Below are 82,020 nucleotides of genomic sequence, written 5' to 3'. Positions count from 1 at the left end.
TAGCTCAGTCGGTAGAGCGCCGGACTGTTAATCCGTAGGTCCCTGGTTCGAGCCCAGGTTGAGGAGCCAAACACTAAAAGCCTTGCAGAAATGTAAGGCTTTTTCTTTACGTAAAATAAACCTAATATTCGACAACCATATACTAGGCAATACTCACCTCTCACACTGTACACTAGGTAACATACGCAACAGCTATGACAACGCCTATACACGATGATAAACAGCCCTGCTTATTGCACATTCAATACGTTCAGTGCAATATATAACGTATATACATTCATAAGATATAAATCACCATGCTCTGGAAAAACTCAAATACACGCTACGGCAGCATTTCAATCGTCTTACACTGGTTAATGGCATTAGTATTTATTGGCGTATATGCCTGTATTGAGTTACGAGAGTTTTACCCAAAAGGCAGCGACCCACGCGAAGCGTTGAAAACTTGGCACTTTATGCTTGGATTATCAATACTGCTACTCGTGACAATACGCTTATACTTTAAAGTGACCTCGCCTACTCCCAGCATTAGCCCTGAACCAAAACAATGGCAAACAATCTCTGCAGAATTGGCACACCTAGCGCTCTATGCACTAATGATTGGCATGCCTCTGCTCGGCTGGTTCTTACTAAGCGCAGCTGGTAAACCCATTCCATTTTACGGTTTAGAGCTACCTGTACTTGTCGCAAAAAATAAGGACTTGGCTTCATCCCTAAAAGAACTGCATGAAACCATCGGTGTATTAGGCTATTATCTGATAGGACTACATGCAATTGCGGCGTTATTCCATCACTATGTACTCAAAGACAACACCCTAACTAGAATATTGCCTCGCAATTAAAGAATACATGTTGTTATAAAAATTAATCATTACAGACTAGATACCAATAAAAATGAATAAGCTTGAGGTTTAAATGGCACGTCCTGAAAAGATTCGCCTTGGTGAAGTATTAGTTCAGCAAAGTTTAATTACTGCTGAAGATTTAAATAAATCTCTTGAAGAACAAAAACGTACAGGCCGTAAACTTGGGCGTATTTTTGTAGATAGCGGCTACGTCACAGAAACCCAGATTTCTGAAGCGTTAGCACACCAGCTAAAAATCCCTTATATCAATATCCAGCAATTCAGCACAAAATCTGAAATCATTAACAAGCTCCCAGAAGCACAAGCCCGACGTTTTCGGAGTGCTGTATTAGAGGATAGAGGCGCTACTTATTTAGTCGGCATGGTTGACCCAACCGACCTGTTCGCCTACGATGAAATCGTACGCATACTACGTAAAGATATTGAGCTTGCCGTTGTGCAAGAAAATGCCCTACTACAGTTAATTGATCGTAGCTATCGTCGCACTGACGAAATTTCAAATCTAGCGATAGAGCTTGGACAAGACCTTGGTGAGACTGCTATTGATTTTGCGGCATTAGGCATCACAGGTAACAGTGAAGAAGCACCTGTTGTTAAATTACTGCAAACTATTTTTGAAGATGCCGTACAAGTACGCGCTTCCGATATTCACATTGAACCACAAGAAAATAAGCTGCACATTCGCTTTAGAATTGATGGCGTTATGCATTTGCAAACTGAGGCCGAATTAAAAATTGCTTCAGCATTAGTTTTACGCCTTAAATTAATGTCTAGTCTGGATATTTCAGAAAAACGCTTACCTCAAGATGGCCGCTTTGCATTAAAAGTAAAACAGCAACCTGTTGATGTACGTATATCTACTATGCCGACCCAATATGGCGAGTCGGTGGTGATGCGTTTGCTGATTCAAAATACCAGTAATTTCTCATTAGAGAAATTAGGCATGCCTCCAGACATGCTAGAGCGTTTTCGTAAATTAATCCATCGCCCTAGCGGCATGGTATTAGTGACAGGCCCTACTGGTAGCGGTAAAACAACCACCCTCTATGCAGCACTTAATGAGCTAAACTCACCCTCAAATAAAATCATCACCGTTGAAGATCCTGTTGAATACCGCCTGCCTGGTATCAACCAAGTGCAAGTGAATGAAAAAATCGACTTAGACTTCTCTCGCGTATTGCGTTCAACTTTAAGGCAAGACCCAGATATTATTTTGGTTGGTGAAATGCGAGATCAGGAAACGGCGCAAATTGGCCTAAGAGCAGCAATGACTGGCCACTTAGTGTTATCAACACTACACACCAACGACGCAACAAGTACTTTAGTGAGAATGATTGACATGGGTGCGCCACGTTACATGGTAGCCACCTCAGTACTAGCGGTGATTGCGCAACGTTTAGTAAGGCTCATCTGCGAAGGCTGCTCCAATCCTTACGAACCACAACTATTTGAACAAGCGTGGTTACGGCATGAGCTTGGAAATGACACAGAAAGCCATCAATATGCGCATGGCAAAGGCTGTAGTATATGTAACGGCACAGGCTACCAAGGCCGACTTGGTGTTTATGAACTACTAGAAATGAATAACGAGCTGATTGACGCTGCCAGCCATCATGACCCTAATCACTTTATTAAATTAGGTCGTCAGGCCATGGCAGGTAAAACTTTACGTAAAAGCGCGATTGATCTCGTGCTAACGAAACGCACAACGATTGCTGAGGCCATGCGCATTAGCAATCAATTTGAAGAGTAAGCAACATGCCATTGTTTGCTTACAAAGGTAGAGATACCCAAGGTGCGCTAGTACAAGGCACTCTGGAAAGCACAGATAGCAACAATGTCGCCTCTCAACTATCCAGCCTTAATATTATCCCCATAGAAATTAAACCTCAAACGGCCAAAGCGGCATCTAAAGAGGTTGGTTTTGATTTTTTTGAAGAGAAAATCAGCACGCTAGATGTCATGTTATTTAGCCGACAAATGTACACCTTGCTCAAAGCTGGCATTCCTATCATGAATGCCCTCAATGGCTTGCAAGCCTCGACACAAAATAAAACCTTCAAATCAGTCATTGGTAACATCCGCGAAAGCCTTGCTGGAGGGCGAGAACTTTCGGTATCGCTGGCACAACATCCCAAGGTGTTTTCTAGCTTCTATATCAGCATGGTGCGTGTAGGTGAAAGTACAGGCTTATTAGATAGCGTCTTTTTAAGGCTGTTTGAGCATCTTGAGTTTGAACGCTTTATGCGTGATCAAATCAAGGCAGCCCTGCGCTACCCAACTTTTGTTGTGATTGCGATGGCCGTCGCAATTGTAATCGTCAACTTATTTGTGATTCCTGCATTTGCAAAAGTATTTGAAAGTTTTGGGGCTGAACTTCCGTTAATGACTAGAGTCCTTCTAGGTTTTTCTGGCTTTATGCAAGCATCATGGCCTTATTTACTAGCGGCAGGGATAGGTGCAATATTTTTGTTCCGCTCCTATGTTGCAACAAGTATTGGCAAATATAACTGGGATAGTTTCAAATTAAAGACCCCTATCGCTGGTAAAATTATTCATAAAGGTACGATGGCACGCTTTGCTAGAAGCTTTGCGTTAGCAAGTAAAAGCGGCGTTCCGATTACCAATGGGTTAAAGCTTGTTGCCCAAACTGCCGATAATGATTATGTAGGTAAGCGCATTGACCAAATGCGCGAAGGTGTAGAACGCGGCGAAAGCATTTTACGTACAGCCACTAATAGCGGCGTATTTAACCCCATTGTTTTACAGATGATTGCAGTAGGTGAAGAGTCAGGCTCATTAGATGACCTCATGGAAGAAGTCGCAGACATGTACCAACGCGATGTTGAATACGAGATTAAAACCTTGGGTGCGCAAATTGAACCTATATTAATCGTATTTTTAGGTGTCATGGTATTGATTCTAGCCTTAGGTATATTCTTGCCAATATGGGATTTAGGCAGCATTGCATTGAATAAAGGTTAATGACAGTGCCCGCTTTTTTGAAAAAGCATCACGCTGGCTTACATCGGTATGACTTTGCCGTTACATTAATCATCATTAGTGTATTAGCGTCATTACTACTGTATAGCCTGAACCGTATACAGAGAAATATTGAGACGCTAACGCATGAGGCTGAACTTAATAATATCAGATTAGCGATTACTGAAAGTTGGGTACATAAACATGCTAGGCATGAGGCTGTAAATGTAAAGGATTTAGTCAACACTAACCCAATGCGTTTTATTAACGAAATTCCAAACAACTACATTGGTGAAAAATCAGCCAAACCGATGAATTTATATGGTGTATGGTATTTCGATACACCTAGAAAACAGTTAGTATACGTATATAGCGATGACACAGAAGCAAGATATGCGCTTACAAACACCGCCACCAGAAAAAGTACCTCACTGCTAAGCACTGGTGGTTTAGATTTAGCGCCAATAGTAAATCAATAACTTTTCTAAAAAAAGGAAATGCTAATGAACAATAAAGTTAAAGGTTTTACCCTCATTGAGTTAATTGTCGTGATTATTATTCTTGGCATTTTAGCAGCAGTAGCATTGCCCAGATTTACCAACCTACAGCGCGATGCTCGTATTGCAAAACTTAACGCTGCCAGAGGAAGCGTTGCTGCGGCCTCTGCTTTAGCCCATGCAACAGTATTGGCAAGAAATAATGTTGCTGATATCACAGCATGTTCAGATGGCAATACCGCCAACAACAGCAATGGCGCAACGGGTACGGTTTGTACTGAGAATGGCATTGTGAACCTTGTGAACGCTTACCCTGATGTAACTGCCATTGGTACAACAGGCATACTTTCTGCCGCTGGTTTAACCACCACATTTAACCCAACAATCGATGAACTGCGAGCAGATGGTTACAACTACACAAGCACGGCAAATGTAGCAACGTTTCAAATCCAAGGCGCACCTACTATTGCTGAATGCCAGTTTACTTATGCAGAAGCAGTTGCAAATGGCGCACCAATCATTACACCAATTGTGACAACAGGTTGCTAATTTGATAAGTATCAAGTTGAATTTGCAAAATAATGTTTAAATGCAAAAAATCAAGTATTTCAGTTTTATTCTAAAAGTTTTAATTATTAACGTTTAAGGAGTCATCTGTAATGAAACATCAACAGTCTGGTTTTACATTAGTGGAGTTAGTGGTAGTTATTGTGATTTTAGGCATTTTGGCAGCTACTGCTTTGCCTAGATTTATTAATTTAACTACTGAAGCTCGTGTTTCAGCAGTTAACGGTATCGCAGGTGGTTTAAGAGCGGCTGTTGGAATTTCACAAGCTCGCTACTTTGCTACTGGAAATACAAATGCCACTACTGTAGACTTAATTGGTGCACCAGGTGTAGTAGTAGGGGCTGCCACAGGCATTCCCGCAGGAACAGCAGCAGGAATTGGTGCTGCAATGTCAGGCTTAACAACTGCTGAAGGAATTACACCTCTCTACACAGATCCAGAGGCGGTGACCTTCACTCCTGTTAACGGTGGAAATGCAACTTGTTTAGTAACCTATAATGGCACCTTAGGTACAGTAACTGTAGATATCTCAGGTTGCTAATAAGTTAAACTCCCCGACCCTTAGTAACATCGGGGAGCACTATACGTTGAAAACAGAGCCAAAGAATGCACCGACATAATGGCTTTACCGTTGTAGAACTTGTCGCAGTGATTGTGATTGTAGGCATCATTGCCGCAGTTGCTGCACCGCGTTTTATTGGCCGAGATGCTTTTGATGCTAGGGGTGCTTATGGCACCCTTATTTCTGCTTTACGTTATGCCCAAAAAACTGCGATTGCGCAGCGTACCAATGTGTTTGTAAATATAAACCTAAGTGCGAGGACGATTTGTTTAGGCTACACAAATACTTGCATCCCTGCTGTCATTGACCCAGCCACGCTAGCGCCTTATGCTAAAACATTACCGAATGGTGTCTCTCTAGCGTCCACCTCACCTATTATTGCTTTTGATGGTTTGGGTAGACCAATCCCGAATGCTCAAGCTACTTTTCAGATTCAAAATGCTGTGGTGCCTACAGAATCTATACGTACCATCACGGTAGAAGCAGAAACTGGCTATGTTCGATAATTTTATCAATCAGCGTCCACGAAATAAGCGTAAGCTGCATTTACTTAGTTCTGCATACCAAACTAGTGTCACTCAAGCTGGTGTAACGTTAGTTGAGTTGGTTATTTTTATTGTCATTATGGGTGTTGCACTGGCTGGCGTGCTTAAAGTGCTAGAAATCACTAGCCGCAACAGTGCTGACCCTCTCGTTAGAAAACAAGCATTATCAATAGCAGAATCATTACTGCTAGAGATACAACAACAGTCCTTTACCTTTTGCGACCCTGAAGATGCCAATGCATCATCCGCAACAAGCAATGCTGGGTGTGCATCGCAAACACAAGACTCAGACCCTGCTGGATTAGGTGCAATTACAGGCCCTTTCCCTAGCACTGAAAGTCGCTATAGCAATATAGACCCTTTTGATAATGTTGCCGATTATGGTGGGTTTACCATGCCAAATGCACAGTGTGCTGGTATTTGCATCCCTGGCGACCCTACACCGATCACGGGATTAGATGCATATGCAGCTTCAGTGACGATTACCAGAGCTGGTAATGTATTAGGTTTAAATAATGATGCAGCCCTCAGAATTAATGTCAGTGTGACAGGCCCTGCTAATACAGTAGTCACACTATCAGGTTATCGTGTTCGTTATGCGCCTAATATTTAACCGACTCTTAATGCTTAATAGCTCACGTTCATTGCAATCACAGGTGCGTATATCTAAAAATCACGGGTTCACACTGGTTGAATTGGTGGTGGTGATTACGATTGTTGGCATCCTCGCGGGCGGTGTGGCGCTATTTATTGGCAGGCCCACGCAATCGTTTTTTGATACTGAGCGACGTGCAGACTTATCTGACCGCGCAGATACTGCCCTACGTAGAATTGCACGAGATATCAGAAACGCATTACCAAATAGCGTCAGAATCACCACAAGTGGCACTGACAGCTTACTTGAATTTACACCAGTTATTAATGCAGGGCGCTACAGAGCTGAAGTTGGTACCTCATTAGCAGATAACCCTTTAGATTTTTCTAATCCAGCTGATACAAGCTTTAATGTATTAGGTTCAGCCATGAGCGTGTCCAGTAACGATTCATTGGTTATCTACAACTTAGGCATTGCTGGGGCAGATGTTTATGAAAGCTCTAACAGGCGTGCATTGAACAGCGCAACTAATAGCAACACACTCAGCTTTACTGGAAGCAGCTTTCCACTAACCTCACCATCGAGCAGATTTTACGTCGTATCTACCCCTGTGACGTATGCGTGCGATATGACTAATCGGGTATTGTGGCGGTATCAAGGCTATGCGTTTCAGGCAACGCAACCAGCCAGTATTGTAGTACTTGATGGCTTACCCTCAATTCAACGACATCAGCTTGCTAATAACTTAGCTAGTTGCCAAATTACCTACACCTCTGGGATTTTGCAACGTTCGGGTATTGTTTCTATTAATATCAGTATGATAGAAGATAGCGCACAGATAACCCTGATGCACCAAATCAATGTGGCTAATTCACCATGAATAAACACACCTCTCGTGGATTTTTACTGCCAGCCGCTATTTTTCTACTAGTGATTCTAGCCGCACTAGGGGCTTATGCCTTAAATATCAGCAGCACCCAACAGGCAACTTCTAAGCAAGATGTTCAAGGTGCAAGAGCTTACCAAGCTGCGCGAGTGGGCTTGGAGTGGGCCATATTTCAAGTACTAGCACCAGGATCCGCCAATCTAGTGAACTGCCCTAGCCCCACCACATTAAATATTGAATCATTTACCGTTGACGTTAGCTGTAGTCAATCCGTAGATTATAACGAACAAGGAACAGATCGTACGATTCGTTTATTTGAAATCACATCCAGAGCAAGTTTTGGTGTTGCTGGTACAATTGACTACACTGAGCGGCAATTACAAGCTACCGTTAGTAAATGCCGAGCAACCGACGCTATACCAGCGTACGAATGTAATTAACGCATAATTCTATTAATGGCAAATTTTGACAACCGATGAGTTTCCGATTTCCTATTTATATATTCATTTGGACACTAGTGCTAATATGCAATTGTGCCCATGCCGCGACTTATGCCTATAGGAATGATACATTTAGTTATGACACACCATCTGCATCTGCAAGCAATGCCACATGGCACAATAACGGCAACAGTCCTGCTTGTACAACTTACCCTCAGGGCGATGATGACTGGGATGATATTAACTTTCCATCAGGCTTCAAGTTTACGTTTGGTGGCGTAGAATATACTAGTGTAAGAATTTACTCTAACGGCATCATAAAGTTCGGTAACGACACTTCTGGGTATCATCGCAATTACTCTAACTTACAACTTCCAATAACAAGTAGCGCACTAGCATTTAGTGGATGTAGTAGTGGCGTGCCTACAAACATCATGCTCCCATACTGGACTGATATTGTGGCTGGAACGGGAAATAACACAGCTGGTGCATCAGTAAGATATGAGTTGCTCATGGACAACATAACTGACCAAAACCGTTTTGTCATTTCTTGGGTAAATGTAAAACTCTACAACACAACTACTCGCTATAACTTTCAAGTGGTACTCTATGAAAGCACTAGTGGCGTTAACGGTAATTTTAAGTATAACTACACTACTGGCAGCAGCACTGGCTCTGCAGCAACCGTAGGCGTACAGCTAAACACTGCTGACTCAACACAATACTCGTTCAATCAGGCGTTTATAGACACTGTAAATGGTACTTCTATCTTATGGTACCCAGCCAATCAGTTAGACCCAAAAACTGCGGAGTATCGTTTTGATGAAAATATTTGGGATGACATAGCAGGTGAAGTTAAAGACACATCTGGCAATAATCAAAACGCTTCTATTGTTGGAAATGTCAGCAATATTGCCAATGGTAAACTTTGCCGTGGCGGAAGCTTCACAAACAACACTTCTAACATAACTATTGATGCAGTTGCTACGCCAATTACACCAGGTAACTCTGGCTCTGTGAACCTGTGGTATCGATCAAATAGCGCTTGGAATGCGGGCTCATCAAATGCGACATTTTTTGATGCAACAAGAATTGCCGCTCAACCATTCTTTTTTATGAAGTTAGCAAATGGCCGACTCAGATTTTCCATTACTGATAGCGCAGGAACCGTAAGAACAGCAGAAACATCCACCAGCCGTACTTTTGCCGCTAATACATGGCACCATGTAGGCGTGAGCTGGAATATCAAACCTGGTACCAACCAGACAGTTTTACAAATTTTTCTTGATGGTGCGTTAGAAACAACTAATACCACAACACCATTCCGCTCCACCACCAGCGGCAATATAGCAAATCTAAATTCAATTTATATTGGAGATAACCGCACTTCTGGCATTACCCCAAGCAATGGTACGCCTAATGGCGCTAATGGCTTAATTGACGAAGTGTATATTTACGCTAGAGACATTAATTCAACTCAAGCCGAAGCTGATATGAATATTGTGCGTCCTACTTGTACGACACTGGACCATTTTCATATTATTCATAGTGGTGAAGTAGTTGGCTGCAATGCTGCCAGCGTTATTGTGGAGGCGCATGATACAAACCATGCCCTATTCAGCTTAGCAGGTACTACCATGCAAATTTCTAGTACGACCAATCATGGCATATGGTCTGGCATATCGACAATTAATCCAGTTAACGACATGGGTAATGGCACAGCCAATTACACTTTCAGTAATGAATCACGTATTACGCTAGGATTAACTAATGGCTTCAATGAGTCTCTTAACATCAATCTACAATCTGGTTTCATTACTGAAAGAACTGGCGCAGGTGCCATTTGTGTTTCTGAAGACTACACGTTTGGTTCAACATGTGACAGTAACCTTACCTTCTTAGAAGCTGGCTTTGCGTTTGATGTGTTAGATCATGTTTCAGAAACGAGCCAAACTGTAGCTATTAATGCTGTTAGAAAATCGAATAATAGCCTTGTATGTACGCCAGCGTTTGCCAGCGTAAACAGAAATATCAACTTCACTTGCAACTACAGCAATCCAACTACAGGCTCTATGCCTATTAGAGTTAACAACCGCGCACTTAACGCTGGAAACAATGCGAATGCAGTATGTGACTCAACAGGTCAGTCAGTCAACTTAAGCTTTAATGCTAGTGGTGTAGCAACTGCTAGCATTCAATACGCAGATGTAGGTAATATGTCACTTACAGCAAGAATCACGACAGGCGGCTTAAATATGACAGGGTCAGACAATTTTATTTCTGCACCTGCAACATTTACATTCTCAGGCACCACCGCACCGCCAATTAAAGCGGATAGCAACTTTAGTACATCAGTCACAGCAAAAAATGCATCTAACGCAACCACGCCTAATTTTGGCAAAGAAAGCACGCCAGAGAGCACATCACTTACTTTTAGCAAATGTCAGCCTACTGGTATAAATGCTGTCAGTGGTAGTTTTACAGGCTCGCTAGGATCTTTCACAAACGGTGTGGCAACATCCAACAATCTCAAATGGTCTGAAGTAGGCAACGGAGACCTCACTGCAACGTTAGCCAGCGGTAGCTATTTAGGCTCTGGCATTACTGCAACAGGCAATACTGGCACAACTAACACTGTTTGTAACGGCGCTGGTAATGTGGGCCGCTTTGTCCCTGATCATTTTGATACGATTGTGACACAAGGATGCGATGCTGGAAGTTTTAGCTATTCTGCACAACCTTTTAATGTAGAAGTTAAAGCGATGAATGCGTCTGGCAACATGACACGGAATTATGATGGCTCAGTAAACACCACCCCTAACTTCTCCAAAACAACAACGCTGAGTGATGCAAATGCAATAACAACGGGCTCCCTACTCAATAATAGCGTAACAGCTACCGCTTTTTCACAAGGAATTGCGAACGCAACACCAAGCTATATATTTAATAGCGCACTGAGCTCACCAGCCACCATTAAATTACGCGCGACTGATGTGGATAATGTTAGCTCTGCTTTGAGTAGCATTGAAGGAAGCACGCTAGTACGCAGTGGACGTATGCGTATACAAAATGCTTATGGTTCTGAGTTACTAGACTTAGCGATGCCACTTGTTGCTGAGTATTGGAGTAATGGCTCATGGATGCTGAATAGCAATGACGTATGCACCAATGGTGTTAGCCTTGCACTCACTGATTCAAATCCTGCAGATGGCCTTATTCCCAGTGAAATATGTGTATTAGATACAGGAAACCCTGGCAATAGCGGCCTGGGTTGTAGCGCGGCTGGGAGCGTGTCAAAAAGATTTAGAGAGCCTCCAGGAAACGGAAATTTCAATTTAACCTTAAAGGCGCCAGGAACTAACAACTCTGGCTCAGTGGATGTAACAGCAAACGTACCTAATTGGCTAAAATACAATTGGACAGGATCAGGAAATACCAACCCGAGTGCTCGTGCTACTTTTGGTATCTACAAAACTCCTGTCATTTACTTGCGTGAAAACTACTAGATTCCACTCAATACATTTTTCATTAAAGACAACATGCCAGCCAATAAACATAACTACCCCACTAACTTAGTGGCAATATATACATATATTACAATAAGTTACAATGTACAACTTAATGTAGTATATACTGCTTAAAACGATAAGAGACTTTAGTTTCAATTAGACACACTCATGATTAAATTTTTTACCAAGAAAAAATTGCAAGGCTGGCTCTCTGTAGAGCCCTCAGAGCAGAGTACACAGCTAACACATGTATTAAAAAACAATGGGCATAAACCCATGGTGAAAATGACTTTTTCTCAGGTAAATAATAAAGACGCCTTTGATGTTCAATCCATCATCGCGGATATTGACCTTGATATAGATAGCTACCACTGCACCATGCTTATTAAACAAGGTGAATATCAGATATTCCAGATTGAAAAACCTAATGTCCCTGACAATGAACTAAAGCAAGCCATTAGTTGGAAGCTAAAAGACATGATTGACTATCCTGTTGAGCAAGCTACTATTGATATCATTAACATTCCAGCTGATGACAACAAGTCGAGTCGACAATCTTATGTTTATGCAGTTTCCGCAAAAAATGTGCTTATTGGTCACTACATGCAGAAGTTTACTGATGCTGCTAAATTAGGACTAGAGGTCATTGATATACCAGAAATGGCACAAAGAAATATAGCTGCCTATATAGAAGAAGAAAACCGTGGATTAGCATTACTATCTATTAACAAGAATGGTGGCTTGCTCACATTCACAGCAAACAAAGCGCTATATCATGCAAGGCAAATTGAGCTAAACACTGAAGCACTTTCCAGTGACAATAGTGAGCAAAAGTCTAATATTTTTGAAAGATTCGCGTTAGAAATTCAACGCTCGCTTGATAATTTTGAACGTCAGTTCCCTCAACTTGCCATCAATCGACTTGTGTTAGCACCGTTTGTTGGTCGCGAAGACTTTTATGATTACCTAACCTCTTATTTATATATCAAAGTTGAGCGTTTAGATTTAGCCGACATTTTTGATTTTGAAGGTAATGCAAAACTTAATACTTTAGAATCCCAAGCATTGTTCTTCCCTGCCCTAGGCGCTGCATTACGTGATGGAGACGAACTGTGAACCAACAGATTAATCTCGTCAACATTGCTTTAATCAAACAAAAGCCATTTTTAACACTCAACAGTGTGGCTGCCGTGCTGGCCACATTAGTGCTTATTTTGTTAGCTTATTACACTTACTCGCAAAAAGAGATTTCAACGCTTAGTTTGCAGCGCCAGCAAGTAGCAGATGATCTTATCAAAACACAAAATGAAGTCAAAGCATTAGCGTTATTGCACGCCCCCCAAGAAATAGATGCTTCGCTTGAAAAACTAGTGACAAAACTAGAGCAAAAAATCAAAGTGCAACAACAAATACTAGAGATACTCAGCCACAGTACCAACACACCAGATAACAGCTACGCGGCATTGATGCGCGCATTTGCTAGACAGAGTATTGAGGGCTTGTGGCTAACAGGGTTTAGTGTTGATAGCCAAACAGACACACTTAACATTCAAGGTAGAGCACTTCAAAGTGACTTGGTACCTCAATATATTAACCGCTTAAGCAATGAGCCAGCATTAAAAGGTAAATTGTTCTCGGGATTGAGCATTAGCTTGCCAAAAGCAGATAATTTAATCAACAACCCGTCTGCAGCAAACACCACATCTCAAGCTCAATCTGACAAGATAAGCACTGTGACAGGAAAGCCAAACGTACAAAACTCACTAACCACGATAAATCTGCCTAATTATATTGAGTTCTCTTTAGAGTCAACATTAGACAATTCTTCTATTGCAGTTGAACCAGCATCGAGAACTGGAGATAAATCTTGAAAGCTGCACTCCTAGAAAAATGGTCATTACTCTCTAGTAAATTTGGTGCGCTCAATAATCGTGAACGTCTAATGGTGTTTGGGGCATCAGCATTGGTCGTATATACCACCGTTAATATGTTATTAATTAGTCCATTAGCGATAAGCAAACAAAGATTATTATCTGAAATTTCTACAGATCAATCAGTCATATCAGATCTGCAACAACAAGTTGATTTATTAAATAGCAAACAGCCTATCGACCCAAACGCACATAACAAACAGCACATTTCAGCGCTGGAAAGTGAGCTAGCCGCTATTGATACGGCAAAAAATCAGCTAGAGATCACCTTAATTAGCCCTGACAAAATGCCAGAATTGCTAAGAGATTTGTTAGCTAAAAACGGCAAACTAAAATTAATCGCACTCAATACACTACCTACTCAATACTTATTAGCACAACCTACTACGACAAACCTGCCCACTACACAACTAGCGCTTAATCAAGAAGGGCAACAGGAAAATCCAGTATTTAAGCATGTTGTAGAAATTACCATTGAAGGTCGTTATTTAGACTTACTTGATTATGTATCTACGATAGAAAAAATGGATTGGCACGTTCTTTGGAACAATGCTGAGCTATCAACAAAAACATATCCTAATAATCAACTTAAACTGACGGTATACACCTTAAGTTTAGATAAAGCATGGTTAAGTATCTAATCATGAAGACTCTTTTAATCACTTTTAAGTATTTAACAAAAAAAACGTCCAGATTACTCACTGGCGCGACTTATTTATTGTTGATAAACATTGCTTCCGCCGACACACTTAAGGATCCAACACAGCCACCGGCAGCCTTTTATAATCAGTCATCTAGCGCTCAAGGTGGTGAGTTGTTCAGCGGCCCCGTGTTACAATCAATCATCCTTGGTTCGAACTACCATGCTGCAATCATTAATGGGCAAAAAATAATGCTAGGGCAAAAATATGATGGTGCTACATTAATCAAACTTAATGAGCGCGAAGCCGTGCTACGCAATCCCGACAGAAGTTTAAAAATATTAACGATGGATTATTCAATACAGAAAAAAATACGGCCCGCAAAAAATCAGGCTGATTTTACTAAGCAAAGAAGCCAATCCAAGTAAAAAATTTGCTCCAATTGATAGAATGAACTGAACGAGAATAACATGCCGATAATTGCAATACGACTATCTTCACTATTGATTGTAATGCTACTCACTAGCTGTGCGGGCTTTATGCAGGCTCATGACCAAAGCACGATTAACACGATTAAAGATGAGTTAAAAGCTGGCGCAGAAACTAAGCCAACAGCCCCTACCCCAACTGAAATCAATGATGCACTGTTGCCACCCTTAAAAATTGAGATTCCAAAAGCAACTGCAAAAAAGCTTGAGCAACGTTTTGATTTAGTCATTAACAATGCACCAGCCAACCAAGTGCTAATGGGCATTGTTGGTGGCACGCGCTATAGCATGCTTGTTCATCCAGATATCACTGGCGATATCTCCGTAAACTTAAAAGATGTAACAGTATTTGAAGCTTTAGATGCACTTAGAGAGTTATATGGTTACGAATACAAAGTTGATGGCTCTCGCATTTTTATAGAGCAACAATCAATGCAAACACGCGTGTTTCAAGTAAATTACATTGTTGGTCAACGTAGAGGCTCTTCCGATACACGCGTTACATCTGGCTCGATTAGCGGTGGTCAAAATAACAGGCAAGGCGCTAACAATATGGGCGGTGCCTCACAAGTAACGAACAATATTGGTAGCAATGCTAACAATATGAATCGTCCACTCACCAGTACAAGCATTACCACATCTTCTGACAATGATTTCTGGAAAGACTTAACAGACTCTCTAAACGGTATTGTCGGAAATGAAAATGGCCGTCGTGTTATTGTAAACCTACAATCTGGTGTGATTGTTGTACGCGCGATGCCAAGTGAGGTTCGTAACGTTGAGTCTTTCTTACGGCTTATGCAGGTATCAATTGAACGACAAGTGATACTTGAAGCAAAAATCATCAATGTACAACTTAATGATTTATCTCAAAGCGGGGTAAATTGGTCAGTATTTGGTAGTAGAGGTTCTAATACAGGCATCATAGGTAACATTAACGCAAATACACAACTGTCAAGTAGTGGCAATGGCAATTTGGTAAGCGGAGACTTATCCGCTACTGGTGGCAATGTGCTCAACAACGCAGCAACGACGGCATTAGGTGGTCCATTATTTGCCATTGCACTGCAAGGGGCTAACTTTTCAACTTTACTATCGTTTTTAGAAACACAAGGCGATGTTCAAGTGCTTTCTAGCCCGCGTATATCCTCTATCAACAACCAAAAAGCAGTACTAAAAGTGGGTACAGATGAATTTTTTGTAACAGGCATTTCATCAAATACTACGGCATCTGTAGGTGCAACGACTACCGTACCAGAAGTAATATTACAACCTTTCTTCTCTGGTATTACGCTAGATGTAACCCCGCAAATTGATAGAGATGACAACATCATCCTGCATATGCACCCCTCTATTAGCCAAGTATCTACAGTCAATAAACAGGTGACATTGGGTGGAACCGCTGGTCAAATTAACTTACCTTTGGCCTCTAGTAACATTAGCGAAACTGACAGTATTGTCCGCACACGTGATGGGCGTGTAATTGTGATTGGGGGCTTAATGACGGAAAGTGCAACCAGTTCAAAATCCAAAGTACCAGGTTTAGGTGATGTCAAAGGTATTGGTGCGGCGTTCCGTCAACAAGGTGCTTCTAAAACAAAATCTGAGTTGGTGATTCTACTTAAAGCATCTGTTGTACAAGGCCAAGAAAATTGGGCTAACGATATGTTATCTAGTAAGCAACGCATAGAAGAAATGCAAAGACCTACGCCAACAGAGGATAAATAGCCCATGTATCCGCAACATTTCGGGCTTAATGAGTTTCCCTTTAGCATTACGCCAGATACAAGCTATTACTTTGCCTCTGCAAGCTACCAAGATGCATTAAACACCGTCATATTTGCAGTGACTACGGGCGAAGGTTTTATTAAAATCACAGGTGAAGTCGGCACAGGTAAAACATTGCTATGCCGCAAGCTTATGTCTAGCTTAGACCAAAGCTATAAAATAGCCTATGTACCCAACCCATACCTTGAGCCGCAATCACTTTTAATGGTATTGGCTGAAGAGCTAAATATTAGCTTACCAACTGATACGCAAATAACGCAGCATGTAATACTCAATGCACTGACACACGCCCTATTAAACTTTGCGCGAGACAATATTAAAGTAGTGGTATGTCTTGATGAAGTACAGGCCATGCCAATAGAAACACTAGAGGCACTGCGACTGCTAAGCAACCTTGAAACAGAAAAGAGAAAACTGCTACAAGTGGTTATTTTTGGGCAGCCAGAACTGGAAGAAAAATTAAACCACCCTTCTATCAGGCAACTTAAACAAAGAATCACATTTGATTATCAGCTTGATTTACTAAGCCGTGATGAAATGGCCTACTACCTTAACCACCGTCTCACCATTGCAGGTTATAAAGGTAGCCGTATGTTTAGCCGCACGGCTTTATACTTGATGTATTATCATTCAAAAGGCGTACCAAGACTCATTAACATACTGGCTCACAAATCCTTATTAGCCACTTATGGTAAAGGCAAGCACCAAGTAGGCATGCACGAAATGTTGGCAGCAGTTTCCGACACGAGTTCGATTGAGTCAACTTGGCGAAAAGTAGCACTAAGAAGCTTGTCTTTGACAATGCTATTTGGGGTATTTGGCTTTATCTTATTGATGTTTATTAACAACCCAAAGCTATATTAAATCTCGATTACAAAAAGACTAACAATGAGTTTAATCAATCAAATGCTAAAAGACCTTGAACAACGTGGTGCAAAATCCACAGATGTTCAGCCATCAATTACGCCACAATTTGGTGTATCAACACAGAAAAGCAACAACAGAGCGATTAACACGATTGGCCTAATATTTATTGTGATTGCAATTGCTTATGCTGTGTTTTTTGCACTTGAACAGCCAAACCGTATGAAAGATTTACTAGGGTTTAATAAAGCGAGTGTAAGTAGCACTGAAAACCCAACAACCAAGATAAACCCTGCAAACTTTGGACAAACGATTCAAGACAAAGGGTTAGCGAATGAAACCTTACCAGAGGCACCAATAACATCGCCTAACGACACAAATGAGGCTAGCATTAACTCTCAAGCACAACAGAACACGCAACCAAGCAATTTATTTGAGACTACACTTAGGTACGACCTAGACCAGAAGAGCTTAGCTCAACCAGCTAAAACCACTGTCGTTAACACCCCAAAGATGACAGCGCCTACAGTGATTGAGTATGAAAAAAAAACGACAGATCCAATTGAAATAAAAGAAAATCAGAAAAGTGAAGCCATAACAACCTCTGTAGGCAAAGGCTTTAGCCCACAATCCATCGCTAGCAAACAACAGACTAATATCAATAAAAAAATAAGCCCTGAGCAAAATGCCAATAGTTACTATCAACAAGCGCTTATCTATTTACAACAAGGTAGAGTGGCAGAATCACAAGCTAATTTAGCAAAAGCACTGGAACTCAATCCAACCCATCATGAGGCTAGGCTAACCCTTGCAAGTTTATTGCTAGATAATAAACGCTTGAGCGATGCAAAAGACGTACTAAATGCAGGCTTACAAATTAGTCCTGAACAGAATGAGTTTCGTATAGCACTAGCGCGCTTGCAAATTAGTGCTGGAGATCAAGCAACTGCATTAAGCACTTTAGAACATGGGCTGCAATATGCGCCTAACCATGCAGCCTATCAAGCTTTTTTAGCCACATTATTACAGCGTAGTGGCAGGCATGAAGAGGCCATTACCCATTACATGAAAGCAGTATCGCTTGAAACAAATGCTGGAAGTGTGAAAACAACCACGCTGGTGGGCTTAGGTATTGCTTTACAAGCAGCAGATAGGCTTGAACACGCGCAGCAAGCGTTTATTAAAGCCCAACAAACAGACTCGCTCAGCCCAGAGCTTTCAAGCTTTGTTGATCAGCAATTAAAGAAATTAAATCAAAGTCTTGCAAAGTAAAAATTCCAACTTAACTTAAGTAGTATGTTAGCTAAAGTGATGTGTTCATTAGCATCTAGAAAAATCTGGAAAAATGCAGTCTGGCCAATAAATCCTATTCAACATAATAAATACCCCGATAACTGCGCTACTATTTTATAGGGCGCCATAACTTAAGTAATAACGCATTAGAAATCACACTGACGCTACTTAATGCCATTGCAGCTCCCGCCAACACAGGGCTTAACATCCCCATAGCCGCCAGCGGAATACCCACGACGTTATAAATAAATGCCCAAAATAAATTTTGTCTAATTTTTTGGTAAGTACGTTTAGATATATCGATTGCATGAGCAACTAAAGCAGGGTCGCCTCGCATTAATGTAATGCCCGATGTATACATGGCAACATCGGTACCGCTAGACATTGCAATCCCCACATCAGCAACAGCCAGCGCTGGAGCATCATTCAAGCCATCACCCACCATAGCAACCAGCCCATCTTGTTTTAACTGTGTCACGATAGATGCTTTTTCATCTGGTAATACTTGCGCATAAAACTGTGAAATCCCTAATTGGCTAGCAACGCGGGAGGCGCTACCTTGATTATCACCTGATATCAATACAGTTATTATGCCTAACTGTTCTAAATCCGCAATCGCTTTATTAGCAGTGGCCTTAATTGCATCACCAAATGCAAATAAGCCTAATAGCTTGGGTGCAAAGTTTTCAAGCGCTCTAGTTTGTGCTAACCATGAAATACTGTACCCTTTTTGCTCTAGCGCTAACGCATCTTCTTTGAAAGATGAAAGATTCACCTTTAAATCATTCATCAGGCGCGTGCTTCCAAAATAAAACTTCTGCCCCCCTACTTCGCCCACCACACCTCGACCAGCCAGTGCCTGTAAATCTTGCACTATTTGTAATTGCAAACCTTTAGCGTTAGCAGCATTAGTCACGGCTTTTGCCAATGGATGTTCGCTCCCTGCCTGTAAAGTTGCGGCTAACATGAGTAGTTGCTCTGTGTCCTGAGCACTGACTTCTTTGGTAGTTGACTGCATGTTAATTAACTTAGGATGCCCTTCAGTTAAAGTTCCTGTTTTATCAAACGCAACGGTCTTAATGGCATGCGCAAGTTCTAGTGCCTCGGCATCTTTAATTAAAATGCCATGTTGGGCAGCAACGCCTGTGCCAACCATAATGGCAGTTGGCGTTGCTAAACCCAGCGCACATGGGCAAGCAATTACTAAAACCGTGACCGCATTAATAATAGCAGCCTCCCAGTTTCCGTTGAATAAACCCCAAACAATCAAAGTAAGTGCTGCAATCACAAGCACCACTGGCACAAAAACTGTGCTGACTTTATCCACCAATCGTTGAATTGGCGCTTTTTTCGCTTGTGCGGACTCGACCAAGCGCACAATACGCGCCAGTACAGTTTCAGCACCTACGGCATTGGTAGTAATAGTTAAAAGACCCTCGCCATTCATGGCGCCACCAGTCACTTTATCCCCTACTTTTTTTGACACTGGTAGGCTCTCACCAGTAATTAAGGACTCATCCACTTGGCTATCTCCACTCTGCACTGTTCCATCAACTGCAATACGCTCACCAGGCTTCACTAAAACTAAATCACCCACTTTTACCAACGCAATAGAGACTTGTTCAGGCTGTCCATTTTTTACAACAGTAGCAAACTCAGACCTTAATGTATTGAGTGCGCGTATTGCTTCTGTCGTTTGTGACTTTGCACGTCCTTCTAACCACTTTCCAAACAACACTAAGGTAATCACTATCGTGGAGGATTCAAAATACAAATGATGCGCACCTGCACCATGAGATGGGCTAAACAATAAATACACGCTCAAGCCGTAAGCCGCAGAGGTGCCAATCGCAACCAGCAAATCCATATTGCCAGCACCAGCTTTAAGCGCATGCCAGCCTGCTTTATAAAAACGCCAGCCTAACCAAAACTGCACAGGTGTCGCTAAGGCCCATTGCAACCACCCAGAAAGCTGACCCTGCCAACCCAACCACTGTACAATCATTGCAATTACTAGTGGCAAGGACAATATTGCAGCAAGCGCACTTGGCCACCATTGATTCTGCCTGTAAGACTCAGTAAGGTGTTCAGTGCTATCATGTTCTGCACTTAACGACTGAGCTTGATAGCCAGCAGCAACTACCGCATCAACGAGCTGCTGTGTCGTCACCTTACCTATACCAGAAACCTGTGCGGTTTCTAAAGCAAGATTAATCTCAGCAGTCACTACACCAGACACATTCAGTAGCGCCTTTTCAACGCGACCAGCACAAGATGCGCAGGTCATGCCCTTAATCGCTAAAGTCCATTCATTACTTACTTGATTAGTCATGATTTTTTAATATCGATAAAGATGATTGTGATGGTAATCCATTATAATCCTCGTCATTGTAATTAAACCTATCTAGTTTTATTTAGATAACTTTTGTTTAGAAACGAGCAATCATGGCTGGTGCAAGTCTTTTAACGCTTATTGATGATATAGCAACTATTTTAGATGATGTATCTGTCATGACTAAAGTCGCGGCTAAAAAAACAGCAGGCGTATTGGGGGATGATCTTGCGCTCAATGCTCAGCAAGTATCTGGTGTAAATGCAGATAGAGAGCTACCTGTTGTTTGGGCAGTCGCAAAAGGTTCTGCAATTAACAAAATTATTCTAGTGCCATTGGCATTAGTGATTAGTGGCTTAGCTAGCTGGTTAGTCACGCCACTGCTTATGTTAGGTGGGCTGTTTTTATGTTTTGAGGGCGTTGAAAAACTGTTTCATAAGTTCGTGCATGCTGATGAGCTAGTACATCACGACCCTAAAAATTTGATTGGTCAGGATGAAAGCAAAACGTTAGAAGTTTTAGAAAAAGAAAAAATCAAAGGGGCTATTCGCACAGACTTTGTGCTCTCTGCCGAAATTATCGTCATCACATTAGGCACAGTCGCCACGGCAGCATTCATACAACAAATTTTAGTGCTGACAGGCATTGCCGCAGTGATGACGGTGGGCGTTTATGGCCTTGTTGCAGGGATTGTGAAACTTGACGATGGCGGCTTATATTTGGTCAGTTGCAAAGGCAAAAGCTTACTAGCCACCTTAAAACGTAAGCTTGGTTTTGGTATTCTATGGTTTGCGCCGCATATGATGAAAACTTTATCAGTAGTCGGTACCGCTGCGATGTTCTTAGTAGGCGGTGCAATTTTGGTACATGGTATTGCGATGGTGCAACATGCAATTCAACACATAAGCAATGGAATAAGTAACGGATTTTTGCAAGCTATTATGCCAACGCTATTAGATGGCCTATTTGGCGTTGTTGCTGGGATTGCTACCCTGATGGTGATGCTTGGCATTAAAAAACTATTCAAGATCATTAAAGCGAAGTGAAGTTAGATATGACAGATTTAGTTGGTTATTTTTCAGCATTTTTAACAACATTTGCATTTGTGCCACAAGCGCTTCACTCTTGGAAAACGAGAGATTTATCAGGCGTTTCTTTGCCCATGTACAGCCTGTTTAGTTTAGGTGTGTTTGGTTGGTTAATCTATGGCATCATGATAGTGAGCTGGCCTATTATTGTAGCCAACAGCATCACTTTCATGCTCGCATGCGTAGTGCTTTATCTAAAAATTACGCATAAAAAATAGTGTATTTGAACCACTAATTTTTCAGAAAGCCAAAGTCAGATAAGGCACTTTTTAGGTCAGCTGCAACAATACGGTAACCATTTGCGTTCGGATGTATTGGGTCTGCCTTTAAGCTATTTTTTGCTAATACAGCAGAAAACACACCTTCAATCAGGGGAGTTTCTGTTTCATCCGCTAGCTTTTCATACAAGGGATGATCCTGCAAATTACCAAACGCGGCACCAATCGGGCTAAACTTTGGAATTGCGATTAATACAGTCTGAATATTACGTACCTTACTTTGCGCTAATATCGCATTCAAATTTCGCACGGTCTCTGTTTCAGGTACATGTTTCAGAAAGTCATTACCGCCTAACTCTACAATCAATAAATCAATTTTCTGAATACCGTCGTCATGCGATGCTAACAAGGCATCTAGCCGACTTAAGCCATCAGCTGATGTATTGCCAGGAACACCAGCATTTATAATATTCCAGCCAGTATCTGCAGTCAAAAGACTCACGTAATCTTCGCCATCCCCAGCACCTGTACCGTAGGTCAGACTATCCCCTAACACTACAACGCTTGCATTAGCAGGGAGTGTAGTAAATTGATGCCCTGAATCACATGCGGAAAATAATACTACGATGATACTAAGCAAAAATCCTCTGACCATTCAATATCCTATTTGATTGGGAGCGTGTAAACAAGAATTTGATCGCCAGATGGAAAGCCAAAAATAGCATTGCCGCCAGCAGCCACTGCCACATATTGTACGCCATCAATTTCATAACTAATAGGCGGTGCATTAACACCAGCCGTCACCTTTGTCTGCCAGATTAATTGACCAGTTTTGCTGTTGTAGGCATTGAAATGACCACTACCCTCACCCATAAACACCAATTCGCCGCGGGTAGCTAAAACCCCGCCCATCAGCGGCTGTTCTGTTTTTACCTGCCAACGCATTTTACCAGTCGTTAAGTTAATGGCAGACAACACTCCCCAACGCGCATCTTTAGTTGGCTCTGATGACACATACTGAACAGCAGGTAAATTACCTTTTGCTGGCTCATCCACCAATGTATATTTAATCGGCGCATGAATCCCTGCAACAAAACTTGTTTGGCTGATCTCATCTAATGCACTTGGGCTCCAATTAGAACCGCCTAAAATACCTGGGTACAATACGGTGCCTTCTTTTGTGGCTTTAGCAAATAAATTATGCTGCGGTACAAAAGCTTCTGATTTTTTTAGAAGCGCACCTGTTTCTCGATCATTGATATAGTACCAGCCTGTTTTACCAGCTTGTCCTACTGCGGGTATTGTTTTACCGTCTTTCACATAATCAAATAATACTGGCGGACTTGCCACATCGTAGCCCCAAACATCATGGGGCACTTGTTGGTAATGCCATTTAATTTTGCCAGTTTCAGTATTTAAAGCAACCAAAGACACTGTGTATAAATTATCACCTGGACGTGAAACGTCGTTCATTTGTGGTGAGGGGTTGCCCGTGCCAAAAAATAAAGTATTGGTTTTGGTATCAATGGCTGGGGTAGTCCAAGCAGAACCACCGCCATACTTCCAAGCATCCTGACGTGTTTTTAAACTCTCTTTTTCTGCCGCAATATCACGATTTAGTACCAAACCGTCTGAGGTTGTTTCAGTAAACATGCCCTCCCACCCTTGCGATGGTATCGTGTCAAACTGCCATACTTTTGCACCATTTTTAACATCATATGCAGCTAAAAAACCTGGGCGGCCATATTGACCACTTACACCGACCACTGCTCCAAGGGGTGCATCTATCCTTGGTTGATCAATATGCAAGCCATAACCAACCCCAGTCACACCAACAATCACTTTACCCCGATAAACAACTGGAGCCATCGCTATGCCAATGCCTGTACCACCATAAATTTCTTTTTTACTTTTAGCATCCGCCTTACTTAACAAACCTGTACTTTCAGTTAAAGCGGTATCTTCAGCGACATTAATATCCCATAGTTTTGCGCCAGATTTAGCATCTAAAGCAATTAACCTAGCATCTACAGTACCAATAAACACTATACCGTCACTGACTGCCACACCACGATTAGCTGGACCGCAACACATTTTCCAATCAGCTTTACGTGCATGTTGATAACGCCAAATCTCTTTGCCTGTTTTTGCATCAAGCGCTGCGACATGGTTAAAAGGCAAGGAGACATACATCACACCACTTTTGACAATTGGCGTGGCCTGAAAGCTGGCAGAAACACCTGTTTTAAATTCCCATGCTAGTGATAAATTCTTAACATTACTCGTATTGATTTGTGTGAGTGGCGATAAACGCTGATTTGTATAATCTCCACCATAAACAGGCCAATCGTGATGACCAGTAGAAGTTGAGTGTTTGCTTAACCCTGAACAGGCAGCGGTTGTAGCGATAGCGCCAACCAGCATCACATACCCGCTAATAGATTTTAACTGCTGAAAGTTCAAGTACTTATACATCACTAGCATCCTTATATTTGTCATCACTGCATAACATTTATTTAAAAGTATACAGATGTGTATACCTTTTGCCAATTAACGACTAAAATTAATCTAAGCCACAAAACAATTAGTTAATATAACGCTATACTAATGGCGTATAGCTTAGGCTTACAGTACATCTCATTGACTTAGACCATGCAATTAACACATTAATCAAGGAGTTTGCATGAATGATCGTATTCAAGAGCTGCTGAACCAAATTACCGAACTAGAAGATGATTTACGCACTGCCCTGAATGAGCAACAGTCCACGATATTTTTTCAGATTAAAGGCAAGCGTGTTGAGTTTGAAAAGTCCATGAAAGAGACACACAAGCGACTTAAAAGAAACTTCTTTACATGGCTGGTCACTAATCGACCACAAAATCTGATTACGGGACCTATCATATACGCGATGATTATCCCGCTGGTGATTACTGATATTTTCATCACGTTTTACCAACTGACCTGCTTTCCTATATACGGTATTAAAAAAGTGCGCAGAGCAGATTACATCATCTATGACCGTCAACAACTGCAATACCTCAATTTTATAGAAAAATTTCACTGCACCTACTGCGCATACGGCACTGGTATGATTGCTTACATCAGCGAGATTGTAGCGCGTACAGAACAATATTTCTGTCCGATCAAACACGCAAGAAAAGTATTAGGTTCCCACTCACGCTATTCGCGTTTTATAGAATATGGTGATGCCGAGAATTATCAGGAAAGATTAGAACAATACCGTCGTGCACTTAACGAAGAAAAGCAAAATAGTAGTTGTGAAATAAGCAACGCTAATCAGGCAAGAAACGATCAATAAATAGGCTAAGAATTACTGGGTATTTCGGTAATTACTACCAAAAAATTCCATCATTAAGAAGTCTTCAAGGCCAGCGTTATCTTCTAGTCTTGCAGATTGCGTTACTGAGCGACCAAGACGATGTGATTCCCAAGTAAAATCGCCCTGATAATGTTCACGGATAAGTGCAATCATGCGTTTTATTATTGACAACCGAATATCTTGACCAGTGCTAGCTTCAACTTCAAAGTATTGAAGCCTAGCGTTACTGTAGTCATTCGTCCACCCCTTAAATACAAAAGTGGCGTGGCGAGAACTTTTGCTCGTAATCTCAAAAATACCATTAGTCCCGCTTTTAAAGTTATTTTTAATGCGCTCATCTCTGAGTTGCTCTTCACTTGGCCCACGTTGACTGGCGATAGCCTCAGCATTTTGTCTCGCCGCGTCATATTCTGCACCTTTTCTACTAGCTTGCACTGCTTTCATGTAGGACGCCATATCAGGAAATTTTGCTGGGTCTAATACGGGCTCTTGAGTTGGCGGCTTAGGCACAGGGGTAGGTTCTGGCACCATGAACTCTGGCTTACTGAGTGGTTTTGCTACCTTTGCTATCACCTTAGGCTGCTTAATCGGTTTCACAATGGGCTTTTCTTTCTCCAGTTCAGGCATCGGCTGTGGCAATGGTTCAACCATTGGCTTAGCTTTTGGTTGCGCCAAGCTCACTTCAATGGTGGTCGGTGGGCTTGCTGGCGGCTCATCAAATTTAACATTTGGTGCAAAAAAGAAAAAAATCGCATGAATCAATAGCGAAAGGACAATCGCAATGATGGTGTTGCGGCTAATATTAACGCTGATAGATTTATCATTAACGCTACGCAGACGATATGCCTGCGCTAAAAACTCATCAAAGTTTTGCTCATTACTCTGGTTAATATTCACTTGATTAGACTGCATAACGTTTACAGGCGAAGGTCTGCCCATGTTTTCTCAAGGCGCTTTAAGGACACAGGAAACGGTGTTTTAAGTTCCTGCGCAAATAAGGATACGCGCAATTCTTCAATCAGCCATCTAAAATCCTGTAAGCTTTGTGGAATATCCAAATGGGCCGCGTTCAGCGCATTGACTTTGTCTTGCCACTTTTGCCAGAACAAGCCAACACTAGCCGCGTTTTTACCATCACGGTCAGGGTTTGCTGGATGCTTCTCTATCCGAAGTCTTAGCGCTTTTAAATAACGTGGGACATGCTGCAACTGCTCCCAAGGCGTTTGGCTAAAACATCCTTTGTAGACTAACAATCCAATTTGCTGTTCTAAATCTCGCTTTAGGCGATTAACGGTTGCAGCCATTTGACCCTGCTTTTGTACAAGCAACTGATACTCTGTAGCAATGGCCTGCGCTTGTCGTGCGACGGCCTGTGTCACTGCTGGCAAGCGTGTTCTGGCACGTTGTTTCAACACCATAAAATCGGCATTAGTGCGTGGCAAATCATCTTCACCAATAAATGCACGGTCTGCAATTGCCAAAATCATATCTTCTCGCAGGTCATCAGCTGACATTACATTACGTAGGGTGAGCGCATATTGATTAAAGTTTGGTAGGCTTTTCTCCAACTGCTTCATTTGCTCTTTTAGCTCAAAACGCATCAAGCGGCATACGCCCTTACGATGGCTCAACTCAGCCTCACGTTCAGTATCAAATAGCTTAACGGCAATACTGTAATTAGCATCTTCAAGCGCTGGATATCCAGTGACTTTTAAGCCGTCTCGCTCAAAACTAAGCGTCTGTGGTAGGTCGCCAAAATCCCATTGTTTTAGCCCTGTTTTTTCAATGTCTGGTGACGTATTTCTAAAGGTAAGTTGTGCCGCAGACCCTAGCTGCTTTTTAAGCGCATTCCAATCGCGCCCCATTGCAAGCTCCCTTCCATCATCATCTAACACGCTAAAATTCATTAAATGGTGCGGCGGTATGTCACTAAGCGTCCAATCCTCTTTGCCAACTTTTAGCGTTGTTTTGCGTTGGATATAGGCCGCTAAGGTTTCAAGGATAGGCTGTGAAAACTGATCATTCACATCATCTAAAAAACCCGTGACAAATTCTGGTACCGGAACGCATACACGACGGAATGTTTTAGGTAAGGCTTTAATCAAATAAGTAATTTTCTCACGCAGCATCCCAGGCACTAGCCACTCGGTTTGAATTGGGTTCAGTTGGTTGAGCAATGCAAGTGGCACGGTAGCGGTCACACCATCTAATACATGACCTGGCTCAAAGCGATATTTCAAGGTAGTTTCAACACCATCTAACATGATTTTTTCAGGAAACTGCACAGCCGTAATTGCATCTGCCCCATGCCGCATTAAATCATCGCGCGTGAGATACAGCAGTCTTGGAGATATTTTTTCAGCATCTGCACGCCATTTTTCAAAACTTGCAGCATTAAAAATATCCGCTGGTACTTTGGCATCATAGAATGCAAAAAGTTTATGCTCGTCCACCAACACGTCTTGTCGGCGCGCTTTATGCTCCAGCTCTTCAACTTCTGCTATCAAGCGTTCATTAGCCGTAAAAAAGGCAGCTTTGGTATCAAACTCGCCATTTGCAAGCGCCTCGCGTATAAATATCTCACGGGACTCAGCAGGGTTAATGGGGCCGTAATGTACGCGGCGTTTTGGAATAATCGTCAGCCCATATAAGCTCACACGCTCCCAAGCGTTGACCATGCCCATTTTCCTGTCCCAACGCGGGTCTGAATAATGGCTTTCTGTTAGGCCTCTGGCTAGCGGTTCAATCCAGTCTGGTTCAAGTTTAGCGACACATCGCGCATATAACTTGGTGGTATCCACTAGTTCTGCCGCCATCACCCATTTTGGACGTGTCTTTTTAAGCGTGGAGCCAGGCGCTACGTGGAAGCGAATACCACGCGCGCCCGCGTATGAATCGCTATCACCATCTTTAAACCCAATATTACCTAGTAAGCCAGCCAACAGGGCTTTGTGAATCTGCTCAAAGTTAGCCTCTTTTTCATTCAGCTTAAATTCCATCTCTAAGACAATATCTAACAGTTGTCCATGTAACTCTCGCCATTCTTTCAAACGTAAGAAAGATAAAAAATTAGTGTGGCATTGATTGAGCAAGTCTTTATTAGATTTCTTGGTTTTAAGCGCACTATCAAAGAAATCCCATAACTTCAGGTAGCTCATAAAGTCTGAGCCCTCACCTGCAAACTTAGCATGTGCATTATCAGCTGCTTCGCGCTTATCCATTGGGCGTTCGCGCGGGTCTTGTATGCTGAGCACACTAGCAATAATCAAGATTTCTTTTAAGCAATGCTCACGCTTAGCAGCAAGAATCATCCGTCCTACTCGCGGATCTAGCGGTAGCTTAGCTAGTTGCAAGCCAGTTTCAGTAATCTGGCGACGTGCATCTACCGCGCCAAGCTCTTGCAACAACAAGTACCCATCGGCAATTAAGCGTGATGATGGAGCTTCAATAAACGGAAACTCTGTGACATCCCCCAAGCGTAATGCCGCCATGCGTAAAATCACAGCGGCTAGTGAACTGCGTAAGATTTCGGGCTCGGTAAACGCTGGGCGTCCGTTAAAATCCTGCTCGGAATACAACCTAACACAAATACCGTTTGAAACACGACCACAACGCCCAGCACGTTGCTTGGCGGCAGCCTGACTAATCTTTTCAATCTGTAACTGCTCAACTTTTGCACGGGTACTGTATCGATTCACGCGCGCCAAGCCAGCATCAATGACATACTTAATACCAGGCACTGTCAGTGATGTTTCTGCTACGTTGGTCGCTAGCACAATACGCCGACTACTATGGCTTTTGAAAATCTTTTGCTGATCTTCAATACTCAGGCGTGCAAATAAAGGTAATACCTCGATATGCTTTAGCTTCGCAGAACGCCCTTGGTATTTGCGCAAATGGTCAGCAACATCACGAATTTCTCGCTCACCTGGTAAAAACACTAAAATATCGCCATCACCTTGACGTAGCAAATCATCGGCAGCATCTAAAATGGCCTCTTCAATCGCCTCTTCCTCGTCATCTTCTTCTAGCCAACGCGCTTCTGTTTTGGCTTTGCGTGCAATGCCAAAGATGGTGTCATCATCTAAATCAAACTGAGCATTTTCTGCTTCGGCAATTTCCTTAGCACGGAAACCTGCGGCACCTAGTGGGCGATAACGAATCTCTACGGGGAAAGTACGACCAGACACCTCAATCACAGGGGCGCCATTAAAATGCTGTGAGAATCGATCCGCGTCAATGGTTGCAGACGTAACAATGATTTTTAAATCAGGACGTTTTGGCAACAACTGTTTAAGATAGCCAAGTAGAAAATCAATATTCAGGCTACGTTCATGCGCCTCATCAATAATAATCGTGTCATAAGCATTGAGAAACTTATCACCTTGCGTTTCTGCGAGCAAAATACCATCGGTCATCAACTTAACATAGCTGGACTCGGACAATTTATCGTTGAACCGCACCTTATAACCAACAGCCTCACCTAACGGCGTTTTCAGCTCTTGTGCAATACGGCTGGCAACGGACCTTGCCGCAATACGCCTTGGTTGCGTATGCCCAATCAACCCTGAGACACCACGGCCAAGCGCTAAACAAATTTTAGGTAACTGCGTGGTTTTACCAGAACCAGTTTCACCACATACAATGACTACTTGGTGCTTGCTAATAGCTTGAGAGATTTCATCACGTTTACCGCTGACTGGCAGTTCTGGTGGGTATTCTGGCTTGGGTAGATGTGTGAGCCGTTGTTGATACTTTTGCTGTGAAGCATGCATCTTTTGCACTACTTCATTCACCATGCGTTGCGCTCTTGCTAAGGACTTCTCATCCGCCGCTTTTTGCAATACTTTGATCTCCTGCACTTTACGCCGTAAAGCATGCCGATCTACCAGCATGCAGCTTTGTAGCGCTTGATCAAAGTTAGCAGGAATTAAATTATCAGGTTTACTCACATTCATAGTCGCAAATTTTATCATGCCGCGCCCATCTGCTTGAGTGAATCATGCAAAAGCATCAATAATCTATTATTTAAGGAAACGCGGAATAAGTCGCTGAGCGAGATAAAGTGCAAGGCGCACGGAACGCAGAAGCCGAGATAGTATGCGGTATACAGCAAGGTTTCGAGTACCGCGCAACGCAGCAATTTGCTCGCGCAGGCACTTATTCCGCATTTCCTTAAAATGATTGATGCGCTTGGCCATTTGAAATAACCATATGCAGCGTGCTACTATCAATTACCATTATCCATACGTCTCTCATAAAAAATGATCGCCTACCTAGAAGCCAAACGCGCTGGTTTATTTAAAAAACCACATTGGGCTAATAATCTACTGGCGGGTATTATTGTAGGGATTGTGGCACTTCCTCTAGCCATGGCATTTGCCATTGCCTCTGGCGCAAAACCTGAACAAGGTATCTATACTGCGATAGTCGCTGGCGGCATTAGCTCACTACTAGGCGGCAGCCGTTTACAAATCTCAGGGCCTACTGGGGCGTTTATTGTCATTCTTGCTGGTATCACCGCAGAATTTGGCATTGCTGGTTTGCAAATGGCCACGCTCATGGCTGGATTTATATTGCTAATCATGGGATTGGTGCGGTTTGGCGCGGTAATTAAATATATTCCAGACCCTGTGATTGTCGGCTTTACTAGCGGTATCGCTATTATTATCTGGGTAGGTCAATGGAAAGACTTTTTTGGCTTAAACCCAACGTTAGGCGCAGCGCATTTTCATGAGAAAGTTTGGGATTTAATAGTAGCATTTCCTAGCCTGAATCTTCAAACGACATTACTGGCGCTATTAACCCTGCTATTAGTGATTTACTCGCCGAGAGTATTTAAGCGTATTCCCTCCCCTTTAATAGCCATGGTTGTGGTAACAGCGATTCAGGCAAGTTTTAGCTTTAAAGGGGTAGCCACCATTGGCTCGGCATTTGGCGGCATACCGCAAAGCTTACCTGAGTTTGAATTTTTACCAATTCGCTTTTCACAAGTATTACAACTCATTGGCCCAGCTTTTACCATTGCCTTACTTGGCGCAATTGAATCACTACTTTCTGCTGTTGTCGCGGATAGCATGACCAATACTAAACATGATTCAAACCAAGAGCTTATTGGGCAAGGGGTTGCCAATATTTTCTCACCTTTGTTTGGCGGTTTTGCTTCGACTGGTGCGATTGCTAGAACGGCAACCAACATCCGAAACGGGGCGACAGGCCCATTAGCGGGCATTGTTCACACCATCACCTTAATCGTCATTGTGCTGGTGTTTGCACCTTTGGCAGCACACATTCCATTGTGTACGTTATCTGCAATATTATTTATTGTCGCTTATAACATGAGTGAAATGCACCGTTTCTCACACATGGTACGCACCGCACCTAAAGCAGATGTGGTAGTGCTTATCATTACTTTTCTACTGACTATATTGACTGACTTAGTTCTTGCAGTAAATATTGGGGTAATGTTGGCCGCACTTTTGTTTATGAAACGCATGAGCGAAGCGGTCAGCATCAAACAGCAGAGTATTGAAGAACTGATTCAGGAAACTGGCAATAAAAGCCTAATATTGCCAAATAACGTGGCTATCTTCACCATGGAAGGCCCTTTTTTCTTTGGTGTAACAGAGCGTTTAATGACTGCGCTAGAAACCGCACATACACATGCAGATATCTTGGTATTGCGTATGGATAATGTGCCGATTATTGATGCGACTGGCCTGCAAACCTTTTGGGACCTCATGAAGAAATGCGAACTTAACCATACTCGCCTGATACTTTGTCAGGTAAGACCTAATATCTTAGAAAAAATGCAACGCGCCGGTATTACGCAAAAACTGGGGGAAGAGAATATCATTAGTCATATTCAAATGCTTAACGTACCTGTGTGATGAATCCACACAGGTAGAAACAAACTATCAACCGAATAAATACGTAATTTGCCTATATTCAATTGTCATTTGCTTTCCCTAGATATCTTCCAATACAAGGGGTGATGATGAGGCACCTTAATTAGCACCATCTGTGTGCGCCTAAATTTTTCATATGCTTCATTCAATGAAACATCTGAAGTTTCAGCCTCTTTTTGAGAAATGGGCTCAGCAAACTTGACCCACTCAGGATTTTCCATATAGCCTTGGTCATTCATACACTGTTGAAAAACATGCATTTTTCGCCCCTCAATCTCAAGCTTTTGAAATTCTAAAAACGCATTCAAATGGGCTACAGATTTGGCTGCTATCCCCTGACAGTTGTTAATTGACAGTACTAATTTGCTAGAAATCTCGCTGGGATGGTTTCTTGAAGATAATTTATTTCCATCAACGAAGCAATAAAATAATACTAAGAGTAACGGGACTGCTAGCAAGACGTATTTAAAATATTTTTTCATTACTTTTGATGACATATATTAATGATTAGCAGAAGGTTGATTGGCACTTAGTATGTCGTTTAATCCTTCTAACGCCTCATGGCTAATACCTTTTACTTGAGATTTAATCTTACTAAGCGCTAATGTATCGCCCTGCGATTGAGCAATCAGGGCTAACGCACTCAGGCTTGCTGGGTGTAACTGGTGAAATGAAAGCGCCTTTTTGTAGTTTTGTATGGCATTTGCCATATCTCCTAAATGTTGGAATGAAGTACCTAAGTAGTACCATGCTTCTGCATTTTGTGGCTCATCACCAACCCAATCCATGGCTACTTTTTGTACATCAAGCCATCGGTTGTTTTGAAAAGGCATCACAATACGCATAAAAAATGGGCGCTTATCTTCGGGGGCATCCCAAAATGGTAAGTCGTGTAATGCATTTATGTCTGTGGATTCATGCGTCAATAACGCTTTAATCCACTTCACTGGCATATTGTAGTAATAAGCCTTACGCCCAGGGCTTTTAAACGTACTAATACCTATCAGTTTACCTGCATAGTCAAAAATGGGGCTTCCACTAGCTCCTATAGAAAACGCTGCTTCCGTTCTGACTACCTCTGCATCATCCATCGGATATAAAGCTTTAATGTTACTCAATGCAACATAAGGTGCTGGAGAATCTGTTGGCATTGAAATAGAAATCACAGGCTGTTCGTATTGCAGACTATCGTTGTCAGACATTGCAACAGGATTAAGATCTGCCCACTCAAACTTTAAAATACATAAATCGTGCTTCCAATCTGCCTGCAACGATAAAGGGGCATATTCCACGCCCCATTTACTAATGCTGATACCATTTGCATTTGTCAGCACATGGCAATTGGTCACCACATGATCTTTACTGATTGCCACACCGGTGCCAAAACCGTGACCACCAGACTTGGTGGTAGTCACTACTTTGACTAATGACTGTTTAAGTTGGTATAAAAACTCATCTGTGGGCGCTGGTATATGCTCGGCGTAAGACGTGCTCGCCATCAAAAGAAATAACACACCAAATTTATTCATGATAGCTGATTCACTTATCTTAAAAAAAGCATATAAATCATTAGGCCAAAATACAATAATGCAAAGATTGCAACAATCCAAAAGACTTTCAGCATATTGTGATTAATTTGGGATAACTTCTCACTCAAAGTTGCAAGCTGCTTCTCAACAGTTTGGTTATCACTCATATCATTACCTCTACTTTAAATAATTACATACAATGACAATTAATAAATCTAATATGTTCCTGTTTGTATGCTTTTTTTTACAGCCGTCAGAAGTAACATCGCTTTTAGTATTTATGGATTAAACTTTACTTAAATATGAAGCCTATGCTACAACCAAATGGGTATCTGAAAACGGTGCAGAAATTAATGTAGATGGAAAATGTTTGGCTGTGGCTGGCAACAGTGTGGGTGGAAACATGGCAGCAGTAGTTGCCTTGATGGCTAAAAATAAAGGTACACCTAGCATTCGTAACCAACTATTATTTTGGCCAGTGACGAATGCAAACTTTGAAAATGCCTCTTACGATGAGTTCGACGCCGGTCACTTTTTAACCACAGGCATGATGAAATGGTTTTGGAATAACAACACAACAGATGTATTACAACGCCAGAATATTTACGCCTCTCCACTATTGGCAACGCCTTAACGTTTTAAGCCAACTAACTGCTGCACGATCTGCCATGACGCAAGCAGCGGAGGAGTTGAAAAAAAGATTAAAATAACTCAGCTAATCTACACGTAACACTAAGCTTGTTTCATAAAATAAATACCACGACCAAATTAGTCGTGGTATTTATTTTTAGCAATTAAGCTAGCCATTATTTATTAAATTGTTTGCTAATCCGTCGCAACCACTAACGAAACTAATTTAACCACGATAGGCCTTACAAAAAGTACGCAAACAAATGCGGAAGGCATTGCAAGCGTGTATGCATGAATTACTCGCTGTAAATAGCCATCATTAACACCACTACTTACTGCCACGATGATTGCAGACATTAAAACCGCCATGATACCCGCCATAAAAAATGCAAATACGACATGGGAGTGACGTTTAGGTACTTTTATATTCATTACATACTTTCAAAACTAAAAATCATCCAGCTACTTTAAACACGAATAAATAAACAGTAAATGAAACACACTAGCCCCTTGAGCCTAAGCTGCCCAGTCTAATTGGCTTAACGGTTATCAGGTTATGATTTCTCAAGTTTTACGTGCCCATGGTGATAGGAAAATTCCGTACCTAACAGCATCGTTTGCTAATAGTTAACACAACACTCGAGCATCATTATGTGGACATTAGCTTAATTTGTCGCCAATAAAAAAGCTTCAGCCAATTATATTTTCAGCTATTAAGCATGAAAAAAAGCTTGATTTTTACCTGTCGCTTTTGCTTTATACATGGCTTCATCTGCGGCTGTAATTAGCGCCTTAATATTCTTTACTTGGTCAGGGTAAGTAGCGATACCAATACTAACGCCCATCAATACATCGTCTTTACCGATCGTCATCACTGGCGTTTTAAGTGCTTGAATAATTCGATTTGCCAGTATTAACAGTTCATTTGCGTTATTAAAGTTTTGCACCACAAGTGCAAACTCATCACCACCTACTCTTGCAAGAAAATCAAAATCTCGAAGTACGCCATTGATCATAGCAACTGCGCTAACCAAAGCATCATCACCAACATGATGTCCATATTGGTCGTTAATTAACTTAAACCCATCCAAGTCCATATACAACAGACCAACTTTTTGCGAGTGTCGATTAGCTTGTGAAATTGACTTTTTAAGATACTGCTCAAAATTTCGTCTGTTGGGTAAATGTGTCAGTGCATCATGCATCGCAAGGTAGCCAAACTCCTCAGCTAACTCTTGGCTAGATGACGCATGCTCAAATAGCCAGATGGTTCTCCTATAGTTAATTAATAGTATGGTGATAATCAATAAGACAACAATTAGCGAACCCAACTTTAAGCTATTAATAGTAAGGCTTAGCTCTACATCAACTAGCGCTGCTTCGGACTGCATCACCTTATCCAACTGATCTATTTCTACTCGAATCTTTTCTATTAAAGCTTTGCTGGCATCATTAGAAAGCCTTAAGTGTGGAGAATATGAGCCAGCAGCGAGTTGGACTTGAAGGGTTGATTCTATGATGCTAAATTTCTCTTTGATTAGCGTATCTAAGGTTGCAAGCGAAGATTTAAAACCAGGGAAATCTTTTTCGAGGCTTTTTATTTGAGAGAATAATAAAGAAGTTTCTTTTGCTGAGCGATTATATGGCTCAAGAAATTGAACGCTACCTGTCAGTAGGTAACCTCTGAGTCCTGTTTCAGCTTCTACAATTGTATTCATCAGCTTGACAATTTCATAACGTGTATCGGCAATTTCAACTTTGCGATTAATTAGAGCCATCAAACTTTGTGCGCTAAAAAACACCCATGACATTGCAATCAACAATATGATTGACGCAACTATCGGCGGCAGTAAAATCTGCTTTCTGTAATTTAGATTAGTGGTAATAATAAGCCTCAGTATTTAAGAACAGAAGTCTTCTTTCTTAAAGCACCAAAATTTACAGGCATGGCAGCCTTAATTACAATCAAAATTCAAAAGCATTGTCTTACTCAACCTATATTAAAGTATACACAAAAGCACCAAATAAAGTGCCAAATGTATATTTGGATTATATTGCACAATTTAAGTGCCAATTAATTATTTATGATTTAGCGCTAACCAATTTGAGCTAATCCATCACCAATGGTTCGCTAATCTCTTACAATGAGCTTATAGTTAATTGTAAGAGATATTTGGTGAATAAAAATTACACTGAAAATAAGCCTCAGATATTTCAGTTTTTATATTTCGCTTAAATAAAATTGAGTGTAAATTAGTAAGCGTACACAATATTATTTACTTAAAAAGTAGAAAATTGAAGCACAAAAAATCCTAGAGAATGGGCTATCTTGACAAAACTTGATGTTAAGAATCAATCAACCACAGCTGCAGGTAAAGACCCTACGCGTCAAGCTGGCGAAGCAAGATATCGAGCTCTCTTTGAGTATGCGCCCGACGGCATTCTGATTGCAGACGCTCAAAGCAACTATTTAGATGCTAATCCAAGCGTTTGCAATATGCTCGGATATACCCGTGATGAACTCGTAGGTATGCACGCATCCGATATTATTGTGCAAAGTGAAGTGCAACATATTCAACCTGCACTAGATGCCATTAAAACAAAATCTGACTACGCGCGCGAGTGGCTATTAAAGCGTAAAGACGGCTCTATTTTCAGCGCAGAAATTATTGCGACGACTATGCCAGATGGCAACCTCCTTGGTGTAATTCGCGATATCACGGTCCTTAAAGAACAGCAACGTGAAATATCGCAGCTTTCCCGTCTCTACGCCGCGTTAACTAAAGTTAATCAAGCCATTATTTGGCTCCCTACACGAGAAGAGCTATTTATAAAAGTATGTCGGATACTTGTAGATGAAGGCGGATTTCATATGGCTTGGATTGGCTGGAACGACAATAAAACCAATCAACTTAATCCAGTAGCATCTTGGGGCGACAAAAATAATATATTAAAGAGTGTTAATGTTTACTCAGACAATAGGAATGAAAATATAGGGCTAAACAACCTAATGTTTCACTCAGGTGAACCTTACATTTGCAATGACCTGCAGAAAGAGCCTGCTCATACTTGGCGAGATAATTTGGTGAGCCTGGGTTTTAGAGCATCGGCGGTTTTTCCAATTCAAGTGAAAGATAAAATCTGCGGTACGCTTAGCGTTTATACAGACCAAGCCATGTTTTTTCATGATAAAGAAATCGCGTTACTGTCAGAAACTGCTGGCAATATTTCTTTTTCTTTGGAGAATCTGGAGCGCGAAGAAAAGCGTAAAGAAGCTGAAAGCATCGCTGAAAATGAATCCTTATTTTCAGACATGATGATAGAAAGCATGCCTGGTATTCTTTACTTTTATAATCATGAAGGGCGATTTCTGCGTTGGAACAATAACTTTCAAACGGTTTCTGGTTATTCAAACAAAGAAATTGCAAAAATGCACCCATTGGACTTTTTTGCCAATGAAGAAAAGCCAGCGCTCGCTGAGAAAATATCAGAAGTTTTTACACATGGACAGGCATTCATTGAAGCTGATTTACTATCTAAAGATGGAAGAAAAACCCCTTACTTATTCACAGGTAGAAACGTCAATTTCAAAGGTACACACTGCTTAGTTGGTATGGGCATTGACATCAGTGAACGAAAAAATGCCGAGTCTAAACTAGATGAAAGTGAGCAAAAATATCGTGAGCTTGTTGAGTCTGCTAACAGTATTATCTTGCGCTGGAACTCACAAGGCTACATTACTTTTCTAAACTCATTTGGGCAGCATTTTTTCGGGTATTCTTTTGAGGAAATTATTGGCAAACATGTCATTGGCACCATTGTACCAACCACAGATAGTGCAGGCCGAGACCTACAGAACCTCATGCAACAGATATGTTTAGATACAAAAGTATTTGAACAGAACGTTAATGAAAATATACGCAGAAATGGTGAAAGCGTATGGATATCATGGACAAACAAAGTAGTACTCGACGCTCAAGGTCAGGTATTAGAGATACTTAGTATTGGTAATGATATCACTGAGAGATTACAAGCTGAAAAAGAAATTAGAGAGCTAAATGCCAGCTTAGAAAAACGCGTAGAAGAGCGAACCCAAGAGCTGCAAAAAGCGCTAGTGAGAGCTGAGGCTGCGGATAAAATTAAATCGGCATTTTTAGCAACCATGTCACATGAACTTAGAACGCCATTGAACTCAATTATCGGATTTACTGGCATTATTTTACAAGGCATGGCTGGGCCATTGAATAGCGAACAATCAAAGCAACTTGGCATGGTGAAAGGCAGCGCAAAGCATTTACTAGAGTTAATTAATGATGTGCTCGATATTTCCAAAATAGAGGCTGGTCAATTAGAAGTGAGCTCTGAGTCATTTGACCTTGTTGCATTAATTGACAGAGTTGTGAGCGCTTTAAGACCAGTGATAGAGAAAAAAGGACTGCTATTTCACACATCAATTGGTAAGGATTTAAGTGTAATCAATACTGACCGCAGACGCTTAGAACAGATATTAATCAACCTAATTAACAACGCGATAAAATTCACCGAAAAAGGAAGTGTAAGTATCACCGCAGAACTGCTTAAAGATTTTAAACCATCGTTTAACACCCCTGCTGCACCATTTTTAAAAGTCAGCATCGCTGACACAGGTATAGGTATAAAACCTGAAGACTTAGACCTATTGTTCCAGCCGTTCCGTCAAATAGATAGTGGTCTTTCGCGTGCGCATGATGGTACAGGACTGGGTTTAGCTATCTGCAGACGCTTACTGGAGCTAATGGGTGGACAAATTTTTGCAGTAAGTGAGTGGTCAAAAGGAAGTGAGTTCATTCTTTTATTACCGTTGCAAGGTACTATCAAATAAGGTGTAATGAAATCATGAAAAAAACAATCCTACTCATTGAAGATAATGAACAAAATAGTTATTTAACAACGTTTCTTTTAGAAACGCATGGTTTTAATGTAGTCACAGCACCAGATGGCGCAATAGGAATTGATACAGCAAAAAAAATATTACCAGACTTAATTCTGCTGGATATTCAACTACCGATGATGGATGGTTACGATGTCGCTAAAGCCTTGCGGGAAATAGATGTACTGAAACCTATACCTATTATTGCTGTCACTTCATACGCTATGGTTGGAGACCGTGAAAAATGCATAGCGGCTGGCTGTACTGGTTATATTGAAAAGCCGATTAATCCAGAAACTTTTGTGACAGAAATATCAACTTACCTACGGTCTTAATGAGCGAGTCAGGGAGATTTATGACGCATGTTTTAATTGTTGATGACAAGGAAGAGAACCTTTACTACCTGCAAGCGCTTTTAACAGGTAACGGTTACCTTGTAGAGTCTGCGCGCCATGGTGCGGAGGCTTTAACCAAAGCACGTCAGCATCCGCCTCAACTTATCGTCTCTGATTTACTCATGCCAGTCATGGATGGCTATACGCTTCTGCGGCATTGGAAGAGCGACGCAAGACTTAAATCAATTCCGTTCATTGTTTACACAGCAACTTACACAGAACCTGAGGATGAAAAGCTGGCGCTAGATCTTGGTGCCGATGCCTTTATTTTAAAACCCTCTGAACCAGAAGATTTTATTGCACGCTTTAAAGAAGTGCTTTCTAAAGGTGTAGCAACTGTCCCAGAACCGTCGATTGCGAATGATAATGATGATAACGACACGCTCAAAGACTACAGTGTAATACTGATACGTAAACTAGAAGAAAAAACGCTTCAATTAGAAGAAGCAAATCAAGTTTTACAACAAGACATTGCCAGAAGAAAAGAAGCGGAAGATAAAATCCAACATCTGGCTTACTATGACTTACTCACAAACTTACCCAACAGACTACTTTTAATTGACCGCTTGCAACATACGCTAGCTGCGAGCGCTAGACATCAAAATCATGGTGCGCTGCTATTTATCGACTTAGATCACTTTAAAACCCTAAACGACACTAAGGGCCACAGCATTGGAGATCTATTGCTAATCGAAGTCGCAAAGCGACTAAAAACTTGCATGCGTGAAAGTGACACCTTAGCAAGGTTAGGTGGAGACGAGTTTGTTGTCATATTACAAGAGCTGAGTGAGGACCCATCGCAAGCAGCAATTCAAGCGGAGGCTGTGTCAGACAAAATTATTTCAGTCATTAACCTTCCCTATTATCTAGACAGTAATTTACACCATAATTCCGCTAGTATTGGTATTTGTCTATTTCGCAACCAAGCAATCACTGTAGATGAGTTACTAAAACGAGCAGATATCGCGATGTACCAAGCGAAAAATGCAGGGCGCAACACACTACGTTTTTACGACCCTACCATGCAAGCAGCTTTAGAAGCACGAACCGCATTAGAAAATGACTTACGACTAGCAATCAAAGACAATCAATTCAGGCTCTACTATCAGATGCAGGTGGATCACCATGGCAAGGTTCACGGTGCGGAGGCACTAATCCGTTGGCAACATCCTCAAAAAGGATTAGTGCCGCCATTACAATTTATTCCGCTCACTGAAGAAACTGGTCAAATCATTCCCATAGGCCAATGGGTAATGGAAGCGGCATGCAGACAAATTAAAGCATGGGAAAACGACCCGATTACGTGTGACTTACAAATAGCTGTCAATGTTAGTGCGTGTCAGTTTCATGATCCTAATTTTGTATATCAAGTTAGCGAGATGTTAGGTCGGTATGCCATTAAAACTAGCCAACTTAAATTGGAGCTTACTGAAAGTCTTGTATTAGATAACGTTGAAGAAGCAATTATTAAAATGCATGCACTTAGAGATATCGGGGTACGCTTCTCTATGGATGACTTTGGTACAGGGTTCTCATCACTTTCCTACTTAACAAAGCTACCGCTGGATCAGTTAAAAATAGACCAGTCTTTTATACGCAATATGAGTATGAACGACAGAGACGCGGTGGTGGTACAAACCATTATTGGTATGGCAAACAACTTGGGGATAGAAGTAATTGCAGAGGGCGTTGAATTAGAGAGTCAACGTGCCTTTTTAGAAAAACATCAATGCAATCTTTGTCAGGGCTATTTATTCAGCCAACCTTTACCAGTGAAAGAGTTTGAAACAAAATTAAAGAGCATGTACGAATCCGCTTAATAAAAACAATGCGGCTTTCAAATGCTGGTGCTCATATATAGGAATGAACAAACATAAACCGCGCTCAACTTTATTAACTAGAACATTAAATTGAACGCAGTTTATTGAAGCGTGGCACTTAAAATTGCGCTGCCCAACTTTCAATGACCAGTTAAGTGGTCAGCTTGTCCGTCGATACTAAAACATTAGCTGACGTAGCACCCACGACAATCGCTAGCACGTGATACATCGACGGTACATATGGAATAGCACTTAGCTTAGAAATAAATTCAAAAGCAAACGCCACCATAGGCAAAAAGAATAACCAACTCTTACCTATCATTGCGCCTCTTACGTAACATATCCAACATAAAATAATCATACAAGCTAAGTGTATAAAAAATGGATAGTTAAACGCATTAGCACTTGCTGCACCTTCAAACCCATAAAACGCAGACGAACTGGTGCGTAAATATGGTAAAAAATAGGTCGGCAACATAAAAACAATATAAGTCATCACAAATATTGCCGCATTATTTAATGCTTTTTTCATGATTAATTCTCCTAAGTACTCACTTTAGCTACACTCATTACTCTCAGGCGTCGAGAAGGATCATTCGGAAATGACCAATCAATCGTTTGCCCCTCCTCCAACCCTAATAGTGCTGAACCTACTGGCGACAGTACTGAGATTTTTCCACGATCTAAATCAACGTCTTCAGGAAATACCAACTCAACCTCTCGACTAACACCATTACTTTCATCCAAATAAACCACGCGGGTGTTCATTCTTACAACAGTTGATGGCACTTGCTCCTCTGGCATTACAACAGCCCTACTCAACTCATAGCCCAACAAACCTTGATTATCTAATCTAGATAATCGAACAAAATCCTTATCTGAAATAATTAAATTCTCTAGTTCCATCGTGATATCCATTACATACAAAATTAATACGCCACGTCTATTGGCAAGGCTCAATATTAATCTTTACTAATCAATTAAATTAGTCCATTCAATTGAACATAATTGTTTCTTACAGGGCTACAATTAGACAATGTATGATTTAAACTTAATGATTATTTTTGCACACGTCGTTAATGAACAAAGCTTCTCAGCTGCGGCTAGAAAACTTGGCGTTTCAAGATCGTCTGTGAGCAAAGCTGTTGCAAAGCTAGAGCATGCACTTGGTGCCAGCCTGCTTAATCGCAGCACCAGACATTTAAGCCTAACTGAAGTAGGCACTGCTTTTTTTGATTACTGTACACGTATTAGTTATGAGGCTGATCAAGCGCATAAAATGATTGATAGCCTGAACGCACAACCGCGCGGCGTACTTAAAGTGGCTGCATCAGTTGCGTTCGGAACGCTACATATCGCACCAGCAATTGGCGATTTTCTTCGTCATTATCCAGAGCTAGATATTGATATGACCATTACAGATCGGGTGGTGGATTTAACTGAAGAAGGTTATGACGTAGTTATCAGTGTCACTAAGGACTTGCCGCAGGCCTTAGTTGCTAGAAAACTAGCCCCTATCCGTCGCAAACTATGTGCTACACCAGATTATTTTGAAGAGTTTGGCACCCCCATTCTTCCGCAAGATCTTGTTAACCACAACTGCCTAGACTATATCCACTCTGGCGACAAAGGCTTATGGCGGTTTAATGGTCCAGGTGGAGAAGTTTCTGTGCCTGTCTCGGGTAGGTTACGCATCAACGACGATGAAGCTTTATCCCAAGTGGTCTTAGGTGGTTTTGGATTAGCACTACTACCCACGTTTATTATTGGTAAAGACATTCAAGCCAAGCGACTAAAGTCGGTGTTGTCAGAATACATCCCTGTGCATCAACATGTATATGCCCTATATCTTCCTAAGCGCAATTTACCATTGAAAATTCGCGTCTTGATTGACTTCCTTATCGATCGTTTTGGCACTGAACCCTACTGGGATTTAGAGTAACTACCTACATCAATTTCCAAAAAAAATTGACGCCCTACTATTACTGATGCATAAAAAGTACAAATAACATGTCAAATCCACCGTTTTACGCTAATTTTTTAGTTTTATTTACAAAGCAATAAACCGACGAATATAAATTAATGCTAGGATGTAACCCCTCTCCATCCCTTGCAGAATAAGGACTGGAGATGATTTCTTAACCATATTAGGATATTTATATGAACAAATCTGAATTAGTAGCAAAAGTAGCTGCTGAAGCTGGTGTAACTCAAGCTGATGCAAACCGTGTTTTAGACGCGATCATCAGCACTGTTGGTGAGACATTAAAAGCTGGCGACAATGTTGCCCTTGTAGGTTTTGGTACATTCCAAGTGACTAAAAAAGCTGCTCGTACAGGTCGTAACCCATCAACAGGCGCAACTATCGAAATCGCTGCACGCAACGCTCCTGTATTTAAAGCAGGCAAAACACTTAAAGACAAAGTTAACTAATAGTTAACTTCAGCAACTAGCCTTACCAGCGGTGCAAAACAAATTGTTGTAGCGCACCCTAGCAAGGCTTAAACCGCTGAAAAGTCTCGAAAAAAAACGACCGCAAATTCGGTCGTTTTTTTACATCCCTAACAGAGCATATCAAATGCACATTGTGTAATTAGCAGATACTGAATAGACATATCCTGGCAAGCAACCAAATCATGACCAATCAAATTCAAAAGATATTAAAGCAATGATGACCATCACGAATTAAGGTTTATATTCTCTTAAAACAATCAAACCTGGAATCGATAATACATAATCATAATGGCTTTGCATCAGTGGCATGCCAACTAAGGCACTTTTATAAACATATCCTTTTGCTACTAAGGCCTCCACTTCATTGGATGCTCCTGCAACATTCAGATATTTGCCATTGCGAATCATTTCTAAGCAACTAACTTCAGATTCAGTAACGTCTGGTTTATCACTCATCATTACATCCAATCAATTGTTAAACTTATTTTCATCTTAAATATGCACTCTTGATCCTAGTTCAATAACACTGTTGCTAGGGATATTAAAGAAATTGACTGCGCTTCCAGAGTTGCGAGACATGAATACAAAAAGATCATCACGCCATTTCGCCATCGCTCCACCGTGCCCAGAAATAATAGTTTCTCGACTAAGAAAATAAGACGTCGTGAATGCATCAATCGATACATTAGGAATATGAATATCCAATAAAGCTTTCGGTACATCAGGTGTATCCATAAACCCAAAATATAGTTTAATTTGCCAAAAACCAGCCTCTAATGTTTTAATTTCTAACCTTTGTTCCATTGATACATTAGGCTCATCTGTAAACTCTACCGTAATAATTAAGTTTGTTTGATGTAGTACCTGATTATGCTTTAGGTTATGCATCAGCGCTTGTGGCACACTATCTACATTAGCAGAGAGATATACTGCCGTTCTTTCAACACGGGCTATATCGCTGCCAGCAATACTTTTAATAAAATCATCTAGTTTAGGATCATTATTATGAATATTGCTTAAAAGGATTGCTCTTCCTTGTTTCCAAGTCCACATAATGACCACCATGATGACTGCAAGGGCAATTGGAAACCAACCGCCTTTAAAGAACTTCACTGAGCACGAAGCAAGTAACATCACATCAAGTGCAATAAATAGACTTGTGGCACCAGCTGCAAGCCATAGAGGATATTTCCAAATATTTCGCACGACAAAATATGTCAATATTGATGTAATTAACATCGTCCCTGTCACAGCAATGCCATACGCTGCAGCAATTGCAGATGAGTTCTGGAAGAATATCACCGTAAGAATGACAGCAACCAATAATCCCCAGTTAATCGCTGGCACATATATCTGACCGGACTCCGTTGCAGAAGTATGAAGAATTCTCATCCTAGGAAGAAACCCAAGCTGTATGGCTTGCCTTGTAATAGAGTATGCACCCGAAATAACAGCTTGTGATGCAATGATAGTAGCAAGCGTGGAAAGAATCACTGCTGGAATAAGCAGCTCACTAGGGAATGATAAATAGAACGGATTACTCACCGCAGATGGTGTTGTAAGCAATAGTGCCCCTTGACCTAGGTAGTTAAGTGCCAAACCTGGGAACACAAGCCCCACCCAAGCGATACGAATTGCAGGCCTCCCGAAATGCCCCATGTCGGCATACAGAGCCTCTGCACCAGTCACAGCAAGCACAACAGTACCAATTGCCAAGAAAATACCTGCACCACGTGAAGTTAAAAATTCGTAAGCATGAATTGGATTAATCGCATGAAGTATCTGTGGATTATCAATAATGTTTGAAACACCGATACTTCCAAGAACAACAAACCATAAAATAACAATTGGCCCAAAAAATTTACCCACCATTTCCGTTCCATGTTTCTGAAATAAAAACAAAGCAATCAGAATCGTAATTGAAACTGGCAAAACATAATGAGATAACCCAGGTGCAACAATTTCCAACCCCTCTACTGCTGATAGCACTGAAATTGCTGGTGTCAATATACTGTCGCCATAAAACAACGCAGCCCCCAGAACGCCTAGTCCCAACATAAAAGCCTTGCTGCTTACCTTGTTTTTTGCTGAAGACGTAGCTAATGCCAGCAGCGCCATGACGCCACCCTCACCCCTATTATCTGCGCGAAGTACCAATATGATGTATTTCAAGGTAACAATGAACATTAATGCCCAAATAACGGCAGAAATTGCACCAACTATGTTTGATTGTGTCAGCGCTATACCTGTAGACTCTCCGAATATTTCTTTAATGGTGTAAAGTGGGCTGGTGCCAATATCCCCGTAAACTACACCAATAGCGCCTAGTGTGAGTGCGCTAATACTTTTAGATTGCGTTGTCATCGTGATGCCATGATCATTAAAAATGCCATTACATCATTGAGAACATATCAATCGCATAAACAAACAATGAATATTTAAGAGGCTGCTAATCTATAACCGACACCTACTTCTGTAAGAATGTATCTAGGTGAAGCTGGATTTTCTTCCAAACGAGCGCGAAGCCTCCCCATATGTATCCGTAGGTAGTGCACTTCATCTACATACTCAAGCCCCCAAACTTCTGCTAATAACTGACGGTGTGTAAATGCTTTACCAGGTCTTTTAGCGAGTAACAATAAAAGCTTAAATTCGATGGGGGTGAGATGTAATTGTTGTGAGTTCAGGTAAACACTTGCGTTTGATAGATCAATTTCCAAACCGTCTACTTTGAAAATATCATCTCGTAAATACATCATTGAAACTCGCTTTAGAGACGTCCTAATCCGAGCGATAAGTTCATTAACGCCAAAAGGTTTTGCAAGATAATCATCAGCACCCGCGTTAAAGCAATCCACCTTCTCCTCTTCAGATTGGCGTGCGGATAAAACAATGATTGGTATATCAGAACTTAACCGTACATGTTGAATAAAGCTTAAGCCATCACCATCAGGAAGGTTTAGATCCAATAAAATAAGTTTAGGCTTTTGACGTTGAAATGAATGAATTGCATCACTAAGAAGAGAGGTAAGACTTGTTTTAAAGCCATGAGCATCCAAGCTAAATTGCAAAAACTCACTGATTTGCAAGTCATCTTCTATAATTAATATTAATTCTTTATCAAGCATGCGTTGTATCAATCACTGGTATGGCAAAACTCAATGTAACACGCGCGCCACAAGTGGCGCGGTTACTAATGATTAAATCTGCATGATGCGCATTGGCAATCGCTTGAACGATAGGCAAGCCTAATCCAAACCCTTTACTACGCGTTGACGAGAACTTCTTTATTTTAGTGATATTAAAATCATCACTAAACCCCTCACCATGATCCAAAATGCTGATATTAATACGATTGTCTATTTTACAAACCTCAATTTGGATAGCATCTTGAATATTTGAAGATAGATTTGATAATTTCGCATTATCGATAAGATTAATTAATGCCTGAATCAACAGATTAGCATTTGCATATATCAATAACTCTTGCTCATTGATAGTCACATTAAAGTTTAAATCATCACCACGATCTTTATATAACTTCAACACTATCCCAATAATTTCCTCTGGGGATTCTAGCGCCATTGGAATGGTGTTTGAAGTACTTGATTCAAGGCGTATTAATGAAAGTATATTTTCAGTAGTCGTTGCCAAATGCTGTGCCTGAGACGCAATCAGGGCTGTCAAGTGCGCGTTCTGACTTTCACTTAACTTGACGTTCTTTTGGCCTAAAGCTGTTGCTGCTCCTAAAATAGAAGTGAGTGGCGTCCTCATATCATGTGCTATTGACGCAAGCAATGCATTTTGAATAGCTTCCTCGTATGCAATAAGCTCTGCTTTTTTTGCCCGCTCTAAGCTCTTGAGTCGCTGATAAGCCATCGCAACCTGATCAACCGAATATTTAATGGTATTGAATGTATTTAAACTAGACTCTGCGCTAACATTGCTCACAATTAAAACAGGGTCTTTACTTGGCAATCTGTTAAATGGAATTACCCACCATTTAGAGGCCTCCCAATTACCAGTATAAGGACCAATTGGCTTACCATTGTCAGCCACCCACCTCATTGCATTAGGCTCAGGCAAATCAATCTCACCCGAATCTAAATGGATGACAAATTTACTTTCATCATCAAGACTTCCAATCAAAATTTTTGTTCCAAACTCAATACTTAAAAGATGGCAACTGTCTTGAAAAAGCGTATTCATATCATCTGCAATCGCCAAATGCTCTGCTAAACGCCTTGCAAAGTCTGCACGCTTATATGCAGTCATAGACTCGCCAGTTTGGAATTTAAGTTTTTTCACTAAAGAGGTAATCACAAGTGACACCAATAAAAAGCTAACCAAGCTGGCAATAGACTCAATGTGAGCAACTTGAAAAGTAAAACGCGGGGATGTGAAAAAATAATTAATCAGGAAAAAAGCTGCCAACCCTGTAAGGCATGCAGTAAGAAATGATTGAGAGTAAGCCACGGCAACCACAATTAGCAAATACAGCATTGCTATGCCAGTTAAACTCAATATACCCGAGAATTTTTGACCTAGCGCAGTGGTTAGCACCAACATAAATGCCACTAAAGTGGCTTGAATGATTTGTTTATTCAAACCTTCATCCCTAACTTCATTATATATGCCTGATATATGGCAGAAACATCTCCTTGGATTAGATACTAAAATCGAACAAATGTCATGTAATAGTCTCTGATTAAAAGTGATTAAACACATAAGATATTTTCTAATACTAGCTTGTTACCTTTACCTTAGGCGTAAATTTTTGACACCTCTACATCTAGCTAGGCTGGATTAATCCAGCCTAGCTAGACATCTGAAGCTTTAATTTCAAACACACTATAATCAACCGTATTTGAAATTACTTTTCTTCTGCAATTTTTTGGAGTAAATCGTCAATTTCTTTTTTACGCCCTTCATCAGACACTTCACGCCCCTCTCTAGGATGAGCCTGCAATGCTTTTTTCAATACAGCTTCAGCTTTTGAAGCATCACCAGTTTTATAAAGATAATCACCATAAAAGTAATTAGCATCAATGCCCTCAGGGTTTAGCTCCAGCCCTTTAGTAAGGTACTCTTTCGCTTTTTGATTATCTCCAAACGAAATTGGCCAAGACGGTACTTGGTAATACAAGGAGCCCAAACTGGTATAACTAGAACCGTTTAAAGCGGTCGGGTTAATGTTAATTGCCGCATCAAAACTCTTTTTTGCATTCTTCACTAAAGATAAAGCTGCTAATTGGCCGCTAATGCCGTTTCTTACACCAGCAAATGTTGCTTCAATAATCCCTTGCCAAACCAAAGGCTCAGCTTTATCGGGATATTGCGCAGTTACTTCTTTAGATTGTGCTAACAACGCCTCAAAACCTTTTTCCTGCTGGGAGCTTGGAGTTTGATATTTAAGTTTTTCCCAAGACTTTTGTAATTGAACAACATCTTCATTCATACCTGCAAATGTAACGTTAGAAAATAACAAACCTATCAACATCAAGCCAAATAGTTTTTTAGTCACAATACTCATCATTAATCCTTTAGTAATATACCAAGATAATAAATCAAATAACGTGCCAACTATTAGCGATACTTACGACAATAATTTAAGTATTAATTTACCAATAAAATCAATGCATTAAAAAAATAAACTATTCTAATATATAGATAAGCGCTAGTTTTGTTAATGAGTTATACGTATTTTGCAGAGTAAAGTGCGCAAATTTTGAGATAGAGCAGCGGACTCTTAATCCGTTTGTCTCATGCTAGAGGGTAGTTAAATCAAAATGCCTGCACATAAGCACAAGCCTTTGATTTAATTGGTAGGAGATGCGAGGATCGAACTCGCGACAAACGGATTAAGAGTCCGCTGCTCTACCAGCTGAGCTAATCTCCCAGAGCGTTTATTATAGCGGTTATTGGGGGTTTTGTGTTTTCCCAAAGCGCTTTAGCAATTATTGAATGGTGCAGTCTTCCACCCCTGTGTTGCCACCTTTAAACTCAGGCTCAAAATAGAACTTATGAAAGCTCCACTGGCCTTTTGCATTTTTCTTCATTTCGGCAATGCCTGTGCCGTAGTCTTTAGTGGTTTGGTCTTGTAATGCAAAGTGCATAGCAACATGATGACCATTTGCCGCAGCATGGCCTAAGTAGATGCCGTATTCAGGGACTTTTAGCTTAAAGTCATAACTGGCATAGCTTGCTTTGCTGTGTTCTGGTTTTAAGCGCATCGTGACTGTGCCTGTATATTTGCCCTCATGTGCATCATCGCCTACGCAGTTGTACACGCCACTAAAGTCTGGTGTGTTTAATGTTTCAGCTTGGCTACTAAAGCTAATAAAACTCAATAATATATAGGTGAAAAACTTCATATTTACGCCCGATGATTATGTAGAAGATGGCTGTGCTAAAAATCTGGATTGCATGGTTTCTAAGTTCAATTCATGCAATATATTCGTAATGCGCTCTGCTGCATTTTTACGAGGCTGACCAGTGTATTTGGCAATGATTAACTCATTTTTCATGGAGTGCTCCCACCCTACCAGCTCTGTCACTGTGACGCTGTAGCCTGCGGCTTCTAACTGCAAACAACGTAACACGTTGGTAATTTGGCTACCAAACTCGCGCGTATGTATGGGGTGGCGCCAGATTTCACTTAACGCTGTTTTACCAAAGCTTTCATTTTTATGTTGCCGTAATACTTCGGCTACTTCTGCCTGACAACATGGCACTAACACCATATATTTTGCCTGTTTTTTGAGTGCAAATTGAATCGCATCATCGGTTGCGGTGTTGCATGCATGTAAAGCGGTCACAATACCCACTTTTTCTGGAATCACGTTTGAGCTGATAGAGTCTTCTACCGTTAAATGTTCAAAGCGCATCCGTGCAAAATTAAGCTGTTGCGCGAGCTCTTTGGATTTAGCCACTAATTCTGCTCGCGTTTCAATGCCGATCACTTCGCCAGCCGCTAATTGCTTAAGTAGTAAGTCATACAGAATAAAACCAAGGTAAGACTTGCCCGCACCATGATCCACCAAAACAGGGTTAGGGTTATGCGCTAAAACATCGTTGAACAAAGGCTCAATAAAATTGACCAAGTGATAAACTTGCTTAAGTTTACGGCGACTATCTTGGTTAAGCTTGCCGTCGCGCGTGAGGATATGCAGCGCTTTAAGTAGCTCAATAGATTGGTTAGGTTTTATTTCTGGAATATTTTGCATACCGTTATTTTACAGGAATATGTGCCTTGAAAAGCGTTGGAAATGTTGTGAAAAAATCAAATAATGCAAAATTTGGTGTGCTCAATCACACCATACAAGCTTAAATAATCCACGGAAAATCTCAGATAAAAACTTGAATTGAAGCCGTCAATGCTAAAATAACGAAATTAGTTAATAGCACAATTTTTTTATCATCTAGGGATGATTTAACCAAAAGCTAGAGACACTACACTTTTGTTGCTAAATGATAGGCAGCAAAGTCAGCATTATTAAGGATATGAAATAGATGGCAATTCAATGGTACCCAGGTCACATGACCCAAGCGCGTAAAAAAGCCGAAGAGACCATGGAGTTTACCGACATGGTGATTGAGGTGTTAGATGCACGGGTACCCGCCGCTAGCCATAACCCGATGATTGATGAAATGCGTTTGTTTCGTCAACGCCCACAACTTAAGATTTTAAATAAGGCCGATTTAGCAGACCCTGCCGCGACACAAGCATGGTTAAATTATTTTAACGCGCAGCCTAATACTAAAGCGGTGGCACTTTCTTGTAAAAAAGCAGGCGATGCAAAAAAGATTCCGGCTATCTGCAAAAAAATCACACCTCACCGCGGTACCCATTTAAAACCATTGCGTATGTTGATTATGGGTATTCCTAACGTGGGGAAATCTACGCTAATGAATGCCCTGCTCAATCGCCGTGTGGCAAAAGTAGGTGATGAGCCTGCCGTGACTAAAAGCCAGCAACGTTTTGACTTAGACGACACCATGAGCATTACCGATACGCCAGGCATGATGTGGCCTAGAATCGCTTATGAGTCTGATGGCTACATGCTGGCCGCCAGCCATGCGATTGGTAGAAATGCGGTGATTGATGAAGATGTTGCTACATTTTTAGCCGACAACCTATTAAAGAGCTACCCTGCGCTAGTGAATGCACGTTATAAACTAGACGCAATGAAACTAGATGTAACACAAATGGATGGTGTTGATCTACTTGAGGCGATTGCAAAACGCAGGTCTTACAAACGCCATGATGGCCTGTGGGATATGGAAAAAACCGCAGTTGCCTTTTTAACTGATTATCGCAGTGGTGCCATTGGTCGCGTGAGTTTAGAAACGCCATCATCAAGAGCTGCAATGGTGTTAAGTACACAAACCAACCCAACCAATATCTCAGAACAAGCCTCAGATCAAGCCTCGGAAAAAGACGAAGCATCTGACTCAAATCAATAGTAATTTGTCATGTTAAATTCAATGAATACGCCTCAGCGTGAGGCGGTAAAATATTTGGACGGCCCGCTACTTGTTTTAGCAGGTGCTGGTAGCGGAAAAACCCGTGTGATTACCCAAAAAATCAGCTATCTGATTAACGAAGCGGGCTATGCGCCAAAAGAAATTGCCGCGATTACGTTTACCAACAAAGCCGCATTAGAAATGCAAGAGCGCGTTGGCAAGCTGATGCAAGGCACCAACATCAAAGGCCTTACCATTGCCACATTTCACTCGCTAGGGTTGCAGATGTTGCGCGCAGAGGCTGTATTGCTTGGCTATAAGCCACAGTTCTCAATTTTAGATTCGTCAGATAGCTTTAAAATTTTAGCGGATGTACTCGCCACCACTGATAAGCAGTTATTACGTAAAACGCAATGGCAGATTTCTAGCTGGAAAAACGCTTTTATTAACCCAGACCAAGCGAAAGCACAGGCTGACGAAGAGCTCACCCATGCCGCGGCCAAGGTTTACCAGATTTATCAGCAAACCTTAAAAGCGTATCAAGCCGTAGACTTCGATGATTTAATTAAGCTGCCTGTAGAGCTATTTGAACAACACGAAGAAGCGCTGAACAAATGGCAACGTAAGTTGCAATATCTATTGATTGATGAATACCAAGATACCAACGCCTGCCAATACAAACTGGTGAAAATGCTCACAGGCTTACGTGGACAATTTACCGCTGTGGGCGATGATGACCAAGCGATTTACGGCTGGCGCGGCGCGGATGTTGAAAATCTACGCCAACTCACCACAGACTTTAGTAAGCTTAAAGTGATTAAACTTGAGCAAAATTACCGCTCTACCGTACGTATCTTACGCGCTGCTAACCAAGTGATTGCAAATAACCCTAAGCTATTTGAAAAAAAACTCTGGAGCGAGCTTGGCACAGGTGAAATGATTCAAGTGACCGCAGCCATGAGCGAAGAGCATGAAGCTGAAAGCGTGGTCATGAAGCTGCAAGCCCATAAGTTTGAAAACCGCACTTACTATAAAGATTATGCGATTCTTTATCGCGGTAACCATCAAGCACGTATCTTTGAGCAGCATTTGCGTAATCAGAAAATCCCCTACACCGTATCAGGCGGGCAATCTTTCTTTGATAAAGCAGAAATTAAAGACCTCATCAGCTATTTAAGACTCATTGCCAACGAAGATGATGACCCTGCGTTTATCCGTGCAGCAACCACGCCTAAAAAGGGCATTGGCAATACCACGCTTGAACGCCTAGGTGAATATGCCAGCGCACATAAAATCTCATTATTTGCTGCCGCTTTTGAAGGCGGCTTTCAAAATGAGATTGGCAATAAACAGCTAGAAGATTTACTCAACTTTTGCCAGTACATCAACAAACTGCAAGACCGTGCCGTACGTGACCCTGCCAATGAAGTGCTAAATGATTTATTAGCGACCATACAATACGAAGCATTTTTATACGACTCTGAAGAACCACGCGCTGCTGAAGTTAAATGGTCTAACGTGCTCGACTTTACTGGCTGGCTCTCTAAAAAAGGTGAGCCAAGCACCGAGTATGGTAATGAAAAAGAAGGTAAAAACCTACTAGAACTCACGCAAATGGTGTCACTCATGAGCATGTTAGAAGGCCGTGAAAACGGTGAGCCTGATGCAGTGAAACTCTCCACGTTACACGCCTCTAAAGGCTTGGAATTTGGCCACGTATTTCTCATTGGTGTAGAGGAAGGGATTCTCCCTCACCGCGAATCGATTGATAACGACAAAATTGAAGAAGAGCGCCGCTTAATGTATGTTGGCATTACGCGTGCGCAAAAGTCACTGAATATTTCATGGTGTAAAAAACGCAAGCGCGCAGGTGAAATGGAAATGTGCGAACCTAGCCGCTTTATTGCTGAGATTCCTAAAGACGATGTACGTCACTTTGGTAACCCATTTAATAAAGACCCAGAAGCCAGTAAAGATTTTGGTAAATCAAAAATGGCAAACATTAGAGCCATGCTCAATAAACAATAGCATTTTGTATCTCATATACAAGCAGTTAAAATACATTAGTAATAATTTGAAAGTCACACATGCCATACATCACCCTCGATAACGCCAGCCTCGCCTTTGGTCACCACGCCCTGCTCGACCACGCTGCCTTTCAGCTAGACGCAGGAGAACGCGTAGGTTTAATTGGCCGCAACGGTGCAGGTAAATCAAGTTTATTAAAAGCCATTGCTGGCACCATTAAACTAGACGATGGCACAGTATGGCGCGCGCCTAATGCTCGAGTAGTGTATGTGCAACAAGAACCAGAACTGGTAGCCACCCACACCGTGTTTGAGGCAGTGGCAGAAGGATTAGGCAACTTACAACAAATCCTCGTTGATTATCATCAGGTGACCCATGATATGGGCATGCCAGATGCAGACATTGAAGCGCTCATGACCCATATGCAGGAACTACAGCATGATTTAGATGCACAAAATGGCTGGGCGGCACAATCGCGTGTTGAGGCTGTATTGAGCCGCTTAAACTTAGATGCAGATGCACTTATCAGCACACTTTCAGGTGGCTGGCGTAAACGTGTGGCTTTGGGTCGTGCGCTAGTAGCCGAACCAGAAGTCTTGCTGCTTGACGAGCCTACCAACCATTTAGATTTAAGCGCCATTGAATGGTTAGAGGATTTATTGCTAGGCTTTAATGGCAGCGTGCTATTTATTACCCATGACAGACGCTTTCTAGACAAACTAGCGACTCGCATCACTGAGCTAGACCGCGGCAAGCTCACAGACTTTATCGGTAACTTTACCGCTTACCAAATTAAAAAAGAAGAGCTTCTAGCCGTTGAAGAAACACACGCGGCTAAGTTTGACAAAATACTCGCACAAGAAGAGGTGTGGATTCGCCAAGGCATTAAAGCACGGCGCACACGTAATGAAGGCCGAGTACGTAGGCTTGAATCTCTTAGATTAGAGCGTGCCGCACGCCGCGAACGTCAAGGTAATGTAAAACTAAATGTGGATGTAGGCGAACGCAGTGGCAAACTGATTGCTGAGCTAGAAAACGTTAGCAAAGCCTATGGCGATAAAGTGTTGATTAAAGACTTCAGCACACGTATTTTACGTGGCGATAAAATTGGCTTGCTAGGCCCGAACGGTATTGGCAAAACCACCCTACTTAAACTAATACTGGCAGACATTGAGCCTGATAGTGGCAGTATTGAGCGTGGCAGCAAACAAAGTGTCGCGTATTTTGACCAAATGCGCGAACAGCTCAATGAAGAAGCCACATTAGCTGACACCATCAGCCCAGGCTCTGATTTTGTGCAAATTGGTGAAGAGCGTAAACACGTTATTAGTTATTTGGAAGACTTCTTATTTCCGCCACAACGCTCACGTTCACCTGTCAAATCACTTTCAGGTGGCGAACGTAACCGATTGTTATTAGCACGTTTGTTTGCGCGCCCTGCCAATATACTCGTACTAGATGAGCCAACTAACGACCTAGATATCGACACGCTAGAGCTACTGGAAAATCTATTACAAGACTTCAATGGCACACTATTTTTGGTCAGCCATGACCGTGCGTTCTTAGAAAACACCGTAACTCAAGTGATTGCCTTTGAAGGTAATGGCGTATTAACAGAGTTTGGTGGTGGTTATGATGATTGGCAGCGTTTTACTGCCAAACGTGAAGCCGATAAAGCTGCACTAGCTAAAGCACAATCGAGCAAACCAGTTGCAAAAGAAGTTGCGCCTAAAAACACTACTAATAAACTAAGCTTCAAAGAACAAAAAGAACTAGATGAAATGCCAGCATTGATTGAAAAACTGGAAGCAGAACAAACCAGCATCAATTTAACACTGGCTGATGCTAACATCTACGTGCAAGACCCTGACAAGGTTAAAACACTGCAAACACGTTTAACTGAAATTGATGCAGAGATTGAAGCTAAGATGTTACGCTGGGAAACGCTTGATAAACGCCTAGCTTAATGGCTAATTAAACTAGAAAGACCGTTAAATCTAAATAAAAAAACCAGCTAAAACTTAGCTGGTTTTTTTATTACGTGAAACAAAATTATTTGTTCATTACGTACATTGTCACTTCAAAGCCAAAACGCATTTCTGTCACTGCTGGTGTTGTCCACATAATAATTCTCCAAAGTATAACTTTTCTAGAACTGACGGCTGTCTTGTTCGTATGAGTTAATTATGCACCAACGCAGACTTTCAGCCCTATTGTTGTTCATGAACACTGGCTAAGTAAAATCATGAAGTGACTTGGATTAAGCGAGTTATGCTGCTAGTCGCACACAGTTTCTACCATCATCTTTAGCTGTATATAAAGCTCTATCAACTTTCTGGAGCATCGTATCTAAAGTTTCTGGAATATGTGGGCGATGCACACCGATACTTACGGTTAAGTGAAATACATCTCCGCCTGACTGCATCGTAATTGAGGCAACCTCTAAACGGATACGCTCAGCAATCGTCATAAGATCATCTTGCGAACAATCAGGCATAAGCATCAAAAACTCTTCCCCACCCCATCTCGCCACATAATCGTAGCCACGTTTTGAAGACTGCAATACCTTAGCCACTTCACAAAGTGCTAAATCGCCTGCCGCATGACCAAAAGTATCATTCACGCTTTTAAATAAGTCTAAATCAAGCAATAACAAGCCCATTGAACCGCCTTGACGCACCTGTCGAGAGAACTCCGTTTCAAATCGATCCATCATGCCACGACGGTTCAATAATCCTGTGAGTGGATCCATCTCTGATAAGTGATGTAACTCCTCCGTACGCTCGCGAACTTTCTGCTCTAGCTCATGATTAGTATCAATCACAAAGCGTGCCATATGCTCAAATGAGCGTGATAAATGCGCTATTTCGCCAGCACCAGTTAAAGGCGGATCAATTTCAAAGTCACCATTACCAATTTTGTTAGTTGAAGCGCGCAATGCTGATATAGGATTAAATATCCAACTATGCAACGCCCAACCTAATATTATTAACGCCAACAATAGTGCAAGACCAAACCACACGTGACCTTTTATAAGGTCATCATGCAAGTTCAAGCTCTGATCGCTCATCAAAGTTAGGTCATACCAGCCGATTTCGGGCAAAAACGCTACCCCCATCAAATATTGACTGCCTTTATAATCGACCTTAAGCGTTGTAACCTTAGATGGATTGTTTTCTAAAGCAAGCATCACTTGTCTTAATTGTTCAATATCGTCAGGATTCTTTAACAACTTATCTATCTTAATGCGCTGGCCGATATCTTTGGCAATAGTCATGTAATCAATTAGCTCAGGGTCGCTATTTAATTGAATCGCCATGCTTTTATCAATAAACAGATTTTCCACACCATGCTGAGCAATACTAACGGTTTCTTTGATCAAATCAGACAGGTCAATCCCAGTCCCAATAACGCCAAGGGTCTGATTGCCTTTTGTGATTAATACGTTAATCCATGCTTTAGTGACGTTAAGGTGAATATCCGGGTCCAAATTGACCTGATATTTACTACCACTGACCAAGGTGGCATAGAACCATCTATCTTTTGCCGCGGTTGGCGATAGAACATAACGCAATTGTTTAGATGCATATTGATTTTTAGCATCATTAAAATAATAATGACCACTTTTTGCAAAGGCTGCAAAATAGCTATGATCTCGAAAGTTGAAGCGATACTTCTCCATTGCGGCAATCCCGCGCTTCTGTATTTCTGGATTACTCTCATGTAGTGCCATTTCAATAATGGCAGGCTCTGCCGCCATCTGTCTGGCGAGGGCAATCTCACGAATAAGTGGCGCTAAAGTGCGGTACTTGTCAAACATCACCTGACGCTGGGCAAATTGCTCGCCCCATTGCTGGTTTAGTTTATTCATCAAACTGCCAGACAAAGTCCAAGTAATAAAAATAAAGCCAATGAAAATTAAGGTCATCAGCAATAAAAATCTTGTTCTAAGTGTCATATCACAACCATTCCAAATTGCTTCATCTATTACATAAAATCAATCTAAAGCTCAACACTTAACCCATGACTTGTGGTTAGCTTCACTAACAAACACCCTAAAGACTTTACTAAACTTCGCCCTAGCCATTAAATAGCCATCATCGTTACCGTAAGCTTAAAGTGCCGATTTATGCTTCCAAAGATCTAAATACATGTCTGATTGATTAAGTAAATCTTGATTCATTTCTTCATCATTAGGCAATAATGATAGATCAATTTCTTTAGAAAAAGCGGTATAGCCTAACCCTAGTTTTCCGCCTTGCACTTTAAAACCGATAAAATCCAGAATGGTAGGAAACATATCAAAAGGCAAAATATGGTTACGATTCCTCTCAAAATGGCTATTTGAGACAAATTGATTAAAAATAAGACGCTCTTTTACACGGTCTAACTTTTTACTCACCGGGTTTTCCATCGCTAAATGATCACCAAGAATGACCACTTGAGTGTCTTTTAGATAACCACTTTTCTTGATGAATTTAACAAAATTTGCAACCTGATTAGATGTGCACTCTACGATGCTTTCAAAAGTCTTAACGCCTAATGACTTACAATATTTAGAAAAGTGTCCGTCTGGGCCGTGCGTGTCTATTGTGGTCATCGTTAAGTTAAATGGTTGTTTTTTATGATGTAGCTCTATTAACTTGGCTTTGGCTGCCGCGAACAGTTGGTCATCGTACAAACCCCAGTAATTTAACTCAGCATCAGTCAAGTTACCTTTCAACTCATCGCGACCATAAATTTCGTCATAATGATGGTCTTTAAAGAACATACCTTTACCTGCAAAGCCAAGTGCATCACCGCCCATATACACATTGTGATAACCAGCTTCGTGCAAAATATCACCTAGGCAAACTGCATTAGGCAGAAAAGACTTCATTTTCTCCCCTTGATCATTACCGTCATACAAACTGACGCTTTTTAGTGGCACTGCGCATTGCGTTGCTGTAATGCCAGCAATTGTCCACCATGTGCCTGGTGCTTTTTTATAATGCGTAAAACTTAATCCTTTTAAATGATCTAGACTACTTAATAAATTTTTACCAAATAGTTTAGGTTCTTTATAAGCGTTTTCTAAACTCTCTACATAGATCAACACTAAATTTTTAGGTTGTACAGCCTCTATTTTTACAGTTGTTGGGTTAAGGTAGTGCGCTGCGAAATAATCTTTACCAAATAGATTATGCACAAAAATGGTGACTGAGAACTGAATCCCAAAATATATCGCAGCGGCAGTCAGTGCATACAAAGGTGCTCTATGGCCAATAAACCAATAAAATACTTTTATAAAATGAATATTGGCTAGTCGGGCTGGTTTAGTTAACCAGTGCGTAGACCCATGCGTTAAAAACAGGGCGATTGAGTACTCAATCAATACCAACAGTAGCGCCCCTAATATAGGTAAAGCAATACACCAAGCGATAAAGCTTTTAATGACAGCGGCATCCGTATCAATCAGGCCTCCCATACCAAATTGCGCATGGTAGAGCAATTGCTCCAGCGAGGGTTCACCAAAGTTATCGGCAATCCAATATGCAATCGCTGCCAGAAAAAATGCACATAGGTAGATTAAAAAACGAACTACTCCACGTATGAAATGACGATGATGCGAATTTGACCAATACGGATTATGTGTATCGGCAGATATTAAGTCACCCTTACCCATTTTCTTTTTTACTGATCATTTGGCAAGCAACAGCACTTATATAAGGTAAGGATTGCAAACTCAACATCGCCACCCATATTTGCGCATCAAGATTACTGATACCACGGGTAGCTAGCATGGCAATGCTACACAACGTTAATGCGCACAGTAAAAACAGCTCTTCTTGAATCGGGCCAATCCAATCATACCAATTGGTTTTATTAAGCCCTTTGCCTTTTGCTGTGACTTTAAACACACCATCTTTTTTGATTAGCCCACTGAGGATACCTTTTGCAATCGCATGCGAAAGACCGAGACTTGCAACCGATGCGCCAAAAATATCAATCCATTTACAATTCATCGTTTTCAAATACAGCATCGGACCCATAATTGCTTTAATTACCAAGAAGCAAATAATCGTCGTAATCATAATAGAGACTGGCAAGCTTGCATCTTTTGGGAACAAGAGCATTGCAACTGACCACCCAATTGAACCTATCGTAAAACCTAGTTGCAATGCCTCACCCAGCCAGCCAAACCAGCCAGTTAAAAAATGGTATCGCTGTCCGAACGTTAATGTTGAATTACCCAGTAGCTTAGGTATGTGGCGCTTAAGAATCTGCATTGCACCAAACGCCCAACGGAAACGTTGCGACTTAAGTGCTTTAAAATCAGCGGGGGTTAAACCTCGTCCAAAAGTATCATCGATATACCGTAGCTCATAGCCATCTTCTAGCAAACGTAACCCTAGCTCGGTATCCTCACAAATACACCACTCAGACCACTTTCCGCTCTCCATGAGCGCCTGATATCGAACCAATGTCATGGTGCCATGTTGAATCAATGCATTACGCTCATGGCGATGGTGCATGCCGATACGGAAGAACCCTTCAAACTCCCAGTTGCCCATACTACGGAAGAAACTATGCTCCCAATCTCTATGTGCCTGAGGTGCTTGTACTACCGCCACGTTCTGCTCTAAGAAATGCGGCACTAAATCAGAAAGCCAATCTGGTGTGACTTCATAATCGGCATCGACCACGCCCACCACCTGTGCATTAGGGTTTGTTTGGTCTAATGCAAAATTTAAAGCACCAGCTTTGAAGCCAGGCCATTGTGGTAAATGAAAGAATTTAAAATTCTCTGGCATTTTTGCCATATAAGCTTCTAACGGCTTCCATTTAGCTTCATCTTTGGTGTTGTTATCAACAACAATCACCTCAAAATTGGTGTAGTTAAGCTTAGCCAAGCTTTCAATGGTAGTAATCACCATTTCGGGCGGCTCGTTATAACAGGCTAAATGCACAGAAACAAACAACTCTTGTTCAGCTGGCAGAGGCTTAGCTCGCTTAAATGCGCGATTCCAGCCTTTCTTAAACATCACTTCACTAAACTCAACTGCGTAAATCATTAATACTGCAGAGGTTAACCCCATCCCCATCAGCAATAATACTAATACGATAAAATCTTTCATCGTATAGTAATAATCCCCAGGCAAATTCCATGCAACGACCAAGGTCGTGATACAAGCCTGAAGCAATACTGCCATTGAACTCCGAGCACCTAAGCCCCAATGCCTAAATCGATAAGCAATAAAGAATATTGGCAAAAGCCCTAACAAGCTAGCCCATAGCGCCTTCGCTTTCCAGCGTTCATCTTTAGGTACCGCGCCTTGCAGTGAGTACTTTTCATTACGCTCAGCATTAAACATTCCCCAATAAGCCCCTGCCCAACCTTCAAGTTCCTTTTTCCAAGGTTGGTCAAATGCTTCCATCAGATAATAGTCATAATTCTTATGCGCAGTTTTAGCTAAGAACTCTCTCACAAAAAGTGCTTGATTCACAGCTGAAGCAACCGCAGCCCCTAAAGTTGGTCCATTACTAGGCCAACCAATTTCAGTAATGACGATTTTTTTTCTAGGATAAGCATTCATTAATTCTTGATATCGCTGAAGTGAGTAATCTACTGCAGCTTCTACAGGAACACCTTCATGATAAGGAAGTAAATGCACCGCAATAAAGTCAACATGCTTCACAAGCTCTGGATTTTTTAACCACACATGCCAAGGCTCTGCCGTTGATAGGGGCAGTTTTGTTGTTTTACGAACATCCTCTATATAAGCAATCAACGCTTCGGCGGTCAGGTCACTTCTTAGTAAGACTTCGTTACCCACAATTGCACGCTCAATGCTTGGGTAATATTTAATTTTTGCTTTTAGCGCATCCACTTCACGATGATTAGCAACAGCATCGCTGCCAATCCATGCGCCCGCAGTCACATAAAACCCTAAATTTGATGCAAGTGCCGTCACTTCACTGTTTTCAAGTGCACCATAAATACGAATACGCTTAGTTAACGGCTTAAGCAATTGCAAATCTTTTTCCAACTCAGCGGTACTTGGATAGTCTTTTTTAAGCGGGCTTTGATCTTTTTGAAAACCGCTAAAAGCAAAACCGTTCACAATATCTGGTGCATTGATTAATGGCAGAGCGCGATTAGAAATATGCCAGATGCCGAAGTGAATTAAAGCCACTAACACTGCAAAAACAAATGGGTTCAAATAGCGTTTAATTTGATTAATCATAAAGTTAATGTGAAAGTTTTTATCTTAAAGTGATGAATGAGTTGAAGTTTGATGCTTAGGCCATAAAGCGACCACAAATAAGCCACAAAGCACCAACCAATAATAAGCGGTGATATTGTGAGCTTCTAAATAAATACTGCACAAAGTTGTAACCACTAGTGCTACGCACAACACATGGGCTAGCACGCGTTGTGGCTTAATGTCTAGCCCTAGAAAAATAGAAGCAAATGATAACTGAAGTACAGGCAATGCAAACAAACTAATAGGGAAATCTCGGTACCTACCATCAACGATTAACAAAACCGTCGCACTAATTGCTGCACATACCAATATCAAAGCACAGGTTTTTAATATGAGCAAATAGCGCTTATTAGTTTGGCATACCCATAACACCAAACCAATCACCATTACCCAGCCAGCTAAGGCTAAACCACCTAAAGTTGTCCATTCTAAGATGTTTCGACAAGCACTGAGTAAATACTGGGTTTGCAGCCAAACGGATATCCCAAACACTGTACCTGCAGCAGACAAACCTAGCGTTACATACCCTAGACCTAGTTGAAAGTAAAATACCAACCCTAAAAACAAAGCAAAGCCTAGCAAGCCTGCTAGCACGATCATGCCAACATCATTTCGTGGCTGAATATCACCAGCAAATGCAAACTTAGGTGTTAACGCTGTGTCATAGATACCCCAATATCCACCTACAGTGCCTTCAAGGTCACGCTTCCATGGTTGGTCAATCGCCTCAATCAAGTTGTACTGCCAACCGTTATCATGTGCAAGTTGTAAAAAACCACGTAGATAAGTTGCTTGGTTAATCAAACTTGGCTCAGAGACCTGCCGCTGCCTACCAATAGATGGCCAGCCTGTTTCACCAATTAAAATTGGTTTTTGAAACGTCTCTTTAAGCAGGCTCATCACATTCAACACATGCTGATTTGCCTGACTAATTGGCTGTGGGTCATCTTCCCAATATGGAAGAACATGCACAGTGACAAAATCTACATTAGACTCAAGTTTAGGATGCTTACGCCAAAACTCCCAAACATCGGCATAAGTCACAGGCACTTCTGTCAACTGTTGCGCTTTTAACAAATATCCCTGCATCGCAGCCTCTGATTGCTCACCACGTAATAAAACCTCATTACCCACGATTAACGCTTTGACAGTCTTCGGATATTTGTTTGCAATACTAATCGCTAAATCAAGCTCTTTATCATTATTTACCCCTACCCAACCGATCCAAGCCCCTAAGTAAACCTGCATCCCTAACTTAGAGGCCGCCTCTGGCACATAGCCAAGCCCCTGAGAAACAGAATAAACACGCACACAATTAAATTGTTTTGAAAGCACAGCAAGATCATGGTCAATCTGTGCTGGCTCTATAAAGCTGTTCTGGTTAAGCGGTGTTTGCCCAGGATGATAGTAAGGAGAGTAAGAAACGCATTGTAATTTGCCATCAGCCGATAGTTGTGGCTGTATTACGCTAACTGGTTTAGTTTCCTGCCAAAGCCAGATGATTAAACCTATTAATAAAACAATATTGAATAGACTAAAACGCCAGTTTAGTTTTGTAGACAATGCCTTAACTTGGGAAATTTGCATAAATTCAGACATAGATTCAGATGTAATAGGTTTAATAATCGACGATAAGTTGATTCAGGCGCTCATCATAATGCAAGCATCGAAACAAAACAAAATATTAAGGTATAAAAATATAAAAACTTAGCTTCATACATTAGGAGCCTCAAGTTACAATACTCTTTTTTGAAACACCTTAATATATCCATCATGAAACGTACGATTATCGCTTCTTTACTACTTACGGTTAGTTCTGTTCAAATTGCAGAGGCAAAATCAAACTTTGTTGGTGCAAATTACAGTGGCACCTACATATGCAAAGGCAACAACAACAAAGTAGGCAACTACCAAGTACAAGCAATACTCACGCTAAATCGCGCTGCTAGCAGAGGCAGCATCGGCATTTATGATTTTCATGTAGAAACCGAAAACTCTTTTGCCTATAAAGGCAAAGCTGTCGCCAATTTAAACAAAGTAGCTTTTACATTAAGCATGACAGAGCTTAGTTCATCAGAATTTAGTACAGGCGTTGCAACTATACTAAAAAATAAAGCTGGGAAATTCGCCTACACCAACCACTATTATGAAATTGATTCAAACGTTGGTACTTATGGTAAAGAATACTGCGTTATACAAACTAGCACGAAATCAAACAAATCCGACAAACCAGCAGCCACGATGTAATATCGTTAACTTTTCTAACGAAAATAGACATCAACCTGCAACTGAATTTACCATTCATTTGCCCTAACAAATACAACTAAGCTTAGGGCTCGCGTACGATTTTAATTTCACTAAAAATAGCATTAAAAGACTCGCTATTCAGTACGCTAAACTCATTAAGTCTGGCTGAGTAAATAGGATCTTTTGTTTGTTTGGCTAACACTTCTTTACCTGATAATTTCTCATCTAGCACTTGGTCATTGATGACTTTATTTGATAGCACTTCGACGGCAGGATGACACATCAGTACCGATGTGCCAACGCTCTGTTTGGCCTGAGCTACCCATTCGATTAAACGTATTTGATAATCTTGCATATTTCCACTAAAGTTATAAACACCCAAAAGTGAAGTACTGCATATAAAACCCATACGCTTAGCGTCTCGTGCTAGTGCATTTGCACCAAGCATTTTAATAATAAAGCCTTTAATACCACTTGCAGCATTTGGCCTAGCAACTCTTATCCATGGCAAATGCTTATCGTAACGCCGCTTTAATACAGATAATAATATCTGACGAATCTGTGGAAGTTGATGCACATGCTGATGTCCATCCACATAATCAGGCTTAGTGCCAAGCTCAACTTCAAATTGGTTCAGTTGATGCTCAATACTTTGTTGAATGGCTAACTTTGGCAAACAACGTAACAAGCTGAGCAACGTCAATACAAAATGTGGATAGCGATACCCGAACTGAGTAAAGTCAAGATGTAGTCCAATATGCGCTTTTTGCCGAATCTCGGCAGTTAATAATTTTGCAGATGACGCCCAATACGGGCTATTCACCATGCAAGACGTCGCGCTAAGCCTATTGTTTTCTATTAGTCGAACAATAGCTGCATCAATCTCAGGGCTTTGGGCAAAATCATCCGCACAAATGATAAGTTTCATTACCTCATCCCCTTAAATGCCCAGTATCGACTCAAGAAATAAGTTGAGACCGCAACAATCACCATCACGACACCAAGCACCAACCAAAATGGAATACTTGTAAAATAAATGGCATTACTCACCAACAATTGATTGGCTAAAAAACCAGCTAAAGCCACAATAAAGAAGCGTGGAAATGCATGCTTATTAGACGAATCCTGTCCAGAAAAGCTTAATTTACGATGCCCAAAATAGCTCACTGGAAAAGCAAAAACAAAGCCTGCAGTATTTGCGTAAATTGGATTTAGCACATGCGTTAACTCTAAGCTGACCGCAACCACATAATGCACACCAGCGGCTAGTGCGCCTATTACAACAAACCAAGAAACTGAATGTCGATGCTTGGGTGTCATTGCTGATGCAGCATAACTTGTGGCTTGAGTACTTTTTGCTTAACTACTTCAGTGGGCTTAAGTACCTCCGCCACAATATAAGGTGGGCGCCCTTTCACCTCGTCATAAATTCGAGACAGATACTCACCTAAGATACCAATAAACAGTAATTGCACGCCAGCAAAAAACATCATGCTAGCGATAATAGTTGGCCAGCCTGGGACTGATTCATTAAAAAACATATGATCAATCACCACATACATACCATAGCTAAAAGACAGCAACGCCAGCAAAGCACCTACTGCACTAGCTAGGCGCAAGGGCATGACTGAGAAACTAGTCACACCCGTCCAAGCCAGCTGAATTAACTTTAACTTTGAGAACGCACTCTCACCATGAGAGCGTGGTAATGGCGTGAATGGTATACCAATCGAATGATAGCCAACCCATGCATAAATACCCTTCATGAAACGGTTACGCTCTGGCAGTGAAAGCAATGCATTCACCACTTGTCTATCCATCAAACGGAAATCCCCAGCATCTCGTGGAATATGAATCTGTCCACCCAAGCTAATCGCTCGATAAAAAATACGTGAACCCCAGCGCTTGAATCTTGACTCTACGGCACGGTCTTGTCGATATGCATAGACCATATCATAACCTTGACGCCATTTCTCCAACATTTGTGCCAATAAGTCAGATGAGTGCTGACCATCGGCATCCATACAAATCACCACATTACCAGTTGCATACTCCAACCCAGCGGTAATTGCATACTCCTTACCAAAGTTACGTGAAAAACGCACCAATGTCGTTTGCAAGCTTTCAGGCAGATTGCGCACGACATTAGCAGTTTGATCATGACTACCATCATCAATCACAACGATTTCCCAGGTTGAACTTAACTGCTTGAGTCGCTCGGCTATAGTATGAATGGTGCTAATAATCGCAGCTTCTTCATTAAAGGCGGGTACTATCACACTAATCTGTGCTTCAGTATCTAACCTTGGAAAAATGTTTTTATTCATATATTAATCTCGTGGTGCTTGATGCGGTCTACGCGCTTCACCAATTAACGCTCTACGATCTTTAACCACAGCAAGCGGAGTACCTAGACGCTCAACAACTCCAACCATCTTACCCTGTAACACTTGATCGCAATTCATATTGGTACTAGAAATAAAGAAATCTGCGGCCACCCAGTCTTCTGTCACTTTAAATCTTTCGTCTAAATATGCTTGTCCTTGAAAAGCCTCGGCGCAAACTGCGACTAAATATGGATTAACTTTATTCTTCGATATTGGCTGAGCATTAACATGTCGCTTCAAAATCTTCGTCGCATCAATCAAACTGCTGGACCAATAATCACCTTCCCAATCGTGTTGTGCATCCTTAAAATCTACCCCTGCAAAATGATTGTAGTACAAGTATTGATAAGGGTGCAGAGCGACTAGTGCATAAATGGTATTAATGCTCAATAAAACACATATGGTTGCAAAAAATACACGCCATTTCAGATAGCCAGCTAGAACATCAGTCATTTTAGATAAACCAACACCAGCTACAATTGCTAAAGTAGGAATCACAAAAGTAAAATGCCTTACCCCATTATAAAGTGCAGGACGATCTAAAATCACAAAAATCAAAGGCGTAAATAAAGCGATAGCAATTGTAATTTCAGGTAATTGATTGACCAACTTCAACTGTTTAAATCTCATCGCTAAAATTAAGACAATGCTCAGCAAGCCGAGCAGAAAAACCTCAGGCAATCTAATTCCCATATATTGAAACAAGTAAGTACGTGGTACGTCACCAATACTAACAAACTCGCCATTCACTATAGTGTTCATATTAAAGGCGAAGTGAGAGAAAGACTTTACAGCAATTAAAATGTGATCAGCCCCCATCACAGACCATGGCCAGAAAATAGCCATTAAGCAAAAAGCCACAGCCCCTGCAGGTATTAAGCTTAAAAAACACTGCCAATAAAAATTCAATTGCTGTTTCAAATCTTTAGTATTTAATAAGCCTGCTACAAAAACCATTAAAAGCAAATAAATAACGGCAAATGCACCGCCAATCCTCAAGCCCAACGCCATCCCCACAGCAACACCAAGCTTCAAGCTCAAGACGTAAGGAATACGAGGTAATTGTTTAGACATCAGCAACGTGTAATACAGCGCCCACACCATACAAGATGCAAAAGACACATCCTTGGTATGCGTAAACATCGCACCAGTCCAAGCGCCTGTAATGGTCAGTAAAAATGCAGCTAGAAAAGCAGCACGTAACCCAGCAAGTTCATTGGTGATTTTATAAACAGCCACGATTCCAGCCAAACCAAACAAGGCTGAAAGCAAATGGCGAATATCCCATACCCAAAGTGGTAGAATTTTTTCTAGAATGGCGGCTATTAAATCAAATAGTCCGCCGTACAAATATAGATTTTTGTAAGTAAAAGCGGCCTGATCTGCAAAACCCGTGCTATAAAAATTGAGCAATAATTGCCCATAGACATGTTGCACTTGCTCGTCATTGCTAATCCCGTACTGCTTAAACGTGACCAGAATAAAAACAGCCAATAATGAAAATAGGGCTAAAGCTAATCTTTGGAGTAATATTGGTGTCATTGTTATTGGTTTGTGAGTAATCAGCTGCCAAGCTCTTTACATAAAATGCGTTAATAAAATACGTTCAAACCAATCTATTGCACTATTTAAGCGAAAATTGTTAAGCAAAGATTGCAAGTTAAAGCGCTGAATAGCAAGTGACCACAACACCAATAAGCCAGATTTGATCATGGTGCCCCCGACACGAATCGAACGTGTGACCCTCCCCTTAGGAGGGGGATGCTCTATCCACTGAGCTACGGGGGCAAATATTTAGTGCAGCATTATAAAGCCTAGATGTGCTAAATAAAACATTACGTGATTAAATGTAATAATGTCATACGTTTGTTATGACTGAAAAAACAAATAATGTCTACATTCTGGTAGATTTATACATTATCGAACAAAATCAAACGAGAGTTATTGTATGTTAATTAAAGTTTTATTCTATGTAGCGATCATAATCGTTGCATTTTTAGGCTACCGCCATTTTTCATCTATGCACCCGAGTCTGAATATTGGTGAAAATGCCCCTGATTTCAAATTAAAAGACACTAAAAGTCGCGAACATACTCTATCTGATTATAAAGGGAAATATGTAGTACTCTATTTTTACCCTAAAAATGATACGCCAGGCTGCACCAAAGAGGCTTGTCACTTTAGAGATGATTTATCTAAATTAGAACAATTGAATGCTAAGGTGATTGGAGTTAGCGTTGATTCAGAAGCCTCTCATCAGAAGTTTTCCGAGAAATATCATCTACCATTCACTTTACTCGCTGATACTGATGGTAATGTAGCAAATGCTTACCACGCGCTTACCAATCTAATCTTCACTAAAATAGCAAAACGCTACACATTTTTGATTGATCCAGATTCCAAAATAATCAAAATCTATAACAACGTGGATGTTTCAAATCACTCTCAACAAATCATTGATGACTTAAAAAGCATAGAAGTGTCAGCAAATTAATTAACATTTGTAATTGCAGTCGCAGGTAATTTGAGGTTAGCTTTAGAGGTGTTAATAGAGAGAATAAAACTCCCTAACATGCCAAGATATTAGTATAAACTGAACTGCTCTCAATCTGATCTAACAACTCACTTGTAAAAGAGAGTTTACAGAGCTTGATATGGGCGTCTAATCCGTAATCAAACTAAAGTAGAAGGTAACGATTAACAAGCATCCATTAATAGTGGCAAGACGTTTTTAACGGATGCTTATTTTTAGTGTTAGTTACTAGAACCCTAAACTATCTAATAAATCATCAACTTGCTCTTGGCTAGCAACAACATCCACAGCATCAGGGTCAATTTGTGGTCCATTCAATAGCGATAAACTATTACCAGCTTCTGCTTTGTTTGCTTCCGAGTCTTTCTTAGGAATTGCTGGTGAAAAGTCAATTAACAACTGTACCAACTGCTTTTCCAAATCTTGGGCTAAGCCAGTGATTTTTTTAATTACCTGTCCAGTCAAATCCTGAAAGTCCTGCGCCATCATGATATCCATCAATAAGGCTTTGGTTTCAGCTGTATTTTTTCCTGCCATTGTTAAATAAGTTAGCGTCTCATTTGCAGCCAAATTATATTCGCTCTTTAACGATGGTTCACTCATTACGGTTTTCCAGCGCTCTTGCAGTATGGTTGCACCAGACGCAAGCTCTTCTTGTAACGGAATTGCTACGTCAGTTGCATTTAAAACACGCTCCGCAGCCTGCTCCGTCATACGTGCTACATAAGCCAAACGATCACGTGCATCTGGAATATCTTGCGCAACTTGCTCTAATATCTTGTCTAAGCCTAACCCACTTAAACTATCATGCAAGGTTCTCGTTACGTGGCCTACACGGTTAAGAATTTCATCACTTGATGACATCCCAACTGAAGAATCAACGTTGACAGCTTGTTGGTGTGTGCCTTCGCTGGTCATAATTAAGCTCCCGCTTTCTCAAGCTTCTCAAATATTTTTGACAGCTTTTCATCAAGCGTCGCAGCTGTAAAAGGCTTTACTACGTAACCATTGGCGCCAGCCTGCGCTGCCGCAATAATATTTTCCTTTTTCGCTTCAGCGGTTACCATCAGTACAGGGAGTTTAGATAATTCAGCATCTGCACGAATATTTTGCAGCAAGGTTAAGCCATCCATATTAGGCATATTCCAATCTGATACAACAAACTCAAAACCACCGCCTTTCAGTTTGCTCAATGCTGCAACACCATCCTCAGCTTCATCCACATTGGTATAGCCTAGCTCTTTAAGCAAGTTGCGAACAATTCTACGCATCGTAGAAAAATCATCCACAACAAGAAATTTAGTATTTGTATTTGCCATGCTCCACTCCATTAACATTAACTACTCATTGTGTTCCAAGTTTAAAGTATTCCAAATTTAAACCTACATATTAACAAAATGAATAAATTCTATAATTTTTTATATATTGTACTGTCTTATTTTGAAACCTGCTCTATTAACTAGAAGACTCAGGCTCAGGTCTACAAAAACATAGTTAGACGTCAGTAATCTGCAAAGCTTTAAACACGTAGTGCTCTGGTGTTATTTGCTACTAGATGATTAAGTACTAATTTTGGCAAGTCATTTAGATGTGCCACCTCATCAACCCCACCATGGACTACTGCCTCTTTGGGCATGCCATACACAACACAACTTTCCTCATTCTGAGCAAAGTTATATGAACCTGCTTTCTTCATTTGAGCCATGCCTACTGCACCATCTTTACCCATTCCCGTCAAAATTACACCAATAGCATTTTTACCTGCATGTAATGCGGCTGAATCAAACAACACATCTACTGAAGGCTTGTGACGATTGACAGGAGGTGCATCACTCAACTCTGTTACATAATTTGCACCACTTCTTGCTAACAACAAATGCTTATCACCTGGCGCAATATAAGCATGCCCAGGTAAAATACGTTCACCGCCTTCAGCTTCTTTAACGGATATTTGACATAAAGAGTTTAGTCTATTTGCAAAAGATTTTGTAAAGCCTGCCGGCATATGCTGAGTTATCAATATACCAGGACAATCTGAGGGCATTTGTAGCAAAAATGACTTAATTGCTTCAGTGCCACCTGTAGAGGCACCAACAATCAATAATTTTTCACTACTAATCAATGGATTACGTAATTGAGCTGGGCGATTTTCAGAGTTTGCCGCAACTGCATGGCGACTAGGTGACGAAACTTTAGCTTGAGACGCAGCCCGAATTTTATCCGTAATTTGCTCAGTGTACTCAAGCATCCCCTCTGTGATTGACATTTTCGGTTTAGTCACAAAATCTGTTGCGCCTAACTCTAATGCGCGCATAGTGATTTCTGATCCTTTTTCTGTCAGTGTTGACACCATAACTACAGGCATTGGGCGTAAACGCATCAGTTTTTCTAAGAAGTCTAATCCATCCATCTTAGGCATTTCAACATCAAGCGTTAGCACATCTGGATTTAATTGCTTAATCATCTCACGTGCAATCAATGGATCTGGTGCAGCGCCTACAACCATCATGTCTTTTTGGTCGTTAATAATCTCAGTAAGTAAACTACGAATCAGTGCTGAATCGTCAATAACAAGTACTTTAATTTTCATTTGCTTACTCTCGCGTCTTGTTGCTTATTCAATTTAATAGTTAAAACAAATCAATTGCACCACCGACATCCGTCGTTTTAAGCTTGCTCGCGTAAATTTCTTCACGTTTAAACAATGTGTCATTATGCATTTGTTTGAGTTTTTTCACTAAAACACGGCCTGTTTTAGGAAAGTAATACACTTTTCTTGGATATATATCTAACAAATCCTCACCTATAATGCGAATTCCCTCTGCACTCAAGTATTTTCTTACAAAAATAGCGTTACGATCACCAACGTTGGTCGTAGTAAAGCTTTTTAAAACGTTACCTCCACCAAATATTTTCGCTTCTAAATTTTCACGTCGCGCTCCATTGCGCAACAGTTGATTAATTAAAACCTCCATGGCATAGGTACCGTATCGCATAGACTCCGAAATCGGACTATCTTTATCTGCAGCAGCACTATCAGGCAACATAAAGTGGTTCATACCACCTATGCCTGTTTTACTATCTCGTATACATGCCGACACACACGACCCCAGTACTGTCACAATGACCATATCTTTATCAGTAAAATAATACTCACCAGGCGCTATCTTAGCTGCCTCACAATCAAAGGTTCTATCAAAATATAAAGTCGTTGAAACTTCCTCTTCCAACATACTCATGATGATCTCTCTTTAACCGCATTATTTGTGCGTTTTATATGATTATTATCACCTAGGGTATAAACCGTCTTACCTCGTAAATTAAAAGCATCTGACACATAAAGGAAGTTTTCTGAGTGACCGGCAAATAGCAATGCATGAGACTTCATTAACGGCACAAATCGGCTCAATATCTTTGACTGTGTAGGTTTATCAAAATAAATCATTACATTTCTACAAAATATTGCATCAAATGGCTCTTGCAATGCCCAGTTCTCTTCTAACAGATTAAGCTGTCTAAAAGTAATCATCTCTTTCAGCTCTTTTCTAACCGCAACAGAACCCTCATTAGGCCCTGAGCCTTTTAAAAAAAAGCGCTTGCGTCTTGCATCCGAAAGTTTACTGACTCGTTCATAAGGATAAACTCCACGTGACGCAGTTATCAATACATTGGTATCAATATCAGTAGCGATAATTTCGACTGGAGGATTTAAACTCCCAAAAGCTTCACACGCTGTCATTGCAATTGTGTATGGCTCTTCTCCAGTAGATGCTGCGGAACACCATATACGGATAGGTTTTTTTAATGAATGCAGATGATCTGCAAGGATAGGAAAGTGATGCTCTTCACGAAAAAAAGACGTTAAATTTGTTGTAAGCGCATTAGTAAACGCCTCCCATTCGGCAGGATCGTTTTTGTTTTCTAGGTTATCTAGATACTGTTTAAAAGATGTAGCACCTAAAACACGAAGTCTTCTGCCAATACGGCTATATACCATATCAGACTTAGCTTCTGATAGTGAGATACCAGCATGACGGTAGATTAAGTGACGTACTCTAGCAAAATCTTGAGCAGTAAAATTAAACTCTCGCCCCTCATCATGCTGCTCTTTTTTAAACATTAAATATTCACCACGTAATTATTGTAAGTCACTTACTGTACCAGTTTGGTACTAAGCACTTTAGCAATATGCTTTGGGCACTCTTCATTTTATTATTTTTAATTATGTTGCTATTAACTACTTACTTAAACTTTTTATTACTTATGGGCAATATCAACATACTGAATATATCTATAAGAAACTTAACCACTTTAAATTAGTGATTAATTTCACGATAAATCTATTATTCTATCTAATTACTTGTGCAATATGACAAGGTAGCAATGCAAGATGCAAATATCGACAAACTAATTAAAACTGGCTTTACCCGACACTTTCATCTTAAAACATTGCTCCATATCACATCTATTACTACTACGCCTTATCTGTTGATCTTCTGTTGCCTTCTTTTGCAGCAAAAGGATGTGCAGATTCTTTATAAACTTTCAACAAATCAGCAGCTTTTGGCTCACGTGCAATCGCGCTTTTAATCGCTTGTTTAGTAGCACGGTAGTTCCAATCTTGGATACGGTCATCCATATCTGCAGTTTGGTCAATAAACACGCCTACAGAAATAAATACATCATCAGCTTCTTCAACCGGAATTGTGCCATCAGCTACACAATCCATTACAGCCATCGCAACACCGCGTTGTGCTGGGCCAAACATTTGTAGTGATTGTTTAGTGTTTTTCAAAGTCACTTTGTTAAACATTACTGTGTTTGGTTTTACCATCATATTAGGAGCAACAATAGCTAACAAGCCATTTACACCCTCTTTTTGATCCGTTAGTGTACGACAAAATGCATCTTCTGCAGCGCTACCACGTGGGCCCATGATAAGGTCAATGTGAGCTACATTTTTAAGATCTAAACCACTACCATCTGGACGATCTTCAATTACTAATGCCTCACCAATTAATACACGATCAATAACAGCCATTTCAGTCTCCTAGAACTTCTAAATAAATTTCAAAATTAACTTCTTTGTTACACTTAGCAGTCGAGTGTAGCGTTACTGCCAATTATTACTTACATATGGTGGATAACGCTACACTCACCACCTTACCTAATCTTTCAAAGTTAGCTGTTTGCCAACGATTACCCTCTATTGTAAACCATTAGGCACACCGATGAATAAAATCACTTTTTAAAACTCTTCCCAATCGCTATCATCCGCGCTAGTTTTCACACTCACTTTAGCAGGGGTTGGTCTAGCGATATTCGTAACCCTACTCGCAACTATTTTTGGCGCATTACGCGATGCTTTACTTTCATTATGCGTCCCTAACTGGAACACACTAATAGCATTCATTAGCTCATCTGCTTGCTCCATCATCGATTCCGCCGCTGCCGCCGCTTCTTCTACTAAGGCTGTATTTTGCTGTGTGACATCATCCATCTTCATAATGGCTTCGTTCACTTGCTCAATACCAGCACTTTGCTCTTGTGAAGCTGCTGAGATTTCTCCAATAATGTCTGATACGCGTTTGACTGAGCTGACGATCTCTTGCATCGTTTCACCAGCCATTTCGACTTGTTTGGTGCCTTCTGCTGTTTTGTTGACTGAGTTTGTGATCAGTTCTTTAATTTCTTTGGCAGCTGAGGCTGAGCGTTGTGCTAGGTTACGCACTTCTCCTGCCACCACTGCAAAGCCGCGACCTTGCTCACCTGCTCTTGCCGCTTCAACTGCTGCGTTCAACGCTAAGATATTGGTTTGGAAAGCAATGCCGTCAATCACGCTAATGATGTCTTCAATTTTCTTGGCGCTTTCGTTAATTTGAGCCATGGTGCTGACGACTGCTGACACGGCTACACCGCCTTTGACAGCAACGCCTGAAGCGGCTGTTGCTAGTTGGTTGGCTTGTTTAGCATTGTCGGCATTTTGCTTCACGGTAGAGGATAACTCTTCCATGCTGGCGGCTGTTTTTTCGAGTGAGGCTGCCTGCTCTTCGGTACGTCGTGACAAATCAGCATTACCTTGTGCAATCTCTCGTGCTGCCGTGTTTATCGTTTCTACTGATTGCTGAACTGTCACAATCGGTGCAACAATCATTTCTAGTGTTTCATTCATGCCATTCACAATCTTACGATAGTCACCTTGGTGCCTACCAGCATCTGCACGTACAGTAACTCGGCCATCATGGGCTGCGTCCGCTAGCAATTGGGCATCTTCGTTCAGGGTTTTTAAATTAGTACGTACTTGTTCAATCGCTTCGTTCACAAATACTTTTTTGCCTGGGAATTGCTCCAGTGGTGCATCAAAGTCACCTTCACCAAAGGCTTTAACACAAGCAAGGGCTTTTTCTGTTAATTCAAGCTGTCCTGCAACAATCGCATTGACCGCCATCGCTAGCTCAGAAAATCCACCTTTGAACAAGTGCGCATGCAGATTCATATCAATATTGCCTTGTGCATGTTCATTCGTCACCCATTTTACTGAATCTACTATCCCTTTTAGCTTACCCTCTAAACGCTCAATGCTTTTGTTGATTTCTTCTTTCTTACCTGGATACTGTTTCACTTGCGCATTAAAGTCACCATCACCCAAAGCACGCATTATCTGAATCATCTCAGACTTCTCTTGCAAATGTGAACCTACCATCGCATTTACACCTTGAGACATTTGCAGGTAAGCACCTTTAAATTTGGAGGTATCTATCACTACATCAGTTTCACCTAAATCATGCTGCACAGACATATGCTGCATTTCAGCGATGAAGGTCTTGATATTACTTCTTACCTGCTCAATTGTAGTATTAATTGAAGATTTTTTACCAGGAAATGGTTTTAATGGCGCATCAAAATTTCCTTGACCGAACTCTTTAATCACTGCCATTGATTGATTGCTAATCTCTACATTAGAAGAAACTAATGCATTAATACGCTCTGCCATTTGCTTATAAGCACCTTGAAATTTGCTTACATGTAACAACGCGTCTGTATCACCCTTATCTTGTGCAATTGCCATATCTACAATTTCTACAGACAACGTTTTCAGCGTATCAGACATTGACTGCATTTGCAGGAGCATTGTGCCAATTTCATCTTTTGAACTTGCATCAATTTGTACATCCATGTTGCCATTTTTGATATTCTCAGCCACATCGGTAGCAACAGCGATTCGACGAGTAATATTTCTTGTAATAAGTGTCGCAAAAGTAATACCAATTAGTAACGCAACCGCAAATAATAAGAACATTGTTTGTTGAAAGTTTTTAGCAGAACTTCTTACTTCAACGGTAACTTCTTTATTTTTTGACTCTTCTAAATCAATTAATTGATTAATTCTAGCTAACCACTCAACGAACAATGGTCTAGCCTCGCTCATTAAGATTAATTTAGCGCCTTCTTCATCACCCACTTGCTTGCGAGAAATAACTTCTTTAATGAGCGGGAGTGTTTTAGCTTCAGTTTCTTTAATACTAGCAAGTATCGCACGCTCATCATCAGAAACCTCCGTACCACTAGCAAACATTTCATCTAATGGCTTAGCTGAATCAACATAGTTTTGAGATAAGCGATCAATATCAGATAGCACCGTGCTTAAAACAGCCTCATCTTGCACTAATGTCACATCACGTAATGAAATTGCACGATCATGAACACTGCCTCGAAAGTTAATTGCATAACGCTGCTTAACGCTGTTCACATCACTGATTTCTGTCAAATTACTATTAATAGAATTAACTTTATTAACACCAATCATGATCAATAAGGCCATTAATACTAATATAGCGATAAAGCCAAACCAGAGTTTAGTTGCAACATGCATATTCTTAAACATAAAACTTCCTCTATAAAACTTGCAAAATATTTTTACCAGTGAATCTTTTAAACACAACTACATTTTTAAAACCTTCCCAATCGCCATCATCCACGCTAGTTTTTACACTCACTTTAACAGGGATAGTGAAGCGATATTAATACATTACTAGAGTACCTAAGACACATTACGTGATGTAAGCGTACCTAACTGGAATACACTAACTGCGTTCATTAACTCGTCGGCCTGATCCATTAGAGACTCTGCAGCTGCAGCCGCTTCTTCTACTAGTGCTGTATTTTGCTGTGTCACATCGTCCATCTTCATGATGGCTTCATTTACCTGCTCTATACCAACACTTTGTTCTTGTGATGCAGCAGATATTTCAGCAATTATATCTGTTACTCGCTTAACTGATGTAACAATTTCATGCATTGTATTACCAGCTTTTTCTACCTGCACTGTCCCGACATTTGTATTAGTAACTGACTCAGTGATAAGCATCTTAATCTCTTTGGCAGCAGAGGCTGAGCGTTGTGCCAAGTTACGCACTTCACCTGCTACAACGGCAAATCCGCGGCCTTGCTCTCCTGCTCTTGCTGCCTCAACCGCTGCATTTAACGCTAAAATATTAGTTTGAAAAGCAATGCCATCAATCACACTAATAATGTCTTCAATTTTCTTAGCACTTTCGTTAATATTAGCCATAGTCGTGACTACTTCAGAAACAACCACCCCACCTCTAACCGCTACATCAGAGGCTGCTGTAGCAAGCTGATTGGCTTGTTTGGCATTGTCGGCATTTTGCTTCACTGTTGAAGAAAGCTCTTCCATGCTTGCCGCTGTTTTTTCTAGTGAGGCGGCTTGATCTTCTGTTCGACGTGATAGATCAGAATTACCTTGTGCAATTTCTTTTGCAGCTGTATTAATGGTCTCAATCGACATTTTAACAGTGGCTATTGGGCCAACAATCATCTCAAGTGTATTATTTACACCCTCAACAATTTTTCGAAAATCTCCAGAATGTTGGTCCGCATCAGCTCTCACTGACACATTACCTTCCCCAGCCGCATCAGAAAGCATTTTGGTATCTGCAACTAAAGCGCTGATAGCAGAAAAGCAAGTATTCAAGTTATCTTTAATTTTATTAAAATCACCGTTATAGTGATTTGTAATTGGCTGAGGAATGTCACCACGGGCAATATCCTCTACGCTATTAGCGGCCATATTTAAAGGCTCAATAATTGCATCAAGCGTAGCGTTAAGCCCTTCGATTACTTTACGATACTCCCCTAGATGTTTAGATGCATCTGCACGTGCATTTAAGTCCCCAGCTCCAGCAGCCTTTGCTAGTAAATTTCCATCTGCAACTAATGCCTTAATCGCTAATCCACAAGCATTAAGATTGCTTTTAATGATATTAAAATCACCACTGTAGTCATTTGTAATCTCTGCAGGAATCACTCCTTTTGAAAGATTATCTACATAACTTGCTGCCATATTCAGAGGCCCAATGACTGCCTCTAAGAGTTTATTCATACCAATACTGATATCCTTAAGAAAGCCATCGGGGTACTGTGTTGCGTTGATTCTATTTGTAAGATCACCTGCAACCGTCTGCTCGATTAAACGCGCAATACTTTGTTCAGCGATCAACTCTTCTGTTCGATCATCCCATTGAATCATGCGTCCAAGATAATGACCGTCTGCATTATGTACAGGGTTAAAAGTAAGTCTTAAATGTCGTCCAGCCATTGTAGTCTCAAGTACCTTACTTCCTTTAAGCTCCTCAACATAAGATGCACGATCCACTTCATTCTCAATATATTTGCCTAAAGTGCCTCCAATCATTTTCTCTACTGAAAAATTAGGATGTAATTTCACAATATTTGCACTCATTTTTTCCCAAAGTGCAAATCCAGCTTTGTTCATGTAAATTAGCTTATTGATTTCATTTCCGACAGTAACTGGAATAGATGCATTGTCCAATGCAGATTTGATGCGATCTACTCCTGCTAAGGTATCTGTATAGTCAAAGTCTATACGTGTTTTTAATGCTCTGTACGCATCCATTACATCCGTCATTTCATCTCGATGGCCTGTCCTCAATACTGAATCATGATCTTCACCTTGCGCACTTGCCATTAAGTAATCAACTGCCATACGAATACGTGGCATGATGGCACAGTAGAGTTGCCGACCTAGGAAACCTGTTATTAATAGACCAAACAAGATAAAAAAAATATTCAAATTACGTTTAAAATCATAATTCTCCTGCGCCAAACTAAACTCTTTAGCAGCAATATCCAGTTGCAATGAGGTCAGTTCGCTAATTTTTTCAGATAGTGGTTCAATAGATGGATACAACTCATTGATAGTAAAAGCAGCAATCAATGCCTCATCTTGGGTGCTTATAATTTCTTTTAACTTAGCTGTGGCTTGATTGGCTTGCACAATGAGTGGTTTAGCTTCTGAGATAAGCCTTACCTCCTCATCAACTAAATAAGTTTGTGTATATGCCTGCCAATTTTTATCAACTGCGTTAATTGCATCATCTACATTTTGCTGCGCTTGCTTCCAACTAATATTGCCATTCCTTAGCTTATGAGAGGTATCAACAATATTAACTGCATACATATCGGCAACAACTTTTAGTTGCTGAAGGGGCACTACTCGGTCGTTGTAAACTGTTGACAACCGATCATTACTGTATTGAATACCATACAAACCATTAATGCCCAAACCCAAGCAAGTAAAGGCTACAGCAAGAAAAATAGAAATAATTCTCGATTTTAGCGAGAAATTACGTCTAAAGTTATTAACTTTGGTCATCAGGCCTTCTAACCAACTATGATGCTCTTTTAGGTAACTGTGATAGTTAAGCGCCCCCTTAATTTGTTCAGGAGAAGCTTTTTTACGCACTGAAATAAAACCAGACAAGACACCACTTTCTTTTACAGGAGAAACAACAGCCTCCACCCAGTAGTAATCGCCATTTTTACAACGATTTTTAACGATTCCTATCCATGGCTTACCAGATTTAACTGTACTCCATAAGTCTTGAAATGCCTCTGGTGGCATATCTGGATGACGAACAATATTATGACTTTGTCCAATTAATTCATCCTCAGCAAAACCACTAATTTCAACAAAATCCCTGTTAACAAACGTGATTCTTCCTTTCAAATCTGTTTTAGAAACGATTTGATGGGTGCTATTAAGCGCTAATTCATGCTGTGTCACTGGCATGTTGATTTTCATGGCTTTACTCTTTCTCGCACTTTAGGCAAATTAAATAATGCTAAAAGTGTTATTAACTTACTAAATACGCATCTAATTTCAATTTGTACGAGTGCTTTAAAACTCCGCCCAATCGTCATCAGGTTTACTGCTTATTGCCTTAGATGGCGCTGTCAAGCGTGCTTGCACAGCAGTCTCAATCGCGTCAATCGCATTGATTGTTCGTTTTGAAGTCTTTGAGAACTCACCACCAAGTAGTTGCTTAGCTTCTGTTTGCCTTTGGTCATGCACGCAACGTACTATATGCCCGACGCTCTCGTGAAACTCAGCATGTGCAGTTTTAAGTTCTTTATATTCAGGTGTGTGCGCATGCTTTTGTGCTCTACCATATATCCAACTACCTAATGGACATTGATCATCACGGCAAACTTTTTCTACCTCCAAATGCTCTTTTGAACGGCCTGCAATATAATCAACCAAACGAGTTTTCCATTTTATATGTGCATGCTTTGCCTCATCGAATGAAAAATCATGGGTTAGCTTAGGAGCTGATGTCGTGCCTACAATACGCGAAGGCTGTGCAATTGTTCTTAAGTTTGGTCTGGTTTGTACACTTGACCCACTACTACTCAACTTAAAAGCACTGACGGTATCCATCAACCCTACTGCTTGATCAACTAGTGATTCGGCAGCCGCTGCGGCTTCTTCAACTAGGGCGGCATTTTGTTGCGTCACTTCGTCCATGCTGGTGATTGCATTATTCACTTGGTCGATACCAGCACTTTGTTCAACTGAGGCTGCTGCAATTTCACCCATGATGTCGGTGACGCGTTGAACCGAAGTCACGATTTCTTGCATGGTGGCGCCAGCGTTTTCTACTTGTTTGGTGCCTTCTGCGGTTTTGTTGACTGAGTCAGTAATCAGT

The 82,020-nt window shown here is 41.0% G+C and carries 69 protein-coding genes and 2 tRNA genes; 33 read left to right on the top strand and 38 right to left on the bottom strand.

Annotated features, from left to right (window positions below; all coding sequences use genetic code 11):
- The first annotated feature begins 296 nt into the window (after positions 1-296).
- The 18 genes from Q7U33_RS03355 to Q7U33_RS03270 all read left to right on the top strand — a co-directional run bounded on the left by Q7U33_RS03355 (position 297) and on the right by Q7U33_RS03270 (position 18,434).
- Positions 297-842: a cytochrome b gene (locus Q7U33_RS03355; RefSeq protein WP_304858168.1), complete on the top strand. Its 546-nt coding sequence runs from the start codon at positions 297-299 to the stop codon at positions 840-842.
- A gap of 73 nt (positions 843-915) precedes the next feature.
- Positions 916-2,619, top strand: a complete 1,704-nt coding sequence (locus Q7U33_RS03350; protein ID WP_304858167.1) for a GspE/PulE family protein — start codon at positions 916-918, stop codon at positions 2,617-2,619.
- Between the two features lie 5 nt (positions 2,620-2,624).
- Entirely contained in the window at positions 2,625-3,851 is a 1,227-nt protein-coding gene (locus tag Q7U33_RS03345) for a type II secretion system F family protein (protein ID WP_304858166.1), read from the top strand.
- A 17-nt stretch (positions 3,852-3,868) separates the two neighbouring features.
- Positions 3,869-4,327 carry a hypothetical protein gene (locus Q7U33_RS03340; protein ID WP_304858165.1) on the top strand — a complete coding sequence of 153 codons (459 nt, stop codon included), beginning with the start codon at positions 3,869-3,871 and terminating at the stop codon, positions 4,325-4,327.
- A gap of 24 nt (positions 4,328-4,351) precedes the next feature.
- Positions 4,352-4,894 carry a prepilin-type N-terminal cleavage/methylation domain-containing protein gene (locus Q7U33_RS03335; protein ID WP_304858164.1) on the top strand — a complete coding sequence of 181 codons (543 nt, stop codon included), beginning with the start codon at positions 4,352-4,354 and terminating at the stop codon, positions 4,892-4,894.
- 110 nt (positions 4,895-5,004) lie between these two features.
- A complete protein-coding gene (locus tag Q7U33_RS03330; protein WP_304858163.1) occupies positions 5,005-5,454 on the top strand; it encodes a prepilin-type N-terminal cleavage/methylation domain-containing protein in 450 nt (149 codons plus the stop codon).
- A 65-nt stretch (positions 5,455-5,519) separates the two neighbouring features.
- The gene (locus tag Q7U33_RS03325; protein WP_304858162.1) at positions 5,520-5,981 is read left to right on the top strand and encodes a GspH/FimT family pseudopilin; all 462 of its coding nucleotides are present in this window, start codon (positions 5,520-5,522) and stop codon (positions 5,979-5,981) included.
- A complete protein-coding gene (locus Q7U33_RS03320; protein WP_304858161.1) occupies positions 5,971-6,633 on the top strand; it encodes a type II secretion system protein in 663 nt (220 codons plus the stop codon). Before Q7U33_RS03325 ends, Q7U33_RS03320 begins: the two co-directional genes overlap by 11 nt.
- Positions 6,634-6,643: 10 nt before the next feature.
- Positions 6,644-7,495: a type II secretion system protein gene (locus Q7U33_RS03315; protein WP_304858160.1), complete on the top strand. Its 852-nt coding sequence runs from the start codon at positions 6,644-6,646 to the stop codon at positions 7,493-7,495.
- Positions 7,492-7,941, top strand: a complete 450-nt coding sequence (locus Q7U33_RS03310) for a hypothetical protein (protein ID WP_304858159.1) — start codon at positions 7,492-7,494, stop codon at positions 7,939-7,941. Before Q7U33_RS03315 ends, Q7U33_RS03310 begins: the two co-directional genes overlap by 4 nt.
- A 77-nt stretch (positions 7,942-8,018) precedes the next feature.
- A complete protein-coding gene (locus Q7U33_RS03305) occupies positions 8,019-11,447 on the top strand; it encodes a DUF6701 domain-containing protein (protein WP_304858158.1) in 3,429 nt (1,142 codons plus the stop codon).
- Positions 11,448-11,618: 171 nt separating this feature from the next.
- Complete coding sequence (locus tag Q7U33_RS03300; RefSeq protein ID WP_304858157.1) at positions 11,619-12,566, top strand: agglutinin biogenesis protein MshI; 948 nt, start codon at positions 11,619-11,621, stop codon at positions 12,564-12,566.
- Entirely contained in the window at positions 12,563-13,321 is a 759-nt protein-coding gene (locus Q7U33_RS03295) for a PilN domain-containing protein (RefSeq protein ID WP_304858156.1), read from the top strand. Before Q7U33_RS03300 ends, Q7U33_RS03295 begins: the two co-directional genes overlap by 4 nt.
- Positions 13,318-14,022 carry an MSHA biogenesis protein MshJ gene (locus Q7U33_RS03290; RefSeq protein ID WP_304858155.1) on the top strand — a complete coding sequence of 235 codons (705 nt, stop codon included), beginning with the start codon at positions 13,318-13,320 and terminating at the stop codon, positions 14,020-14,022. The genes Q7U33_RS03295 and Q7U33_RS03290 overlap by 4 nt, the downstream gene beginning before the upstream one ends.
- A gap of 2 nt (positions 14,023-14,024) precedes the next feature.
- The gene (locus tag Q7U33_RS03285) at positions 14,025-14,450 is read left to right on the top strand and encodes a hypothetical protein (protein ID WP_304858154.1); all 426 of its coding nucleotides are present in this window, start codon (positions 14,025-14,027) and stop codon (positions 14,448-14,450) included.
- Between the two features lie 42 nt (positions 14,451-14,492).
- A complete protein-coding gene (gene mshL / locus Q7U33_RS03280) occupies positions 14,493-16,238 on the top strand; it encodes a pilus (MSHA type) biogenesis protein MshL (protein ID WP_304858153.1) in 1,746 nt (581 codons plus the stop codon).
- A gap of 3 nt (positions 16,239-16,241) precedes the next feature.
- Positions 16,242-17,162 (top strand): ExeA family protein, encoded by a 921-nt coding sequence (locus Q7U33_RS03275; protein ID WP_304858152.1) that lies wholly within the window; start codon positions 16,242-16,244, stop codon positions 17,160-17,162.
- A 24-nt stretch (positions 17,163-17,186) separates the two neighbouring features.
- Entirely contained in the window at positions 17,187-18,434 is a 1,248-nt protein-coding gene (locus Q7U33_RS03270; protein WP_304858151.1) for a lipopolysaccharide assembly protein LapB, read from the top strand.
- Positions 18,435-18,564: 130 nt separating this feature from the next.
- Here Q7U33_RS03270 and Q7U33_RS03265 read toward each other — a convergent pair whose 3' ends face one another.
- A complete protein-coding gene (locus tag Q7U33_RS03265; protein WP_304858150.1) occupies positions 18,565-20,787 on the bottom strand; it encodes a cation-translocating P-type ATPase in 2,223 nt (740 codons plus the stop codon).
- 113 nt (positions 20,788-20,900) lie between these two features.
- On the opposite strand from Q7U33_RS03265, the gene Q7U33_RS03260 reads away from it, so the two are divergent.
- Together Q7U33_RS03260 and Q7U33_RS03255 are read left to right on the top strand one after the other, a co-directional pair.
- Complete coding sequence (locus Q7U33_RS03260; protein ID WP_304858149.1) at positions 20,901-21,833, top strand: DUF808 domain-containing protein; 933 nt, start codon at positions 20,901-20,903, stop codon at positions 21,831-21,833.
- 8 nt (positions 21,834-21,841) lie between these two features.
- Positions 21,842-22,093 carry a SemiSWEET transporter gene (locus Q7U33_RS03255; RefSeq protein WP_304858148.1) on the top strand — a complete coding sequence of 84 codons (252 nt, stop codon included), beginning with the start codon at positions 21,842-21,844 and terminating at the stop codon, positions 22,091-22,093.
- 13 nt (positions 22,094-22,106) lie between these two features.
- Here the strand turns inward: Q7U33_RS03255 and Q7U33_RS03250 are convergent, their stop codons facing one another.
- On the bottom strand, positions 22,107-22,748 hold the full coding sequence (locus Q7U33_RS03250) for a GDSL-type esterase/lipase family protein (RefSeq protein WP_304858147.1): 642 nt from the start codon (positions 22,746-22,748) through the stop codon (positions 22,107-22,109).
- 8 nt (positions 22,749-22,756) lie between these two features.
- Complete coding sequence (locus Q7U33_RS03245; protein WP_304858146.1) at positions 22,757-24,568, bottom strand: PQQ-binding-like beta-propeller repeat protein; 1,812 nt, start codon at positions 24,566-24,568, stop codon at positions 22,757-22,759.
- 208 nt (positions 24,569-24,776) lie between these two features.
- Between Q7U33_RS03245 and Q7U33_RS03240 the strand changes: the two genes are divergently transcribed.
- Complete coding sequence (locus tag Q7U33_RS03240) at positions 24,777-25,415, top strand: hypothetical protein (RefSeq protein WP_304858145.1); 639 nt, start codon at positions 24,777-24,779, stop codon at positions 25,413-25,415.
- Positions 25,416-25,427: 12 nt separating this feature from the next.
- Here the strand turns inward: Q7U33_RS03240 and Q7U33_RS03235 are convergent, their stop codons facing one another.
- Complete coding sequence (locus tag Q7U33_RS03235) at positions 25,428-26,375, bottom strand: hypothetical protein (protein WP_304858144.1); 948 nt, start codon at positions 26,373-26,375, stop codon at positions 25,428-25,430.
- Positions 26,354-30,412, bottom strand: coding sequence for an ATP-dependent RNA helicase HrpA (gene hrpA, locus Q7U33_RS03230; protein ID WP_370651977.1), 4,059 nt, complete (start codon positions 30,410-30,412; stop codon positions 26,354-26,356). The genes Q7U33_RS03235 and hrpA overlap by 22 nt, the downstream gene beginning before the upstream one ends.
- A gap of 288 nt (positions 30,413-30,700) precedes the next feature.
- Here hrpA and Q7U33_RS03225 point away from each other — a divergent pair, with 288 nt between their 5' ends.
- Complete coding sequence (locus Q7U33_RS03225) at positions 30,701-32,326, top strand: SulP family inorganic anion transporter (protein ID WP_304858143.1); 1,626 nt, start codon at positions 30,701-30,703, stop codon at positions 32,324-32,326.
- A gap of 65 nt (positions 32,327-32,391) precedes the next feature.
- On the opposite strand, the gene Q7U33_RS03220 is transcribed toward Q7U33_RS03225, so the two are convergent.
- The gene (locus Q7U33_RS03220; protein ID WP_304858142.1) at positions 32,392-32,841 is read right to left on the bottom strand and encodes a hypothetical protein; all 450 of its coding nucleotides are present in this window, start codon (positions 32,839-32,841) and stop codon (positions 32,392-32,394) included.
- Between the two features lie 3 nt (positions 32,842-32,844).
- Positions 32,845-33,873 (bottom strand): trypsin-like peptidase domain-containing protein, encoded by a 1,029-nt coding sequence (locus tag Q7U33_RS03215; RefSeq protein ID WP_304858141.1) that lies wholly within the window; start codon positions 33,871-33,873, stop codon positions 32,845-32,847.
- Between the two features lie 349 nt (positions 33,874-34,222).
- Between Q7U33_RS03215 and Q7U33_RS03210 the strand changes: the two genes are divergently transcribed.
- Positions 34,223-34,507: an alpha/beta hydrolase fold domain-containing protein gene (locus Q7U33_RS03210; RefSeq protein ID WP_304858171.1), complete on the top strand. Its 285-nt coding sequence runs from the start codon at positions 34,223-34,225 to the stop codon at positions 34,505-34,507.
- 191 nt (positions 34,508-34,698) lie between these two features.
- Here the strand turns inward: Q7U33_RS03210 and Q7U33_RS03205 are convergent, their stop codons facing one another.
- On the bottom strand, positions 34,699-34,935 hold the full coding sequence (locus Q7U33_RS03205; protein WP_304858140.1) for a DUF2798 domain-containing protein: 237 nt from the start codon (positions 34,933-34,935) through the stop codon (positions 34,699-34,701).
- Between the two features lie 281 nt (positions 34,936-35,216).
- On the bottom strand, positions 35,217-36,281 hold the full coding sequence (locus Q7U33_RS03200; protein WP_304858139.1) for a diguanylate cyclase domain-containing protein: 1,065 nt from the start codon (positions 36,279-36,281) through the stop codon (positions 35,217-35,219).
- A gap of 551 nt (positions 36,282-36,832) precedes the next feature.
- On the opposite strand from Q7U33_RS03200, the gene Q7U33_RS03195 reads away from it, so the two are divergent.
- The 3 genes from Q7U33_RS03195 to Q7U33_RS03185 are packed head-to-tail and all read left to right on the top strand — an operon-like array spanning position 36,833 to position 41,627.
- Positions 36,833-39,364 (top strand): PAS domain S-box protein, encoded by a 2,532-nt coding sequence (locus Q7U33_RS03195; protein ID WP_304858138.1) that lies wholly within the window; start codon positions 36,833-36,835, stop codon positions 39,362-39,364.
- A 14-nt stretch (positions 39,365-39,378) separates the two neighbouring features.
- Entirely contained in the window at positions 39,379-39,747 is a 369-nt protein-coding gene (locus Q7U33_RS03190) for a response regulator (protein ID WP_304858137.1), read from the top strand.
- A 20-nt stretch (positions 39,748-39,767) separates the two neighbouring features.
- Positions 39,768-41,627, top strand: a complete 1,860-nt coding sequence (locus tag Q7U33_RS03185; RefSeq protein WP_304858136.1) for an EAL domain-containing protein — start codon at positions 39,768-39,770, stop codon at positions 41,625-41,627.
- 151 nt (positions 41,628-41,778) lie between these two features.
- On the opposite strand, the gene Q7U33_RS03180 is transcribed toward Q7U33_RS03185, so the two are convergent.
- Together Q7U33_RS03180 and Q7U33_RS03175 are read right to left on the bottom strand one after the other, a co-directional pair.
- Positions 41,779-42,159, bottom strand: a complete 381-nt coding sequence (locus Q7U33_RS03180; RefSeq protein WP_304858135.1) for a hypothetical protein — start codon at positions 42,157-42,159, stop codon at positions 41,779-41,781.
- Between the two features lie 11 nt (positions 42,160-42,170).
- Positions 42,171-42,587 carry a GreA/GreB family elongation factor gene (locus Q7U33_RS03175; RefSeq protein WP_370651976.1) on the bottom strand — a complete coding sequence of 139 codons (417 nt, stop codon included), beginning with the start codon at positions 42,585-42,587 and terminating at the stop codon, positions 42,171-42,173.
- Positions 42,588-42,663: 76 nt separating this feature from the next.
- Between Q7U33_RS03175 and Q7U33_RS03170 the strand changes: the two genes are divergently transcribed.
- Entirely contained in the window at positions 42,664-43,569 is a 906-nt protein-coding gene (locus Q7U33_RS03170) for a LysR family transcriptional regulator (RefSeq protein WP_304858134.1), read from the top strand.
- Positions 43,570-43,787: 218 nt separating this feature from the next.
- Positions 43,788-44,060 (top strand): HU family DNA-binding protein, encoded by a 273-nt coding sequence (locus Q7U33_RS03165; RefSeq protein ID WP_304858133.1) that lies wholly within the window; start codon positions 43,788-43,790, stop codon positions 44,058-44,060.
- A gap of 252 nt (positions 44,061-44,312) precedes the next feature.
- On the opposite strand, the gene Q7U33_RS03160 is transcribed toward Q7U33_RS03165, so the two are convergent.
- From Q7U33_RS03160 to Q7U33_RS03125, 8 genes are all read right to left on the bottom strand, one after another.
- The gene (locus tag Q7U33_RS03160) at positions 44,313-44,540 is read right to left on the bottom strand and encodes a hypothetical protein (RefSeq protein WP_304858132.1); all 228 of its coding nucleotides are present in this window, start codon (positions 44,538-44,540) and stop codon (positions 44,313-44,315) included.
- 33 nt (positions 44,541-44,573) lie between these two features.
- Positions 44,574-46,445 (bottom strand): potassium transporter Kup, encoded by a 1,872-nt coding sequence (locus tag Q7U33_RS03155; protein WP_304858131.1) that lies wholly within the window; start codon positions 46,443-46,445, stop codon positions 44,574-44,576.
- 74 nt (positions 46,446-46,519) lie between these two features.
- Positions 46,520-47,209 (bottom strand): response regulator, encoded by a 690-nt coding sequence (locus Q7U33_RS03150; RefSeq protein ID WP_304858130.1) that lies wholly within the window; start codon positions 47,207-47,209, stop codon positions 46,520-46,522.
- Entirely contained in the window at positions 47,202-48,689 is a 1,488-nt protein-coding gene (locus tag Q7U33_RS03145; RefSeq protein ID WP_304858129.1) for a DUF4118 domain-containing protein, read from the bottom strand. The genes Q7U33_RS03150 and Q7U33_RS03145 overlap by 8 nt, the downstream gene beginning before the upstream one ends.
- 265 nt (positions 48,690-48,954) lie before the next feature.
- Complete coding sequence (locus tag Q7U33_RS03140) at positions 48,955-49,617, bottom strand: tetratricopeptide repeat protein (protein WP_304858128.1); 663 nt, start codon at positions 49,615-49,617, stop codon at positions 48,955-48,957.
- Positions 49,618-49,904: 287 nt separating this feature from the next.
- Positions 49,905-49,980, bottom strand: a tRNA-Lys gene (locus tag Q7U33_RS03135).
- Positions 49,981-50,038: 58 nt separating this feature from the next.
- Positions 50,039-50,455, bottom strand: a complete 417-nt coding sequence (locus Q7U33_RS03130) for a hypothetical protein (RefSeq protein ID WP_304858127.1) — start codon at positions 50,453-50,455, stop codon at positions 50,039-50,041.
- Positions 50,456-50,470: 15 nt separating this feature from the next.
- Positions 50,471-51,307 carry an SAM-dependent methyltransferase gene (locus Q7U33_RS03125; RefSeq protein WP_304858126.1) on the bottom strand — a complete coding sequence of 279 codons (837 nt, stop codon included), beginning with the start codon at positions 51,305-51,307 and terminating at the stop codon, positions 50,471-50,473.
- A gap of 286 nt (positions 51,308-51,593) precedes the next feature.
- Here Q7U33_RS03125 and ylqF point away from each other — a divergent pair, with 286 nt between their 5' ends.
- Genes ylqF through Q7U33_RS03110 form a run of 3 tightly spaced genes read left to right on the top strand, consistent with a single transcriptional unit; the run spans position 51,594 to position 56,542 of the window.
- Entirely contained in the window at positions 51,594-52,547 is a 954-nt protein-coding gene (gene ylqF / locus Q7U33_RS03120) for a ribosome biogenesis GTPase YlqF (protein ID WP_304858125.1), read from the top strand.
- Between the two features lie 9 nt (positions 52,548-52,556).
- Positions 52,557-54,575, top strand: coding sequence for a UvrD-helicase domain-containing protein (locus Q7U33_RS03115; RefSeq protein WP_304858124.1), 2,019 nt, complete (start codon positions 52,557-52,559; stop codon positions 54,573-54,575).
- 59 nt (positions 54,576-54,634) lie between these two features.
- On the top strand, positions 54,635-56,542 hold the full coding sequence (locus Q7U33_RS03110; RefSeq protein ID WP_304858123.1) for an ATP-binding cassette domain-containing protein: 1,908 nt from the start codon (positions 54,635-54,637) through the stop codon (positions 56,540-56,542).
- A gap of 85 nt (positions 56,543-56,627) precedes the next feature.
- Here the strand turns inward: Q7U33_RS03110 and pqqA are convergent, their stop codons facing one another.
- The 5 genes from pqqA to Q7U33_RS03085 form a co-directional block, all read right to left on the bottom strand.
- Positions 56,628-56,699 (bottom strand): pyrroloquinoline quinone precursor peptide PqqA, encoded by a 72-nt coding sequence (gene pqqA, locus Q7U33_RS03105; protein WP_304858169.1) that lies wholly within the window; start codon positions 56,697-56,699, stop codon positions 56,628-56,630.
- A 145-nt stretch (positions 56,700-56,844) separates the two neighbouring features.
- Entirely contained in the window at positions 56,845-58,533 is a 1,689-nt protein-coding gene (locus Q7U33_RS03100) for a diguanylate cyclase (protein ID WP_304858122.1), read from the bottom strand.
- 156 nt (positions 58,534-58,689) lie between these two features.
- Entirely contained in the window at positions 58,690-60,240 is a 1,551-nt protein-coding gene (locus Q7U33_RS03095; protein WP_304858121.1) for a sulfatase-like hydrolase/transferase, read from the bottom strand.
- Complete coding sequence (locus Q7U33_RS03090) at positions 60,233-62,803, bottom strand: glycosyltransferase (protein ID WP_304858120.1); 2,571 nt, start codon at positions 62,801-62,803, stop codon at positions 60,233-60,235. Before Q7U33_RS03090 ends, Q7U33_RS03095 begins: the two co-directional genes overlap by 8 nt.
- Before the next feature lie 24 nt (positions 62,804-62,827).
- Positions 62,828-64,411 (bottom strand): beta (1-6) glucan synthase, encoded by a 1,584-nt coding sequence (locus tag Q7U33_RS03085; protein WP_304858119.1) that lies wholly within the window; start codon positions 64,409-64,411, stop codon positions 62,828-62,830.
- 186 nt (positions 64,412-64,597) lie between these two features.
- Here Q7U33_RS03085 and Q7U33_RS03080 point away from each other — a divergent pair, with 186 nt between their 5' ends.
- Positions 64,598-65,071 carry a hypothetical protein gene (locus tag Q7U33_RS03080; protein WP_304858118.1) on the top strand — a complete coding sequence of 158 codons (474 nt, stop codon included), beginning with the start codon at positions 64,598-64,600 and terminating at the stop codon, positions 65,069-65,071.
- Positions 65,072-65,153: 82 nt separating this feature from the next.
- Here the strand turns inward: Q7U33_RS03080 and Q7U33_RS03075 are convergent, their stop codons facing one another.
- The 5 genes from Q7U33_RS03075 to Q7U33_RS03055 form a co-directional block, all read right to left on the bottom strand.
- A complete protein-coding gene (locus Q7U33_RS03075) occupies positions 65,154-65,999 on the bottom strand; it encodes a ChbG/HpnK family deacetylase (protein WP_304858117.1) in 846 nt (281 codons plus the stop codon).
- Positions 65,999-66,391 (bottom strand): GtrA family protein, encoded by a 393-nt coding sequence (locus Q7U33_RS03070; protein ID WP_304858116.1) that lies wholly within the window; start codon positions 66,389-66,391, stop codon positions 65,999-66,001. The genes Q7U33_RS03075 and Q7U33_RS03070 overlap by 1 nt, the downstream gene beginning before the upstream one ends.
- A complete protein-coding gene (locus Q7U33_RS03065; protein WP_304858115.1) occupies positions 66,388-67,398 on the bottom strand; it encodes a glycosyltransferase family 2 protein in 1,011 nt (336 codons plus the stop codon). The genes Q7U33_RS03070 and Q7U33_RS03065 overlap by 4 nt, the downstream gene beginning before the upstream one ends.
- 3 nt (positions 67,399-67,401) lie before the next feature.
- Positions 67,402-69,000 carry a glycosyltransferase family 39 protein gene (locus Q7U33_RS03060; protein WP_304858114.1) on the bottom strand — a complete coding sequence of 533 codons (1,599 nt, stop codon included), beginning with the start codon at positions 68,998-69,000 and terminating at the stop codon, positions 67,402-67,404.
- A 170-nt stretch (positions 69,001-69,170) separates the two neighbouring features.
- Positions 69,171-69,246, bottom strand: a tRNA-Arg gene (locus tag Q7U33_RS03055).
- 160 nt (positions 69,247-69,406) lie between these two features.
- On the opposite strand from Q7U33_RS03055, the gene Q7U33_RS03050 reads away from it, so the two are divergent.
- Positions 69,407-69,952: a peroxiredoxin gene (locus Q7U33_RS03050; RefSeq protein ID WP_304858113.1), complete on the top strand. Its 546-nt coding sequence runs from the start codon at positions 69,407-69,409 to the stop codon at positions 69,950-69,952.
- 267 nt (positions 69,953-70,219) lie between these two features.
- Here the strand turns inward: Q7U33_RS03050 and cheZ are convergent, their stop codons facing one another.
- From cheZ to Q7U33_RS03005, 9 genes are all read right to left on the bottom strand, one after another.
- Entirely contained in the window at positions 70,220-70,909 is a 690-nt protein-coding gene (gene cheZ, locus Q7U33_RS03045; protein WP_304858112.1) for a protein phosphatase CheZ, read from the bottom strand.
- 2 nt (positions 70,910-70,911) lie between these two features.
- Positions 70,912-71,310, bottom strand: a complete 399-nt coding sequence (gene cheY / locus Q7U33_RS03040) for a chemotaxis response regulator CheY (RefSeq protein ID WP_015832190.1) — start codon at positions 71,308-71,310, stop codon at positions 70,912-70,914.
- A 200-nt stretch (positions 71,311-71,510) separates the two neighbouring features.
- On the bottom strand, positions 71,511-72,581 hold the full coding sequence (locus tag Q7U33_RS03035) for a chemotaxis response regulator protein-glutamate methylesterase (protein WP_304858111.1): 1,071 nt from the start codon (positions 72,579-72,581) through the stop codon (positions 71,511-71,513).
- A gap of 40 nt (positions 72,582-72,621) precedes the next feature.
- A complete protein-coding gene (gene cheD, locus Q7U33_RS03030) occupies positions 72,622-73,230 on the bottom strand; it encodes a chemoreceptor glutamine deamidase CheD (RefSeq protein WP_304858110.1) in 609 nt (202 codons plus the stop codon).
- The gene (locus Q7U33_RS03025) at positions 73,227-74,111 is read right to left on the bottom strand and encodes a CheR family methyltransferase (protein ID WP_304858109.1); all 885 of its coding nucleotides are present in this window, start codon (positions 74,109-74,111) and stop codon (positions 73,227-73,229) included. Before Q7U33_RS03025 ends, cheD begins: the two co-directional genes overlap by 4 nt.
- A 354-nt stretch (positions 74,112-74,465) precedes the next feature.
- Positions 74,466-75,032 (bottom strand): formaldehyde-activating enzyme, encoded by a 567-nt coding sequence (fae, locus tag Q7U33_RS03020; RefSeq protein WP_304858108.1) that lies wholly within the window; start codon positions 75,030-75,032, stop codon positions 74,466-74,468.
- Positions 75,033-75,239: 207 nt separating this feature from the next.
- Entirely contained in the window at positions 75,240-77,876 is a 2,637-nt protein-coding gene (locus Q7U33_RS03015; RefSeq protein WP_304858107.1) for a methyl-accepting chemotaxis protein, read from the bottom strand.
- Positions 77,877-78,032: 156 nt separating this feature from the next.
- Positions 78,033-81,116 (bottom strand): methyl-accepting chemotaxis protein, encoded by a 3,084-nt coding sequence (locus Q7U33_RS03010; RefSeq protein WP_304858106.1) that lies wholly within the window; start codon positions 81,114-81,116, stop codon positions 78,033-78,035.
- Between the two features lie 96 nt (positions 81,117-81,212).
- The coding region (locus Q7U33_RS03005) for a CZB domain-containing protein (RefSeq protein WP_304858105.1) at positions 81,213-82,020 on the bottom strand (808 nt) is incomplete at its 5' end.

The organism is Methylotenera sp. (assembly GCF_030653755.1).
Lineage (GTDB): Bacteria > Pseudomonadota > Gammaproteobacteria > Burkholderiales > Methylophilaceae > Methylotenera.
The sequence above is the reverse complement of the archived record's forward strand: the minus strand, read 5'-3'. Positions and strand labels throughout refer to the sequence as shown.

What these genes read in the sequence shown, in the direction of transcription:
- Q7U33_RS03170 (WP_304858134.1), top strand. Translation starts at nt 42,664, where the DNA reads ATGTATGATTTAAACTTAATGATTATTTTTGCACACGTCGTTAATGAA.
- Q7U33_RS03265 (WP_304858150.1), bottom strand. Translation starts at nt 20,787, where the DNA reads ATGACTAATCAAGTAAGTAATGAATGGACTTTAGCGATTAAGGGCATG.
- Q7U33_RS03085 (WP_304858119.1), bottom strand. Translation starts at nt 64,411, where the DNA reads ATGCAAATTTCCCAAGTTAAGGCATTGTCTACAAAACTAAACTGGCGT.
- Q7U33_RS03315 (WP_304858160.1), top strand. Translation starts at nt 6,644, where the DNA reads ATGCTTAATAGCTCACGTTCATTGCAATCACAGGTGCGTATATCTAAA.
- Q7U33_RS03330 (WP_304858163.1), top strand. Translation starts at nt 5,005, where the DNA reads ATGAAACATCAACAGTCTGGTTTTACATTAGTGGAGTTAGTGGTAGTT.
- Q7U33_RS03215 (WP_304858141.1), bottom strand. Translation starts at nt 33,873, where the DNA reads ATGAATAAATTTGGTGTGTTATTTCTTTTGATGGCGAGCACGTCTTAC.
- Q7U33_RS03165 (WP_304858133.1), top strand. Translation starts at nt 43,788, where the DNA reads ATGAACAAATCTGAATTAGTAGCAAAAGTAGCTGCTGAAGCTGGTGTA.
- Q7U33_RS03240 (WP_304858145.1), top strand. Translation starts at nt 24,777, where the DNA reads ATGAATGATCGTATTCAAGAGCTGCTGAACCAAATTACCGAACTAGAA.
- Q7U33_RS03090 (WP_304858120.1), bottom strand. Translation starts at nt 62,803, where the DNA reads ATGATTAATCAAATTAAACGCTATTTGAACCCATTTGTTTTTGCAGTG.
- Q7U33_RS03285 (WP_304858154.1), top strand. Translation starts at nt 14,025, where the DNA reads ATGAAGACTCTTTTAATCACTTTTAAGTATTTAACAAAAAAAACGTCC.
- Q7U33_RS03190 (WP_304858137.1), top strand. Translation starts at nt 39,379, where the DNA reads ATGAAAAAAACAATCCTACTCATTGAAGATAATGAACAAAATAGTTAT.
- Q7U33_RS03225 (WP_304858143.1), top strand. Translation starts at nt 30,701, where the DNA reads ATGATCGCCTACCTAGAAGCCAAACGCGCTGGTTTATTTAAAAAACCA.
- Q7U33_RS03205 (WP_304858140.1), bottom strand. Translation starts at nt 34,935, where the DNA reads ATGAATATAAAAGTACCTAAACGTCACTCCCATGTCGTATTTGCATTT.
- Q7U33_RS03035 (WP_304858111.1), bottom strand. Translation starts at nt 72,581, where the DNA reads ATGAAAATTAAAGTACTTGTTATTGACGATTCAGCACTGATTCGTAGT.
- Q7U33_RS03010 (WP_304858106.1), bottom strand. Translation starts at nt 81,116, where the DNA reads ATGAAAATCAACATGCCAGTGACACAGCATGAATTAGCGCTTAATAGC.
- ylqF (WP_304858125.1), top strand. Translation starts at nt 51,594, where the DNA reads ATGGCAATTCAATGGTACCCAGGTCACATGACCCAAGCGCGTAAAAAA.
- Q7U33_RS03060 (WP_304858114.1), bottom strand. Translation starts at nt 69,000, where the DNA reads ATGACACCAATATTACTCCAAAGATTAGCTTTAGCCCTATTTTCATTA.
- Q7U33_RS03110 (WP_304858123.1), top strand. Translation starts at nt 54,635, where the DNA reads ATGCCATACATCACCCTCGATAACGCCAGCCTCGCCTTTGGTCACCAC.
- Q7U33_RS03310 (WP_304858159.1), top strand. Translation starts at nt 7,492, where the DNA reads ATGAATAAACACACCTCTCGTGGATTTTTACTGCCAGCCGCTATTTTT.
- Q7U33_RS03350 (WP_304858167.1), top strand. Translation starts at nt 916, where the DNA reads ATGGCACGTCCTGAAAAGATTCGCCTTGGTGAAGTATTAGTTCAGCAA.
- Q7U33_RS03345 (WP_304858166.1), top strand. Translation starts at nt 2,625, where the DNA reads ATGCCATTGTTTGCTTACAAAGGTAGAGATACCCAAGGTGCGCTAGTA.
- Q7U33_RS03235 (WP_304858144.1), bottom strand. Translation starts at nt 26,375, where the DNA reads ATGGGCAGACCTTCGCCTGTAAACGTTATGCAGTCTAATCAAGTGAAT.
- Q7U33_RS03050 (WP_304858113.1), top strand. Translation starts at nt 69,407, where the DNA reads ATGTTAATTAAAGTTTTATTCTATGTAGCGATCATAATCGTTGCATTT.
- Q7U33_RS03115 (WP_304858124.1), top strand. Translation starts at nt 52,557, where the DNA reads ATGTTAAATTCAATGAATACGCCTCAGCGTGAGGCGGTAAAATATTTG.
- Q7U33_RS03160 (WP_304858132.1), bottom strand. Translation starts at nt 44,540, where the DNA reads ATGATGAGTGATAAACCAGACGTTACTGAATCTGAAGTTAGTTGCTTA.
- Q7U33_RS03250 (WP_304858147.1), bottom strand. Translation starts at nt 22,748, where the DNA reads ATGGTCAGAGGATTTTTGCTTAGTATCATCGTAGTATTATTTTCCGCA.
- Q7U33_RS03220 (WP_304858142.1), bottom strand. Translation starts at nt 32,841, where the DNA reads ATGTCATCAAAAGTAATGAAAAAATATTTTAAATACGTCTTGCTAGCA.
- mshL (WP_304858153.1), top strand. Translation starts at nt 14,493, where the DNA reads ATGCCGATAATTGCAATACGACTATCTTCACTATTGATTGTAATGCTA.
- Q7U33_RS03185 (WP_304858136.1), top strand. Translation starts at nt 39,768, where the DNA reads ATGACGCATGTTTTAATTGTTGATGACAAGGAAGAGAACCTTTACTAC.
- Q7U33_RS03130 (WP_304858127.1), bottom strand. Translation starts at nt 50,455, where the DNA reads ATGAAGTTTTTCACCTATATATTATTGAGTTTTATTAGCTTTAGTAGC.
- Q7U33_RS03355 (WP_304858168.1), top strand. Translation starts at nt 297, where the DNA reads ATGCTCTGGAAAAACTCAAATACACGCTACGGCAGCATTTCAATCGTC.
- Q7U33_RS03015 (WP_304858107.1), bottom strand. Translation starts at nt 77,876, where the DNA reads ATGTTTAAGAATATGCATGTTGCAACTAAACTCTGGTTTGGCTTTATC.
- Q7U33_RS03100 (WP_304858122.1), bottom strand. Translation starts at nt 58,533, where the DNA reads ATGACACTTAGAACAAGATTTTTATTGCTGATGACCTTAATTTTCATT.
- Q7U33_RS03095 (WP_304858121.1), bottom strand. Translation starts at nt 60,240, where the DNA reads ATGGGTAAGGGTGACTTAATATCTGCCGATACACATAATCCGTATTGG.
- Q7U33_RS03300 (WP_304858157.1), top strand. Translation starts at nt 11,619, where the DNA reads ATGATTAAATTTTTTACCAAGAAAAAATTGCAAGGCTGGCTCTCTGTA.
- hrpA (WP_370651977.1), bottom strand. Translation starts at nt 30,412, where the DNA reads ATGATAAAATTTGCGACTATGAATGTGAGTAAACCTGATAATTTAATT.
- fae (WP_304858108.1), bottom strand. Translation starts at nt 75,032, where the DNA reads ATGGCTGTTATTGATCGTGTATTAATTGGTGAGGCATTAGTAATTGAA.
- Q7U33_RS03270 (WP_304858151.1), top strand. Translation starts at nt 17,187, where the DNA reads ATGAGTTTAATCAATCAAATGCTAAAAGACCTTGAACAACGTGGTGCA.
- Q7U33_RS03245 (WP_304858146.1), bottom strand. Translation starts at nt 24,568, where the DNA reads ATGTATAAGTACTTGAACTTTCAGCAGTTAAAATCTATTAGCGGGTAT.
- Q7U33_RS03335 (WP_304858164.1), top strand. Translation starts at nt 4,352, where the DNA reads ATGAACAATAAAGTTAAAGGTTTTACCCTCATTGAGTTAATTGTCGTG.
- Q7U33_RS03140 (WP_304858128.1), bottom strand. Translation starts at nt 49,617, where the DNA reads ATGATGAGTATTGTGACTAAAAAACTATTTGGCTTGATGTTGATAGGT.
- Q7U33_RS03200 (WP_304858139.1), bottom strand. Translation starts at nt 36,281, where the DNA reads ATGGCTCTAATTAATCGCAAAGTTGAAATTGCCGATACACGTTATGAA.
- Q7U33_RS03180 (WP_304858135.1), bottom strand. Translation starts at nt 42,159, where the DNA reads ATGAAAAAAGCATTAAATAATGCGGCAATATTTGTGATGACTTATATT.
- Q7U33_RS03275 (WP_304858152.1), top strand. Translation starts at nt 16,242, where the DNA reads ATGTATCCGCAACATTTCGGGCTTAATGAGTTTCCCTTTAGCATTACG.
- Q7U33_RS03325 (WP_304858162.1), top strand. Translation starts at nt 5,520, where the DNA reads ATGCACCGACATAATGGCTTTACCGTTGTAGAACTTGTCGCAGTGATT.
- Q7U33_RS03320 (WP_304858161.1), top strand. Translation starts at nt 5,971, where the DNA reads ATGTTCGATAATTTTATCAATCAGCGTCCACGAAATAAGCGTAAGCTG.
- Q7U33_RS03155 (WP_304858131.1), bottom strand. Translation starts at nt 46,445, where the DNA reads ATGACAACGCAATCTAAAAGTATTAGCGCACTCACACTAGGCGCTATT.
- Q7U33_RS03025 (WP_304858109.1), bottom strand. Translation starts at nt 74,111, where the DNA reads ATGTTTAAAAAAGAGCAGCATGATGAGGGGCGAGAGTTTAATTTTACT.
- Q7U33_RS03080 (WP_304858118.1), top strand. Translation starts at nt 64,598, where the DNA reads ATGAAACGTACGATTATCGCTTCTTTACTACTTACGGTTAGTTCTGTT.
- Q7U33_RS03070 (WP_304858116.1), bottom strand. Translation starts at nt 66,391, where the DNA reads ATGACACCCAAGCATCGACATTCAGTTTCTTGGTTTGTTGTAATAGGC.
- cheD (WP_304858110.1), bottom strand. Translation starts at nt 73,230, where the DNA reads ATGAGTATGTTGGAAGAGGAAGTTTCAACGACTTTATATTTTGATAGA.
- Q7U33_RS03150 (WP_304858130.1), bottom strand. Translation starts at nt 47,209, where the DNA reads ATGCTTGATAAAGAATTAATATTAATTATAGAAGATGACTTGCAAATC.
- Q7U33_RS03260 (WP_304858149.1), top strand. Translation starts at nt 20,901, where the DNA reads ATGGCTGGTGCAAGTCTTTTAACGCTTATTGATGATATAGCAACTATT.
- Q7U33_RS03255 (WP_304858148.1), top strand. Translation starts at nt 21,842, where the DNA reads ATGACAGATTTAGTTGGTTATTTTTCAGCATTTTTAACAACATTTGCA.
- Q7U33_RS03075 (WP_304858117.1), bottom strand. Translation starts at nt 65,999, where the DNA reads ATGAAACTTATCATTTGTGCGGATGATTTTGCCCAAAGCCCTGAGATT.
- Q7U33_RS03065 (WP_304858115.1), bottom strand. Translation starts at nt 67,398, where the DNA reads ATGAATAAAAACATTTTTCCAAGGTTAGATACTGAAGCACAGATTAGT.
- cheZ (WP_304858112.1), bottom strand. Translation starts at nt 70,909, where the DNA reads ATGACCAGCGAAGGCACACACCAACAAGCTGTCAACGTTGATTCTTCA.
- cheY (WP_015832190.1), bottom strand. Translation starts at nt 71,310, where the DNA reads ATGGCAAATACAAATACTAAATTTCTTGTTGTGGATGATTTTTCTACG.
- Q7U33_RS03125 (WP_304858126.1), bottom strand. Translation starts at nt 51,307, where the DNA reads ATGCAAAATATTCCAGAAATAAAACCTAACCAATCTATTGAGCTACTT.